Raw genomic sequence first — 112,723 nt, 5'->3', positions numbered from 1 at the left:
GCCCACCATCAGCCCCGCCACCACGGCAAAGCCAGCGCGCCGCCCCTCGGCGGCCGAGATCATCAGGACAAACAGGTTGTCGGGCCCCGGCGCGAGCGCCAGCACGATGGCAAGGGAAAAGAAGGCAAGCGCGGATTCGGGCGACAACATGGCGGTAGTTTCTGGCTGCGGGCGATGACGGCTGAGGGGGCGGCCCTTGTGTTGGGCGGTGCGTGGCCCCATTTTCACCGAGTGCCCGCCGAGCGCTGGGCCGCCGGCCGCCCTCTTTCGCGCAGGTGGCGCCTGGCGTGGCACCCTGTCGCGCGGCGGGCACCGCGCCCTGCCTTCACTTTGCCAATCCTATGAAATCCCTGGGTTACCGCGCCGAAGGCGCCCGCCTTGAACGCATGCACGCATCGCCCCGCTGGGCGGGTGAGGCTTTTCGCAACGTGCATCCCATTGCCGCAGGGCTGCGCGACAAGGATGCGGCCATGCCCTCCGTCGGCGCGCTGCTGCGCCCCGGGCCGCCGCGCGTGCCCGGCGCCACGCTGCCGCTGATCGACCCGCGCAGCGGCTGGCTGCTGCCGCCGCAAAGCGGCCTGCGCGCCACCTGGCTGGGCCATTCCACGGTGCTGCTCGAAATTGACGGCTGGCGCGTGCTGACCGACCCGGTCTGGGGGCCGCGCGCCTCACCTGTCAGCTTTTTCGGCCCCAAGCGCTTTCACCCCGCGCCGGTGGCGCTGAACGCGCTGCCGCCGGTGGATGTGGTGGTCATCTCGCACGACCATTACGACCACCTGGACTACCCCACCATCCGCGCGCTGGCCGCCACGCGCGTGCCCTTTGTCACGTCGCTGGGCGTGGGCGCGCACCTGCAGGGCTGGGGCATCGCGCCCGAGCGCATCACCGAGCTGGACTGGTGGGAAAGCCACACCGTGCCGGGTACGGGGCTGACCATCACCGCCGCGCCGTCGCAGCATTTCAGCGGCCGCACCTTCAAGACGCGCAACGCCACGCTGTGGTCGTCGCTGGTCATGCGCGGGCCGCGCCACGGTGTGTTTTTCAGCGGCGACACGGGCCTGAGCACCGAGTACCAAACCATTGCCCAGCGCCTGGGCCCGTTCGATCTGGCCCTGCTGGAAGTGGGCGCCTGGTACCCCGCCTGGGGCGACATGCACCTGGGCCCCGACAACGCGCTGCAGGCGCTGCGGCTGCTGGGCAACCCGCCGCTGCTGCCCGTGCACTGGTCCACCTTTGCGTTGGCGATGCACGACTGGGACCAGCCCGCCGAGCGCCTGCTGGAGCTGGCGCCCCGCCTGGGCGCGCGCCTGGTCATGCCGCGCCTGGGCGAGCCGGTGGAGCCGGCCTACGCGGAAGACGTGGCGCCCTGGTGGCGGGCCGTGCCGACGCCCGGCCATCACGCGCCCGCAACGCAAGCGACTGAACAGCCTGTGCCCGCTGCCAGCGCGCCAGCCGCGCGTGAGCTGGATTGGCCGCAGGACTGAAGGCTGGCGAGCACGGCCGGTCGGCAGTAGCGCCCTACAGCCCAGGCTTGCGGCGCCGCCTTCAGCGCCCCGAGCGGTACGGCTCGTCGTGCGCGACGAAGCTGCGCTCGGCCAGCGCGCCGTCGATCCAGGCCTTGACGCCCGGCAGCGCCGCCACGCGGGCCACGTAGTCCTGCACGACCTGCGAAACCGGCAGGTCGAACGTGCGCAGGCGCATGCACACGGGCGCGTAGTACGCGTCGGCGATGCTGAAGTCGCCAAACAGCATGGGGCCGCCGTGTTCGGCCAGCAGCTCGGTCCACATGGCGCTGATGCGCGCCACGTTGGCGCGCACGCCGGGGTTGTCGCGCCAGATGATGCGTCCCTGCTCGGGCAGGTGCGCCTCGATGTTCATGCCGCAGCGGCTGCGCAGCGCGGTAAAGCCGGCGTGCATCTCGGCCACCACGCTGCGGGCGCGGGCGCGGGCGGGTGCCTCACGCGGCCACAGGTGCAGCTCGGGGTATTGCTCGGCCAGGTATTCGGCGATGGCCAGCGTGTCCCACACCGCCAGGTCGCCGTCCACCAGCGCGGGCACGGTGCCGGCGGGGTTGACGGCGCGGATGGTGCGCTTGAACGCCTCGTCCACACCATCGACCTCGTTGCCGAAGGGCACCATCACTTCGTCGAAGGCGATGCCCTTTTGCGTCATCAGCACCCAGGGGCGCATGGACCACGACGAATAGTTCTTGTTGCCGATGTAGAGCTTGAGCATGGCGGTTCCTTCAACGAGTGTTTGATCCTAGCGGCGCGCACGGCGCCGATTCATGCGAATTGAGCCCGCCATTCATGCGGCCGGGGCAACACGGGTCCGCGGGCTGGCGTTGGCAGCGGCCACCGCTTCAGCCGCTGTCGGTGTCGCGCCATTCGGGCCGCGCGGCCTTGTCCTGCTCGCTGGCGGGGTTGAAGCGCGGCACCAGGGCGAAAACCACCATCGCCAGCGCCGTGGCGATCAGCGCGGTCACGCCCAGGCCCATGCCGCAGGCCATGCCGATGGCCGCCGTCAGCCACAGCCCGGCCGCCGTGGTCAGCCCATGCACCTGCTCGGCCCCGCTGGCGCCAGACTTGAGGATGGTGCCGGCGCACAGAAAACCCACGCCGGCCACCAGCCCCTGCACCACGCGGCTGAGGTCTGCCGCCGACACGCCCAGCTGTTCGGGCAGCAGCACGAACAGCGCCGATCCCATGGCCACCAGCATGTGGGTGCGCACGCCCGCCGCCTTGCCGTGGCTTTCACGCTCGTAGCCCAGCGCGCAGCCCAGGGCCAGCGCCAGCACCATGCGCAGCAGGATGCGCACCAGTTGCCCCAGGTCGTGCACGTCGGAAAACTCGGCGAGCAGCGCCTGCGAGACAGAAGAGGCTTCGTGGAGATTCATGCCAGCCGATTGTGAAGGGCCGCGCGCTTGGCCGCGCAGCGCGCAGCATGCCCCCGCCGCCGCCCGCCCGTCAACGCTGCCTTAGGCCAACTAACGCCGGGCGCGCTGGCGCAACTCGTCCAGCAGCACGGCGCGGCCCGCGGTGCCCAGGTACTCGGGCGCCAATGCGGCCAGCGGCGTGGCGGCGATGCCCAGCTCGGCCAGGCCGGGCAGTTGGCCGCTGGCGACGTTGTCGACCGCCAGCGAACGCAGGTTGTCGCGGCTCATCAGCGTGCGGCCGGGCAGCAGTTCCAGCGCCAGCGCCTGCAGGTAGCCCAGTGCGTAAGGCAAGCCGACGACGGGGCGGCCGCGCCCCTGGCGAATACCGGCGTACTGGCCCGACAGGCGCACCAGCTCGCGCAGGGTGTAGACCTGCGGGCCGCAGGCCTCGTAGATCTGGCCGGCCGTGGCGGGCGCGCGCAGGCAGCGGGCCAGGGCATCGGCCACGTCGCCCACGGCCACGGGCTGCAGGCGTGCGTTGGCGCCGGCCAAGGGCATCACGGGCAGCACGCGCTGCAGCCCGGCAAACAGATTCAGAAAATGGTCGCCGGGGCCGAAGATGACGCTGGGGCGCAGCAGCGTCAGCGCCAAGCCGTCGGCCTGCTGCAGCACGGCTTCGCCCGCGGCCTTGCTGCGCTGGTACAGCGACGGGCCCTGCGGCGAAGCGCCCAGCGCGCTGACGTGCACCACGCGGCGCACGCCGGTTTGCGCGCACGCTTGGGCCAGCTGGCGCGGCAGATCGACGTGCACCCGCGTGACCGCGCGTTCGCTGCCGTGCAGGACGGCCACCAGGTTGACCACCGCGTCGTGCCCCGGCAGCAAGCGCGCCAGCGTGCCGGGCGCGTGCACGTCGGCGGTGACCAGTTGCACGCGCGGCATGGGCCACAGCGTGCGGGCGCTGCCGGCCGTGTTGCGCGTGGGCACGGTGATCTGCGCGCCGGCGCGGTGCAGGCGCTCACACAGGGCCTGGCCGACAAAGCCGCTGCCGCCCAGCACCAGAATGCGCGCGTCGGTCAGGTTCACAGCATAAACTCCTAAATCCATAGCTGCCGGCGCTGGTGCAAACTGCGCTACAGGCCAATTTACTTCATAACTCCAACTTCTGGCCGATTCAGGGCAGATCGGCGCTGGGGTCTGTCTGCCCCACCGCCAGCGGCCCCACTTGCCCCAGCCGCGCCTTGAGCGACTGCGGCTTGCCGGTCAGCATCACCGCGTAGTCGGTGGTGTTGGACAGCACCTTCTTCACGTAGTCGCGCGTTTCGTTGAAAGGCACGTTTTCGGCCCAGATGGCGCCTTCCAGCACCGGCCCATTGCGCCAGTTGCGCGGGCGCCCCGGCCCGGCGTTGTAGCCGGCGGCGGCCAGCGGCATGGAGCCCTGGAAGTCGTCCAGCGCCAGCTTGAGGTAATTAGTGCCCAGCAGCAGGTTGGTCTGCTGTTCGTTGATCTGCTCGGGCCGGAAGCCCTGCAGGCCGATCTTGCGCGCCGTCCAGCGCGCGGTGGCGGGCATCACCTGCATCAGCCCCGAGGCGCCCACGCCCGATCGCGCGTCCATCACGAAGCGGCTTTCCTGGCGGATCAGGCCGTACACGTACGCCGGGTCCAGCCCGATGCTGCGCGACTGGCCCACCACGCCGTCGCGCAGCGGCATGGGAAAGCGCTGGCTGAAATCCATGAAGCCCTTGGTGCGTTCGCTGGCGTTGATGCAGCGGTCCCACACCTGGCGCTGGCAGGCGAAGTCGGCCGCGGCGTACAGCTCGCGGTCGTTCATGCCGCCGCTTTGGTGCAGGTTGGTCCAGTAGTTCCATTCGCGCGTGCCTTCGCTGCGCAAACCCAGCGCGATGGCCAGCAGCGCGCGGTTCAGGCCGATGTGGCGGCGCGCCCATTCCTTTTCTTGCGCCGACAGCGGCGCCGGCCCGGCGGGCGTGGTGCTCAGCTGGCCCAGCTCTTCACGCGCCAGCTTTTCGTAAAAGCCCAAGCGACCTGGGTTGGCGGCCAGCTTGTCGAAGCCCGCGCGCGCGGCGGCGCGGTCGGCGTCGCTGCGGGCCAGCGCGAGCTGGGCGCGCGCCTTCCAGTACACCCAGGCGCCTTCGTCGGCGGCGGGCTCGCTCATGGCGTCGACGCTGCGAAGCACGGTGCGCCAATCGCCCTGGCGCAGTGCGGCGCGCACCTTCCAGGCCAGCTGGTCGTCGGGCAAATCTGCATCGCGCGTGACCTTGGCGAAGTAGCTGGGCGCCAGGTCAGACAGGTTGAGCGCCGACCACTTGCCGATCACGCCCCACAGCCAGTTGCGCTCTTCGGCGGTGAGCTGCACGCTCCACTTGCTGTCCAGCTGCTGGGCGGCCATGTCGGGGTTTTGCGTGGCCAGCTTGATGAGGGCCAGCACGATCAGCTCTTGCCCCTTGCGCGTACCCACGGCGGCGCGGCTGGCCAGGTAGCGCGCCGGGTTTTGCTGCAGGCTGGCCACGTCGGCGGCGACGTCGGGCGCGTCCAGCGCGACGGCCGCGCGCGCCAGGCTGGGGCGGTTGGCTTCGGTGGCCAGGCGGGCGCGCATCCACAGGTCGGTGAAAGGCATGGCGCCGGCCTGGTGCAGCAGCCCGGCGGCCAGCAGGCAGCCGTCGTCCAGATCGCGCTGGCCGAACCAGTCGCGGCGCACCTGCTGCACGGCGTCGCGCGTGGGCGCCTTGCCGCTGGCCACGTCGGCCGCTACGGCGTAGCAGCGTACCTGCGGGTCATCGCCCATGCGAAAGCGCGGCAGCTCGGGCACGAAAGACGCCCAGTCGCGGCGCTTGCCGGTCAGCAGCAGCCAGTCGTTGCGCAGGCGGTCTTCCTGGTAGGTGCCGGGGTAGCGGGCGGTGAAGGCCTGCACGTCGGCCAGCGTGGCGTCTTCCAGCCGGGCCTTCAGCTCCCAGTAGGCGGCCCAAGGCTCCAGCGCGTGGCCCTGCGCCAGCGGCAGCAGCGCGGCCAGGCGGGCGCGGTCGTTGCGGCGGAAGGCCTCGCGCATGTCCAGAATCACGCTGTCAGGCACCGCCTGCGGCGCCACGCCCACCTGCGCCTGTGGGGTGGCGGGCATCGCCGGCTGCGCGTTGGCGGGTGCCGGCTGGGCCAGCACAGGCAGCGCCGGGGCCAATGCGCACAGCGCGCCCGCTGCAAGGGCGCGCAACGGTGTCAGAATCTTCAAAACTCGCATCGTCCCATTATGAATAAGTCGTTTGATAAGAAGGCCTTGCGCGAGCGTCTGCTGCAGGAGCGTTTGCACCTGGAAGACCGCCTCGCCCGCGCCGACGCGCTGCAGGACATCATGCGTATCTGGCTGGTTGGCCGCCCGGATACCGTGATCGGCGCGTATTGGCCGATCAAGGGCGAGTTCGACCCGCTGCCCGCCCTGCACCGCTGGAAGGAAGACGGCGAGCTGCTGGACGAGCCCCAGCGTCGCCGCATTGGACTGCCGGTGGTCAACAAGGTTCACAAGACGCTGACCTTTCACGCCTGGTACCCGGGCTGCCCGATGGAAGAAGACGCCTACGGCATTCCCAAGCCGAAGGACACCGAGATGCTGGTGCCCACCCTGCTGTTCGTGCCCTGCGTGGGCTACGGGCCGGGCGGCTACCGGCTGGGCTACGGTGGCGGTTTCTACGACCGCACGCTGGCTTCGCTACAGCCGCGCCCCTTCACCGTGGGCCTGGGTTTTACCAACGGCTTCATCGACGATTTCGAGCCGGAAGCGCACGACCTGCCGCTGGACGCCATCCTGAACGACAACGGCGTGGTCTGGCCGGTCGGGCGCGGCTGAGCCGCGCCGCGCCTGGCGGCGCCGCCCGCCGTGCCCCGGATGGCCCCCGTGGCTTGCCCGCCACGCGCGCCGGCGGCCCATGCCGCCCGGCTCGCTGGCACAACGGCACAACGGCACAACGGCACATGGTCGCCAACCTCGCCCACTTGACCCGCATCAAGCCCCACCCGCCGCAGCGGGTGCATATTCAGGCTTGAACACAAGCCAGCGCGGCAACGGTACTTGGCGCCGCGCATTTCCTCGGAGGATTCCCATGACACGCCCTGCCCGTACCCGCGCCGACGCTGCCCTCAATGGCGCCGCCAGCCGCAAGAAGGCCAACGCCCGCCCGGTTCAGGCCGGCGACATTTCGCCCTCACTGAAACCCGAAGCCCTGGCCGCCTACGTCGCCTCTGAGGCCACCGCCGCCGCGCGCGGCGCGCAGGTGGAAGCGGCCTTGCGCCTGACGCAAGACGAGACCGTGGGCACCGCCGAAGAGCGCGCACGCGGCCTGCTGGCCCTGCTGGAAGGCGCCGCCCCGGACGACCGCAAAGCCCTGCGCAAGGCGCTGCGCTCGGCCCGCCCCGCAGCCGATGAAGTCGACCCCGACGAAGCGCTGGCGCCCGACTGGCGCGACGGCGGCTACCCCTACAAGAACCTGCTGCGCCGCGCCACCTACGAGAAAGAGAAGTTCAAGCTGCAGGTGGAGCTGCTCAAGCTGCAGAACTGGGTCAAGGAGACCGGCGCGCGCGTGGTCATCATCTTTGAAGGCCGCGACGCGGCTGGCAAGGGCGGCACCATCAAGCGCTTCATGGAACACCTGAACCCCCGCGGCGCGCGCGTGGTTGCCCTGGAAAAGCCCACGCCCACCGAGCTGGGCCAGTGGTACTTCCAGCGCTACGTGCAGCACCTGCCCACGCGCGGCGAGATCGTGCTGTTCGACCGCAGCTGGTACAACCGCGCCGGCGTCGAGCGCGTCATGGGCTTTTGCACCGACAAGGAATACCAGGACTTCATGCGCCAGGCGCCCGAGTTTGAGCGCCACCTTGTCTCCAGCGGCGTGTACCTCATCAAGTTCTGGTTCAGCGTGAGCCAGGCCGAGCAGCGCCGCCGCTTCAAGGAACGCGAAGGCCACCCGCTCAAGCAGTGGAAGCTGAGCCCCGTCGACAAGGCCAGCCTGGACAAGTGGGACGACTACACCCGCGCCAAAGAGCAGATGTTCTTTGAAACCGACACCGCCGACAGCCCCTGGACGGTGATCAAGAGCGTGTGCAAAAAGCGCGCACGCCTGAACGCCATGCGCTACGTGCTGCACAAGCTGCCGTACGACAACAAAGACCTAGCGCAGATCGGCAAGCTGGACCCGCTGATCGTCGGCCGCGCCCACGTGGTGTACGAGCGTGGCGAGCGCCCGCAGGCGCTGATGTAATCTGGCCTTTTGCTAGCTTTAGAGTAGCGCGCAGCGCTGATGCAGCAAGCGCCGGGAGTCGATTGACTTAACCAAGCTGCCCGGGCGATGGTGAGCCCGGCGCTGGCACGCTGGCCGATGGCGACGGGCGCCAGCCAGCCATGCCCGCGCTGCGCGCGGCGCACTCGGCGTCCGCCGTCGAATGCCTGGCGCGAACCCGGCGCGCCCCCCTCAGACCAGCAGGCACAGTGCCCTGCAGCCCCGCGCGGCGATCGCGCAAAGAATAGATGCGTTATACGACTCCAGCGCAGGCTGGACGGGCGGTAGCAGCTCTCATTTCAATAGCATTCGACAGAACACCCACTGGCGCAGGCAGGCCGCTGCGATCGCGGCGGTGCGCTTAGGTGCCGGCCCCGCCCTGCACCGCGCCGCGATGCGGGCGCAGCTGGGCGACATGTGACCGGGTGTGACAGCACTGAGCACCGAATTTAGCGATTACTGGGCGCACCGCCATCCCACAAATGCGGTATGGCGTGGCGGGTGCCCCTCGGGTTACTTTTGGCCGCGGCAAGGGCGGCACGGGCGGCACGCGTGGCGCTGCCGCCTGTTTGCGCGGTGGTGGCGCTGCGCGGGCCCGCCAAACCCCGCCAGCCGGTCGTCGACGTGGGTGGGTTGCCAACTAAAGAGGGTCTTCAACATGAACAAGATGGTTTTGGCGGCGTCGCTGCTGCTGGCGATGGGCGGCGGCGCAAAGGCGCAGCAGACGGAGAGCTTTCCCGAGGGTGCCGAGCCCCTGACTGCCGAGGCGCTGCGCTCGGCATTGGCCGGCAAGACCTTCACCGTCCAGTCGGCCACGGGCTCGAGCTGGCTGTTGGACTACAGGGACAACGGCGACTTCTTCATCCACGCCGGGCGTTTCAACAACCACGGCACTTGGCGCACCGAGGAGAGCCGGTTGTGCCAAAACTCCATCAAGATCACGAATTGCAATGAAATGCGCTTGAAAGACGGCTTGCTTCATATGCTGCGCAGCAACGGCGAAGTGGTCGTGCTGAAGCCGCGCTGACTGGGCGGCGCCCGTCAGTGGCCCTGTCAGCCGCCGCTCAAGGATTGAAGCAGGGCGACCAGCTCCAGCTGGCGGTGGCAGCCGGTCTTGCGCATGACGTTCTTGAGGTGGGTGCGCGCCGTGTGCCAGCTGATGCCCTCGGCGGCGGCAAATTCCTTGATGGTTTTGCCGTCGGCCAGCAGCAGCGCCAGCCGAGTTTCGGTGGGCGACAGGCCGAGGATGTCGCCCGCCAGACGCGGGCTGAGGCTGGGGCCCGCGCCGCGTGAAGTCACCACGATCAGGGCCGCGGGTTGCTGCAAACCGCTGGCCCAGGCGTAGCTGAGGGGCATGGGCATGGGCAGCACGGTGACCACCAGGCGCCGGGGGCCTTCAGTCAGCGCCAGCACGCCGGCCGCAGGCAGGCTGGCGCAGGCGCCGCGCACCAGTTGCTGCAAGCGCTCCTGCGCGGGCGCGGGGCTGCATTGCAAGCGCCCGTGGCGCACGCTCAGAGCGCCAGCGGCCGCAGGCTGGGCGAACAGCCGCTCAGCCACGCCGTTGGCGTGCCGAACGCGACATTGCGCGTCCACCACCGCTATGCCGTGCGGCAGGCCCTCCAGCGCCGCCATGCCCAAAGCCGCGCTGCGCGCCAGGGTGAGCATGCGCGCGCGCAGCCTGGACGCGCGCGCGATGTCGGGCATCAGCACGTCGATGAAGCGCTTGTCGTCGTCTGAAAAAGGCTTGGCACCCTTCGGGCGCATGAAGCTGATGAAGTCGCGCGCGCTGCCTTCGTGGCGGACCACCATCCCCGCCGTGTGTTGGAGGCCCAGCCCAACCAGCCAGTCGGCGTACACCGGGTTGCGCTGCATCTCCCGCGGGCTGAAGTGCTCGTGGTCCAGCATGACCGTGCCGGGCGCCAGGCTCACCGTGGCCGACAGGCGCCGGTCGTGCGCGGCATAGTGGGTCTCGTAGTCGGCCATGTGCCGGGCTTCCAGCCCGAACTGCTCAGGGTTGCCCACGCTTGCGGGCACTTCGCCCCCACGCTCGTCCAGCGTGAACCCATGAAAAATGCCCGCCTGCAGGTGGGTGTTCATGGCGTCCAGGGCCGCGCACCACGCGTGGGGCTGCAGCACCCCGTCGTAAAACAACCCGGTGATGGATTGGGCGGTGTGGGCCGGCATGTTGGGCTAGCCTGCGCGCAGGGACTGAAGCAAGCCCACCAGCTCCAACTGGCGATGGCACGCGGTCTTGCGCATGGCGTTCTTCAGGTGGGTGCGGGCCGTGTGCCAGCTGACGCCCTCGGCAGCGGCGAATTCCTTGACCGTTTTGCCAGCCGCCAGCAACAGCGCCAGGCGCGCCTCGGCAGGTGATAGGCCCAGCATCTGCTCCACCGCGCGAGAGCTTAGCCCGCCTGGCGAAGCGGGGTCTGCCACCAAGACCAGCGCCGCTGGCGCTTGCCATGCAGCGGCCGCCGCGTGGCTGGCTTTGAGGGGCAACACCGTCAAGGTGAGCCGCCGGCGCTGCCCGGCGAGGGCTTGTACGCCAGCGCAGCCGGGGCCGTGCCAACCGCAGGCCTTCGCGACGTGAAGCTGCAGCTGGGCTTGCGCCGCACCATCCAGGCAACGCAAGCTGCCATGGCGCTGCGCCAGGGCCTCAGTGCCCGCCAGCAGGCGTTCGGCAGCCGGGTTGCAGTAGCCAATGCGCAGCTGGGCGTCTACCACCAGGACGCTCTGCGGCAGCGCGTCGAGTGCGGCCAAGCCCCATTGGGCTTGCTGCGCCAGCTCGCGCGCGGCCGTGCGCAAGCCGGTGGCACGCACCATGTCGGGCAAGAGCTGCAGCGCCAGTTGCCGATCATCCTCGGTGAAGTGGGCTTGATCCGCCTGCCGCATGAAGCCGACGTATTGCTGCACGCTGCCTTGCACGCGCACTTTCAAGCCCATGGTGTATTTCATGCCCTGTGGCGCAAGGCAATCCACGTACACCGCGCTGCGCGACATGTGACGTTCGCTGAAATGCTCGTGGTCCAGCATCACCTGGCCCTCGCCCAACCGCATGGCGACGGGAAAGCGCTCGTCGATCATGGCGAAGTGGTTTGCGTAGGTCTCAAGCGCCTTGGGATCGTTGAGGCTGGCAAGGCTTTCCGCAACCACCCCTTGCTGCACATCCACGGTGAGATGGTGGAAGTTGCCCGCACCCAGCGCTGATCCGCAAGCCGCCAGGCCGTCGTACCAGTCCTGCGGCGAAAGCACGCCGTCGTACAGCCGTCCTGCGATTCGCCTGACCTGGTCGTGCATGGTGGTGGGTGTCCTCGCCGGCCATTTTAGTAACCGATTGTTTAAAGCCATCGGGGCTTACCCGTAGGCCGCGGCCACCTCCGCCTCAAAGCAACGCGCCCAACAAAACGCGATGTACGCCGCCCGTGCTTGCAGCGCATGGGCCGGGGCAGCGCCCCTCAATCCAGGTCGTTCACCATGTCGGGGTCATCGCCCTCGCCCACGGTGTGGCGGGTGCTGACCGATTCGGCCATCAGCCAGTCGGCAAAAGCCAGCACTTCGGGACGGTGCGTGCTGCGCGGCGCCAGCACCAGCCAGTACGCCATGGGCGACACCAGCCGCGCCTGCGGGAATTCGGCGGCGGGAAACACCTCCACCAGCTCGCCGCGCGTCAGGCTTTCGGCGACCAACGGCGGGCGGGCCAGCACCACGCCCTGCCCGCTCAGCGCGGCCTGCACCATCTGGTAGGCGTAGTTGAAGCTGAGCCAGCGCTTGGGCTGGGCGCGCTCCATCCCGTTGGCGTCCAGCCAGCGGCGCCAGGTCAGCCAGGCCAGGTGCGGCGTGTAGGCGTCGCCCGCTTCGATCAGGGTGTGCTGCAGCAAATCTTCGGGCTTGCGCAGGGGCGGCCCGCTTTTGAGCAGCCACGGGCTGACCATGGGCGTGACGGATTCGCCAAACAGCCGCCGCGCGCCCGGCGCCATGCGCTCGGCCGGGGCGTAGCGCACGGCCACGTCCAGGTCGGCAACTTCCAGGTCAACCGCCGAATCCGAGGCCTCGATGCGGATGTCGATGTCGGGGTAGGCGCGCTGAAAGGCTTCCAGCTTCGGGATCAGCCACATGGAAGCAAAGGATGCGAACGTGGTGACCGACACGTGCTTGCGCCCCGAGCTTTGGCGGATGTGGCGCACGGCCGCGTCGATGCGGGGCAGCGCCTGGCCCACGGCCTGCAACAGTTGCATGCCGGCGGTGGTCAGCTCCACCGCGCGGGTGTGGCGCAGAAAAAGGGGCACGCCCACCTCGTCTTCCAGCGACTGGATCTGCCGGCTGACGGCCGACTGCGTCAGCGCCATTTCCTCGGCCGCCATGCGGAAATTGAGATGCCGGGCCACCGCCTCGAACGCGCGCAGGTAGCCTGCCTGCACGGGGCGGGAACGCAGATGGGTCTGTGAATGCAGCATGTCGATTGATGCGAAAACGGGATGAATAGCGTGGCCGGAATTCATTGGACTGTCAACGCACGCGGCGGCACCATCACCTTCCGATTGACGACCAACCTTGCTTGAGTGGGAGACTGCCATGCGCACCCAACCCGACGCCCTTTCCTCCCTGGCCCTGCGCGCCCCGGCGCCCGGCCTGCACGCCCTGGCTGCCGGCCAGGCCCGCCGCTGGTGCGCCAGCCACTCCGGCGAACTGCGCGTGGCGCGCGGCTCGCTCTGGATCACCTTCGACGGCCCGCAACCCGGCACCGAAGCCGGCCCGCAGGGCGACCTGTTCCTGCACGCCGGTGAACGCCTGACCATGCCCGCCGGCGCCAGCGTGGTGATCGAGCCGGCCAGCCGCTGCCCCAGCGCGAACGACGCCGCCTTCACCTGGCAGGCGCAGCGCCCGGTGGGCCTGGGCGAAGCGGTGCGCGGCCCCGCCAGCGACTTGTCGCACGCGCTGGGCGACGCCGCCCACGCGCTGTCGCGGCTGATGGCGGGCGTGTGGTCGGCCGGGCGCGGGCCCTGGCGCGCCTGAAGAGCACCGCCCAGCACGGGCATCGACGGGCATCGCCGTCGTCATGAATACTCTTTTTTTGATAGCTTCCAGCGCTCTACCGTCCTGCGTTAGAGGCACTTTTTATTCTTGAACCCTTCCTGCTGATGCCTCGGGTGGCGTACCGCGCCGCAGCGGGCACCACCATCTGCTCCGCCCGCTGAGTCGCTTCACCGAAGCGACCTGCGGAGCGCCCGAAAGCCCCCTGGATTTGGAGTAGGCTTGCGAGACGGTCTGCATGCTGCGCGCGCCCACGTCTGGGGGCTGCGCGCCACAACCGCCATCGAATCAGCCAGGAGACACCACGATGACCAAGCCCCTCTCGCCCGCTGAGAAGGCCCTGCGCGAAGCCGCGCTGGAATACCACCGCTCACCCACCCGCGGCAAGATCGCCGTCAACGCCACCAAGCCGCTGTCCAACCAGCTGGATCTGTCGCTGGCGTATTCGCCCGGCGTGGCCTACCCGTGCCTGGACATTCAGGCCGACCCGTCCAAGGCGGCCGAATACACCAGCCGCGGCAACCTGGTGGGCGTGGTGACCAACGGCACCGCCGTGCTGGGGCTGGGCGACATCGGCCCGCTGGCCGGCAAGCCGGTGATGGAGGGCAAGGGGTGCCTCTTCAAGAAGTTCGCCGGCATCGACGTGTTCGACATCGAGCTGGCCGAGCGCGACCCCGACAAGCTGGTGGACATCATCGCGGCGCTCGAGCCCACGCTCGGCGGCATCAACCTGGAAGACATCAAGGCGCCCGAGTGCTTCTATATCGAGAAGAAGCTGCGCGAGCGCATGAACATCCCCGTGTTTCACGACGACCAGCACGGCACGGCCATCATCTCCAGCGCCGCGCTGCTGAACGCGCTGGAGCTGGTGGGCAAGCAGATCGGCGCCGTGAAGGTGGCCGTCAGTGGCGCGGGCGCAGCCGCCATCGCCTGCCTGGACGTGATGGTGGCGCTGGGCGTCAAGCCCGCCAACGTGTTTGCCTGCGATTCCAAGGGCCTGATCTACAACGGCCGCGCAGGCGGCTTTGACGAGAGCAAGGCACGCTTTGCCCAGCCCGATACGGGCCTGCGCACGCTGGCCGACGTGGTCAAGGGCGCGGACGTGTTCCTGGGCTGCTCGGCCGCGGGCGTGCTGACGGGCGACATGGTCAAGACCATGGCCGACAAGCCCGTCATCCTGGCGCTGGCCAACCCCGAACCTGAGATCCGCCCCGAAGAAGCGCTGGCCGCGCGGCCCGACTGCATCATCGCCACGGGCCGCAGCGACTACCCTAACCAGGTCAACAACGTCCTGTGCTTCCCCTACATCTTCCGGGGCGCGCTGGACTGCGGCGCCACCAAGATCACCGAAGAGATGAAGCTGGCCTGCGTGCGCGAGATCGCCGCGCTGGCCAAGGCCGAAACCAGCGCCGAAGTGGCCGCCGCCTACGCCGGCAAAGACCTGCAGTTTGGCGCCGAATACATCATCCCCACGCCGTTCGACCCGCGCCTGATCATGCGCATTGCCCCCGCCGTGGCCAAGGCAGCGGCCGAATCGGGCGTGGCCACGCGCCCCATTGAGGACATGGACGCCTACCGCATCAGCCTGGAGCGGTTTGTCTACCAAACCGGCATGGTGATGCGCCCGGTGTACGCCAAGGCCCACTCCGTGGCGCCGCAGAACAAGCGCGTGGCCTACGCCGAGGGCGAGGACGAGCGCGTGCTGCGCGCCGCGCAGATCGCCATCGACGACCGCCTGGCCACGCCTATCCTGATCGGCCGGCCCGCCGTGATCGAAACGCGCATCGCCAAGGCCGGCCTGCGCATGCGCCTGGGCAAAGACGTGGAATGCGTGAACCCCGAGGACGACCCGCGCTTTCGCACCTATTGGGAGACCTACCACCGCCTGATGGCGCGCAACGGCGTGTCGGTGGAGGCGGCCAAGGCCACGGTGCGCCGCTCCAGCACCGTCATCGCGGCGCTGATGGTGCACCTGGGCGACGCCGAGGCCATGCTGTGCGGGTTGGTGGGCCGCTTCGACGCGCACCTGGACAACATCCGCGACATCATCGGCGTGGAACCCGGCGCGCCGGGCCTGGCCACGCTGAACGCGCTGATGCTGCCCGAACGCACCCTGTTCATCACCGACACCTACGTCAACGACGACCCGGACGCCGAGCTGCTGGCCGCCATCGCCCAGATGGCCGCCATCGAGGTGCGTAACTTTGGCATGCCGCCCAAGGTGGCCTTCGTGTCGCATTCCAACTTTGGCTCGTCCAAGCGCCCGGCGGCGCTGAAGATGCGGCGCGCGCGCGAGCTGTTCCGCGAGATGGCGCCCGACATCGAATCCGACGGCGAAATGCACGCCGACAACGCGCTGTCGGTGGCGCTGCGCAACCAAGCCGTATCAGACAGCACGCTCACCGGCGAGGCCAACCTGCTGGTCTGCCCCAATCTGGATTCGGCCAACATCCTGTTCAACGTGCTGAAAATCACCGTGGGCAACGGCGTGACCATCGGCCCCATGTTGCTAGGCACGGCCGCGCCCGCGCACGTGCTGACGCCTTCCGCCACCGTGCGCCGGCTGGTCAACATGACGGCGCTGGCGGTGGCCGAGGCTGCGGCGCGGCGCGACACCCGCGCCTGATACGAATCCGCCCTCAAAAATATAAGAACCGTTCTGGCTGAGCCTGGCCTGTCCTGAGCTTGCCGAAGGGTCGAAGCCCTGCGCGGTGCATGCACTTCGACAAGCTCAGTGCGAACGGTTTCTGACGGATTGAACGCAATTTGGTATGAAGCCCGCGCCAGGCTGGCATGAAAAAACCCCACGGGCTTGGCGCCCGTGGGGTTTTGCTTTGCGGGCCGTTCTGTCCAGGGGCCCGGCGCGCTTACTGCCGCACGGCCTCCACGGTGGCGATCAGCTTCACTTCCTTGCCAGCGACCATGCCCATGCCGTAGTCCAGGCCCCACTGCGTGCGATCGATGGTGGCGCTGAAATCGCCGCCGCACACTTCGCGCTTGAGCATCGGGCTTTGGTAGCAGGCGAACTGGCTGGCCTTGAGCGTCACCGGGTGCGTCTTGCCCTTGATGGTCAGCTGGCCGTCCACGGACGACACCTTATCGCCCTTGAAGTGGAACTTGGTGCTGACGAACTTGATGGTGGGGTGCCTCTCAACGTCGAAGATGTCGGCGCCCTTCAGGTGCGCGTCGAAAGGCGGCACGCCGCTGTTCAGCGAGCTGGCGTCGATGGTCAGCTCGACGTGGCCGGTCTTGGCCGCGGGGTCGAACTGGATCTTGCCCTCCTCCTTGTCGAAGCGCACGCGGTTCACGGCAGCGCCGAAGTGGCTGATCTCGAAGTACGCGTGGGTGTGCGTCGGCTCGGTCACGTAGTCGGCGGCCATGGCGGGTACGGCGACGGCGACGGCAGTCAGGCCCGCGGCGGCGATCAGGGTGTGGAGTCGCATGGGAAGAATTCCTTTCAGGGTTGGGTTGCTACTAAAACACTAGCTGCCAGCGCTGGTGGGTGCTGCGCTACACGGAGATTTGATACTTAACAAGTCCAGGCAGGCGCGCTTACAGCTTGCCCACGCCGGTCATCACCAGCTTGAACTTGACCTGCACGTCGTCGGCCACCATCGAGGTGTCGGCCCATTCGTTCTCACCGATCTTGTAGGCCAGGCGCTTCAGGCTGAACTGCCCGGCCGCCGTGGTCTTCGCGCCGCTTTGCGTCAGCTGCACCGGCACCACCACGTCGTGCGCGGCGCCCTTGATCGACAGCTGGCCGGCCACCTCGTACTTGCCGCCGCCCAGGCTTTTGACGGTTTTGGCGTCGAAGGTGGCCTGGGGAAACTTGGCCACGTTGAACCAGGTGGGCTTGGGCAGCTCGGCATCGGTTTCCTTCACGCCCAGCGTGGCGCTGCCGGTGTCGATGGCCAGGTGAATGCGCGCGGCCTCGGGCTTGGCCGGGTCAAAGGTGATCTGGCCGTCGAACTTGCGGAAATGCCCTTCCACGGGCACGGCCATCTGGCGGCTGACGAAGCCCACGCTGCTCTCGGCAGGCACCAGTTTTTGCTGCGCGAAAGCCGGCGCGGCGGCCAGCAAGGCCAGCGCGGTGACCGGCAGCAAGCGGGAAATGGATGAAGACGACATGCGATTCCTTTGCAACAAGAAAAACCAGATGGAGGCCGAGGGCGCCTTGGCTCAGGACGTGGGCGGGGCGCCAAGGCGCGGCCCCTGGTTCAGCCGCCAGGCCACATGCGCGACATCAAGCCGTCGCGGTCGATCCACTGGTGCTTGACCACCGCCGCCACGTGCACCACCACCAGCGCGGCCAACGTGAAAGCGGCCCAGCCGTGCCAGGGCTTGATGGTGTCGGCCAGGGCCTTGTCCACCGGCAACAGATCGGGCAGCGGCATCACGCCGAACCAGACGATGGGAAACCCCGCGGCCGAGCTGTAGGCCCAACCCAGCAGCGGCACCGCCAGGAACAGCACATACATCAAGGCCTGCACCGCGTGGTGCGCCCAGCGCTGCCAGCCCGGCATGGCGGCTTCGGCCCGGGGTGAAAGCGGGGGCGGCCGATGCGTCCAGCGCCACAGCAAGCGCAGCACCGAAAGCAGCAGGATGGTGATGCCGGCCCATTTGTGCCAGTTGATCAGCTTGAGCTTCTGCGGTGAAAACGGCAGGCCGTTCATGTACAGGCCCACGCCGAACACGGCGACCAGCGCCAGCGCCAGCAGCCAGTGCAATCCGATGGCGACCGAATTGAAACGGCCGTGCGGGGTTGGGGAACGGGTGACGGATGGTGTTGAACTCATTCTTGTATTTGCCCCCGACGGGGGAAGCTTCCAACCGCTGTCTAGGCTCGGCCCGGCGCAAAAAGTTCAATTCATTTGAAGATTCGGGCGCAACGCCGCGTCAACGAAGGGCCTTCGGGGCCAGCCCGCCCATCGACGCTGCGCGCCGTCTCCAGCGGCGCTACCTGGCCAGCCGCAAGGGTTCACGTTCCTGCGTTACCCTAGGCCAGACGTTGGGGGGACGGCGCCCTGCCGATCCGCTTTTTCGGCAGCACTGGGTTTTTCGACTGCAACCACAGACACGCACGCACATGAGCACTCGCCATCTTGATTCGCTGTTTCAGCCCAAGTCCGTCGCCGTGATCGGCGCGTCCGGCCGGGCCTACTCGGTCGGCGGCACGCTGTGGCGCAACGTGCGCAGCGGCGGCTTTGGCGGAGCGATCTACCCGGTGAACCCGAAGTACAAAGAGCTGGACGGCCGCCGCTGCTACGCCCGCGTGGACCAGCTGCCCGAAGCGCCCGAGCTGGCCGTGATCTGCACACCGCCGGCCACCGTGGTCGAGCTGATGCGCCAGCTGGCCCAGCGCGGCACCCAGGCGGTGGTGGTCATCACCGCGGGCCTGTCGGCCGAGCAAAAGCAGGCCATGCTGGACATCGCCCGCCCGCGCCTGATGCGCATCCTGGGCCCCAACTGCGTGGGCCTGCTGGCGCCGCACGCCGGGCTGAACGCAAGCTTTGCGCACATCCCGGCGCGGCCCGGGCAGTTGGCCTTCATCTCGCAATCGGGCGCGCTGGTCACCGCCATGCTGGACTGGGCCGAGGCGCGCGACATCGGTTTTTCGCACTTCGTTTCACTGGGTGAACACGCCGACGTGGACTTCGGCGACATGCTGGACTACCTGGCCAACGACCCGCAAACGCGCGCCATCCTGCTGTACATCGAATCGATCGACGACGCGCGCAAGTTCATGTCGGCCGCCCGCTCGGCCGCGCGCAACAAGCCGGTGATCGCCGTGAAGGCCGGGCGCAGCGAACAAGGCAGCCGCGCCGCGGCCTCGCACACGGGGGCACTGGCCGGCTCGGACGAGGTTTACGACGCCGCCATCGCCCGCGCGGGCATGCTGCGCGTGGACAGCCTGGAGCAGCTGTTCCTGGCGGCCGAGATCCTGACGCGCTTTCGCGCCCCCATCGGCGACCGCGTGACCATCCTGACCAATGGCGGCGGCGCCGGCGTGATGGCCGCCGACGCCTGCGCCGCCCAAGGCGTGCCGCTGGCCACGCTGGGCGAGCTGGTGGTGCGCGAGCTGGACACCGTGCTGCCCGCCAACTGGTCGCACGACAACCCGGTGGACATCATTGGCGACGCGCCCGCGCAGCGCTATGTGGATGCGCTGCAGGTGCTGGCGCGCCACCCGCAGCCCACGGGCACGCTGCTGTTCATTCAGGCGCCCACGGCGATCGTGCCATCGGCCGACATCGCCCGCGCGATGGTGCCTGTCGTGCTGCCGCCTGGGCGCCCGCCCCTGCCGCTGGTCGCCAGCTGGATTGGCGGGCCCGCCGTGGCCGAGGCGCGCCAGATCTTTGTGAACGCGGGCATCGCCTGCTACGACATGCCCGAACAGGCCGTCGCCGCCATCGGCATGCTGCAGCGCTACGCCCAGAACCAGGCGCAACTGACGCAAGCGCCGCCCGCCGGTGCGGGCACGGAGGCTGCCCCCGACGTAGCCCGCGTGCGCGCCATCGTCGAGCAAGTGCTGGCCAGCGGGCGCGACATGCTGACCGAGCCCGAGGCCAAGGCCGTGTGCGAGGCCTATCGCATCCCCGTGGTGGCCACCCGCACCGTGCCGGCCGACGCCGAAGCCGCCGCGCATGAGGCCGCGCGCATCGGCTTTCCGGTGGTGCTCAAGATCCTTTCGGAAGACATCAGCCACAAGTCCGACGTGGGGGGCGTGGCGCTCAACCTGCAAGACGCTGCCGATGTGCGGCACGCCGCCACCAGCATGCTCGACCGCGTGCGCAAGGTGCACCCCAAGGCGCGTCTGGAGGGCTTTACCGTGCAGCAGATGGTCAAGCTGGCCAAGGCGCAAGAGCTGATCATCGGCGCCAGCATCGACCGCGTTTTCGGCCCCATCATCCTGTTCGGCCAGGGCGGCGTGGCGGTCGAGGTGACGAAGGACAGCGCCACGGCGCTGCCGCCGCTGAACACCCCGCTGGCGCGCGCCCTGATCGGCCGCACGCGCGTGGCGCGCCTGCTCAAGGGCTACCGCGACGTGCCACCCGCCGACGAAGACGCGGTGGTGCGAACGCTGGAAGCTGTATCGCAACTGCTGGCGGACATTCCCGAGCTGGCCGAGCTGGACATCAACCCGCTGCTGGTCAACCACGAGGGCGCCATTGCGCTGGACGCGCGCGTGCGCGTCAGCGCCGCGTGCCCTGCGGGGGCGCGGCATTTCGCCATTCAGCCGTACCCGTCGGGCCTGAGCGAAACCCTGGAATGGGACGGCCGGCGCATCACCATCCGCCCGGTGCGCCCAGAAGACGAGCCCGCGCACCGCGCCTTTATCGACGCGCTGGCCCCCGACGACATGCGCATGCGCTTCTTCCACAGCCGCCCACGGCTGGAGCGCACCGAGCTGGCCCGCCTCGTGCAGATCGACTACACGCGCGAAATGGCCTTCATCGCCACCGCCGACGACGCCAGCGGCACCCCGCAAACCCTGGGCGTGGCGCGTGCCATTGCCGACCCGGACAATGTGCAGGCCGAGTTCGGCATCATCCTGCGCGCCGACCTGAAGGGCCGGGGCCTGGGGCGCTTGCTGCTGCAGCGGCTGATCACCTACCAGCGCGCTGCCGGCACGCAGCGCCTGGTCGCCACCATCCTGGCGGAAAACGAAGGCATGCGCGCGCTGGGCCGGCGCCTGGGCTTCACCGAACAACCCACCCCCGGCGACGCCTGCACGGTGCAGCTGAGCCTGGCGCTGCAAAGCGGCAACGCGGCCAGGGCCTGAGGCCGCCTGTTCGGCCATCCAACGGCGGCCCGCGCGAGCGTCTTGAACCTGCAGAGCTTGGCGGGCAGGCCAATCCGAGCGGGGCCGCGCGGCGCGCAAGAGGCGCGCCAGCGACCTTCGAAACCGCTTGCGCCTCCACCGAGGCCGCAGAGGCGGCTTCACGCCTTCCAACCGCCCTGATGCGATGCGCTGGCCTGCGCGATCAACGCGGGACCCAGGCAATCAATGGCGCGCGGCGAGGCGTCGAAGACGTCGCGGCAAGACAGCTCGGCATCGCGCTGATCCAGCCGCTCGCCGCGAAACACGCGCAGCCGCACCGCGTCGATGCCGTACACCACGCGGCCGATGTTCGACCAATAGATGGCGCCCGCGCACATCACGCAGGGTTCGCCAGACGAGTACAGCGTGGCGGTGGCCAGCGCGTCGCGGCTATGGCTCGGGCTGGCCATTCGGATGGCCGAGGTCTCGGCGTGCGCAGTGCAATCACCGGTTTCGGCCGTGGCGTTCCACGCTTGCGCCAACACCTGGCCGTCTGCGGCCACGATCACCGCACCGAACGGCCGGTTGCCACGCTCGCGGGCCTTGTCCGCCATGGCAATGGCATGAAGCAGGTACTGTCCATCGCGCTCACTCAGCGCGACTTCCTGCGGAAGGCCCATGGGGACTTCACCTTGGGCGCTCATGCGGCAGCCTTGCGGTCGGCGGCTGCGGGCAAGAACGCGGGGTTGAAGACGCGATCCGGCGTGGGCTTGCGCGCCAGGCCAAAGACGGTCGCCACTTCGTTGATCTGATTGGTCAGCACAGCCGGTTGCACGGCACCTAGACCGATGGCCTGAGTTTCTGCGGTCTGCAGATATTGGCGCGTGATCGCCCAGCGCTCTCGCTCGACATCGGTGTTCAGAATCGGCTCGCGCGCCTTCACGGCGGCCAGCGCGGCCTCGGGATTGGCCAGTGTCTCGCGCAGCGCCCGGTTGCTGGCACGCAGAAAGGCTTTGGCGACATCGGGCTTGTCCCGCAGCAGCTTGCCTGCAACGATGGCGTTGCCGTACAGGTTGAGGCCGGTCTTGGCATATTCGAGCACCGACAGATCCTTGGGCGGCATGCGCGCAAACAACGACACCGCCGAGTCGTGGAAGTAGGTGGCGGCATCCACGTCGCCGCGAACCATCACGTTATCGCGCGCACTGAAATCGGTGGTCACCCACTCGAACAGATCCGGCTGAATCTTGAGCGCCCTGGCGACCATGGGCCAACTGCGGCGCGTGGACTCCACGGCCGCCGCCGCCACCTTCTTGCCCTTGAGCGAACGGAAGTCGGTGGTAATGCCGCGATCCTTGCGCCCAATGATGACGAAGGGCGCGCGGTTGTAGTACTGGTAGATGGCCTGCACAGGCGTTTCAGGGTTCTGCGCGTGAAACTCCACCAGGGAACTGATGTCGCCCAGACCCAGGTCGTACACGCCGCTGGCCACGCGCATGATCGAAGCGACCGAGCCGGAGCCCACGTCGATATCGACCTGTAGCCCCTCATCTTTGTAGTAGCCCTTGGCCTGCGCGAGGAAAAAGGGCGAAGTCTGGCTGGTGATACGAAAGTCCAGGGTGAACTTCAGGGGTGTCAGGGGCTGGGCATGCACGGCGGGGGCCATGATGCTGGTGCCCATCAGCGTGGCGCAGGTGGAGGCAAGGGAGGTGCTGAGAAAGTGGCGTCGTTGCATGGCAAGGGCTCGGGTTCAGTCAACAGGCCCGACGCGCAGACGATGGCCGCCGGCGAATCGGTGCGAACTGAGCAATTTCCGGGCGCCTGCCACCGTCGGCCGCAGGCGCTGAACGCTTCTACTCAATACGCACGGTACGCAAGTCGCGTGCCGAAAGATCTGCACGCCCGCTCGGCGTTGCCATGCCCTGGCGGGCCCCTGAACTGACCTGGCATGCCGGTGCTACCGGCCTTGTTGTGGTGCAGCGCCCACCCACGTCGGTGCACCTGCGCCCTCGCTTGGGGCTACGGCCGTACGCAGGCCACGCGTCAAAGCGCCACATGCACGGCCAAGCCTGGTCTGCAAATTGCTTGAGACGAGAGCTGAGAGTAGAAGCGTTCAGCCCCAGCCAGGCGCCCAGCGTGCCCGGCTTGGCGGGTCATTGCTCTTGAAGTGGGCCGAAGTGCGTACCGCGACTTTCCGGAAGGAAAGCCGGCAGACCATCACTGCGGCCCTGGTTCCTTCAAGCGGCTCATGTCACGCGCGCCATCCGTCTGCCATGGGCCATGGTTCACCCGCACCACGTAAGGTCATCACCATGCCAAGCTCCTCACCCTCTGTTTACGAACCCTCCGCAGCCCCCGACGTTCTGGGTGAGCTGGAAAAAGAATCGCGCATGGGCGGCGCGATGGACGGCGAAACCTCCGCTCGCGAAGTGCGCCGCATCGACATTTCGGACTTCGCTCGCCGCAAGGAGGAAATCGCTGAGCAGCTCTGGAGCGCCTCGGTCGATATCGGCTTCTTTCAGGTGACGCACCACGGCATTCCCGTGGAGGACATCCGCGCCGCCTTTCAGCGTGCCGAGGCGTTCTTTGATCTACCCGCCGAAACCAAGGCCCAGTGGCCCCTGGCGCGCAACGCTGGGTGGGAACACAAGGCGCAGATCCGCCCATCTACCCGCACCCCCGACCAGAAAGAGTCTTATCAGATCACCCGCCCGCGCATGGCCGGACTGTGGCCCAGCGAGGCGGAACTGCCCGGCTTCCAGGCGGCCACGCTGGCGTTTGAGCGCCAGTGCTGGGAAGTGGGGATGCGCCTGCTCTCGTGCTTTGCTTTCAAGCTGGGCTTCGACCCCGAATTCTTCACCCGGGCCCACGACCCGCAGTTGCCCAGCTACCAGAGCACCTTGCGCATGCTGCACTACTTTGCCGTCGACCCTGCACTTAAGGACGAGCTGGGCTTATGGCGGGCAGGCGCGCACACCGACTTCGATTGCCTCACGCTGCTCTTCCAGCGCCCCGGCCAGGGTGGGCTGCAGGTGCTGCCGGGCAAGGAAGCTGAGGGCCGCCAATGGACCAGCGTGGAGCCGGCCGAAGGGGTGATCACCTGCAACATCGGCGACATGCTCACCCGCTGGAGCGACGACCAACTGCCCAGCAACTTCCATCGCGTGCGCAACCCGTTGCCGCATGAATACCAGGGCGCCCGCTACAGCCTGGCTTTCTTCTGCCAGGCCAATGAAGACGCTGTCATCGAAGGGCCCGGGAAGAAGTACCCACCGATCACCGGGGCAGAGTACCTGCGCCAGCGCATCAGCGCCAACTTCTCCAATCGCTATTGAAGAAAATGGGCTCCAGCGCAGGTGAGTGCAGCGCTAGCAGCTATATTTTGCATAGCGAATTGCTTCCGCTGCAGCCGTGCACTTCAGGGCGAAACGCGCGGCCCCGGCCCACAAGCCCGCGCCTGGCCCGCGCGGAAGCAGCTAGTCCAGCTCTGCACCGGCCCAATGTGACCCCGTTCGCGCAACGGCGCGACGAGCGAGCGCGGCAACCGCCTACACGCCAGCGCTCGCCACACCGCAAGAATGCAGCAATGCCCTAGAGCGCAAGTGGACTTCCTGCAAGGCAGGCGCCGCCGGCCAGACTGTTAAGTCTTTGATATTCAATGGTTTTCAGCCTGATTCTGCAAACCGACCGGCACAGCAGCTTTGTCAGCCAATACTCCCTCTGGGCACGGAACTTTCGCTTTGGCACTCAATCGAAGAGAGTGCTAAGATTACCTGAGCAATATGAAAGGACATTCCAAGATGACCCGTATGGATACCGCCTCCAGCTCTGGCGCTGTAGCGCTGGCCAATCCGTGGGCCGTCGTTCCGCCGCTGGGCAACCTGGATGCGTACATCACCGCCGTCAATCGGCTGCCCATGCTTACCCAAGAGGAAGAGCAGCGCTTTGCCCGCGAGCTGCGCGATGACGACAACCTGGAAGCCGCCGGCAAACTGGTGTTGTCGCACCTGCGCCTGGTGGTTTCCACCTCGCGCCAGTACCTGGGCTATGGCCTGCCGCACGCCGACCTGATTCAGGAAGGCAACGTCGGCCTGATGAAGGCCGTCAAGCGCTTCAACCCTGACCAAGGCGTGCGCCTGGTCAGCTACGCCCTGCACTGGATCAAGGCCGAGATTCACGAATACATCCTGAAGAACTGGCGCCTGGTGAAGGTGGCGACCACCAAGGCCCAGCGCAAGCTGTTCTTCAACCTGCGGTCCATGAAGCAAGGTTTCAAGGCCGAGGACGCCGAAGCCGACATCACCCACCGCGATGTGCTGACGGATGCGCAGATCGACGTGGTGGCGACGCAGTTGAACGTCAAGCCCGAGGAAGTGCGCGAGATGGAAACGCGCCTGTCTGGCGGCGACGTGCTGCTGGACCCGACGCCCGCAGACAGCGATGGCGAACAGGCTTTTGGCCCCATCGCTTACCTGTCGGACGCGCACCATGAGCCCACGGCGATGATCGAATCGGCCCAGCGCGACGCGCTGGCCACCGAAGGCATTGCCACGGCGCTGAAAAGCCTGGATGAGCGCAGCCGCCGCATCGTGACCGAGCGCTGGCTGAATGTGAACGACGACGGCTCGGGCGGCATGACGCTGCATGAACTGGCGGCCGAATACGGCGTGAGCGCCGAGCGCATCCGCCAGATCGAGGTGGCGGCCATGAAGAAGATGAAAGCTGCGCTGGCAGAGTACGCCTGAGCCAGCCCCGCGCCACCCCTCAAGAACCGCAGCTCAGGCTGCGGTTTTTTTTATGGCGGCAACGCGCTCAGCCCCGGCTTGCGGCGCGGTATTGCCCCGGCGTGACCCCGCGCGCGGCGCGAAAGCGGCGAACCAGGTGGCTGGCGCTGGCGTGTCCACTGGCCACCGCCACCGCCTCCAGCCCTGCTTGGTGATGGGGCCCGCGCAGCAGATCGGCCGCGCGTTCCAGGCGCTGCGCGGCCAGCCACGCATGCGGCGCGCAGCCGAACGAGATACGAAACGCGTGCGCGAAGTGGTGTTCTGACAGGGCGCAGAACGCCGCCATCTCGCCCACGGTGACCGGCTCGGCCAGTCGCGCCTGCAACCAGTCGGCCAACCGGCGGCGCAGCGACGGCGCCAGGCCGCCGCGCATCAGCACGCCCCGCACCCGCCGGCTGTGCGCCATCAGCAGCTGCGCCAACGCGGCGTGGCCGAACTCGTTGGCGCGCAGGCGCGAGGTGGGCGTCGCCCAGTCCAGCGCCGCCATGGCCGCCAGCAGGCGGGCCAGCGCCGGGTCATCGGCAAAGTTCAGCTCGGGCAGCGCCACCTCGCGCGGCTCACACTCCAGCAGGCGCAGCGCCAGCGGGCCCAGGCGCTCAGGGGCGAAGTACAGGTGCAGGAACTGTTGCTGCTCGCCCACCACCCAATCGACGACGTGGCCGGCGGGCATCAGGCACAGCTTGCCCGGCGCGCCGCGCTGCTGGGGCGCATCCTCCCGGAAAGTGCCCTGGCCGCCCTGCAGATAAAGCGACAGGGTGTGGTGCGTGGGCTGGTAGCGCATGGCGTCGCGCTGGTTGGACCACAGTGCTACCGACAGCCCGTCGCCCAGGGCCGCGCGGCGATGCAGGCGCGCGTTGGAGCGGGCCAGCACCTCGTCGATGCGGCACGCTGGGCTGGGCGCGTGCGCAGGTGTGGGCAGGTTCGACGGCGTGGAACTGGCGAATGTACCCCCGCACGCCGCCGCGCCGCCGGGGCAGCGCAACAAACCGCAGAAACGTGCAACTGGCCGCGCACCGGCGCGCCGACACTGCCGCACCATGACCGCTTTTCTCTACATCACCACGGTGCTCGTCTGGGGCAGCACCTGGATCGCGCTCAAGCTGCAGTTGGGCGCGGTGCCCATCGTCTGGTCGATCGTCTGGCGTTTTGCGCTGGCGGCGCTGGTGCTTTTCGCGTGGCTGATCGCCCGGCGCCAGTTGCGCGTGCCGGTGCGCGCCGCCTGGGCGCTGGTGGGCGCGCAGGGCATCTGCCTGTTCTGCGTGAACTTCATTTGCTTCATGAACGCCAGCCGCTACGTCCCCAGCGGGCTGGTGGCGGTGGTGTTTTCCACGTCCACGCTGTGGAACGCGCTGGGCGCGCGGCTGGTTTTCCGGCGCGCGCTGACGGCGCCGGTGTTGGGCGGCGGCGCCGTGGGGCTGCTGGGCCTGACGGCCATGTTCTGGCCGGAGATCGCCGGCCACGGCGCCAGCCCGCAGACGGCGGTGGGCCTGGCCTGGGCGCTGGGCGGCACGCTGTGCTTTTCGTGCGGCAACCTGCTGTCGGCCCGCCTGCAGTCGCTGGGCGAGAAGCCCGCGTTGACCAACGCCTGGGGCATGGCCTGGGGCGCGGTGGTGCTGGCCGTGGGCAGCCTGTTGGCCGGGGTTTCGCCGGCTTTCGATTTTTCACCCACCTACGTTGGGGCGTGGCTGTATCTGGCCACCGCGGGGTCGGTGGTGGGCTTCACCGCCTACCTCATGCTGGTGGGGCGCCTGGGGCCGGAGCGGGCGGCCTACTGCACGGTGCTGTTTCCGCTGGTGGCGCTGTCGATCTCTTCAGTGGTGGAGGGCTATCGCTTCACGCCGCCCGCGATCGCCGGCCTGCTGCTGGTGATGGCGGGCAATGTGCTGATCTTCCGCAAGCCACGGGTGCCCAGCGCGGCCGGGAACGGGGCACGCTGAGGGCGCGGGGGCGCGCTGAGGGCGCAGGGGCGCGCTGAGGGCGCAGGGCGTCAAGCGCGTCACAATCGCGGACGGCGCCGCTCCGGTCGGAACGGCTTGCCTCTTTTTGCAGCAACGCGCCCCGGCGCACCCGATTTCGCCATGCCCTGCTTCACCTCATCGCGCCGCCAGGCGCTGCTTTCCGCCTTGTCCGCCGGCCTGCTCGGCCTGGCTGCCGCGCCGCTGGCGCAGGCCGCCGACGCGTGGCCCAGCAAACCGCTGCGCATCGTGGTGGGCTTTCCGGCCGGGTCTTCGCCCGACCTGACGGCGCGCGCGCTGGCCGAGCCGCTGGAAAAAGCACTGGGCCAGCCCGTCATCGTCGACAACCGCGCCGGCGCGGGTGGCAACATCGGCGCCGACGCCGTGGCCAAGGCCACAGACGGCCACACCATCGGGTTGATGATCAACGGCAACCTGACCATCGCCAAGATGATCAACCCCGCCGTGCGCTACGACCCGCTGAAGGATTTCGCCCCCGTCAGCCTGGTCGGCGTGGCGCCGCTGGTGCTGGTGGCGCCGGCCGGCGCCGCGGGTGACGACGCCCCATCCTTCTTCAACGCCGCGCGCGCCGCCGGCAAGCGCTGGAGCTACGGCTCGCCCGGCGTCGGCACCGTGGGCCACATCGGCATGGAACTGCTCAAAAGCCGCTCCGGCATCGCGCCCGTGCACGTGCCCTACCCCGGCTACCCGCAGGTCTTCAACGCCATCGTGGCGGGCGACCTGCAGTTGTCGATGCTGCCGCCGGCGCTGGCCAACGCGCAAATCAAGGCCGGCAAGCTGCGCGGCATCGGCGTCACCTCCAGCGGCCGCAGCACGCTGGTGCCTGAACTGCCGAGCTTGGCCGACGCGGGCGTGAAGGGCTACAACCTCGAAATCTGGAACGCCGTCGCCGCGCCCGCCACCATGCCGAAAGCGCACGTCGAAAAGCTCGCCGCCGCCGTCAGCGCCATCGTGCGCACGCCGGAGATGCGCCAGCGGTTGTTCCAGCAGGGTTGGCAGCCCGTGGGCTCATCGCCCGAGGCGCTGGCGAATCGGATTCAGGGGGATGCGCAGGTGCTGGGCGGGATTATTCGGGCGCAGAGGATTTCGGCGGAGTGATGGGCGAGCGCGGGCAGCGCCCCACGATCCACTCTTGATTTGATAGCTGCTTGCGCTTGACTGGCAAGCGCGCGGGCCTTTTTCGCGCCTCGCTTCATCGTAAAAAGCGGCGCGCGTTGTGGGCGCCCCTTCTTGGAGTTTCATTGCCTAAAAAGCCAGAAGAAAATACTTGCTCAATAAAAAACTCAGGATCCGTAGGACTTCTTTATTCAGCACCTGAGCTAGACCGCATCTAAGTGTCTTTTGACTCTGCACGAAAGCCAAAGTATGTCAGAACCAAACCTAGAGCAATCAAAAATAGTTCAACATACAGAAAGATCGCTTGTGGAGCGGAGTTGAAGGCTTTGGAATAAGAAGTGGCTGTGAAGAGCCTCAGTACTCCCAAGAGCAACATGAACCAACCAACCAGCGTGTTCAAAGTGCGCCAGTCACGCGTCCAAATATTGTGAGAAAGAACAATTGCAAGACCACCTACAAACATCATCATTCCGGATACGTAAACGCCTGTGACGGTTTGACCTTCATAGAGTCCAGGTTGGATGAAAGGCAGTTCGGCTGCAACTATTACTGCAATGGATGGACCAAGCAATCGTGCAAGCTTTTTTGAGATATCCATGAGAATTGGTATCCGGTCTAAATTTAATTTATCCCTCATTTGTGGCGTTAATGGTTAACCCCACACGTTCGGACCACATGATCCCACAGCCTGCAAGTCGCCACTGACCTTAGCAACCCAATTTGAACTGGTTAAATAACCGTTCTAACCGAGTCATCAACCCGTTTTCAGCAGCAACCGAATATCCTCCGCCAGCGCCTCCGGCCCCATCCCATACCGCGCATACAACCGCAGCCGCCCCTGCGGGTCGTAGACGTAGCTGGCGGCGGTGTGGTCCATACTGTAGCTGGTGGGGGTTTTGCCGTCGACTTTCTTGTAGTAGATCTTGAAGTCTTTCGCCAGCGCGGCCAGGGCCTCGGGCGAGGCGGCGTACAGACCCAGAAAGCTGGGGTCGAAGTTCTGCATGTATTCCTTGAGCACGGCAGGGGTGTCGCGCTCAGGGTCGATGCTGACGAACAGGCCCTGCACCTTGTCGCCATCGGCGCCCAGCAGCTTCTTGACCTGCGCCAGCTCGGTCATGGTGGTGGGGCACACGTCGGGGCACTGGGTGAAGCCGAAGAACAGCACGACCGCCTTGCCCTTGAAGTCGGCCAGCGTGCGCGGCTTGCCGTCAAAGTCGGTCAGCTTGAAATCCTTGGCGTACTCGGCCCCTGTGATGTCCACGCTGTGAAACTGCGGCTTGCCGCGATCACACGCGGATAAAAAAACACCGCTGGCGCCCGCCAGTACAGCGCCGGCAGCTATTGATTTCAGAGCGTTTCTTCGTTGCATGGGCCAGGGCTTTTACAGCAGGTAATGGTCCACCAGCAGCGCGGCAAACAGCAGCGACAGGTGAATCAGGGAAAAACGGAAGGTCTTGCGCGCCAGCGCGTCGGAATAGTGGCGCCACAGCCGGAACGCGTGCCACATGAAGCCCGCGTTCAGCACCAGCGCGGCCGCCAGGTACACCCAGCCGCTCATGCGGTAGATGAAGGGCAGCAGGCACGCCGCCGTGAGGATGAAGGTGTACAGCAGCACCTGCAGGCGCGTGAATTCGTTGCCGTGGGTGACGGGCAGCATGGGCAGGCCGCTCTTGCGGTAGTCCTCTACGCGGTACAGCGCCAGCGCCCAGAAGTGCGGCGGCGTCCACAGGAAGATGATGAGGAACAGGATCAGCGCCTCAGGCCCCACGTAGCCGGTCATGGCCGCCCAGCCCAGCACGGGCGGCATGGCGCCCGAGGCACCGCCGATCACGATGTTCTGCGGCGTGAGCGGCTTGAGGATGACGGTGTAGATCACCGCGTAGCCCACGAAGGTGGCAAACGTCAGCCACATGGTCAGCGGGTTGATCCACACGTACAGGATGGCCGAGCCGGCCACGCACAGCGCGGCGGAAAAACCCAGCGCCTGCCGGTCAGACAGCTCGCCACGCGCGGTGGGACGCCAGGCGGTGCGCTTCATCTTGGCGTCGATGGATTTTTCGACCAGGCAGTTGAAGGCGGCGGCCGCGGCGGCCACCAGCCAAATGCCTGCACAGGCCACGGCCATGCGCAGCAGCGCCGCGCCGCTGGGCAGGCCAGGCACGGCCAGCACCATGCCGATCAGCGCGCAGAACACGATGAGCTGCACCACGCGCGGCTTGGTCAGCACGTAGTACTGCCTCCAGATGGGCATGCTGGGCAAGGCGGCGGCGGGTGCCGGGGCGGCGGAAGGTGGGGGTGCGGCGGTGTTCATGCGCGCAACTCCTGGCGGCGCGGGGCCGGTTGATGGGAGGGGGCCAACTGGCTTGGCGCTGCCCGGCGGCTGGCGCACAGCGCCCAGGCCAGCGCCGTCATCAGGGCGGCGGCGCCGCCGGTGTGCAGCACGGCGGCCACCAGCGGCCAGTCGAGCACCACGTTGGACAAGCCGGTGGCCAGTTGCATCAGCGCCAGCACGGCGATCCAGCGGCGCTGGCGCGCCAGCCGCCCCGCGCGGTGCAGGCGCCAGACCAGCACGCCCAGCAGCACGAACACCAAGTAGGCGAACAGCCGGTGGGTGTAGTGGATGGCCGTCAGCGCGTGAAAGTCCAAGGGCGAGCCGTCGGCCGACAGCCCGAGCGGACGCCAGAGTTCAAAGCCCTGGCTGAAGTCCATCGCCGGCCACCAGCTGCCCTGGCACATGGGGAAGGTGTTGCACACCAGCACGGCGTAATTGGTGCTGACCCAGCCGCCCAGCGCGATTTGCACCGCCACGGCCACGGCGGCCAGCCACAGCAGCGTGCGCAGGCCGGGGGCCAGCGGCTCGGGTGCAAAGCCAGCAGCCTGGCGGTAGCGCTCGGCCTGGGCCGCCAGCAGCACCAGCAGGCCCACGCCGCACACCAGGTGCAGCGTGACGATGGCGGGGAAGAGTTTCATGGTCACCGTCAGGGCGCCAAATGCGCCCTGCGCGCAGACCCATGCCAGCGTGAACAGCGGCCAGCCGGGGTGCAGCACGCGCGATCCGGTGGCCGACGCGCCGCCCTGCGGCGCCGTGCCTGATTGGGTGCCAGCCGCGCGCGCGCGCCGCCATTCGACCCAGGTGGCCACGGCCAGCGCGATGATCAACACGCCCACGGCGGTGGCCAGGTAGCGGTGGATCATCTCAACCCACGCCTTGCCGTGCGTGACGGGGCCGGTGGGCATGGCCTGCTGCGCGGCGGCGATGTGTTCGCGCGCGCCAACCGGGCTGCCCTTGCCGTAGCAGCCGGGCCAGTCGGGGCAGCCCAGCCCGGAATCGGTCAGACGCGTGAAGGCGCCAAACAGCACCAGATCGAACGTCAGAAACAGCGTGAGCACCGTCAGCGCCTGGAGGCGCCGCGCGGCGGGCGCGCCCTGGCTGCGCATGCGCACCCACAGCAGCGGCCCCACGGCCAGCAGCAGGCCCATGGCCATCACGCGCAGGGCCGGGCTCAGGTCGTACAGCGAGGTGGTGTCCATGGTGTGCAGGCGGTGCGTGCGCTCATTCGCGGCCGGGTTGATCCCATGACGCCGAAGCGCGCAGCAGGCGCGCCAGGTCGCGCTTGGCCTTGGAGGCGTTCTCTTTGGTCACCGTGGGAAAGCGCATCATCCAGTGGCCCATGGGGTCGACCACGTACAGCGCATCGGACAGCGGGTGCCCGGCCTCGGGCGTGAGCCACTGCGCCAATGCCTGCGCCGGCACACGCACCACGGTGGCTTGCCCCAGCGCGGGACGCAGGCGGTCGGGCACGCGCTCGTCGTCGGAAACCAGCCAGACCCAGTCGACGCGCTCTTTGTCTTTGCCCAGGCTTTCGCGCAGCTGGCGCTGAAGGTACAGGTTGCTTTCGCAACGGGCATCGCAGCGCGCGGCGCCGACGCTGACCAGCAGCCACTGGCCCTGCAGCTTGCGCAGATCGAAAGGCTGGCCGCTCAGGTCGGTGGCCGCCAGCGCGGGAATGGGGCGCTGCGGCTCGATCAGCACGCCCAGGCTGGTGCCGCCGCCGGGGCGCCACACGTAGTAGCTGAAGTACGAGGCCGCCACCGGCGCCGCGCACACCAGCGCCAGCAGGAGCATCTTCCAGCGGCCGGAGCGCGTGCGTTGCACGTCCTGCGCCAGCGCGTCGGAAGGCGCGGGCATGGGGTAGACCGTCAGGCCCAACGGTTCGTCCGCGGCGGCAAGGCGCTCAGGATCGGGAGGAACGGAGGAAAGGTCGGGCAACTTGGAACCAGATAAAAAGCAGGGCGATGAGCGCGCACAGCCCGAACCATTGGAAAGCGTAACCGTAGTGCTTGTCGACGCCGGTGGCCGGCGGCGGCCAGTCGCGCAGCAAGCCATCGGAGGCGGGGCCGGTCTGCTGCAGGACCACGTGGGCCAGCGGCAGGCCGGTTTCGGCGCTAAAGGCGTCCAGCGCCAGATTTTGCCGGATTCGCCCGGCCGCATCGCGCCCTAGGGAAAAGGCCGCCGGCACCCGGTCTGCCAGCCGGCCGGTGGCGCTGACCGGGCCTTGCGGCGTGGCGACGGGCGGCAGCGCATCGCGCTGCTGAAAGTTGCGCGGCGCCCAGCCGCGCAGCACCAGCACAACGGCAGAGCTGCCCGCCAGGCGCAGCGGCGTCAGCACGTAGAAACCTGCGCGACCGGCCATGGGCCGGTTGTCCAAGAACACGGTTTGCGCGGGCAGCCATTCGCCCGTCAGCGTGGCTTCGCGGTGTAGCAGCGGCGCCACCTGCTCCGGCGCGGTAGCGCCGGCCACCTGGGTGGCTGGGACGGGCGGCAGGTTTTCGCGCGCCTGCAGCGCGGCCTGCAAGGCGATCTTCTCGTCGGCGCGCGACAGCTGCCAGCGGCCCAGCGAAAACGTCAGCGCGATGCCCACGCCTGCGGCAAGGGCAATCAGCGCCCTGCGCCACCCATAGGTTGAGCTGGTCACGGGATAATGTGCTCCATGAAACAGGTACTGATCGGGGTCGCGTTCATCGGCATCATCGCCAGCCTGGCCTCGGCCCTGTTCTTCATGATGAAGGGCGGGCAGCCGGGCCAGCCGGACGACCCCAAGCGCGCGTCCAACATGGTGCGGGCGCTGGCCATGCGGGTGGGGCTGTCGGTGGTGCTGTTCATCTGCATTCTGGTGGCGTGGAAGTTGGGCTACATCCAACCTTCAGGCCTGCCTCAAAATTAATAGCAGCCAGCGCTGGTGGCACGGGCGCTGGCAAGCAAAAAGAGCGCCGTGTGGCGCTCTTTTTAAGTGTGCCACCGATGGGCCACCCAAGCCGCATCACATCCAGTACACCAGGATGTACAGGCCCAGCCACACCACGTCCACAAAGTGCCAGTACCAGGCGGCGCCTTCAAAGCCGAAATGCCGCTCGGGCGTGAAGTGGCCCTTCATCAGGCGCAGCGTGATGAACAGCAACATCAGCATGCCCACAAACACGTGCAGACCGTGAAAGCCCGTTAGCATGAAGAACGTGGAGCCGAACACGCCAGAGCTGAGCTTCAGGTTCAGCTCGGTGTAGGCGTGGTAATACTCGTAGCCCTGCACGAACAGGAAGGTGACGCCCAGCAGCACCGTGATCCACATGAAGGCGATGCAGCGCGCGCGGTGTGCCGCCTGCAGGGCGTGGTGCGCGATCGTCAGCGTCACGCCGGAAGTCAGCAGCAGCGCCGTGTTGATGGTGGGCAGCCAGAACGGGCCCATGGTCTGGAAGGGCTCGACGATGCCGCCGGGCGACGCGGTGGCGCCGGGCACCGAGCTGGGCCACACGGCCTTGAAGTCGGGCCACAGCAGCGCGTTGTCCAGGCTGCCCAGCGTGGGCACCGAGTGCGAGCGCGCCCACCACAGCGCGGTGAAGAACGCGCCGAAGAACATCACCTCGGAGAAGATGAACCAGCTCATGCTCCAGCGGTAGGACAGGTCGATCTTGCGACCGTACAGCCCGCTTTCGCTCTCGCGCACGGCGTCGCTGAACCACTGGTACAGCACCACCAGCCACCATGCCAGCCCGGCAAAGAACACGTAGGGCGCCCAGTGCGAGCCATTCACCCACTGCGACGCGCCCAGGATGACAAAGAACAGCCCGATGGACGCCATCACAGGGTGCCGGGATTCGCCCGGAACGAAGTAGTACGGCGCCTTGCCGTGGACGGTGCTCGACATGTTCACTTCACTCCTGTGCTCTCTAATTTATAGCTGCTTACGCTTGTGTGACGGGCGCCAGCAATCAATTTCACTTATAAAACCGTAATCAAAAACCCGTGGATCCGCTGGCCACAGCCCAGCGCACCACCAGCAACAGCACGCCGATGAACACCGCCAGCGCGATCAGCCCCGCGATCACGACGTGCAGGGGGCTGACCTGGGCCAGATCCTGCTGGTAGCCGCTGCGCTTGCGCACCCCCAGAAACCCCCAGGCGACCATGCGCATCGAGCGCCAGAACGAAGGCTTGGCGGCCACGGGCGCGGCGCCTTCGGCGTTGGTTTCGGGCGATGGCGCGCTCATGCGCCCGCTCCCGCAGTGGATGGCGCAGCGCGCGCCGCACTGGTGACCGGCGCGGCCGGCGTCTTGCCGCCCACCTCAAAGAAGGTGTAGGACAAGGTGATGGTGGTCACATCCTTGGGGATGCGCGGGTCGATGACGAAGGCCACCGGCCAGTCTTTCTTTTCGCCCGGCGCCAGCGTGTACTGGTTAAAGCAGAAACACTCCAGCTTATTGAAATGCGGCGCGGCCTGGCGCGGCGCATAGCTGGGAATGGCCTGGGCCGACATGGTGCGGCTTTGCACGTTCTGGAATTCGTACATCACGGTGGCCAGCTCGCCCGGGTGCACCTGGATGGAGCGCTGCGCGGGCGCAAAGCGCCAGGGGCCACGCGAGTTGGCGTCGAACTCCACCGTGATGGTGCGCGTCTTGTCGATCTGCGTGTTGGCACTGCGCGCCGCGGCGGCGCCCGTCAGGCCGTTCCCCGGCACCTGCTTTTCGGTGATCGACAGGATGTTGATGCCGGTGGCCTCACAAATGGCGCGGTACAAGGGAATCAACGCGTAGCCAAAGGCGAACATGCCGACCGTGATCACGGCCAGCTTGCCCACCATCTTCACGTTTTCGCTGCGAAGTGCCATGGCCAAGGCGCCCTTATCCGCCCAGAACAACCATGCGGACCATGAAGCCCACGAAAAACACCAGCGCGACGGTGGCCAGAATCAGGCCCAACCGCGTGTTGCGCTTCTTTTGTTCGGTCGTGATCATGCGTGGTTAACCCGAGGCAGGTGCAACATCCGATCAGCCAATCACGCGGGTGCCCGAGGCATCCAGCTTGGGCGGCGTTTCGAAGGTGTGGAAGGGCGCGGGCGACGGCACTTCCCATTCCAGGCCCTCGGCGCCTTCCCACGGTTTTTGCGGGGCTTTCTCGCCCTTGCCTCGCATGCAGGGCAGCACGACGAACAGGAAGAAATACACCTGCGCGAACCCGAAGAAGAAGGCCCCTACCGACGCGATCATGTTGAAGTCGGCGAACTGCATGGGGTAGTCGGCATAGCGACGCGGCATGCCAGCCAGCCCCAGGAAGTGCATCGGGAAGAAGGTGACGTTGAACGAGATGATCGACCACCAGAAGTGGATGCGGCCGCGCGTTTCGTTGTACATCACGCCGGTCCACTTGGGCACCCAGTAATAGAAGCCCGAGAACATCGCGAACAGCGAGCCAGCCACCAGCACGTAGTGGAAGTGGGCAACGATGTAGTACGTGTCTTGAATCTGCGTGTCGATCGGCGCAACGGCGGGAATCAGGCCCGTGAAACCGCCGATGGTGAACACGAAGATGAAGCCGACGGCGAACAGCATGGGCGTCTCGAAGGTCATCGAGCCGCGCCACATGGTGGCGATCCAGTTGAAGATCTTCACGGCCGTGGGCACGGCGATCAGCATGGTCGCGTACATGAAGAACAGCTGGCCCGTAACCGGCATGCCCGTGGTGAACATGTGGTGTGCCCACACGATGAACGACAGGATGGCGATGGCCGACGTGGCGTACACCATGGACGCGTAGCCAAACAGGCGCTTGCGCGCGAAAGCCGGAACCACCTGGCTGATGATGCCGAAGGCCGGCAAGATCATGATGTACACCTCGGGGTGACCGAAGAACCAGAAGATGTGCTGGTACATGACCGGGTCACCGCCGCCGGCGGGGTTGAAGAAGCTGGTGCCAAAGTGGCGATCGGTCAGCGTCATGGTGATGGCGCCCGCCAGCACCGGCATCACCGCGATCAGCAGGTAGGCGGTGATCAGCCAGGTCCAGCAGAACATCGACATCTTCATCAGCGTGAGCCCCGGGGCGCGCATGTTGAGGATGGTGACGATGATGTTGATCGCACCCATGATGGACGATGCGCCCATGATGTGCATGGCGAAGATGCCCGCATCCATCGACGGGCCCATCTGCAGCGTGAGCGGCGCATACAGCGTCCAGCCGGCCGCGGGTGCGCCGCCGGGCATGAAGAACGAACCCACCAGCATCAGGCCTGCCGGAATCAGCAGCCAGAAGCTGAAGTTGTTCATGCGCGCGAACGCCATGTCGGATGCGCCGATCTGCAGCGGAATCATCCAGTTCGCAAAGCCGACGAAGGCCGGCATGATGGCGCCGAACACCATGATCAGCCCGTGCATGGTGGTCAGCTGGTTGAACAGCTCCGGGTTGACCAGTTGCAGGCCCGGCTGGAACAGCTCGGCACGGATCATCAGCGCCAGCACCCCGCCCACCATCAGCATGGTGAACGAGAACAGCAGGTACAGCGTGCCGATGTCTTTGTGGTTGGTGGCGAACACCCAGCGGCGCCAACCGGTGGGCACGTGGTGCTCGTCGTGATGATCGTGCGCGTGGTCGTGATGACCTGCGGCGTGGGAAGGAGGGAGTACGGCGCTCATGGGGAATTCCAGGTCAATACTGTCAGGATGCTGCCACTGCTCATTGAGCGGCGACGATGTCCACGCGGCGACCTTCGCGATCGGCGCCCTGCGCGGCCGTGATGACTTCCGGCTTGCGCATGTCGATGCGGTTGCCCGCCACTCCACCCGCCTCCAGCGCGCCTCGCACGGCGGTGGCACGGTTCTTCGCCAACTCGCCGTTGGCATCTGCATTGCCCGTGGAATCCACAAAGCCAGACAGCGCGATCTTCACGTCAGGGTGTGCCTTGAGGTATTCGACGGCGGCCTTCAGCGTGGCCGTGGATTCCGCGTCCAATTCGCTCTTGCCCGTCGCGAAGAAAACCTGGTAAGGCATACCGGCCGCAGGCGCAGCTGCGGTGCTGGGCGCGGATGCGGCAGCCGCCGGTGCGGGCGCAGGCGTGGCACCAGGATTGGCCGCGGGAATGCCGCCAGCCGGAAACTCGCCGGCGCGCGCGGCCTTGAACTGCGCAGGCTGCACCAATTGGCCCGTGTGGTTGCCCCAATGGTTTTTGGTGAAGGTGACCACGGCGGCCAGCTCGGTGTCCGAAAGCTGCTTCCATGACGGCATGGCACCGTTGTTGCGGCCTTCCAGCACCACGTGCATTTGCTCGCCCAAGGGGCCTTGCACAATCGCGCTGCCGTCCAGGGGCTTGATCGGGCCGGCACCCTTGCCGGTGGGCAGGTGGCAGGCTGCGCAGTTCGCGGCATAGACCTTCTCACCGCGCGCCATCAGCTCGGGCATCGTCCAGACTTTGTTGGGGTCATCGGCCAGCGCGGCCAGGCGTTTCTTCTCGGCATCGACCCAGGCGGTGTAGTCGGCTTGCGAAAGCACCTTCACATGGATGGGCATGTAGGCGTGTTCTTTGCCGCACAGCTCGGCGCATTGGCCGTAGAAGTCGCCCACTTTCTCGGCGCGGAACCAGGTGTCGCGCACGAAGCCGGGGATCGCATCCTGCTTGACGCCAAAGTACGGCACCATCCAAGAGTGGATCACGTCGTTGGCGGTGGTGATGATGCGCACCTTCTTGTCGACGGGCACCACCAGCGGGTGGTCCACCCGCAGCAGGTAGTCGTTGCCTTCGGGCTTGCCGGCGTCGGACATGGCGCGCTGCGCCGGGTCCAGGGTGGACAGGAAGGCGATGCCTTCGCCTTCACCACTCAGGTAGTCGTAGCCCCACTTCCACTGGTAACCCGTGGCCTTGATGGTCAGGTCGGCGTTGGAGGTGTCTTTCTGCGCAACCACCACCTTGGTGGCGGGCAGCGCCATGCCTATCACAATCAGGAAGGGCACGATGGTCCACAGCACTTCGACCGTGACCGATTCATGGAAGGTGGCCGACTTGGCGCCCTGCGATTTGCGGTGCTTCCAGATCGAATAGAACATCACCCCGAACACCGAGACCAGAATGATCGAGCAGATGATCAGCATCATCCAGTGCAGATCGGCCTGGGCTGCGGCGATGCGCGTGGCCGGCGGTGGCAGGTTGAGCTGATGGACGGCCGGGCCGCCCGGCAGATCTTCCACGCGCGACGCGAAGGCGCCAGTGGCGGTCAAAGCCGCTGTCCAGATGGCCGCGTGGCGCGAAACGCCAGCCAGCCTTTTTGAAATGCTCTTCATCGTGCTCACGTTCCTCAGTGCCTCACTCAACCACTTCCCGGTCTGCACCGAGCCCCGCGCCACGTGTACGCAGTGCCCAGCGCATCTCTCCCGCCAGTGCTTTTCGCCATTCCGGGCGCACGTGGCGACCCACTTCAACCCTGCGGCCGTGCGCGCCGATATCGATCAGCGCGCTGCCTCCCATCCCTACACGAACCTGCACAAAAGCACTGGCAAATTCGATGCGTTCGCTGCGGCCTGCGCGGTCTTGCTCGACGATCAGCCGGCCATCCGTCAACCACACGGTTTCGCCGTCGGTGGCGTGCCTGGCATACGACAGGATGGCCGCGCCCAGCGCCAGCAATTCCAGCCCGGCAAACGCCATCACAAGGCGCGCGCCCATGAGCCAGAACACCAAGCCCACCACCGCCGACACCACGCACACCGATGCGTAGAAAGACCCCAGCTGCCCCGGTGTCACGCTGCAGTTGCGCCGCAGTCGCCACGCCAGCGCCTGACCGCTGACATGAGCGAACCGGAATGTCGACGAACCGTGCATGGCGACCTCCTGGGCCAACCGCTGCGTGAACCGCTTCACGCTCTTGCAAATGAGTTTAACCGACTCCCCTCAGGGGTTTGATAAATCTCAACTTCTGCGCGAATTTTGTTGTCGCGTGCGCAACGACGCCCGCATGTCGTCCAGGGCAATGTGGGTTTGGCCAGCCACCGCGTGGCGCGGCGCGGGCTTGAGCGCGTGGCCGTAAATCACCTCGAACGTGAGCGTCAGCGGCCCGCCGGGCGCGGGCTGGCGCAGCCCCTGGTCCAGCTCGGCCAGCAGGCGCGCGCGCCAGTCGCGCCCGCGCAATGCACCAAATCGGCCCACCGCCAGGTTGCGCCCCAGTTCGCGCAGCTCGGCCAGCAGGCGTTCGGGCGATTCAAACTGCAGCGTCAGCGTTTCCATGTCCATCACCGGCTCGGCAAAGCCCGCGGCGACGAGCTGGTCGCCCCAGTCGTGCATGTCGGTGAATTCGTGGGCAGGCGCGGGCCAACCCAAGCGGCCGTACAGCGCGCGCAATTGCTTGAGCGTGTCCGGCCCCAGGCAGGAGAACATGACGAAGCCGTCCACCGCCAGCGCGCGGTGCCACGCGGCCAGCAGCGCCTGGGGCGCGGCGACGTGGTGCGCCAACATGTTGCCCCAGACCAGCTGCACGCTGGCGTCGGGCGGTGCCAGCACGTGCTCGACACGCTCGCGCGGCGCGCCGCTGGCCAGGCGGCGCCACCAGGGTTTTGCTTCTTTCTTAGTAGCTGCCAGCGCTGATCCCGCCTGCGCCGAGACCCAAAAACACTTGGCATCCGGATAGCGCTTGGCCACCAGCGCATGGCCATCTAGGCCGCCGCGCACCGGCTCCCAGTCGGCCCACTGCTGCACCGGCAGGCGGATGACGTCCAGCCGCTCGCCCATGCGGCGGGCGACTTCCTCGTGCAACCAAGGTGAGGCGGTCAGCGCGCGCGCCGCCCAGCGTTCGGCGGCAACAGGATCCAGGGTGGGGGGCAGGTCGGCGGGCATGGCAAACAAGTCGCCCGCAGTATATTGAGGCGGCACTGCCCGCGCCGCCGTGGGGCTGCCCTGCCTGGCCCACGCCGCCCTGCCCCATGTTGTTGCGCCCCTTGCTCAGACTGATTCGCCCCGGCGGGCTGGCCGCGCTGCCCAGCCAGTGCCACATTTGCCACGCGTGGCCTGCGCAGCCGCTATGCGAACGCTGCGTGGCGCGGTTCGCGCAGCCGGTCGCGCGGTGCGAGCGCTGCGCGCTGCCGCTGACGGGCGACGCCCGCATTTGCGGGGCGTGCCTTAAAAACCCGCCACCGCTGGATCTTTGCCTGGCCGCCGTGCACTACGCCTGGCCGTGGGCAGACCGCATCACGCAGTTCAAGTTCAGCGCCGAACCCGGCCTGGCCACGCCGCTGGCCGCACTGCTGGGCGCAGCGCCGGGCGTGGCCAGCGCGCTGGGCGCCGCCGACCTGCTGATCCCGCTGCCGCTGTCGGACCGGCGCCTGGCCGAGCGCGGCTACAACCCCGCGCAGCTGCTGGCCGAGCGGATCGCCCCGGCGCGCCTGCCACCGCGCCTTGACCTGCTGCTGCGCACCCGCCACACCGCGCCGCAGCACGATTTGCCCCGCGCGCAGCGCCTGCGCAACGTGCGCGGCGCCTACGCCGTCGACCCCTTGCTGGCCACCCAGCTGGCGGGCCGGCGCGTGGTCCTGGTGGACGACGTGATGACCACCGGCGCCAGCCTGTTTGATGCGGCCCGCGCGGTGCGCGGCGCGGGCGCGGCGCACGTCACCGCCCTCGCCCTGGCGCGCACGCCGCCGCACTGACGCAGCTGGCCCGAAGTTGGCGGCGGCACAATCGCGCCCATGTTCCATATCGTTCTGGTCGAGCCCGAAATCCCGCCCAACACCGGCAACGTGATCCGCCTGTGCGCCAACACCGGGGGCGACTTGCATTTGATCGAGCCGCTGGGCTTTTCGATGGACGACAAGCACATGCGCCGCGCGGGGCTGGACTACCACGAGTACGCCGAAGTCCGCCGCCACGCCAGTTGGCAGGCGTTCATGGGTGCCTGCCAACCAGCGGCCGACCGCCTGTTCGCCTTGACCACGCGCGGCACCCGCACCGTGCACGACGTGGCGTTTCAACCCGGCGACTGGCTGGTTTTTGGCGCCGAAACGCGCGGCCTGCCGCCGCTGGTGCGCGACGCGATCGCACCTGCACAGCAGCTGCGCCTGCCCATGCGCGCCGGCCAACGCAGCCTGAACCTGTCGAACGCGGTGGCCGTCACCGCGTTCGAGGCCTGGCGCCAGAACGGCTTTGCCTGACTGCAGCCAAGGCTGCGGCACGGCGACCGTGCTTTTTCGACCGCTTCGTCGACTAAGTTCGGCCAAAACCGCGGCAAAAACGCTTCGTGCGCCCCTGCGGCGATAGACTGCCCTACGGATCAGAGGTGCCATCTCACATGACTGCGGCGCCCGCGTTTTCCTTGTTCCGTTCGCGAATTTCATGCCTCCAGCCCTCAAGCCGTTTGCCGTCGCCGTCCAGGCCATCAGCCGCCGACTGGTTGGCCAGCGCACGGCCAGCAAAGCCGACCTGACACGCATCCGCAGCGCCATGCTGGAGCGCGTGCTGGATTGCGAGCTGAAAACGGTGCGCCGCATCCGCGTGCAACTGGCGGGCGCCAGCTCGGCCGTGCAGCTGTGGCTGCTGCGCAGCGAGGTTTACCAGGCGGTGTCCGAGCAATTCGGCCAAGCCGAGGCGGCCGCGCGCATCGAATCGCTGCAGCCGCTGTTCGAAGGCTTTCTGCCCGCCAAGCAGCTGCGCGCGGCCTGAAAGCGCATCTGCCGGACGATCCGGCACCAGCCCATTCATCCAGCGCAAGCCCAATGCGCCCACGCGGCTGCATGGCGACAAGCGCTTTAAAAACTACTAATTTGATAGCTGCCAGCGCTGATGCACAGTGCGCTGGAGGCACTTCTGACCTTCAACGTCGCCACGTTGAATGCGGGCCGCGCTGGCCACAGGCGCAACCGGCATCGCGCCGGCGCGCCAGGAAAAAAAGTGTGAAGTCCGCCGATACGCCGGATTCTGTGCGTGCCCGGTTGCCCGTGCACGTGACCGCCATCAATCTGGGCCGGGGGTCGCCCACCCGGCTCGGTGCCACCTACCCGCACACTCGGCGGGCCGCCTCAACGTGTGCCTACTTGGTGTTGCTGCGCGCAGAGATTGCCCGTTTCACCCGAACTGAATCGGCTCGTCTCTGTTGCTCTGATCCTCACCTCACGGTGGAGAGCCGTTAGCTCCTGCGCTGCCCTGTGCAGTCCGGACGTTCCTCCAGTGCGCTCTTTCGAGACATGCACCAGCGGCGGTCTGGCGGGCTTCACGGGGCGGATTATCCCGCAACGGCTGCGCATGCCCGCGATCGCCCGGCGCAGCGCCGAATTCGATATGGAAAACCGTCATATCCATATCGCTTCACGTCGGAACAAGTGCGTAAGAATGCACCACTCACTCACCCTATTCGTGCGCACTTTGTTCGCACCCTTTCCAGGAGACGACATGCCATTCGCCAACGTCCTCGAAACCATCGGCAAGACGCCGGTGATCCGCATCAACCGCCTGTTCGGCCCTGACGCGCAGGTCTGGGTCAAGAGCGAGCGCACCAACCCCGGTGGCTCGATCAAGGACCGCATCGCGCTGGCCATGGTCGAAGACGCCGAGAAGTCGGGCAAGCTCAAGCCCGGCGGCACCATCATCGAGCCGACCAGCGGCAACACCGGCGTCGGCCTGGCCATGGTGGCGGCCGTCAAGGGCTACAAGCTGATCCTGGTCATGCCCGACAGCATGAGCGTGGAGCGCCGCCGGCTGATGCTGGCCTACGGCGCCACGTTTGACCTGACGCCCCGCGAAAAAGGCATGAAGGGCGCCATCGCCCGCGCCGAGGAACTGGCCGCGCAAACGCCCGGCGCGTGGATTCCGCAACAGTTTGACAACCCGGCCAACGTCGCGGTGCACGAAGCCACCACCGCGCAAGAAATCCTGGCCGACTTCCCGGGCGGGCTGGACGCGCTCATCACCGGCGTGGGCACGGGCGGGCACATCACCGGCGTCGCCAAGGTGCTGAAGGCCAAGTGGCCCAGCCTGAAGGTGTTCGCGGTAGAGCCCACCCAGTCGCCCGTGATCAGCGGCGGCCAGCCTGCGCCACACCCCATCCAGGGCATTGGCGCGGGCTTCATCCCGAAGAACCTCGACACCAGCCTGCTGGACGGCGTGATCCAGGTCGAAGCCGAGCCCGCACGCGAGTACGGGCGCCGCAGCGCGCGCGAGGAAGGCCTGCTGGTCGGCATCAGCAGCGGCGCCACCTTGGCCGCCATCGCGCAGAAACTGCCCGAGCTGCCCGCAGGCAGCCGCGTGCTGGGCTTCAACTACGACACGGGCGAGCGCTACCTGTCGGTTGAAGGCTTCTTGCCGACCTGAGCACGCGAAGCCGCCCCCGACTGCCAGAATTTGCAGGGCCGGGAAGCGACGGGCGATGGCAACCCCGATGTTGCACCCACGTAACAATACGTGAAATTTAATCCCTCGTTTAGGGGATAACCATAGGCCGGGGAGCCATGGAAAGGGTCGACACTGACCCTCGACCGTAAACTTTTGGCGTACCCCATGATCTACCAGAAAACCGCGCTCGGTCTTCAGGCGATGAAAGATCGAAGCGTGGCGGACATCACTCGCAACCAGCGCGCTGTGTTGATCTTGCTGGACGGTGTCCGCACCGCCTCTGCCGTACTCAGCGCCACTGGCACCTTGGGCGTTTCAAGCGCGGACATCGACGTGCTGGCTGAGCGTGGGCTGATCGCCGCCATTCAAACCGGCCGCCCCGCCGCCAACGAAGCGCCAGTGACCGACTTTGCGTCCAGCACGCTGGCGGCCAAGCAGGGGCCAATGGCCCTGCCGGTGGCGCCCAACAACGATCAAGAACGCATTCGCCGTTACCAAAAGGCTTACCCGTTGGCCACGCAGCTGACGGCCAAGCTCGGCCTGCGCGGCTTCCGCCTGAATCTGGCCGTGGAAGCCGCCGACGGGTTTGAAGGGCTGGTGGAATTGCTGCCCAAACTGCGCACCGCGGTGGGTGAGGAGCGCCTGGCCCCTTTGAAAGCAGCACTGGAAGGCAAATAGGCGCCGCAGCCAGCAGCGCCATTACCCAACGCCGTTACCCAGCGCCGCTACCGAAATCGCTCGGCCGCCTGCGCGATCACAGCCAGCTTGTCCTGCGCCAGATGGGTGCCGCAGATCGGGTTGTCGGCAAAGGTGGCAAAGCCGCAGTCGGGGTGCAGCAGCAGGCGGTCCTGGCCGAACAGGTCGATGGCGCGCTGGATGCGCTCTGCCACCTCGTTCACCGCTTCGGCGTGCTGCAGCTTCTGGTTGACCACGCCCACGCCGATGCGCGCGTCTTGCGGCAGGCGCTGCAGCACGGCCATGTCGCCCGCGCGCGGCGTGGCCATTTCCAGCAGGTAGGCGCCCACGCGCACCTGCCCCAGGGTGTCGACCAGCGGCTCGTAACTGCCAGACAGCGCCACGGCCTCGTCGGGCGTCCAGTTGCCGCGGCAGACATGCAGCGCCAGGCGCTCGCGCGGAAAGCCTTCCAGCACCGCATTCAGCAGATCGCGCGCAAACGCCAGCTCTTCAGCCGGCGGGCGCGATTCGGACAGCGCGCCGCACATGAACGACCGCTTGTTCTTGGCGCCCGAAAACACCACTTCCGACAGCACCGGCTCGTCAAACTGCACCAGCGCGGCGCCGGTCTGCATCAGCTCGGCCAGTTCTTCGCGCAGCACGCGCACGATGTCCTTGGCGATGTCTTCGCGGCTGGCGTAGGCCTGGTCCGAAATGCATTCCATCCACATGGTGCGCGTCAGCAGGTACGGCCCGGGCAGCGCCACCTTCACGGGCCGCTGCGTCACGCTGCGGGCAAAGTCCACTTCGTGCGCGACCAGCGGGCGCGATCGCGCCAGCGGGCCGAACACGGCGGGGTGGCGCACGTCGGCGGCGGGAATGTCCAGCGCGCGCAGCTCGGCCTCGAAATCTTCCGGGTGATCGACCAGCGGCAGCAGATCGGTCAGCGGGATCAGCTGGCAGTTGTCCAGACGGCTGGCAACAAAGCTGGCGTAGCTGTCGCGCCGCTGCTCGCCGTCGGTGACGATATCCACGCCCGCGCGTTCTTGCGCGGCGATGGCCAGGCGCACCGCGTCGTCGGCGGTCTGCTGGAATTCGCGCGTGGACAGGCGCCCCTCCACGTGCGCGTGCATCGCCTCGATCATCCAGCGCGGGCGCGGCCACGACCCCATGCTGGTCACCGCCAGCGGGGGCACGCGCGGCGCGGCCACCGGCTGGCGCGCGGCGCCCAGCAGCACCTCGGTCGGCCCCTCGTCCGCGCCTTTCGGCTGATCGGGCTGGGTGGCCGCGGCGGTGCGCTCAGCCAGCGCGCCCTTGCTGACCAGAAAGGCGCGCTGGCGACCCACCTTGGTCCACGACACCAGCTCGTTGCCCGTCAGGCGGCACCAGGCGGGCAGGTCTTCGTCCACCGAGATTTCGGTGGAGCGGATTTCCAGCAGCCCGCCGCGCGGCAGCGGGTCGATGTGCTTGCGGATCAGCAGCAGCAGGCCGTTGCCGCAGTCAAGGTCGCCGCCGTCGAAAGACACATCGGGCGGCAGGGGATGGGCGTCGATCGGTTCCATGCGGGTGGCGCCCGGCGGGGCGCTGAATCTTTAAGCCAAATCGGCCTCTGGCGCTGGTGCAACCTGCGCCAGCAGCTATTCAATCAATAGCAAATCGACGGAGCGCCTTCGCTCATGAATTCGACCAGCTTGGCCCCGCCCACCACCTTGGCGCCGGCGATCAGCTGGGTTTCGTCCAGCGCGCGCTTTTTGAAGCAGGGCGAACACACGTAGATGGTGCCGCCGGCTTCGGCGAACGAAGCCATCAAATCCTTCAGCGGCGCAAAGCCTTCCTCGTGGATGTCATCGGCATAGCCCTTTTGCGACAGGCGCGTGCCTTCGATGGACAGAAACACGACGGTTTCCTTGTCCGAAGCCACGGCCGCGTTGGCCACCACAAAACCGACGGTGGCCTTGTCGGTGTTGTCTTTACCGAAGCTGATGGAGACGACAAACTTGCCAGACATGTTGCATTCCTTCAAAGGGATAGATTCAGAAAGTGCGGCTCCAGCGCGCCTGAATGCTGCACAGTGCGCCACACAGAACGCACCATACCCCAAGCGCGCCTAAGCCCAATCGCTGCGCGAGCGAATCCAGTACGCGTGTTGCGCTGGGTCATGCGCCAGCAGCGCGTTGCGCGTCATGCGGCACCAGGCGGGAATGTCGTCCGGCGCGCCCTCGTCCAGTGCCGTCACCCGCAGCACCTGGCCCGGCATGCGCTTGAGGCGCGCGCGCAGCTCAATCACCAGCTCGCCGCAACCCAGCGGCCCGGCGTTCCATTCGGCGTCGTGGTGCATCAGCGTTTTGGGTGGGTGGGTTCAAGGTGATGGCCGGCTCTCGACAGGTGCGCATTGCCATGCCTGGTCAGCATAGCGCAGGCGTTTCACGGGCGGCGCGCCGTATCATCGCCGTGCTCCTTGCTTGATCACCACAAGCCCGACCACACCATGATCCGCATCGCCGAACTGCGCCTGCCCCTGTCGCAGGCTGAAGACCCCATTACCGCCCTGCGCGCCGCTGCGGCTGCGCGCCTGAAGCTTGCGCCCGAGGCCATCGCCGATCTGACGGTTTTCAAGCGCAGCTTTGATGCGCGCAAGGCCGATTTGCTGGCGGTGTACATCGTCGACGTCGCGCTGGCCGAGCCGGCACGCGAAGCCGCCGTGCTGGCCCCGCTGGCGGGCGACCCGCATGTGCGCCCCACGCCCGACATGGCCTGGCGCCCGCCCGTGGGCGCCGCGGCAGATTGGTCGGGCGAGCGCCCTGTAGTGATCGGATTTGGCCCGTGCGGCATCTTTGCCGCGCTGGCGCTGGCGCAGCTGGGCCTGAAGCCCATCGTGCTGGAACGCGGCAAACCGGTGCGCGAGCGCACGCAGGACACTTGGGGCCTGTGGCGGCGCAGCGAGCTGAACCCCGACAGCAACGTGCAGTTTGGCGAGGGCGGCGCAGGCCTGTTTTCTGACGGCAAGCTGTACAGCCAGATCCGCGATCCGCGCTTTCTGGGCCGCAAGGTGCTGCAGGAATTCGTGCAAGCAGGCGCGCCCGAAGACATCCTGTGGGAAGCGCACCCGCACCTGGGCACCTTCCGCATGGTGAAGGTGGTGGAAAGCCTGCGCGAACGCGTCCTGGCGCTGGGCGGCGAGATCCGCTTTCAGCAGCGCGTGGTCGATTTGCTATTGAATCAAGAGCTGCCAGCGCCCGCCCTGCAAGCGCTGGAGGTCGAAAACCTTCAAAACGGCGAGCGGTACGAGCTGCCCACACGCCACGCCATCCTGGCCGTGGGGCACAGCGCGCGCGACGTGTTCATGCAGCTGTACCGGCGCGGGGTGACGATGCGCGCCAAGCCGTTTTCGATCGGCGTGCGCATCGAGCATCCGCAGGGCGTGATCGACCGCGCGCGCTGGGGCACGCACGCGGGCCACCCGCTGTTGGGCGCGGCGGACTACAAGCTGGTGCAGCACATCGGCAGCGGGCCGGCGGCGGGCCGCACGGTGTACAGCTTCTGCATGTGCCCTGGCGGCACGGTGGTGGCCGCCACCAGCGAACCGGGCCGCGTGGTCACCAACGGCATGAGCCAGTATTCGCGCGCCGAGCGCAATGCCAACGCGGGCATGGTGGTGGGCATTGACCCACCCGACTTTCCGCGCGACCCAGCGCAGTTTGAGGCGCAACTGGGCGAGCATTTCGGGGCGGGGGACCCGGCCGCAGACGCCGCCCATCCGCTGGGTGGGCTGGTGCTGCAGCGCCAGCTGGAAGCGGGCGCTTTCACCCTGGGCGGCAGCAATTACCGCGCGCCGGCACAGCGCGTGGGCGACTTTCTGGCGCGGCGCACGTCCACCGGGCCGGGCGAGGTCGAGCCCTCTTACCGCCCCGGCGTGACCTGGACCGACCTGCACGCCGCCCTGCCCGCCTGGGTCACCAACGCACTGCACGCCGCGCTGCCCGCGTTTGGCCGCAAGATCAAAGGCTACGACATGGCCGACGCGGTGATGACGGGCGTGGAAACGCGCACGTCGGCCCCGGTCAACATCCAGCGCGGCGACGATTTTCAAAGCCTGAACGTGCGCGGCCTGTACCCGGCTGGCGAAGGGGCGGGCTACGCCGGCGGCATTTTGTCGGCGGGCGTGGACGGCCTGCGCACGGCCGAGGCGGTGGCAGTGCAGCTGCTGGGGGTGCCGGCGAATCCGCTTGGCTGATCGGCGCGCAACAGTTTCAGGCCGGCGCCGGCTTCAGTGCGCCGAGGGGAAGGCGCCTGGCAACCGGGCGCGAAAGACTGCGCGTGCGGGCCTCATCGGCCCGACCGCGATCAGCCCGTGACCCGCCGATGAATCACCCGATGAATTCCACCGGCAGCTTCTGCCGGGCATCGACCTTGAGCGAAAAGACGTCGGGCCGCGCGTAGTGCCCCACCACGTCGAAGTCGTACCGCGCGCGCACCAGTTCGTCCATGTCGACCTCGGCGGTGACCAGGCCTTCCTGCCCCACCAGCGGCCCGGCCAGCACGTCGCCGTACGGCCCGACGATCACGCTGCCGCCGCGAATCAGGGGGCGCGTGGGCTCCCAGTCGGGCACTTCCGTGCCCAGCTCGTTGGGCGAAGGCTGCACCTGGCAGGCGCTGACCACGAACATCCGCCCTTCATGAGCGATGTGCCGCATCGAGCTTTGCCACACGTCGCGTTCGTCCACCGTGGGGGCACACCACACCTGCACGCCCTTGGCGTACATCGCCGCACGCAGCAGCGGCATGTGGTTTTCCCAGCAGATGGCAGCGCCCAGGCGGCCCGCGGCGGACTCCACCACCGGCAGGGTCGAGCCATCGCCCTGCCCCCAGATCAAGCGCTCGGTGCCCGTTGGCATCAGCTTGCGGTGCTTGGCCACCAGCCCCTGCTCTGGGTCGAAGAACAGTGCCGTGCAGTACAGCGTGTTGCCGCCCCGTTCGATCACGCCGATCACCAGGCTGGCCTGGGTGCGGCGAGACAGGTCGGCCAGCGCGGCCGTCTCGGCGCCCGGCACGTCGATCGCGTTCGCGTAGTACGACGCATAGGTCTCGCGCCCTTGCGGCAGCCGATAGCCCAGCCGGGTGCCAAAGATCTCGCCTTTGGGGTAGCCACCCAGCAGCGCTTCGGGCATGACCACCAGGCGCGCCCCCGAGGCGATGATGCGATCTTCAAAGCTGAGAATCTTCTCCAGCGTGGCCTCTTTGCCTTGGGGGCTGGAGCCTATCTGGAGCGCGGCGATGGTGGACTTGGCCATGGTCGTTTCAACAGTAAGAGTGGGTTGGAGCGGCCAGTATTCGGCAGCGCTGAAAATCGAACAATCCCGAATCAGTGGTAATTGATATGAAGGCTGTCGATATCGAATCGTTCGATCTCAACCTGCTGCGCGTGTTTGAAGCGCTGTACCAGGAAGGCAGCGCCACCCGCGCGGCGGTGCGGCTGAACCTGGGCCAGTCGGCCGTCAGCGCGGCGCTGGGCCGCCTTCGCGCCATGTACGGCGACCCGCTTTTCACCCGCACGGGCCGCGGGCTGACGGCAACGCAGCGCGCGCATGAGCTCAGCCCGCTGGTGATCGACGCGCTGGACAAGTTCCGCCAGACCTGCCAGTTGAGCACCGACATCGGCGCCTCGTTCGAGGGGCGCGCCATCGCCCTGGGCATGTCGGACGACTTTGAAATTGCCTTTGGCCGGGCGATCATCCAGGCTACCCGGTTGGCGGCGCCGGGCCTGCGGCTGATCTTCAGGCAGACGTACAGTGCCGTGGTGGGCGACATGCTTCAGGGCCGCGCACTGGATCTGGCCCTGGTGTCGGGCGGCATTTCGTCGCGCACCTTCGGCCGCGAGACCGTGGCGCAGGGCCGCTACGCCTGCCTGGTCGATGCCCGCAGCGCGCCTTCACCCACGTGGCAGCTCTCGTTGGCCGAATTCATTGGGCGCGAGCATGTGCTGGTCTCGTCAGGCGGCCTGGTGGGGGTGGTGGATGAAGTGCTGGCCGGCGTCGGCCAAAAGCGCCGCGTGGTCGCCTCCACCACGCACTTCTCCGCCGTGCCCTACTTGCTGCAGGGGACTGACGCACTGGTCACGCTGCCCCGGCACGCGGCATTGGCCATCGCGGCGCAAACCGGCCTGCGCGTGGCCGATTGCCCCATTGAAATGCCCCGCTACGGCGTTGAGCTGGCCTGGCGCGTGGATGCCGTGCGAGACAGCGCGGTCGGCGCAGTGCGCGACACAGTGCTGCAGGTGCTGCGCGGGTACGACTGGACTTAGAACGCGCCCTCAACGCCAGCCGCAGCAATGCAGGCCCGGCGGGAGGGCGAAACTTGGAGCACCCTCACAGGCAAGGCGCGGTGAGCCGGGCGTCATCCTGCGCATCGAACCCACTCGGCTCAACCTGCACGGCGGCGAGCCGCCACACCGGCCAGCATGGCGCTCAGCAGCAACAGACCCCAGGTACCCACGGCGGGCACGGCAGGCACAGCCCCTACCGCGACGGCAAGTGTCGCGGTGTTGTTGGCCGTATTGATCTCCGCTGGCTGCGTGGTGACCACAGCTTGGATATTGCCGCCTGGGCTGCCGGCAGTTGCGACCGCTTGGAATGGGAAGGCGATGCTGCCCCCCGCCACGGGCGGCAAGGCGGTCGGATTCGCGGCAGCCAGCTGAGCCACGTTGCAGGTAAAGCTGGCGTTGCCCGCCGCCGGGGTGCAAGCGGCAGGAAGCGAACCTGGAACCACCGTCACGCCAGCCGGCATGGTCACGACGACGGTCGTGGCGACGCCAAGCCCAACGCCCTGGTTCGACACGGTCAAGTTGTAGCCATCGGGGGTGCCGGGCGTCAGTGTGGCGGGGCCGGTGATGTCGGCACGCCAATCCGGGGCGCCAGCCGCCGGCAATTTGCACGCGCCGTTGGGGTCTAACGCGGCGCTCACAAAGGCGCTGGCAAGTGCAGGCACCTGCGCCGGAAAGCCAAAAGGCGAAGCATCTGCCGTCAGAAACACGCAGGCACCAGCACCACCGTTGGACGCAGCTTGGGGCACGAACATGCCGTAGGCACCAGGCGGCGTGAGGCCAGCGTTCACCGGATCAAGGTATAGCGAATAGTCAACCGGTACGTTGGTCAACCCCTCGTACGCACCGCCTTGCATGTTGGGCAAGCCGACGAAAGTCTGGCGGTAGAGCGAACTTGCGCTGAGTGGAGCCGTGACGGGGTTGGTTCCCGCCGCCAAGCCTACGGTAGCCGGCCAGGGCTTGATTTGATTGATGATGTTGACAAACGGCGCCAAGTTGTTGGCTACCGAGCAGCATCCATCTACGAAGGCCAACACCACAAGCTTCGGGTTGGACAGGATAGCCGCCTCGACTTCTGCCATTCGATCAGCCGCCGCTGGGGCATAGACGGTTTCCAGCACGAGCAGATTGGCATCTGCGAGATCCGCTGCCACGGAGTTCTCCGCACCGGACTGAGAAAGTTTGTTCGTCCGATCCACCCAGATTGAGCCTGGTGGCACGGCCGCCTGGAATGCGCTTCTGGCCTCCTGCACCAACGTGTCCCCCGCGCCGCCAACGGGTGGACTGACGTCGTCGGCCGTGGACAGAAACACCACCTTGCTTTGGGCGTGCGCGGCAATGCTGAGCACGGCCGCAGCCCCGCAAAGCCCCAGCTTGGCGAGAAAACTTGTTTTCACGATTTGACCCTCCCTATGTGTTCAAGACTGAATGACGCTTGTTACGCTCGCCCTCGGTTGCGCCCGAAATCCGCTGCCTCGCGGCTGAGTTCGTGACGCGGCAGGGGTATCACTACCCAGCCGCCCAAAAGACTGGCAAGGGCAGGTAGCCACCGTTCAGCACAGGGCATTGCGAGCACGAAGCGCAGCGCGGCGACCACAGGCCCCGACCGTATTGCGGCGCCGTTGGCGATACCCGCTCAATTATCCTGGGTATCTTGTCGACGCACGGGCTGAAGAGTCGAAGCGGGAGCGTCTATGTCACAACCCTCCCAAAAAAAACCGCTGCAGGGCTCGCCCGGCAGCGGTTGGGGAGAGAGCGTGTAACGCGTCAGCCCTGGCGCGCCCGCAAGGCGGCGATGCGCTCTTCCATCGGCGGGTGGCTGGCGAACAGCTTACCGATGCTGCCCACGATGCCCATGACCTGCAGGTTCTGCGGCATCGGGCCCTGGCCGGCGTGCATGCCACCCAGGCGGGCCAGTGCGTTGATCATGGAATTGGGCTGGCCCATCAGTTGCGCGGCGCCTGCGTCGGCGCGGAATTCGCGCTGGCGCGAGAACCAGGCCACGACCATGCCCGCCAGGAAGCCGAACAGCACATCCAGCACCATGGTGGTCACGTAGTAACCGATGCCGGGGCCGCTGCTGCTGTTGTCGCCGCGGCGCAGCGCGCCATCCACGATGGAGCCGATGACCCGGCTGGCGAACACCACGAAGGTGTTCATTACGCCCTGGATCAGCGCCATGGTCACCATGTCGCCGTTGGCGACGTGGGAGATTTCATGGCCGATCACGGCCTCGACCTCTTCGCGGGTCATGCCGCGCAGCAAACCCGTAGACACAGCCACCAGGGCCGAATTCTTGAATGCGCCCGTGGCAAAGGCGTTGGGTTCGCCCTCGTAGATGCCCACCTCGGGCATGCCGATGCCCGCTTTGTCAGCGAATTTGCGCACGGTGTCGACGATCCAGGCCTCATCGGCGTTGGCGGGCTGGTCGATGATCTTGACGCCCATGGACATCTTGGCCATGGTCTTGCTCATCAGCAAAGAGATGATCGAGCCCGTGAAGCCCACCACCAGCGAGAAGATCATCAGCTGACCGGTGTTGGTGCCGGTGTAGCGTCCCAGGCCGAACAGGCTGGTGATGATGCCCACCACCACCATCACGGCAATGTTGGTAAGCACAAACAACAGGATGCGTTTCATCGTTTTCCTTCGAAGAGGGAGGGCCGTGCCTGCCCGGCACAGAATGTCAGCGCTGTCACATGCGGGCTGGCGCAGGCATCTTCAAGCCGCGCCGCGCCCTGTGTGAAGCGACAGGCTGGGGCGCGAGCCGCTTCGACCCGCGCCGGCTTGTCGGGTTCCCGCGCGCGGTGAAGTTATCACGGATGCGCCCGCTTCAGGGCACAAACATCCCCAGCACGGTGACGCCCATCAGCGCCGTGGCGGCCCAACCCAGCCAGCGCACGCGCCGCCCGATGACGTGCGGGCCCATCACCTTGGGGTTGGTCGCCATGCTCATCAGCACCGCCATGATCGGCACGGCCACCACGCCGTTGATGACGGCCGACCAGAACAGCTCTTTCACCGGGTCGGTCGGCGTAAAGCACAGCACCACGCCCACCACGGTGGCGGCGACGATCACGCCGTAAAAGCCCCGGCCTTCGCCGCGCCGCAGGTTCAGCCCCAGGCTGCCGTGCCAGCCGGCGGCGTCGGCGACCGCGTAGGCGGCCGATCCGGCCAGCACCGGCACCGCCAGCATGCCGGTGCCGATGATGCCCAAGCTGAACAGCAGGTAGGCAAAGTCGCCCGCCACCGGGCGCAGCGCCTCGGCGGCCTGAGCCGACGTCTGGATGTCGTGCACGCCCGCCGTGAAAAGCGTGACAGCCGTGCTCAGCATGATGCAGAACGCAATGCCGTTGGAAAACGCCATGCCGACCAGGGTGTCGTTGCGGATGCGGCGCAGCTCGCCCTGCACCTCGTCCGCCGTGTGGGGGCGAAAGCGCTTGTCCTCCACCTCTTGCGCGGCTTGCCAAAAGAACAGGTACGGGCTGATGGTGGTGCCCAGCACCGCCACCAAAGTGATGAACACCTCTTTGCCGCTGGGCAGCTTGGGCCACACCACCGCCTGCGCCACGGCCAGCCAGTCGATGCGCACCGACAGCACCACCGCCACGTACGCAAACAGCGTCAACGTGAGCCACTTGAGCCAGCGCACATAGCGCTCATACGGCAAGAACACCTGCAGCACCAGGCTGAGCAGCCCGAACGTCACGGCGTACACGTGCGCGCTGCCGCCCACCAGCAGGCGCAGCGCCTCGGCCATGGCGGCCAGGTCGGCGCCGATGTTCAGGATGTTGGCCCCCAGCAGCAGCGCCACGCACGCCCGCAACAGCCAGCGCGGGTAATGCTGGCGGATGTTGGCCGCCAGGCCCACGCCGGTCACGTAGCCAATGCGCGCCGACACCAGCTGAATAGCCGCCATCAGCGGCAGCGTGACGACCACCGTCCACAACATGCCCAGCCCGTACTGCGCGCCCGCCTGCGAATAGGTGGCGATGCCGCTGGGGTCGTCGTCCGCCGCACCGGTGATCAGCCCTGGGCCGAGCTGGCGCAGCGAAACCTTCAGGCGCTCTGGAACGAGTGGACGCGGAATAGTCATGACGGGATGGCGCTCAAGCGCACGCACGGGAAAAGAAGCACGGTGCCGTCCGGCGGCGCCCTATGATTGCCCACGCTGGCTTACCGTTTCCTTTAGCCTTCATTTGCCACAGGATTGCCCATGACCTCCCAAGACTGGCTTGCACGCCTTGCCGCCATCGACACCACCAGCCGCAACTCCAACCTGGGCCTGATTGAAACCGTGCGCGACGACCTGCGCGCGCGCGGGCTCGACCCCTGGCTGTCCAGCAACGCCGAGGGCACCAAGGCCAACCTGTTCTGCACCCTGCCCGCGCAAGATGGCGGCACGCAAGGCGGCATCGCCCTGTCGGGCCACACCGACACCGTGCCCGTGGACGGCCAGAACTGGACCAGCGACCCATTTGCGCTGACCGAGCGCGACGGCCGCCTGTACGCGCGCGGCAGCTGCGACATGAAGGGCTTCATCGCCTGCGCGGTGGCGCTGGTGCCCGAATTCCTGGCCACCCCGCGTGCCAAGCCGCTGCACCTGGCCCTGTCGTACGACGAAGAAATCGCCTGCATTGGCGCGCCCGTGATGCTGGCCGATCTGCAGCAGCGCGGCGTCAAGGTAGACGGCGCCATCGTGGGCGAACCCACCTCCATGCAACCGGTGGTGGCGCACAAGGGGCTGAACGCCTACCGCTGCCGCGTGCACGGCAAGGCGGCGCATTCGTCGCTCACGCCGCAGGGCTGCAACGCCATCGAGCACGCCGCGCAGCTGATCTGCGCCATCCGCGAGATGGCCGAGCAGTGGCGCGCCAACGGCCCATTCGACCAGTTCTACGACGTGCCCTACAGCACCATCACCACCAACCTGATCGGCGGCGGCATCGCCATGAACACCATCCCGCAGCTGTGCGAATTCACCTACGAATTCCGCAACCTGCCGATGCTGTCGCCCGCCGACATCCAGGGCCGCATCGACGCCTACATCCAGACCGAACTGCTGCCGCGCATGCAGCGCGAGTTTCCCGGCGCCGCCGTTGAAATCGAAAACCTGGCCGCCGCGCCCGGCCTGGACGCCAGCGAACAAGCCGCCATCACCCAGCTGGTGCGCGCACTGACCGCTGACAAATCGGTGCGCAAGGTGGCCTACGGCACCGAAGCCGGCCTGTTCCAGGGCGCGGGCATCCCCACCGTGGTGTGCGGGCCCGGCTCGATCGAGCAGGCGCACAAGGTGGATGAATTTGTGGCCATCGACCAGCTGGCGCAGTGCGAGAAGTTCTTGCGGCAGGTGGCGGCGTCGCTGTAACGCGCGGCGGGGGTCACCTGTCCGCGCACGGTGCCGCCTTGGGCACCCTCTTGCTTTGATTTTGATAGCTTCTGGCGCAGTCTGCACCAGCGCCAAAAGCCGATTTGCCTCTCAAAGCACGGGCGATGCGACGGTGCGCTGTGCGCGGCGCTGCACGGCCTGCGCTGTCGAAGAATTAAGGTTAGGGTGCCCGCGCCGCCGGCGCATCACTACCAAACCGATAGCTGCCGGCGCAGTCAGAGCGGGCGCCAGCGGGCGATTTCGTTCAGACAGTTCGCCGCAACGGCCTGAACACATCCGCGTCCGCATAGAACGCCACGTCCTCATTCGCAGACCACCAGTCCGGCACGCCGAGCACGGGCAGGGGCACGAAGGGTTTGGTGGCCAGCGTGTCGGCGTTCAGTTGCCCAGCCAGCGCCGCATCCAGCGCGCTCAGGTCGCCCAATGCATCGAACGGCTGGGCCACGCGCAGCACGTGCACGGTGATGGATTTGTAGGGCGTGAGCAGCTTTTCCAGCGCGGCGTGGCCAAAGAGCATGAACGACGCCTGCCGCCACAGCGGACGCAGGGGGCCGAACAGCTCGGCCCAGCGGCGCTGCGCCAGGGCTTGCCACAGCGCGTCGGGCGCGTGCAGCAGGGCGCCGTTCTCGTCGAACACGGTGATGGCGTCGCGCACCGGGCCGCGCCGGGCACCCACGCCGTCGCGGGCGATTTCGGCCGCCTGCAGCCGGTTCAGGTGGCGCTTGGTTTGCGGAAAACCCTGCCAGACCAGCGCGTTGAAGAAGTCGTGCCAACCGGCGCGCGTGGGCACGCAGGCGCTGTCGGCAATGAAGCGCTCGTACGCCACGCCGGGCCGTAGCGCATCGGGCGGCACGAAGCGCACGGGCGCGCGGCCGCTGGCGTTCAGCGCGGCGTGTACGTCACCGCTTGAGTGCCATGCCTGCCACGCGCCCTGGCCGTGACGCGCCCAGGGCGCGAACCAGGGCCGCGCCCAATCGGGCGGCGCGGCGGTAGGGTGGGTGGCGGCGTCGCTCAAGCCCGTGGCTGGCTGGCAACGAAGGCGGCGAAGTCGGCCAGGTAGGCGGCCAGCATCTGGCGCGTGGCGTCGTCCTTCAGCTGGCCTTCGGTGAACAGGTTTTGCGCGCGCGAGACCATGAGCGAGCGCCCGCTGAACACGCGCGTGCCCAGCAGCTTGAGCGTGGGCAGCCACGCGTGCTGCGACGAGACGGTGCCAAAGCCGCTCATCGACGCGCCCATCAGCCCCGTGGGCTTGCCGCCGAAGACGGACTTCATGTCGGCGCGCGACAGCCAGTCGATACCGTTCTTGAACACGCCGGGCACGCCGTTGTTGTATTCAGGCGTGACCAGCAGCAGGCCGTCGGCGGCGATGATCTGGCTTTTGAGCGCCTGCACGGCGGCGGGAATGCCACCCTGCTGCTCCACATCACCGTCGTACAGCGGCACGCCGTGCAGTGTGGCCACCTCGATCTGCACGCCTTCAGGGGCGACTTGCTGCGCGGTGCGCGCCAGGGCGGTGTTGAAGGAACCTGCGCGCAGGCTGCCAGACAGTGCAAGGATGCGGGTCATGCGGTGCGGAAGCGAAAAAAACGGGTGGGCGAACGGCCCAAGCGGGCATTTTAGAAGCGCGCCGCCAACGGACGTTTACTACTATAAACATAGCTGCCAGCGCTGGTGCAGCCTGCGCTGGCAGCCTTTTTCACGTTGAATTGAGCGCCAAGGGCACTGCGTCAACCCGGTGCCGACAGCCGCTGCGCGGCCTGCTCAGCCGAAGCGCCAGCGGCGCCGCACGTTCACGAAGGCCGCAGGTGCACACCGTCCAGGCTGGGCGGGGTCAGGCGGTGGGCGTTGCTGCCTTCGCGCACGGTGCCAAAGCGCTGGCCGGCGTTCCAGTCGTCGGCGGCCTGCTGGATCTCTTCATGCGTGCGTGCGACGAAGTTCCACCACACCATGATCGGCTCGCCAAACGGCCGGCCGCCCAGCAGCAGCACCTGGGCGGCGGCGCTGCAGCGCAGGCGCAGCTCGGTGCGCCCGGGCGGGAAGTACAGCAGCTCGCCCGTGGGCAGCGCTTCGCCGTCCAGCTCGGCCTGGCCGCGCAGCACCATGGCGCCGTATTCAAAATCGGCCTGCAGGGGCAGCACCGTGTCGGCCGCCGCCGCGGCGGTGAAGTCGATGCCGACCAGCGGGCTGTACACCTGCGTGGGCGCGGTCAGGCCCAGCGCGCTGCCGGCCAGCACCGTGGCGCGCCAGCCGCCGGCATCGGCGGTGGGCAGGTCGGCGTAGTTCTGGAAGGCCGGCTCGCGGTTCTTCTCGGCGTCGGGCAGGGCAATCCACAGCTGCGCGGCGTGCATGACGGCGCCGTCCTGCGCGCTGTCTTCGGTGTGGGCAATGCCGCGCCCGGCGGTCATCAGGTTGACCTGGCCGGGGCGGATGACCTGCTCATACCCCAGCGAATCGCGGTGCACCACTTCGCCCTCGATCATCCAGGTGAAGGTCTGCAAGCCGATGTGCGGGTGTGGCCCCACGTGCATGCCCTTGCCGGGCGCGAACTGCACCGGGCCCAGGTGGTCCAGAAAGCACCACGCGCCCACCATGCGGCGTTCGCGGTTGGGCAGCGCGCGGCGGATCTGCGTGTCTTCCCCCACGATGGACGTGCGCGAGGGGTAACGGATGGGTGCGGGCGCGCTCATGCGGCCCCCTGGGCGCCGTGCGCCAGTGAATTGGCCCGGTATTCAGGGTGCTTGTCGATGTAGGCCTTCACGAAAGGGCAATCGGGCCGCACCTTCAGCCCCTGAGCCGCCGCGTAGTCCAGGATGTGCTTGACCAGCGTACCGCCGATGCCGCGGCCAGCCAGTTCCTTGGGCACGATGGTGTGCAGGTACGCAATGCCGCCGGGAAAGCGCTCAAACACTTCGTAGGCGGTGTGGCCGTCCACCGTCCATTCAAAACGGCGGGTGGCTTCGTTCAGGACGATGTTCGGTGGCTCGGTGGTCATGGCGTATCTCCGATGTTGGATGGCGAGGGGCTGCCCGTGATGGGGTGATCAAGTGGCGATCAAGTCGCCGCGGCTTTGGCCTCGCCCGCGTGGGTGGCACGCGCTGAGGCTTCGGCCATGTTGTGCAAAACCAGGTCGCGCCCGGCGAACTGGCCACCGCTGACTTCCAGCGCGAAACGTTCGTTGTCGCGGCGGCGCAGTTCATCCATGTGCGCGTCGGCCTCTTCCCGCGTGGCGCCCAGCGCGCAGGCGGTGGCGCGGCCCATCACCAGGGCGGATTCAAAGGTCTCGCGCACCACCACGTCGGCGTCGGTCTTGACCAGGGCCAGCGCATGCCGGCGGTCATAGGCGCGCACGATCAGCTCGGCGTGCGGAAAGTGCTCTTTGGCGGTTTCGGCGATCAAGGTGGCGGCGTCCGGGTTGTCCACGCACACCACGATGGCGCGGGCGTGGTGCGCGCCGGCGGCGTGCAGCACGTCGATGCGCGCGCCGTCGCCGTAGTACACCTTGAAGCCGTAGCTGTTGGCGTCGCGGATGGTGGTGGTGTCGTTGTCGATGATGGTGATTTCGGCGCCGCGCAGCAGCGCGCTTTGCGTGACGATCTGCCCCACGCGGCCAAAGCCGACGATGATCACGCTGCCCTGGCCGTCGTGCACCGGCTCTACGCCTTCCATCGATTCGCCCTGCGGGTTGGCGCGCACCATGCGGCTGTGCACTACGACGACCAGCGGGGTGAACGCCATCGACAGCACCACGATGGCCGTCATGTTGGCGTTGATCTCCGGCGTGATCACGTGTTGCGCCAGCGCCTGCGCGAACAGCACGAAGGCGAATTCGCCGCCCTGGGCCATCAGCACGGCGCGGTCGATCGCCTCGGCGTGGCTGCTTTTGGCCAGGCGCGCCACGGCGTAGATGCACGCGGCCTTGGTCGCCATCAGCGCCAGCACGCCCGACAGCACCAGCGGCCAGTTGCGCATCACCACCGACAAGTCCAGCGACATGCCCACGGCCAGGAAGAACAGGCCCAGCAGCAGGCCGCGGAAAGGCTCGACATCGGCCTCCAGCTGGTGGCGGAAGGTGGATTCCGACAGCAGCACGCCCGCCAGAAAGGCGCCCATGGCCATCGACAGGCCGCCCAGCTCCATCAGCAGCGCAGCGCCCAGCACCACCAGCAGGGCGGCAGCAGTCATCACTTCGCGCGCCTTGGCCCGCGCCAACACACGAAACAGTGGGTTCAACAGCCAAACGCCTGCCGCCACCAGGGCGCCCAGCGCCAAGGCCGCCACGCCCAGGCGTTGCCACAGCGGCGTGGTGGTGACTGCGTGCGCAGCGTCTGGCGGCGCCATGAAGGCGACGATGGCCAGCAGGGGCACGATCAGCAGGTCTTCAAACAGCAGGATGGAGACGATGCGCTGCCCACGCGGCGCGGCGATGTCGCCCCGCTCGGCCAGCACCTGCATGACGATGGCGGTAGAGGTCAGCACGAAGCCCGCGCCCGACACGAAAGACACCTGCCAGCTGTAGCCAAACGCCATGCCCACCACCGTGAGCAGCGCCGCGCACACCACTACCTGCAGGCTGCCCAGCCCGAAGATCTGCCGCCGCAGGCTCCACAGGTGCGAGGGCTTCATCTCCAGGCCGATGATGAACAGGAACATCACCACGCCCAGCTCGGCCACGTGCAAGATCGTCTGCGGGTCGTTGACCAGCTTCAGCCCGAACGGGCCGATGGCAAGGCCCCCCGCCAAATAGCCCAGCACCGCCCCCAGCCCCAGCCGCTTGAACAAAGGCACGGCCACCACGGCCGCCCCCAGCAGGGTCACCACGCTGACCAGCTGGCCGGTCATTCCTCCTTCTACCGCCATAGTTCGTTCTCTTTTTGATGGATGTCAAACAGGGGCGCAACGATACACCGGCCCACCGCAGCACAACCGCAGCCACGGCCACAGCGAAGGGTTTGCAAAAAAAGCGCCGGGGGCCGGCGCACATGGGGCGCGCGGGGCACCTGCCGCCCCGCGCTGCCCTGCCCGGCTTCAGGCCACGCGGCCGAAGCGCCCGCTGTTGAAGTCGTTGATCGCAGCGCCGATCTCGGCCTGGCTGTTCATCACGAACGGGCCATAGCCAACCACCGGCTCGTCGATCGGCTCGCCGGCCAGCACCAGGAGCTTGGCGTCGCCGTTCGCCTCGATCGTCAGGCCGCTGCCTTCGGTGCTCAGCGTCGCCATTTCGGCGGCGCGCAGCACCTGGCCCCCGTTTTCGCTGCCGTTGATCTGCACCGTGCCGTCCAGCACCACCACCAGCGTGGTCCAGCCTTCGGGCTGGTCCAGCACGGCAGTCTGCCCGGCGCCCAGGCGCACGTCCAGCACGTGGATAGGCGTGTACGTTTCGGCCGGGCCGCGCACGTCGCCGTACTGGCCGGCGATCACGCGCACGGTGCCCGCGCCACCCGGCAGGGCCACGGCGGGAATCTGCCCGTCGGTGATGCCCTGGTAATGCGCCGGGGTCATCTTGTCCTTGGCGGGCAGGTTGACCCACAGCTGCACCATCTCGAACGGGCCGCCACTGCGGCTGTAGGCCTCGGAATGGAACTCCTCGTGCAGGATGCCGCCGCCGGCGGTCATCCACTGCACGTCGCCCTTGCCGATCACACCCCCGGCGCCGGTGGAATCGCGGTGCTCCACCTCGCCGTCGTACACGATGGTCACGGTTTCAAAGCCGCGGTGCGGGTGCTGGCCCACGCCGCGCCGGTGCCCGGTGTTGGGGCCGAACGTGGTGGGCGCCGCGTAGTCCAGCAGCAGGAAGGGGCTGCGCTCGGCCACGCCCGCGCCGTTGTAGCCGAACATGCCGTGCACCGGAAAACCGTCGCCCACCCAGTGGCGGCCAGGCGCGCTGGCCTGGGCCAGCACGCGCTTGGCGCTGGCGCCCACGGGGGTGGTGGCGGTGCGGGTGGGGGTGCTTGTGGTGGTCATCTGGTATCTCCTGGGATGCGGCGCCGGTCACTTGATGGGCGCCATGGGGTGATAGTAGGCGTCTCACTGGCGCTTTTAAATAGACAAAATGGCACCACATCGTTGCATTATCAGGACAATAGCCGTGTGCCGCTGACTTGGCTCCATGCGCCATCAGCCAATTGATTTCAGAACAAATCACCCTCCAGCGCCCACAGCACCAGCGCTGACAGCTACCCAATTCATAGCAAATGACGCCACTGACCGACCTGAACGACCTGGCCTACTTCGCCGCCGTGGCCGAGCACGGCGGCTTTGCCGCGGCCGAACGCGCCACCGACGTGCCCAAATCCAAGCTCAGCCGCCGCGTGGCGCAGCTTGAAGGCCGCCTGGGCACGCGGCTGATCCAGCGCACCACACGCCGATTTGCGCTGACCGACACCGGCCTGGCCGTGCTGGAGCACGCCCGCGCCATGCTGGCCGAAGCGCAGGCCGCCGAAGCCCTGGTCGCCGCCGACGCCGCCACCCCGCGCGGCACCGTGCGCCTGTCGTGCCCACCCGCGCTGCTGCAATCGGCCGTCGCACCCATGCTGGCGCGCTACCTCAACGCCTGGCCGCAGGTGCGCCTGCAAGTGCACGCCACCAACGCCAACGTCGACGTGTGGGAAGGCGGCGTGGATCTGGCCCTGCGCGTGCGCCCGCCCGGCGGCCCGCTGCCGCGCGAGGAAACCGTGCGCGCCCTCGCCCTCAGCCCGCACGTGCTGGTGGCATCGCCCCGCCTGCTGAGCACCGCCATGCCGCCCACTGAGCCCGAGCAACTGGCGCGCCTGCCCACGCTGGGCCTGGGCAATTCCGAAGAAGCGCAAACCTGGCACCTGAGCGGCCCCGGCGGCCAAACCGCCGTGGTGCCCCACACCCCGCGCCTGATCGCCGACGACATGGCCGCACTGCTGGACGCCGCCCTGGCCGGCGTCGGCTGCGCACCCCTGCCGCGCCTGCTGGCGCACGACGCGCTGCAGCGCGGCGACCTGCAAGAAACCCTGCCCGGCTGGGCCCCGCAACCCTGGCTGGTGCAAGTGGCCTTCGCCACCCGGCGCGGCATGCGCCCGGCCGTGCGCCAGTTGGTGGACGCGCTGGCGGCAGGCTTTGAAGGGCTGATTCGTGAGGGGCGGTGCTTGACGGTGCCAGGCGCGCCGGCCTGAGGCACCGGGTTTTTTCGCGCTTCGGTTCCAGGGCTGGCCGCAACGGACTGTGCCGGCGCGGAAGGCCCGTGAATCTGCGGTGCCGACGTCGTAGCCGCGTGACCTGCGGCGCTATGACTTCACCCGCGGGGCAATCCGCCTCACCCCGGCTCGCTATTCAAAAAATAGCTGCCAGCGCAAGCCCATCTTGCGCTGGCGTGCGAAAAGACCAAGAACCCGCACCGCCCGGCGCGGCCCCACCCGCGCACTATTCCGTGCCAATCAGCCGTGGCGTGGGCGGGCGCTTGCGCAGCCTTTCGCAGCGCCCCATGTGCTCGGCAAACATATCGGCCAGCGCAGGCGGCGGCGCTGTGCAAAGTTTGGAATCAGCCTCACGGATGACAGACTCACACATCCAGTTCGAAGCCGAGATCCACTTCCGAGGCAGGCTGGCCGCCTTGCAGCCCCCAATTGCTCAGCGGCGGCTCTTGCAGAACGATCAGGACATCCTGCGGATCGATGCCAAGCGCCTGAAATCGCGTCACGATCTCCTGGTACAGCTGACGCTTGGCAGCCAACGACCGGCCAGGAAACATGACGATCTCGACGTAGGTGTAGTTCTCGCTTTTGGTGGCCGGCACCGAAAAGTGCTCAGGCCGATGCTCCACGTAGCGGATCTGCCGGTCGTCCTGCGGCACCTTCAACGCCGTGCGCAGGGCCTGATAGACGGCTTCCATCAGCCCCTGCACTTCTTCAGGCGGACGAGACCTTCGCACTTCGATCTTGGCCAATGGCATGCCGGACTCCTTAGTTTTAATTGACGGTGTCTCTTCAGACAACGCGCCAAGCCAGCGCCTCCCCACCCCGCAATGGCTTAACCACCGTTTCCCCAAAAGCCACCTCGTTGGGCAGCTTCCACTCTTCTTTCCGTAGCGTAGTGCGCCCGCTGTTCCTGGGCAAGCCGTAGAAATCAGCCCCAAAGAAAGACGCAAAACCTTCCAATTTGTCGAGCGCGCCGGCTGCCTCAAAAGCCTCGGCGTACAGCTCCAGTGCGCTCAGGGCCGTGTAGCAACCGGCGCAGCCGCAGGCGTTTTCTTTGAGCTGGGCGGGGTGCGGGGCGCTGTCGGTGCCCAGGAAGAACTTGGGGCTGCCGCTGGTGGCGGCCTGCACCAAGGCCTGGCGGTGCGTTTCGCGCTTGAGCACGGGCAGGCAGTAATAGTGCGGGCGGATGCCGCCCTGAAACAGCGCGTTGCGGTTGTACAGCAGGTGGTGCGCGGTGATGGTGGCGGCGGTGTGTGGGCCTTCCGCGGCCACATACTGCGCGGCGTCTTTCGTGGTGATGTGCTCGAAGACGACTTTCAGCTCAGGCAAGTCTTTGCGCAGCGGGGCCATGACGCGGTCGATGAACACCGCCTCGCGGTCGAACAGGTCGATGTCGCTGTCGGTCACTTCGCCGTGCACCAGCAGCTTGAGGCCGTGGCGCTGCATGGCTTCGAGGGTCTTGTAGGTCTTGCGCACGTCGGTCACGCCCGCGTCGCTGTTGGTGGTGGCGCCGGCCGGGTACAGCTTGAGGGCGACCACGCCCGCATCGGCCGCGCGGGCGATTTCATCGGGCGGCGTGTTGTCGGTGAGGTACAGCGTCATGAGCGGCTCAAAGGCCACTGCCGCAGGCACCGCCTGCAGGATGCGCTCTTTATACGATAGCGCCTGCGCCGCCGTGGTGACGGGCGGCTTCAGGTTGGGCATGATGATCGCGCGGCCAAACTGGGCCGCCGTGTGCGGCACGACACTGGCCAGGGCGGCGCCGTCGCGCACATGCAAGTGCCAGTCGTCTGGCCGGGTGATGGTGAGGGTGGTGGGCATGGACTGCATTGTCCCATCGGGTCCCGGGGGCAGGCGCTGCTGCGCCAGAATGGGCGCCGCCACACCGTCCACCATGCCCAAGCCCACCCAACCCCCGTCTGTGACCGACAACGTCCCCCTGGCCGATGCGCCCGAAGCGCGCCCCGATCCGCTGTTCAACCTGTCCCTGGCCAAGGGCCTGGCCGTGCTGCGCAGCTTTGACGCCGGGCACCGCGCGATGACGCTGTCCGAAGTGGCCGCACGCAGCGACATGACCAAGGCGTCGGCCCAGCGCACGGTGCACACGCTAGAGGTGCTGGGCTACCTGGGGCGGCAGCCCCGCACCGGCCGCTTCTGCCTGCAGCCCAAGGCGCTGGAGATCGGCTACGGCTACGTGGCCAGCCACCCGCTGGCGCTGGCGGCCACGCCCTACCTGGCCCAGTTGTCCAATGAAAGCGGCGAGACGGCCAGCCTGACCGAACCGGTGGAGCTGGACATGGTCTACATCGCCCAGCGCATGACGACGCAGTTCATTCCCGTGCTGACGCCGGTGGGCATGCGCATACCCATGTACTGCACGAGCAGCGGCCGCGCGTGGCTGGCCGGGCAGTCTGATGCCCAAGTGGCCGCCGTGCTGGCCGCTTCGGCGCGCGAGCCGCGCACGCCCCACACGCTCACGGATGTGGCCGCCATCACCGAGCGTATCGATGAATGCCGGCGCGTGGGCTACGCCTGGAACGCTGAGGAGCTGTTCCTGGGCGACATGGGCATTGCCGCGCCCATCGTGGATCGAAGGGGCGTGACGCATGGCGCCGTGCACGTGTCGCCGCCCACCTGCCGCTGGACACCGGATGATGCGCGCCAGCGCCTGGCGCCCTTGGTGATTGAGTGCGCGCGTGCCATCGCCAGCGCACTGCCCGGCTGAGCCGCTGCGCGGCCGATCGACCGGCAGACCCGCGCCATCGTGCGACAGGCGGTCTTGCGGTAGATAGGCGCGGCAGCGTGCGTGCGCTGTGCGCACCGCATTCGGAACTCCGCGCCTGGCGCCCAAGAGCGCTGCACGCACCGCGTCGGTGAACGCGCGCACCAAAGCCGCCGCAGCAGCACCAATAACGCCAGAAGAATCGATTATCGATACATATATAGCTAATATCGAATCAATCAATTCAGGCACGGCGTGTGCTTATCCCTGGGGGCACATCAACCAAACCAGGAGCTTCATCCCATGCCCACGATTGCCCGGCCGACCTCCTCCCGCCGCATCCTGCGCGCCAGCGCCCTGACCGCCGCCCTGCTTGTGATCGGCATCGGCGCCGCCCATGCGCAAGGCAAAACCCTGCGCATCGCCATGACGGCCGCCGACATCCCGCGCACGCTGGGCCAGCCCGATCAGGGCTTTGAGGGCAACCGCTTCACCGGCATCCCAATCTACGACTCGCTCACGCAGTGGGATTTGTCGAAGGCCGACGCGCCCAGCGTGCTGATTCCCGGCCTGGCCACCAGCTGGGCGGTGGACGCCAAGGACAAGACCAAATGGGTGTTCAAGCTGCGCCCGGGGGTCACTTTCCACGATGGGTCGCCCTTCAACGCCGACGCGGTGGTGTGGAACGTGAACAAAGTGCTGGACAAGGAAGCGCCGCAGTTCGACGCCAGCCAGGTGGGCGTGACGGCATCGCGCATGCCCACGCTGCGCAGCGCCCGCAAGATCGACGACCTGACGGTGGAGCTGACCACCAGCGAACCCGATTCCTTTCTGCCCATCAACCTGACGAACCTCTTCATGGCGTCGCCAGCGGCGTGGAAAAAGGCGTTCGACGCCGCCAAGGGCGCCACACCCGCCGACAAGTCCAAGGCCGCATGGACGGCGTTCGCCGCGGCGCCCTCGGGCTCGGGCCCGTTCAAGGTCACGCGCTTCGCGGCGCGCGAGCGGCTGGAACTGGCCGCCAACAAGAGCTATTGGGACGCCAAGCGCGTGCCCAAGATCGACAAGGTGGTGCTGCTGCCCATGCCCGAAGCCAACGCCCGCACCGCCGCCTTGCTGGGCGGCCAGGTGGACTGGATCGAGGCGCCCGCGCCCGACGCGCTGGACCAGATCAAGCAGCGCGGCTTCAAGGTATACGCCAACGCACAGCCGCATGTGTGGCCGTGGCAGTTCTCCTTTGCGCCGGGATCGCCCTGGCTCGACAAGCGCGTGCGCCAGGCGGCCAACCTGTGCGTGGACCGCGGGGGCCTCAAGCAACTGCTGGGCGGCATGATGGCCGAGGCCAAGGGCGTGGTCGCCCCGGGCCACCCGTGGTGGGGCAACCCCAAGTTCGACATCAAGTACGACGTCAAGGGTGCGCAGGCGCTGATGCAGCAGGCCGGCTGGTCGGCCGCCAAGCCGCTGAAGGTGAAGGTGCAGATCTCGGCCTCGGGCTCTGGCCAGATGCAGCCGCTGCCGATGAACGAGTTCATCCAGCAGTCGCTGAAGGCCTGCTACATCGACGTTGACTTCGACGTGATCGAGTGGAACACGCTGTTCACCAACTGGCGCAAAGGTGCCAAGGATGCGACGGCCAACGGCGCGAACGCGGTCAACATCAGCTTCGCGGCGATGGATCCGTTCTTCGCGATGGTTCGCTTCGTGTCAAGCAAGGCCTTCCCGCCCGCGTCCAACAACTGGGGCTACTACGGCAACCCCGAGGTGGACAAGCTGGTGGCAGACGCGCGCACCTCGTTCGACGACAAGGCCCGTGATGCGGCGCTGGCCAAGCTGCACGCGCACATGGTGGAAGACCCGCCCTTCCTGTACGTGGCGCACGACGTGGGCCCCCGCGCCATGTCGCCCAAGGTCAAGCACGTGGTGCAGCCGCGCAGCTGGTTCATCGACCTGGCCACGATGACGATGGACTGAGCCTGCGCCAACGCAACGGAGCACTCGCGCTCATTGCTTCGTTTTTGATAGCTTCCGGCGCAAGCAGCACCTGCGCCAGAAGCTCATCAGGCTCATAACTATAGAAGTGCTGCCGGCGCGCCAGCGCAGCAGCGTCCCGCCACCCACTGCCCACGATCCGCATGCTTGCCTATCTGCTGCGCCGCATTCTCTACACCCTGCCCATCATGCTGGGTGTGGCACTGGTGTGCTTTGCCCTGGTGCATTTGTCGCCGGGTGACCCGCTGGTGTCCATCCTGCCACCCGACGCATCGGCCGAACTGCAGCAGCAGCTGCGCGACCTGTATGGCTTCAACCGCTCCTTGCCCGAGCAGTTTGGCCTGTGGTTGTGGCGTGCGCTGCACGGCGACCTGGGCACGTCCATCGCCACCAGCCGCCCCGTCGTCACGGAGGTCATGCACGCCGTGGTCAACACGCTGCGCCTGTCGGTGGTGGCGACGTTCATCGGCTTCGTGCTGGGCTGCGTGTTCGGCTTCGTGGCCGGTTACTTCCGCCATTCGGCGCTGGACCGCGCCGCGTCGATGCTATCGGTGCTGGGCGTGTCGGTGCCGCACTACTGGCTGGGCATGGTGATGGTGATCGTGTTCTCGTCGCTGCTGATGTGGCTGCCAGCCACGGGCGCGGGGCCCGGCGGCTCTGACCACTGGGCGTGGGATTGGGAGCACATCAAGTTCATGATCCTGCCCGCGTTGACCATGTCGGTGATTCCGATGGGGATCATCGCCCGCACCGTGCGCGCCCTGGTGTCTGAACTGCTGGATCAGGAATTCATCGTCGGCCTCAAGGCCAAGGGCCTGACCGGCTTTGGCATCTTCCGGCACGTGGTCAAGAACGCCGCGCCCACCGCGCTGGCGGTCATGGGCCTGCAGCTGGGTTACCTGCTGGGCGGCTCGATCCTGATCGAGACCGTGTTCTCGTGGCCGGGCACGGGCTTCCTGCTCAATTCCGCCATCTTCCAGCGCGATCTGCCCCTGCTGCAGGGCACGATCCTGGTGCTGGCGATGTTCTTCGTGCTGCTCAACCTGCTGGTTGATGTGCTGCAAACCCTGCTTGACCCACGGATCGCCCGCTGATGAACACCGCCACACTTACTCGCTCTGCCGCGGCACCGGTGGTGCCGCAGCGCTCGCCGGGCTACTGGCGCTCGGTCATCTCGCGCTTTGTGCGGGACCCGGTGGCCATGGCCGCGCTGGCCGTGGTGCTGGCGCTGGTGCTGCTGGCCGTGTTCGGCCCGTGGCTCACACCGGCCGACCCCTATCAGTCCGCGATGCTCAAGCGGCTCAAGCCCATCGGCACCCCGGGTTTCTTGCTGGGCACGGACGAACTCGGCCGCGACATGCTTTCTCGCCTGATCGTGGGGGCGCGGCTGTCGCTGTTCATGGGCATCACGCCGGTGTTGCTGGCCTTTGCCATCGGCGCGGCCATCGGCATCGTGGCCGGTTACGCGGGCGGGCTGACGAACACGCTGATCATGCGCACGATCGACGTGTTTTACGCGTTCCCCTCCGTGCTGCTGGCGATAGCGTTGTCGGGCACGCTGGGCGCGGGCATCGTCAATTCGCTGATCTCGCTGACCATCGTGTTCATCCCTCAGATCGCGCGGGTGGCCGAGAGCGTGACCACCCAGGTGCGCGGGCGCGACTACGTGGAGGCAGCGCGCGCCTCGGGCGCCGGGCCGTTCACCATCGTGCGCGTGCACGTGCTGGGCAACGTGCTGGGGCCCATCTTTGTGTATGCCACCAGCCTGGTGGCCGTCTCCATGATCCTGGCTTCCGGCCTGTCCTTCCTGGGTCTGGGGGTCAAGCCGCCAGAGCCCGAATGGGGCCTGATGCTCAACACCCTGCGCACGGCCATCTACACGCAGCCGCTGGTGGCGGCGTTGCCCGGGGTGATGATTTTTATCACCTCCATTTCCTTCAACCTGCTCTCCGATGGCCTGCGCTCGGCCATGGACAACAAGGGGTAACGCCATGCTGGACGCATTGAAGAACGACGTCGGTGGCCCGGCACAGCCGCTGCTGACCATTCGCGGGTTGCAAAAGCTGTTTCCGCTCAAGAAGGGCGTTCTGGGCCAAAGCGGCGGGGTGGTTCGCGCTGTCGACGGCGTGGACTTCGAAGTGATGAAGGGCGAGACGCTGGGCGTGGTGGGCGAATCGGGCTGCGGCAAGTCGACCACCGCGCGGCTGCTGATGCACCTGATCGAGCCCACCGCGGGCGAAGTGATCTTCGACGGCCGCGTCGTGGGTGGCCGGGGCTTGACGCTGAAGGAGTTTCGTCGCCAGGTGCAGATGGTGTTCCAAGACAGCTACGCGTCGCTCAACCCGCGCCTGACGATCGAAGATTCCATCGCTTTCGGCCCGGTAGTGCATGGCGTGCCCCGGCGCGAAGCCGTCGCCCGCGGCCGCGATCTGCTGGCACGCGTAGGGCTGGAGCCGGCGCGCTTTGCCGGCCGCTACCCGCACGAGCTGTCAGGCGGCCAGCGCCAGCGCGTGAACATCGCACGCGCCCTGGCCTTGCAGCCGCGCCTAATCATCCTGGACGAAGCGGTTTCGGCGCTGGACAAATCGGTGGAAGCTCAGGTCATCAACCTGCTGATGGACTTGAAGAAGGAGTTTTCACTTACCTACGTCTTCATCAGCCATGACCTGAACGTGGTGCGCTACATCAGCGACCGCGTGATGGTGATGTACCTCGGCCAGGTGGCCGAAATCGGCCCGGCTGATGCGCTGTATGAAGCCGCCGCCCACCCTTACACAGGCGCGCTGCTGTCATCCATGCCTTCGATGGACCCGGATCACCGCACCGAGCAGGTGCCACTCGCCGGCGATCCGCCCAACCCCATCAACCCACCGAGTGGCTGCCGATTCCATCCGCGCTGCCCCGTGGCAGCGCCTGTGTGCAGCCAGCGCGCCCCAGCGCTGGACGCCATCAGCGCGCAGCACCGCGTGCGCTGCCTGATGTACGAAGCCGGCAGCGGCCACCCGCGCGCCCCCGTCCTTGCTCAAGCTGCGTAAGCCATGAACGCCTCCACCCCCTCTTCCGACGAGCCCATGGTGCATCTGCGTGACCTGACGGTCACCTTCACGGGCGGGAGCAAGCCGGTTCGCGCCGTCAGCGGCGTGAGCCTGGACGTTCGGCGCGGCGAAACTGTCGCGCTGATCGGTGAATCAGGCTCTGGAAAAAGCGTGACGATGCGCACCTTGCTGCGCCTGCACCCCGAGCGGCGCACCCAAATGGGCGGCACCGCGCGCGTGGCCGGTCGCGACGTGTTGGCCCTTTCGGGCCGTGCGCTGGCCGACTACCGCGGCAAGGTGGCGTCCATGATTTTTCAAGAGCCGCTGCTGGCACTGGATCCGGTCTACACCGTGGGCGCGCAAATCGTCGAATCGCTGCGCCGGCACGAAGGACTTGATCGCGCCGCCGCCCACCAGCGCGCACTGGCGCTGTTCGAGCGCGTGCGCATTCCCAGCCCAGAGCGGCGGCTGGCCGCCTACCCGCACGAGATGTCGGGCGGTATGCGCCAACGCGCCATGATCGCGCTGGCGCTGGCCTGCAGCCCGCAGTTGCTGCTGGCCGACGAACCCACCACCGCGCTCGACGCCACCGTGCAAATCCAGATCCTGCTGCTGCTGCGCGAGCTGCAGCGCGACCTGGGCTTGGCGTGCATCTTCGTCACCCACGACATCGGGGCGGCAGTGGAAGTGGCCGACCGCATGGCGGTCATGTACGCCGGGCGCATCGTCGAGGAAGGCACCGTGCGCGAGCTGATTCACACGCCACGCCACCCCTACACCATTGCCCTGCTGCAAAGCCGGGCACACGGCGCCATGGCGCGCGGCACACCATTGCCCACCATCGCAGGATCGCCACCCGACCTGGCCGCGCTGCCGCCCGGCTGCGCCTTCGCCGCCCGTTGCGCCCTGGCCAGCGATGCGTGCCGCGCCGCCCAGCCGATGGCGGTCCAGTTTTCGCCCACCCACCAGGCGCGCTGCATCCACACCGAACAAGCAGCGGCCATGTTGGCCGTGCCCGCTTGATCTTTCGGCCCGCAATCCACCCTGCCAAGCCCTTGCCATGTCACCGTACGACCCCGCCCACGCCTTCGTTCCCTACCCGGAAGTGCCCGTCTCTGACGCTGGCACCGGCCCGCTGTCCGGGCTGTGCTTTGGCGTCAAGGATCTGTTCGACGTCGCCGGTTACCCCACCGGCGGTGGCAACCCGATCGTGCTAGCGCGCTCGGGCATCAAGTCACGCACAGCGCCCACCGTGCAGCGCCTGCTGGACGCCGGGGCGCGCTTCGTCGGCAAAACGGTGACCGACGAGCTGGCGTTTTCGATGACCGGCAATAACGTGCACTTCGGCGCGCCCCTCAACGGCGCCGCGCCCAGCCGCATTGCGGGCGGGTCGTCCTCCGGCTCGGCCTCGGCCGTTTCCCACCAACTGTGCGATTTCGCGTTGGGCACCGACACCGGCGGCTCAGTGCGCGCACCGGCCAACCATTGCGGGCTGTATGGCCTGCGGCCCACGCACGGGCGCATCAGCCTGGAAGGTGCACTGCATCTGGCCCCCAGCCTGGACACGTGCGGCTGGTTCGCGCGGGACGTGCAGACCTTCGCGCGCGTGGCCGACGTGCTGCTCGGCCCGGACTTCGCCCCTCTGCCGGATCAAGTGCGCTTGCTGCGGCCCACCGACGTATGGGCGCTCTCAGCGCCCGAGGCCGTGGCCGCGCTGGCGCCTGCACTGCAGGCAATCGAAGGTCTATTGGGTGACGCTATGCCCGTTGAGGCGCGGCTCGACAGCTTCGAGGCCATGTACTGGGCGTTTCGCTACGTTCAGGGCCGCGAGGCCTGGATGACGGACGGCCCCCTGCTGGAACGCTATGCGCCACCGCTGGGCGCCGCCGTGCAGCAGCGGCTGAACTGGTCGCGCACGGTGACCGACGAGCAGTTCGCCCACGCCACCGCCTTCCGCCTGCGCTTTCGCACCCATCTGGCCGCACTGCTGGGCCACAACGGCGTGATGGTGATCCCCACGATGCACGACATCGCCCCGCTGCGCACCGACACGGAAGAGGCGGTTGAGGACTACCGCAACCGCTCAACCGAATCGCTTTGCATGGCCGGCCTGTCGGGATTTCCGCAGCTGTCGATGCCATTGGCTAGCCGAGACGGCGCGCCGCTGGGCCTGTCGCTGCTGGGCCCCGCGGGCAGCGACCGCGGGCTGGTCGCGCTGGCAGAGCGCATCGCCGCCAGCTTATGAAAACCCATAAAAAGCACCGCTAGCGCCCTACACACCAGCGCTGGCAGCTATTACTTTCATAGTTATCACCTTGAAGCACCGACCATGAACACCGACACCCTTTCGCCCAGCCACCGCGCGCTTGCCATCAACAGCGAGCGGCTGTGGGATTCCCTCATGACGCTGGCCGAGATTGGCGCCACCGACAAGGGCGGCGTCTGTCGCCTGGCCTTGACCGACCTCGATCGCCAGGGGCGCGAGCTGTTCGTGCGCTGGACGCGCGACGCCGGCTGCAGCGTGCGCGTGGACGCCATCGGCAACATCTTCGCGCGCCGCGAGGGCAGCGACCCCAGCCGCCCGGCCGTGGCCACCGGCAGCCACATCGACACGCAGCCCACCGGCGGCAAGTTCGATGGCAACTATGGCGTGCTGGCCGGGCTGGAGGTGCTGCGCACGCTGAACGACGCGGGTGTGCGCACGGTCGCGCCGCTGGAAGTGTGCGTGTGGACGAACGAAGAGGGATCGCGCTTCGTGCCCGTCATGATGGGCTCAGGCGTGTACGCCGGTGATTTCACGCTGGAAACGGCGTTGGCCGCCGTCGACCGCGACGGCATCTCTGTGGGGCACGCGCTGCAGGCGATCGGGTTTGCCGGCAACGCCCCTGCTGCCGTGGCAGACGGTGCACCGCGCTTCGGCGCCTACTTTGAAGCCCATATCGAGCAAGGCCCGGTACTGGAAGACGCCGACATCCCCCTGGGCGTGGTCACCGGTGCGCTGGGGCAGCGCTGGTACGACGTGACCGTGACCGGCCAGGAAGCGCACGCCGGCCCCACCCCCATGCGCCTGCGCCGCGACGCCCTGCAGGCCGCCACCGCGCTGATGCAGGAAGTCGTCGCCACCGCCATGGACGAGCAGCCCGATGGACGCGGCACGGTAGGTTACGTACAGGTGTACCCCAACTCGCGCAACGTCATCCCAGGCAAGGTAGTTTTCACGGTGGATTTCCGCCACGCCAACGACGAAGGCCTGTCGCGCATGGACGCCCGGCTGCGCCAAGCGTGCGCCGCCGCGCAGGCGGTTGGCCGGGTGCAAGTGCAGGTCGAGCAGACGGTGTACTACCCGCCGGCACATTTCGCGCCAGAGTTGGTCGCGGCCGTGCGCCACGGCGCCGAACGCGCGGGCCTGCCGCACATGGACATCGTCAGCGGCGCGGGGCACGATGCCGTCTATGTGGCGCGCACAGCGCCTACGTCGATGATCTTCGTGCCCTGCAAAGACGGCATCTCGCACAACGAGATCGAAGACGCCCAGCCAGAGCACCTGGCCGCTGGCTGCAACGTGCTGCTGCATGCCATGCTGGAGCAGGCCGGCGTCGCTGCCACCTGAGAGGCAGCGAATACCTAGCTAGGCGCGAAGATACCGGCGCGCCGCGCGCTCAGCGCTGCCAGTGGCCGCGCTCCCATTGCCAGCCGCCGCCGTTCCAGCGCCACACCCAGTGGCCGGGCACCCACATGGCCTGCGGCGCGGGGGCGACGGGGATGGTTTCGACGATCACTTCGGGCATGGGCGGCACGGGCTGGCGCACCCAGTTGCCGTGGACCCACTGCCAATCGTTGCCAGCCCATTTCCAGTGGCCGGGCACCCAGTTGAAGTCAGGCGCAGGCGGGGCACCGCGGTCTTCGCGGATGGGCGCGGGCATGGGGCGCACTTGCTGCACCACAACGGGGCGCGGCGGCGCGGGGCGCTCCACCACGACGGGGCGCTGCTCGACGACGCGGGTGACGCAACCGGACAGTGCGCCGGCCAGGGCGCCGACGGCCAAGGTGCACAGCACGCCACGGTGCGCGCGAACGATGAAAGCACGGGACAGATTCATTCAAAGGCTCCTGCGGCCACACTGGCGTGGCCGCTGCCTATTCAACTGACGACCGGACGTTTGCGCTGACAGGCCGGCGCAGAAATCGCTGTCAGCCAAGGCGCCGTCGCGCCGTGGCGTGCGGCCTGGCTGCGGCGCTCGTCGGATCAGGCGGTGTAGTCGCCGCTGGCCTCGGGCTGAAACTCGATGGCGCGCACCTGCAGCTGGCCGGGCTTGCCGTCGGCGCCCAGCCAGCGTGCGGTATCACCCACGCTCAGGCCCAGCAGGGCGGTGCCTATGGGGGACAGCACGGAAATCATGCCCTGCGCGGCATCGGCGTCGGGCGGGTAGCACAGGGTCAGGCTGCGTTCGGCGCCGCTGGCATCGGCCACGCGCACCTTCGAATACATGGTGACGATGTGGGCAGCGATCTCCTGCGGGCGCACCTGGTCGGCCAGGTCGATCACTTCAGACAATTCCTCGGCGTGGTCGGTGGCGGCACCGGCGGCTGCCTGGCGGCGCAACAGGTTGTGGATGCGCACGTGGTCCAGATCGGTAATGGTGCGGTGCAGTTCGGCGGTGGACGACATGGCGGTCTCCTTGAGAGATTGAGATGGACGAAGAAGGCGCCGTGGTGCGCCTGAGTGCCCGAGAGCGGGCGAGCGACTGCGGGAGTCGAAAGCAGGTGGTGCCGCGCGGCGTGCTTGTGGCCCGACGATCCGGGTGGCGCGGTGCTCTGTAGGTAGAGCGGGTGCGGGGCTCGTCGGGCTTAGCGAAGTGCGGCGGCTAGGCGCGCATCCTGAGGCCGTACAAGGTACGCCTGAGCCAGACGCCAACGTGCGCGCGAGCTGGCACCGGCCAAGGTGGCCGGCGTTCCGCTGGCGCCAACGCGCAGGGACAGCTCGCTAAGGGTTTGCATGGGGTTGATGATACCGGTTTGGGGCCTGAAAGCCGTGTGAAGGGACTTAACATTGCCGCTGTCGCTGGCGCCTTGCCGGCAGGAAAAATCTTTCGGCGCCTGCGGGCGCCGGTTTGTTGCGCCATGTCCCTTTCCAACGAATCCGCGCCGCCCACGGCGCCGCGCCCAGCGCCCGTGCAGCCCGCAGCCACCCGCGTACCGCTGGCCATTGAAGACTGGGCGACGGTCATCATCATGGCGCTGCTGGCGCTGATCACCTTTGCCAACGTGCTGGTGCGCTACTTCACCAACGCATCGTTTGCGTGGACGGAAGAGGTGTCGGTTTTCCTGATGATCGTGCTGGCCATGGTGGCCGGCTCGGCCGCGGTGGCGCGCAACCGGCACATCCGCATCGAGTACTTCGCCGACGCCGGCCCCGAATCGCGCCAGCGCGCCCTGGCCCGTTTGGGCGCCGCGCTGGTAGCGGTGCTGTTCGGGCTGATGGCGGTGCTGTCGGCGCGCGTGCTGTGGGACGACGTGCAGTACGGCGAAACCTCGCCCGGCATCGGCGTGCCGCAGTGGTGGTATTCGATGTGGCTGCCCATCTTGAGCGTGGCGATCATGCTGCGCGCCGTGGGGCTGATGCTGCGCGGCGGCCAGCCTGCCGAAGACAGCGTGGCGCTGCCTACCTCGCCCGAAGTGCGTGCCGAGGAGCACGCACCATGATCGCCACCCTGCTCTTTGCCGTCTTCATCATCACGATGCTGTTGGGCGTGCCCATTGGCGCGTCGCTGGGCCTGGCCGGCGCGGCGGCCATTGCGCTGGCCAACCGCGACACGTCGTGGTTCGGGCTGCTGGCGGTGCCGCAGAACTTCTACGCCGGGCTGGGCAAGTACCCGCTGCTGGCCATCCCGATGTTCGTGCTGGTCGGCTCGATCTTTGATCGATCCGGCGTGGCGCAGCGGCTGGTCAACTTTGCCATTGCGCTGGTGGGGCGCGGGCCGGGCATGCTGCCGCTGGTGGCAATCTGCGTGGCGATGTTCCTGGGCGGCATCTCGGGCTCTGGCCCGGCCAACGCGGCCGCAGTGGGCGCCGTGATGATCGCGGCGATGAACCGCGCTGGCTACCCGGCCAGCTATTCGGCCAGCGTGGTGGGCGCAGCGGCAGCGACCGACATCCTGATTCCGCCCAGCGTGGCCTTCATCGTCTATTCGGTGCTGGTGCCTGGCGCGTCGGTGCCGGCGCTGTTTGCCGCCGGGATGATTCCGGGCGTGCTGGCCGGCATCGCGCTGATCGTTCCCGCCGTGTGGCTGGCGCGCAAGCACGGCATGGGCGCACTGGAAGCCTCGCTGCCGCGCCCGCCGCTGCTCAAAAGCTTTATCGAAGCGCTGTGGGGCCTGGCCGCGCCGGTGCTGATTCTGGGCGGCATGCGGATGGGCTGGTTCACCCCCACCGAGGCGGCGGTGGTGGCGGTGTTCTACGGCCTGTTCGTGGGCATGTTCGTCTACCTCACGATGACGGTGCGCGACCTGTTCCCCATCCTGAAAGAGTCGGGCGAGCTGTCGGCCGTGATCCTGCTCGTGGTGTCGCTGGCGGGCATCTTTGCGTTTTCGCTGTCCACCCTGGGCGTGATCGACCCGATCACCAACGCCATCGTCAACTCGGGCCTGGGCGAATACGGCGTGCTGGCGCTGCTGATCCTGATGCTGATCACCGTGGGCATGTTCCTGGACGGTGTGTCCATCTTCCTGATCTTCGTGCCGCTGCTCTGGCCCATCGTGCAGCACTACCACTGGGACCCGGTGTGGTTCGGCGTGCTGCTGACGCTGAAAGTGGCGCTGGGCCAGTTCACCCCGCCGCTGGCCGTCAACCTGATGGTGTCGTGCCGCATCGCCAACGTGCGCATGGAAGAAACCGTGCGCTGGGTGGGCCCCATGCTGCTGGCGATGGGCCTGGTGATGGTGGCCGTGATCATCTGGCCCGAACTGGCGCTGTGGCTGCCGCGCGTGCTGGGCTACTGATTTTCAGAAGCAAAAATGCCTCTAGCGCACGCTGCAACAGCGCTGGCAGCTACGTTTTTTATAGTTAACCTGAGGAGACAAAACCCATGAAACTTCGCCGCCACCTGCTCGCCTGGGCCAGCGCCGCCACCGCCGCATTGGCCCTGGGCACGGCCATGCCCGCTGCCGCGCAGAACTACAAGTCGGAATACCGCATGTCGCTGGTCGTCGGCACCGCCTTCCCCTGGGGCAAGGGCGGCGAGATCTGGGCGAACAAGGTGCGCGAGAAGACCAACGGGCGCATCAACATCAAGCTGTACCCCGGCGTGTCGCTGGTGCAGGGCGACCAGACGCGCGAATTCAGCGCGCTGCGCCAGGGCGTGATCGACATGGCGGTGGGCTCCACCATCAACTGGTCGCCGCAGGTGCGGCAGCTGAACCTGTTTTCGCTGCCCTTCCTCATGCCCGACTACGCCGCCATCGACGCGCTGACGCAGGGCGACGTGGGCAAGCAGATGTTCGGCATCCTGGAAAAAGCCGGTGTCGTGCCCCTGGCCTGGGGCCTGAACGGCTACCGCGAGCTGACGAACTCCAAGCACGCCGTGAAGACCCCGGCCGACCTGAAGGGCATGAAGATCCGCGTCGTCGGCTCGCCGCTGTTCCTCGAAACCTTCACCGCCCTGGGCGCCAACCCCACGCAAATGAGCTGGGCCGATGCGCAGCCGGCGCTGGCCAGCGGCGCGGTGGACGGGCAAGAAAACCCGATGAGCATCTTCACCGCTGCCAAGTTGCACACCGTGGGCCAGAAGTACCTGACGATGTGGGGCTACATCGCCGATCCGCTGGTGTTCGTCGTCAACAAAGACGTGTGGAATTCCTGGACACCCGCCGACCGCGAGCTGGTGCGCCAGGCGGCGGTGGAAGCGGGCGTCGAGCAGAACGTCATCGCCCGCAAAGGCCTGGTAGAGCCGGGCCAGCCGCTGCTGAAGGAGATCGAAGGCCTGGGCGTGCAAGTGACGCGCCTGACGCCCACCGAGCGCGAAGCCTTCGTCAAGGCCACGCGCCCCGTGTACGACAAGTGGAAGGCGCAGGTGGGCGCCGACCTGGTGACGGCCGCAGAGAAATCGATCGCTGCGCGCAAGAAGTGACTGGGTGCGGCGCCAGGGCCGCGATTTGCTTCGATAAAGATAGCTGCCAGCGCTTGCGCAGCCCGCGCTGGCAGCACTTTTGATTGAAAGCCATGCAACGCGCCTGGGGCGCATGCCCTGAGCCGCCCTCACGCTGGCGAGAGCAGCAGAACGAAAAAAAGCCCTCATCAAGAGGGCTTTTTGCTGGGCGCCAACCTTGGCGGCGCGCGCACCTCAGAACGCCGGGATGACAGCGCCCTTGTACTTGTCCAGAATGAACTTCTTGGTATCGGCTGAGCGCAGCGCTGCAACCAGCTTTTGCACCTCCGGCGCATTCACGCGCTCCTTGCGCACCGCGATGAAGTTGCCGTACGCCGAATTCACGCCCGACTCCAGCGCCAGCGCGTCCTTGCCCGGATTCAGCTTGGCTTCCAGCGCGTAGTTGGTGTTGATCAGGGCGATGTCCACGTCGGGCAGCGCGCGCGGCAGCTGCGCCGCCTCCAGCTCACGGAATCGCAGCTTGCGCGGGTTGTCCACCACGTCCAGCGCCGTGGCTTGAATGCTTTTCGGGTCCTTCAGCTTGATCAGACCTTGCTGGGCCAGCAACGCCAGCGCGCGGCCCGAGTTGGACGGGTCATTCGGAATGGCGACCAGCGCGCCGCTCTTGAGCTCTTTCAGCGACTTGATCTTGCTGGAATAGATGCCAAACGGCTCAATGTGAACCGCGCTGTTGGGCACCTCGACGACATCGGTCTTGCGATCCTTGTTGAACGCATCCAGGTAAGGGCGGTGCTGAAAGAAATTGGCGTCGAGCTCCTTGTCGTTCACGGCCAGGTTCGGCTGCACGTAGTCGTTGAAGACGCGGATGTCCAGGTCAATGCCTTGCGCTTTCAGCTTGGGTTTGACGAACTCCAGAATCTCGGCGTGTGGGACTGGCGAGGCCGCGATTGAAAGCCGGGTCTGGGCGTTGGCGCCCAAAGAGGCCAATCCCAAGGCCAGCGCGGCAGTGGTGGCGCGCAGCGCGTTTCGGCGATTCCATTGCATGTAGGTTCTTCCCTGTAGCGATTGAAAGCCGCGAGCTTATTCGCACCAAGTTCGTGCGCACAACGAATCGTTGCTCATATGGATATGCCGGGCATCCGCCAAGCTGGGACGGCGACGACGCCAGGCCTCCGAACGGGCCAAGCGGCCGTCCGCTGCTGGCTCGAATGGGGGCGCCGGAAACGCCGAAATCCTCCGGAGCATGCCGTCCATGCCGCGGATAGCACCGCGCCAACAACGCTCTGCATTGCCGTCTACAAAAGAAAAAAGCTGGTAGCGCCCGCTCATAGGGCGCTACCAGCTATCTTTTTAGGACTTCAGCTTGGCCGGAATCGGAACAAAACCGGCCCGCCGCGCCTCAGCGCGGCAAGGCTCAGTGCTGCAGGATCTTGCTCAGGAAATCCTTCGTGCGCGGCTGGCGCGCTTCAGGGTTGCCGAAGAACTCGTCCTTGGAGCAGTCTTCCAGGATGCGACCGCCCACGTCGATGAAGATCACGCGGTTGGCCACCTTGCGGGCAAAGCCCATTTCGTGGGTGACGACCATCATCGTCATGCCTTCCTTGGCCAGCGTGACCATGACGTCCAGCACTTCGCCGACCATTTCAGGGTCGAGCGCCGAAGTGGGTTCATCAAACAGCATGACCATCGGGTCCATGCTCAGCGCGCGGGCAATCGCCACGCGCTGCTGCTGGCCGCCCGACAACTGGCCTGGGAACTTGTCCTTGTGCGCCATCAGGCCCACGCGGTCGAGCATCTTCAGGCCGCGGGTCTTGGCTTCGTCGGGCTTGCGGCCCAGCACCTTGATCTGCGCGATGGTCAGGTTCTCGGTCACCGACAGGTGGGGAAACAGCTCGAAATGCTGGAACACCATGCCGACCTTGCTGCGCAGCTTGGGCAGATCGGTCTTGGGATCGGTCACCTTGATGCCGTTGACGATGATCTCGCCCTGCTGCACGGGTTCGAGCGCGTTGACGGTCTTGATCAGGGTGGATTTACCCGAGCCGGACGGCCCGCACACCACCACCACGTCGCCTTTGTTGACCTGGACCGAAGCGTTGTTCAGCACCTGCACGGGGCCGTACCACTTGGACACGTTGGTCATCTGGATCATGTTTTGTTCTGCCATAGTTTTCTCCAGGGGCTCAGCGAATGATTGCAATCTTCTTGTGCAGCCGTTTGACCAGCCACGACAGCGAATAACAGATGATGAAGTACAGCACGGCCGCAGCCAGGTACATCTCGATCGGGCGACCGAAGTTCTTGCCCGCGGTCTCAAAGCCTTTCAGCAGGTCGTAGGCGCCAATGGCGTACACCAGCGACGTATCCTGAAACAGGATGATGGTCTGCGTCAGCAGCACCGGCAGCATGTTGCGGAAGGCCTGCGGCAAGATCACCAGCTTCATGTTCTGGCTGTAGGTCATCCCCACTGCCTGCCCGGCGTAAACCTGTCCACGCGGGATCGACTGGATGCCCGCGCGCATGATTTCACTGAAATACGCCGCTTCAAAAGCGATGAAGGTGATGTACGCCGAATAGTCCGGGCCGATGGGGCGGCCGATGATGAACGGCACCAGCAGGAAGAACCACAGGATCACCATGACCAGCGGAATGCTGCGCATGCCGTTGACGTAGATGGCCGCGGGCACGTCCAGCCACTTCTTGCCAGAAAGCCGCATCAACGCCAGCAGCGTGCCGAAGAAGATGCCGCCAATGGTCGCGACCACGGTGAGCGTCAGGCTGAACCACAGACCCTTGAGGATGAAGTTCTGGATCAGCGACCAGTTGAAGAGGGAAAAGTCGAGATTCATGATCAGTGCCCCCCGCCTGTGCCGGAAGCCACGAAGCCCGGAACGCGAACGCGTTTTTCCACAAACGCCATGATGCGGTTGATGACAAGCGCCGAGATGACATACAGCACCGTCACGGCCAGATAGACCTCGATCGGGCGCGCGGTCTCTTCGCCGGCCTGCAGCGCGAACTGCGTCAATTCAGGAATCGACACCGCGAAAGCCACCGACGAGTTCTTGAAGATGTTCATCGACTCGCTGGTCAGCGGGGGAATGATGATCCGGTACGCCATGGGAAGAATCACATAGCGGTAGTACTGGAACGTGGTGAAACCCAGCGCCATGCCGGCGTAGCGCTGCCCCTTGGACAAGGCCTGTATACCTGCGCGCACCTGCTCGGCAATCCGCGCGGAAGTGAAAAATCCAAGCGCCAGCACCACCAGGAGGAATGGCGGCACGCTCTTCAATGCGGGAATCAACGCCGGCACGACGAAGTACCAGAGGAAGATCTGCACCAGCAGCGGGATATTGCGAAAAAGCTCAACCCACGCGTTGCCGAAACGCACCAGCCAGGGGCTGTTGGGCAATGTGCGAATCACCCCGATGAGCGAGCCGACCAGCAGCGCGATCACCAATGCCGTCAACGCGACGCTGACCGTCCAGCCCCAGGCGTTGAGAAGCCAGTTCACATACGTCGGATCCGTGCTGGTGCCGAAGCAGCCTTTGACCACCTCACCCGACAAGGTGTCCTTGCAAAGCACATCCCATTCCATCGCCATAGACTGATCCTCCTACATGGCTCTTATACGCCGGAACGCAGTGCGCCCACCCGCGATGAGGGTGGGCGCACAGGCGATCAGGACATCCAACAGCCAGATTACTTGGCGTAATCTTCCATCGGCTTGTTGTTCGGATGCGCCCAGGCGGCCTTGGTGCTTTCCGAAGCAGGCATGTTCAGGTTCACGTTGTTCGGCGGGATCGGCTGCATGAACCACTTGTCGTACAGCTTGGCCAGCGAACCATCCTTGACCTGGCGAGCGATGCTGTCGTTGACGGCCTTGAGCAGTTTGGTATCGCCCTTGGGCAGCATGCAGGCAATCGGCTCGACGGACAGCACTTCGCCCACGATTTTGTAGTCCTTGGCGTTCTTCGACTTGGCAGCGTTGGCGGCCAGGATGGAGCCGTCCATCACGAAGGCGTCGGCACGGCCGGATTCGAGCAGCAGGAAGCTGTCGGCATGGTCTTTGCCGTTGAGTTCCTTGAAGTCGATGCCTTCAGCGCGCTTGTTCTTGCGCAGCGTCTGCACCGAAGTGGTGCCGGTGGTGGTGGCTACGGTCTTGCCTTTCAGATCGGCAATGCCGTGGATGCCGGAGTTGGCCTTGGTCAGGATGCGCACTTCTTCCACGTAGGTGGTGTTGGCGAAATCCACATCTTTCTGGCGAGCCAGGTTGTTGGTGGTGGAGCCGCACTCGAAGTCAATGGTGCCGTTCTGCACCAGAGGCACGCGGTTTTGCGAGGTGATGACCTGGTAGTTGATCTTCGGCTTGATACCCAGTTGCTTGCCCAGGTCGTCGATGATCCGCTCGGCCATTTCGGTGTGGAAGCCAACGTACTTGCCACCGCCAATCGTGAAAGCCAGGCCCGACGAATCGCGAACGCCCAGGTTCACGGTGCCGCTGGACTTGATGCGCGCCAGCGTGTCGGGCGTTTGTGCGAATGCACCGCCTGCGACGACGGCCATCACCGAAAGAGCGATGAGTTGCTTCTTGAACATGCAGATACCTTTCAAAAGATTGCTCGCCCTCTGCGAGGTTGCGAGGCGAGACACTCACGAAACGCCATTCTACGAATCGTGAGCTACAGGTTAACCCTATCTCAGGACGAGCAAGTTGCATGCCATGAGACACAGTTGACGCGCAGCAGTTCAGTTCGATTTCATGGCTGCGCATCCTGGCGGTCGGCGTTTTGCTGCAAAGCCCACATCTGCGCGTAGCGGCCATGCGCAGCCAGCAGCGCCAGGTGCGTGCCACGCTCGACGATACGGCCCGCCTCCATCACCAGGATCTCGTGCGCATCCACCACCGTGGACAGCCGGTGCGCGATCACCAGCGTGGTCTTGCCGCGCGCGGCCAGGCGCAACTCGGCCTGAATGGCACGCTCGTTGGCCGAATCCAGCGCGCTGGTGGCTTCGTCGAAGATGAGCACGGGCGGGTCTTTGAGCAACGTACGCGCAATGGCAATGCGCTGCTTTTCGCCGCCCGACAGCTTCAACCCCCGCTCCCCCACCATGGTGGCGTAGCCGTTAGGCGTGCTCATGATGAAGTCGTGGATGTGCGCGGCGCGGGCAACCTGCTCCACCTCGGCGTCGCTGGCCTCGGGGCGCCCGTAGCGGATGTTGTAGGCCACCGTGTCGTTGAACAGCACCGTGTCCTGCGGCACGATGCCGATGGCGCGGCGCACGCTGGCCTGCGTCACGCTGCGAACGTCCTGCCCGGCGATCAAGATGCGGCCAGTGGGCACCTCGGGGTGGCCTGGCCATCCGACGTCATAAAAGCGGAACATCAGCCGCGCCAGGGTGGATTTGCCGGCGCCTGAGGGCCCCACCACCGCGACGGTCTTGCCCTCCGGAATGTCGAAGCTGAGGCCATGCAGAATGGGCCGCGCCGCGTCGTAGCCAAAATGCACGTCGTCGAAGCGCACATCCACCGGCCCGTTGGTGCGCAGAGGCTGCGCGTCGGGGGCGTCCTGCACTTCTTGCTGGCGGTCGATGAGCACGAACATCTTCTCGACGTCGGTCAGGTTCTGCTTGATTTCGCGGTAGATGAAGCCCAGGAAGTTCAGCGGCGCGTACAGCTGGATCATGAAGGCGTTGACCATCACCAGGTCGCCCAGCGTCAGCTGCCCCGCCACCACGCCCTGCGTGGCGCGCCACAGCATGCCCACCAGGCCCGCGGCAATGATCAGCTGCTGGCCGGTGTTCAAGAGCGACAGCGAGGTCTGCGCCTTCAGGCGCGCTTCGCGGTAGCGCTGCAGGCTTTCGTCGTAGCGGCGCGACTCGAATGCCTCGTTGCCGAAGTACTTGACGGTCTCGTAGTTCAGCAGCGAATCCACCGCCTTGGTGTGGGCGCTGGAATCGGCCTCGTTCGCGGCGCGGCGAAAGCGCGTGCGCCACTCGGTCACCACCACGGTGAAGGCGATGTACGCCACCAGCGCGCTGCCGGCGATCCAGGCAAAGCTGGCATCGAACTTCACCGCCAAAATGCCCAGCACCATCGCCACCTCGATCAGCGTGGGCACGATCGAATACAGCGAGAACGTCACCAGCGATTCGATGCCGCGCACACCCCGCTCAATGTCGCGCGTCATGCCACCGGTCTGGCGCTCCAGATGAAAGCGCAAGCTGAGCGCGTGCAGGTGCTCGAAAGTCTGCAGCGCGATCTGCCGCGACGCACCCTGCGTGGCCTTGGAAAACACCAGTTCGCGCAGCTCGGTGAACACCGTCGTCATCACCCGCAAGGCGCCGTACGCCACCAGCAGGCCCACGGGCACCACCAGCAGCGCGGCGGGGTCGCCGGGCTTGACCGTCATGGCGTCGACCAGATGCTTGAGCAGCACCGGCACCGCCACGTTGGCCATCTTGGCGCCGATGACGAACAGCAGCGCTGCGCCCACGCGCCAGCGGTACTGCCACAGATAGGGCAGCAGTCGCGCCAGCGTGCGCCAGTCGGTGGAGCGGCTGCCGTCAGCCGCAGAAGAAGGAGAGTACGAACGTTCGCCTGCGCCGCGCATGAGGGACAATTCCGATCACAGAAGCTGTCGATTGTGCCCATGTCCCATCTGTCCCGTGACGCATCCACCCTGCTCAGGCCGCCCAACACCGCGCCCGTGATCGCCCCGCCCGAAGAGTTGCCGGTTGACCACGTCCTGGTGCTCAAAGTCATCCCGCTGCCAGGCGATGCCAACGCCAATGGCGACATCTTCGGCGGCTGGGTGATGGCGCAGATGGATCTGGCCGGCTCGGTGCTGCCCGCGCGCTACGCGCAAGGCCGCATGGCCACCGTGGCGGTGAACGAATTCATCTTCAAGCAGCCAGTGCGCGTGGGCGACATCCTCTCGTTCTTCGCCAAGATGGAACGCATTGGCCGCACGTCGATGACGGTGAACGTGGGTGTCTACGCCGAGCGCTTTGCCAACCAGGGCACCTACATCAAAGTGACCGAGGCGCGCATGACCTACGTGGCCATCGACGACCACGGCCGCCCGCGCCCTGTTCCCAACACGCAGATCTGACCGGTGGCAGGCCCGTTCATGCAGCCGCTGGCCGCGCTGGCGCCCGGCGCGTGGCGCGATGTGGGCGGCGTGTTCACCGACATCGACGACACGCTGACCACCGAGGGCGCCATCACGCCCGACGCGCTGGCCGCCCTGCAGGCCCTGCGCGATGGCGGCGTGCGCGTGATCGCCGTCACCGGCCGCCCGGTGGGCTGGAGCGAGCCCTTCGCGCTCAGCTGGCCGATGGACGCCATCGTGGCAGAGAACGGCGCGGTGGCGCTCATCGGCCCGCACGGTCCGACCGGTGCAGCGGACGCAATCAATAGTCAAAACAGCCTCCAGCGCCCGCCCCACCAGCGCGAGCAGCTATCAAAACTGTATCAATACGACGCTGAGACCCGGCAGCGCCACTTCGCGCACCTAAAGCACGTGGCCGCCCGCATCCTGCGCGAAGTGCCGGGCGCGCAACTGGCGCAGGATTCGCCGGGGCGCGAGACCGACATCGCCATCGACCACAGCGAATTCACCCACCTGAGCGAGGCGCAAATCGCGCAAGTGGTGGCCCTGATGCGTGCCGAAGGCCTGCACGCCACCGTGAGCAGCATCCACATCAACGGCTGGCTGGGCGACCACAACAAGTGGCAAGGCGCGTGCTGGATCGCGCGCACCTTGTTGGGCGTGAACGACCTGCATGCGCAGCAACAGCGCTGGGTGTTCATTGGCGACTCGACCAACGACCAGACCATGTTCGAGCATTTCACGAACAGCGTGGGCGTGGCCAATATCGCGCGCTTCGCCGACCGCCTGCGCCACCTGCCGCACTACGTCACGCCCAGTGAGCGGGGCGCGGGTTTTGCCGAGATGGCGCGAGCGTTACTGGCGCAGCGGGCGGGCGCCTGAGCGCCACTGAGCGGTTCGCGTCGTCGGGGCGTCATGCCCAGGCAAGCCCGCTCACGAGTCAGGAAGCCGGTGACGGACTGGCGATGGGTTGAAGCGCAAACGGTCACAACGGCACCTGCGGCCGATCTCGCCATTTGGCCTGTGCCGCCAGGAAATCGCGAACCGGCCCAGCAAGAACTTCAGTCCCGAGCGGCCCGTGCTTTAGGCCCCTGTCACGAGCTTGATGCGTCGGACTTGCGGACCCCCGTTCACTGTCCCAGCCAGCGCCCCCGCAGACGCCATGATGGACGCGGCGGGCGAGTCGCCCTCGCCCGGCGCCACGCGGCGGGCGAGGCAGCGACACACGCTCAACGTGGGCGCGTCAGGCGCAAGCTGTTGAGGCCATCCGAAAGTGCGAACTCGTAAGCGCCGCCTGCGGGCAGCGTTCGCACGTCCATCTCGGTACCGCCGCCTTCGTGGTTGACAGCAAGGGTGGTGCGTTCGGTGCCCGACACGTGCGAGATGGTGAGGTACCGGTAACGCGCGGCGTTCCACGTGACGGCCAGTCTGCCCCCGCTTTCGCGCTCTTGCAGCTGTGGCGGCGCATCTTTGGCCTGCGCACTGCGCGTGCCGCTGGCGTCACCCAGCGTGGCGATCTGGCGGCCATTGGCTGAGAGGAGCTCAATTTGCGCTGCCCCCGCGCTGTAGGGCACCCCTTGCATGAAGACTTGGCCGCCCGAGCCATCGCTGTAACGCTCCAGCGCCACCGGGTAGCTGCGCACGCTGCCGTTCGCGTAGGTGACACGCAGGCTGTGGCTGGCAGTGCTGGGGGCGTTGTACGTGCCGAGGTATTGCCGTGCAGGACGCCAACGCACGGTGCCATTGGCCGCCAGCTCGCCAGACAACAGCAGCATCTCGGACGGCGCTGCACTGGTCTTGCTGGCCGGCGCCGATTTGAGGATGCTGGCGCGCAGCGCCTCGAACGCGAGCATGTAATTGTGGTCAGAGAACCGCCCATAGCTTGGGCCGCTGTAACTCATCACGTCGCGCGTTTGCAGCGGATCACGCAAGGTCTGCGCAGTGCCTTCGGACATGAGGTACGTCCAGATGGCGCGCGACGAATTGCCCATCAAGCCCCCGGCGTACGGGTACTCTGCGGAGGCAGGCTCAGACTCCGTGGGCGCATGGCCCAGGCCGAAGTTGTGCCCCGTTTCATGAATCCAGGTGTCGCGCACACCTTCGGCCAGAGCGGGGTCGCCATGGCGGTCCCACCCAGCAGCCATGCGACCGCCAAGGGTACCCACGCCCACGCCACCGTACGCCGCCCAGTAGACGAAGCCGTAGTAGAAGGTATCGGGTTGATCCTTGAGGTCTGTATTGCGGGCTTCGCCCACTGCATTCATCGCTTCTTTGAACACGTCCCGGTTGTCCGGGTTGTTGACTTCCGCGTTGGGTTTGCCCAAGTTGATGGGTGTCGAACGCACGGTGTACGTCACGCCACTGACGGGGTAGCGATCGAGCAGTTGCGAGGCCGCACTCACGGGCAATGGCGTCGCGTCGCCGCCATCGCTGTGCCGAACCGGTACGCCCACGATCTTGATGGCGGGTGCCAGCTGAACCACCGGTTTGACCACCGTGGCCGCCGCGCCACCAGAAATCGCCACCGACAGCGCCATGCCGGGCTTGACGAGGTTTGCAGGCACAAGAGCCGTGTACGCCAGCGCGAAGTCCGGGCGATTCGGCATGCTGGTCGGCAACGAAGCGGGCTTGGTGAGCGCCACGGTCAATTGCAAAGCGCCCTGGTCGTCCAGCACGTTCAGCGTGGCGTCCGGCACCGCCTGGCTCACCGCGTTGGTGACATTCACCTTCACCAGCAAGGCTTTGTTGGCCACCACCTTGAGCAGGGTGTCGGTGACCGGGAAGATGTGCGACTGCACCATGTCGATGGAACCCACCGTCGCGGAAGTGCTGGGCGCCGGTGCTGGTGCCGGTGACGGCGCAGGAGTCGGTGCGGGCGCAGGTGCCGGTGCCGGTGGGCGCGTCGGCCTGTATTCGGGCGAATTGGCTGGCGGTGACACAGGCGCCGAGGGAGACACGGGCGTTGGGGCCGGCGCGGGCGCCGGTGCGGGCGATGCGTCGCCGCCACCGCCTCCGCAAGCGGCCAGGGCCGCACCGCTTACCAACAGGACACTCAGGCGTTGCAGCCGCTCAATGGTTCTCTCTCTCACGCTCGACCTCGATTCCAATCAATCTCTCAGAATAGCGGTCGAGCATTGGGCACGTCCAGAGGCTCGAAAGCGCGGACGCCACGCTGTAAAGCTAAAGGGTTCGCCGCGCGTTGCGCGCAAGCATCAACGCCTTACCGCGCGGGCGTCGACTGAGGGCCAGGCCCAGCGACACCGTCCACGGTGCTGTCGTCTTCCTCGGCGGCGCCGGCTTCCGGCCCACCGCCGCCCATCAACAGCTGCGCCAGCGAAAACGGCTGGCCGTTGACCTGCAAAGCGCCCTGGGCGTATTCGGCGCTGCCGGTCCAGACCTCACCGTCTTGCTTCAACCAGCCGCGGCGCACAAATTCGTCGGCCATCTGGGTCAGCTCCGCCGCCGTGACGCCGGGTGAGTTCAGCATGCCGGCCACGGCGGGGCCAAAAGACTTGGGCAGGCGCAGATCGGCCTTCACCTGCAGGCGCTGCATCGCGCGAACCGCCCACGGGATATCCGGTGGCAGCGCCGCTGCCGTAGCCGGTAGGTCGCCCACCACCAGGCTGTAGCCAAACTCGCCCTTCTGCCCGTCGTTGGCGGTGGCGCTGTAGCGGTCGCTGTAAGTCGGCTTGGCGCTCAAGAAGCGCTCGATCATCGCCTGCATCTGCGCCTCGTTGTCGGGTGCGGGCTTGCCCGCATCCGCCTTCATGAAGGCCATCAGCATCCGCTGCGCGGTGGCCAACGCCTGCGCGTCGATGCGCGTAACCCGGCTTTCGTAGCGCAACTCCTTGAATTCGGCGCCGGCCAGACTGCCGGCGCCCGCGGCGCGAACCACCGTATCCAGCAGCCCGCCGTTGTCCACGGTTTCGGCGTCGAAGCGCAGGCCCTTCATCGCCAGGGCGGGTTGAAGCGCAGTTTGTGCTTCGCCGCGGTGCGCGAAGGTGAGCTCGTCGATCTGCCCGTCTGCCTTGCCGGGCGCCATCAGCCATTGGCCGGCCACCTCACGGTAGTCAAAGCGCATCGACAGGCCCTTGAGGGCGATCTCTACAGCTGTCGTGGGTTGGCCCGGTGCCGGGGCCTGGGTGGCTGGGGCAGCGGCGTCGGCGCTTTCCTCTTCAGCGGCGTCGGCGCTCTGATCGGCGGGCCCCTCGGCATGGAAGTCCAGTTGCGGCCAGCGCAGTGCGCCGCTGACGTGGGTGGCATCCGCGTTGACGCGGTAGTCGTATTCCGCCGCCTGCCACTGCGCCCGGCTGGCGGGGCGTTGCGGGTCCGCCATCTCGCCCGCGGGCAGGCTCATGCGGCCGTCGTACCCCCCGCCAAAACCGACGTAGGTGACGAACTCCGGCGCTCTGGCTTTAGCGAACAGCTTGCGCGTTTCATCGCCGATGCCTTCCACACTGACGACCTGCGTGCGAATGCGGGCGGCGCCGGGGCGCCAGCCGGCCAGCGGGCCATGGCGGATGTCGTCGCGCAGGGTAATGCGCACCGTGTTGCCAGCGTGGCCGCCGGTCTGCGCGAGCTTCTGCGCGGTCGCCGCGCCAACGGCCGCCGAGGCCGCATCGCCCGGGGCGGATGCTGCGGCTTCGGCGCCCGATGCGGCATCGGCGTGCGGCGCGGCGCCTGCGTCGGCGCCTTCCGATGGCGAAGGCGCCTCGCCCGGCTCAGGCACGCTGTCAGACACGCGAAACTGCAGCACCACCGTGCTGGTGGCGCCAAACACGCCTCTGTCATAGTGCCGTTCGGCCACCTTGTCGGCGCCCAGCTGGCTTTCCAGCCGATCCAGCAGCGTGGTGTAGCGCGCTTCCACACGTTTGCCCAGCCACATGCTGGTGCCCGCATACAGCACGCCCAGCGCAGCCACTACCGCCAACGCGCGGCCCAAATTCTTGTTCACAGGTGCTCCCTCAGTTCGGGCCGGCGCGAATGCTGCGCAGGCCAAAGGGCGCCACTGTACCGGGCTCTGCGTGCGGACTGCGTCGCAGGCGGCTCAAAGCGGCTGCGGCGGGTGTTGCGGCGCAGCCGGCGGCGCGCGGTCACCGCGCCGGGGTAGCCTTAGGCCCGCTCGCCCGTGTTGGCCTTGGCCCAGGCCACCAGCTACGCCCGCGCCTTGAAGGGCGGATGGGCGGACACCCGCACGCCGAACGCGCAGCTGGTGTTGTGCCTCACGCCGTGGATGTGCTTGACAGGCGGGGGACGCCAGGCGCGCGGCGCACGGCGCACGGCACGCGGAAGACGCCCGGCGCGACCGTCCGCCTGGTGTAGCCATCGTGCGCGGCGGTCTGCAAGGCTGGCGCGCGCGATAGGGCGCGCGTGCGCCGGGCTCGTTCTCGATGACGACGGGCGGGCCGAAAGCCTTGCAACCCCTTGGCCAGAGCGCCCACGCCACGCCGTCCGGAACCACGCCCGGGCGCCGCATCGCCCACGCCTGACTGCTTGATTGAAACGAGTCGGCTTGGCGGCCACCGTGACCAAGCGCTAGCTTGCCAAGCCTGATACGCCCGCCCCTGTGGGCGCAAGGCGCAGGGCGGGCTCCAAGGCGTTGCCCGCTCAGCCGCGCGCCAGCACCGGCGCCAGCGCCACGCCCGTGTGCGTGCCGGCGCGCACCACGTCTTCCGGCGTGCCTGCGGCCACCAGGCGGCCACCGCCTTCGCCGCCTTCGGGGCCCATGTCGATGATCCAGTCGGCCTCGGCGATCAGATCCAGGTCGTGTTCGATCACTACCACGCTGTGGCCGCCGTCCACCAGGCGGTGCAGCACGTGGATGAGTTTTTCCACGTCCTGCATGTGCAGGCCCACCGTGGGCTCGTCCAGCACGTACAGGGTGTGCGGTGCCTTCTGGCCACGGCGGGTGATGTCGTCGCGCACCTTGCTGAGTTCGGTCACCAGCTTGATGCGCTGCGCCTCGCCGCCAGAGAGCGTGGGGCTGGGCTGGCCCAGCGTCAGGTAGCCCAGGCCCACGTCTTTGAGCAGCTGCAGCGGATGGCTGATGGCGGGCATGCTGGCGAAGAAGTCCACCGCGTCGTCCACCTCCATCTGCAGCACGTCGCCCACGTTCTTGCCGCGCCAGGTAACGGCCAGCGTCTCGGGGTTGAAGCGCGCGCCGTGGCACACCTCGCACGGCACCTTCACGTCGGGCAGAAAGCTCATCTCGATCGTGCGCACGCCCTGCCCTTCGCACGATGGGCAACGGCCTTCGCCGGTGTTGAAACTGAAGCGACCCGGCCCGTAGCCGCGCGCCTTGGCTTCGAGCGTGTCGGCAAACAGCTTGCGCACCGTGTCCCAGAAACCGATGTAGGTGGCTGGGCAGCTGCGCGGCGTTTTGCCGATGGGCGTCTGGTCCACCTCCAGCACGCGGTCGATCTGGCCAAAGCCTTCCAGGCCGGTGCAGCCAATCAGGCCATGACTATTGATTTCATAGCTGCCGACGCTGGTTGCGCTTGCGCTGGCGGCCTTTTTTCCTTTCATTTCCTGCCGCACGAAGCGCTGCACGCTGGCCAGCAGCACGTCGCGCGCCAGGGTGGATTTGCCTGAGCCGGACACGCCCGTCACCGCCACCAGGCGCTTGAGCGGCACATCCACATCCACGTCCTTCAGGTTGTGCAGGTAGGCGCCGCGCAGCTTGAGCCACGGCCCGTCTGCTTCAACGGGTCTGCGTGCATGCATCGGGTGGCGCATGGCGTGGCGCAGGTAGCGGCCGGTGGCCGAGTCGGGCGCGGCCTCTACGTCGGCGACGGTGCCTTCGGCCACCAGATGGCCACCGCGCACGCCCGCGCCAGGGCCGATGTCGATCACGTGTTCTGCGCGGCGGATGGTGTCTTCGTCGTGCTCCACCACCACCAGCGTGTTGCCTTTGCTGGACAGCGTGTGCAGCGCGTCCAGCAGGATGCGGTTGTCGCGCGCGTGCAGGCCGATGGTCGGCTCGTCCAGCACGTAGCACACGCCCTGCAGGTTGCTGCCCAGCTGCGCCGCCAGGCGGATGCGCTGCGCCTCACCGCCACTGAGGGTGGGCGCGCCGCGGTCCAGCGTGAGGTAGCCCAGGCCCACCTGCTCGAGGAATTCCAGCCGGCTCTTGATCTCGGGCAGTAGGTCGCGCGCAATGTCAGCATCACGCCCCTGCAGCGCCAGGCCGTCAAACCAGGTGCGCAAGTCGTGCACCGACAGGCGCGCCAGGTCGGTGATGGCCACGCCATCGACGTGGCCCGGCTCCAGCCGCACGTGGCGCGCAATCGGGTTCAGGCGCGTGCCCTGGCAGGTGGGGCAGACGGCGTGGCCCACGTCCTCCACATCGGGTTCGGCGAAGGTCTGCTCGCGCCCTTTCTGGTCGGCCGCCAGCACCGAATCGTCCAGCGCCTTGCGCTGGTCACGGGTCAGCTTGACGCCCGTGCCCACGCAGTCGGGGCACCAGCCGTGCTTGCTGTTGTAGCTGAACAGGCGCGGGTCCAGCTCGGCATAGCTGGTGGCGCAGATCGGGCAGGCGCGCTTGGTGGAAAACACCTCCACCTTGCCAATCTGCGCGGTGGACGCGCCCGTGTCCATGGCGTGGCGCAGGCCGGTGATGTCGCTCAGCACGTGCACCACGCCTTTGCCGTGCTCCAGCGCGCGCGTCAGCGATTCGCGCAGCTGCGCCTCGTTGCCGGGCGACACCGTCAGGCTCATCACCGGCAGCTCGATCGTGTGCTCTTTGAAGCGGTCGATGCGCGGGAAGCCCGTGGTGGGCAGAAAGTCGCCATCCACCCGCAGGTGGGTAAAGCCGCGCGGGCGCGCCCAGTCGGCCAGCTCGGTATACACGCCCTTGCGCCCCACCACCAGCGGCGCCAGCAGCCCGATGACCTGGCCTTTGTAGCGCGACAGGATCTGCGCGGCAATGCGGTCGGGCGTTTGCGGCTGCACCGGCGCGTCGTCGTGCACGCAGTGCTGCACGCCCAGCTTGACGTACAGCAGGCGCAAGAAATGCCACACCTCGGTGGTGGTGCCCACCGTGCTCTTGCGGCCGCCGCGCGACAGGCGCTGCTCGATCGCCACCGTGGGTGGAATGCCGTACACCGCATCCACCTCGGGCCGCCCCGCCGGTTGCACGATGCTGCGCGCGTAGGCGTTCAGGCTTTCCAGGTAGCGGCGCTGCCCTTCGTTGAAGAGGATGTCGAACGCCAGCGTGGATTTGCCCGATCCGCTGACGCCGGTGATCACGTTGAACTTGCCGCGCGGAATGTCCACGCTGAGGTTCTTCAGGTTGTGCTCGCGCGCGTGGACGATCTCAATGGCATTTTTAGCCTCTGGCGCACGCCCCATCTGCGCCAGCAGCTCTGTTTTATATAGCACCTCGGGTTCGCGCAAGTCCAGCGCGCTGCCCTCGCCCAGCGCCTGGGCGTACGCGCGCAGGGCCGCGCCGGTGTGCGACGTGGGGTGCAGCGCCACCTCGGCGGGCGTGCCTTGGGCCACCACGGTGCCACCGCCCTCGCCGCCTTCGGGGCCCAGGTCGATCAGCCAGTCGCTGGCGCGCATCACGTCCAGGTTGTGCTCGATCACGATCAGCGAATGCCCCGCATCCAGCAGCTTGCGGAAGGCACGCATCAGCTTGGCGATGTCGTCAAAGTGCAGGCCGGTGGTGGGCTCGTCAAACAGGAACAGCGTGCCCTTGCGCGCAGCGGGCTGGCGGCTGGCGGTCTGCGACTTGGCTGCGTCGGCCAGGAAGCCCGCCAGCTTCAGCCGCTGCGCCTCGCCGCCACTCAGCGTGGGCACGGGCTGGCCCAGCTTCACGTAGTCCAGGCCGACATCGACGATGGGCTGCAGCGCGCGAATCACCTCGCGGTCGTGCGCGAACAGCTGCACGGCTTCGGCGACGGTGAGGTCCAGCACGTCGGCCACGTTCAGGTGGCGCGCGCGCTGGTATTCGGGCGCGCCCACGGCCTGGCGTTCGATGCGCACTTCCAGAATCTCGGGGCGGTAGCGCTTGCCGTCGCAGTCGGGGCAACGCAGGTACACGTCGCTGAGGAACTGCATCTCGACGTGCTCGAAGCCCGAGCCGCCGCAGGTGGGGCAGCGCCCGTCGCCGCTGTTGAAGCTGAACTTGGCCGAGGTGTAGCCGCGCTGGCGCGACAGCGGCGCGTTGGCGAACAGGCTGCGGATCGGGTCCCACGCGCCCACGTAGCTGACGGGGTTGGACCGTGCCGTCTTGCCGATGGGCGACTGGTCGACGAACACCACGTCACTCAAATAGTCGGTGCCCAGCAGCCGGTCGTGCGCGCCGGGTGTTTCGGTAGCGCGGCCAAAGTGGCGCAGCAGCGCGGGCGCCAGTACGTCCTGGATCAGCGAAGACTTGCCCGAGCCCGAAACGCCCGTCACCGTGACCAGGCGCTGCAGCGGAAAGGCCACGTCGACGTGGCGCAGGTTGTGTGCGCTGGCGCCTTCCAGGATCAGGCGCGGGGTGTTGTCGGCCACCGGGCGGGCGCTGCCGCTGCCGATGGTGCGACGCCCGCCCAGGTAGGCACCGGTCAGCGTGTCGGCGCGGCGCAGTTCGGCGGGCGTGCCGTCGAACACGATACGGCCGCCCGCAGCGCCAGGCCCCGGGCCGAAATCCAGCACGCGGTCGGCGGCCAGCATGACTGCCGGGTCGTGCTCGACCACCACCAGCGTGTTGCCCGCCCGTTTCAGGCGCTGCATGGCTTCGGTGATGCGGTCCATGTCGCGCGGGTGCAGGCCGATGCTGGGCTCGTCCAGTACGAACAGCGTATTGACCAGGCTGGTGCCGAGTGCGGTGGTGAGGTTGATGCGCTGGACCTCGCCGCCGCTCAGCGTGCGGCTTTGCCGGTCGAGCGTGAGGTAGCCAATGCCCACGTCGCACAGGTAGCGGATGCGGGTGGTGATTTCTTCCAGGATCAGCTTGAGCGCCTTGGCGTCGGCAGAATCTGAATCCAATCGGCCTTCAGCGCCCGCACCATCAGCGCCGGCAGCTATGTTTTCTGAAGCAGACAGGCGATCGAAGAACTGCCGTAGGCGGTCGATGGGCAGCAGCATCAGGTCGTGCAGGCACAGGCCAGGCAGCGCGTCGAGCTGCTCGCGCGTCCAGGCTACGCCCTGGGGCATGAACCGGGTGGTGGCGCCTGCCAACACCGCATCCGCATCGGCGCGGCTGCCCACGCGCCACAGCAGCGATTCGGTTTTCAGCCGCGCGCCTGCGCACACCGGACACGGGGTGTAGCTGCGGTACTTGGACAGCAGCACCCGGATGTGCATCTTGTAGGCCTTGCTTTCCAGGTACTGGAAGAAGCGGCGGATGCCGTACCACTGCTTGTTCCAGTTGCCTTCTTTGTAGTTGGGCGTGCCTTCGATCACCCAGGCCTTTTGCTCGGCAGTGAGCTTGTTCCAGGGCGTATCGCGCGGGATGCCGGCGCTTTCGGCGTGGCGCATCAAGTCGTCCTGGCATTCCTTCCAGGCGGGTGTCTGGATGGGCTTGATGGCGCCCGCGCGCAAGGTCAGGCGCTCATCCGGAATCACCAGGCCCCAGTCCACGCCGATGACGCGGCCAAAGCCCCGGCAGGTTTCGCACGCGCCCACGGGCGAGTTGAACGAGAACATCGACGGGATCGGCTCGTGGTAGCGCAGATCGCTTTCGGGGCAGTGCAGGCCTGTAGAGAACCTCCAAATGAATGGAGCCCCCACGCTCCCGGCTGCGCCTGGTTCGCTGCCCCCCGAGGGGGCTGCCCCACCTTGGGACGGCCCGGCGGCGGGGCGTGGCGCCCCCACGCTCCCGGCTGCGCCTGGTTCGCTGCCCCCCGAGGGGGCTGCCCCACCTTGGGACGGCCCGGCGGCGGGGCGCTGTCCAGCCTCGTCCGGCAGCACATAGGCCGTCAGGCGCCCGCTGCCGCGTTTGAGGGCCACCTCGATCGCCTCAACCACGCGCGCGCGCTCGGCGCTGCCCAGGCGGAAGCGGTCGGCCACCACGTCCAGCACTTTCTTGTCACCCTCGGTCCGCTCGGCCTGCACGCGCGTGAAGCCCGCGGCCGACAGCCACTGCGCCACGTCGTCGGCGCTGGCGGTGGCGGGCAACTCCACCGCAAAGGTCAGCACCACGCGCGGATCACTGGCCGCCGCACCGGCCACGGGGGCCAGGCTGGCCACGCGCTGCCTCAACTCGGCGTAGATGCTGTCGGGCGAGTCGTGCCGCACGGGCAGCGCGGTCTGGCTGTCGAACAGCTGGCCGGCGCGGGCGAACAGCAGCTTGAGGTGGTCGTTCAGCTCGGTCATCGTGCCGACGGTGGAGCGCGAGCTGCGCACCGGATTGGTCTGGTCGATGGCGATGGCGGGCGGCACGCCTTCGACCTTGTCCACCGCGGGCTTGTCCATGCGGTCCAGAAACTGGCGCGCGTAGGCGCTGAAGGTCTCGACATAGCGGCGCTGGCCTTCGGCGTACAGCGTGTCGAACACCAGGCTGGACTTGCCCGAGCCGCTGGGGCCGGTGACCACCGTCATCTCGCCCGTGCGGAAGTCGATGTCGAGGTTCTTGAGGTTGTGCTGGCGGGCGCCGCGAATGCGGATGGAGCCGGTGGTCATACGTGGTGTCTCTGGTGCGGGTGCGAACGCAGCGGGGGCAAACATTCTGCCCGCTGGGCGCCCGGCCGACAGGCCAGGAGGGTATTACCCGAGCGAAGGGGCGCTGACATTCCATTACATCCGCACCGGCGCCGCTTCCGGCCCGTCGCAGGCACCTTATCCGGGCCAAGAAAGCCCGGCAGTTTGGCCGTTTGCACCCAACAAAAAACCGCCAGCGCGATGCACTGGCGGCTTGTAGGGCTGCGGCAGAGGCGCTGCCGGGGCTTACGGGCGGTGCGCCCTGCCCGGCTAGCGCGGCCGGATCACTCCGCGTAGATGTCCACGTCCTTCGTTTCGCGCACGAACAGCACGCCGATGACAAAGGTGACTGCGGCAATCACGATGGGGTACCAGAGCCCGTAGTACATGTTGCCGTTGGACGCCACCATCGCGAACGAAATGGTGGGCAGCATGCCGCCGAACCAGCCGTTGCCGATGTGGTACGGCAGGCTCATCGAGGTGTAGCGGATGCGGGTGGGGAACATCTCCACCAGCGCAGCGGCGATCGGGCCGTACACCATGGTCACGTAGATCACCAGCACCGTCAGGATGGCGATGGTGATCGGCCAGTTGACCTTGGCGGGGTCGGCCTTGGCCGGGTAGCCGTCGGCCTTCAGCGTGGCGCTGACCTCCTTCTTGAACGCGGCGATGGCGGCCGCGCTGGTGGCGTCGAACTTGCCGCCTTCCACATTGCCGGTCGGCGCGGCGATGACTTTCTCGCCAATCTTCACCGTTGCGGGGCCGGTGCCTGCGGCGTTCTCATAGCTCACCGACTGCTGCGCGAGGTAGCGCTTGGCGATGTCGCAAGAGGTGCGGAAGTCGATGTCGCGCGCCACCGGGTTGCCGCCGAACGAACATTCCGCCGGGTTGGCCGTCACCGTGACCGAGTTGGCCGCTTGCGCCGCTGCCAGATCGGGGTTGGCCGCGTTGGTCAGCGCCTTGAACAGCGGGAAGTACGTCAGCATCGCCAGCAGCAGGCCCAGCATGATGATGGGCTTGCGGCCGATCTTGTCAGACAGCGAACCGAAGATGACAAAGAACGGCGTGGCGATCAGCAGCGCGATGGCGATCATGATGTTGGCAGCGGACGCATCGACCTTCAGCACGCTGGTCAGGAAGAACAGCGCATAGAACTGGCCCGTGTACCAGACCACAGCCTGCCCAGCCACCAGGCCGAAGAGCGCCAGCAGCACGATCTTCAGGTTTTTCCATTGGCCGAACGATTCGGTCAGCGGCGCCTTGGACGTCTTGCCCTCTGCCTTCATCTTCTGGAAGGCCGGTGATTCGTTCATCGACAGCCGGATCCACACCGAGACGCCCAGCAGCAGGATGGACACCAAGAACGGAATCCGCCAGCCCCACGAAGCGAACTCTTCCTCGCCCAGCGCATTGCGCACCAGCAGAATCACGATCAACGACAGGAAAAGCCCAAGCGTCGCCGTGGTCTGGATCCACGAGGTGTAGGCGCCGCGCTTGCCATGTGGCGCGTGCTCGGCCACATACGTCGCCGCGCCACCGTATTCACCGCCCAGCGCCAGGCCCTGCAGCATGCGCAGCACGATCAGGATGATGGGGGCCAGCACGCCGATGGATGCATAGGTGGGCAGCACGCCCACGATGAAGGTGGACAGGCCCATGATGAGGATGGTCACCAGGAACGTGTACTTGCGCCCGATCATGTCGCCCAGCCGCCCGAACACGAGCGCGCCAAACGGCCGCACGATGAAGCCCGCAGCGAACGCCAACAAGGCAAAGATGAAGGCGGATGTCGGGTCCAGCCCGGCGAAGAACTGCTTGGCGATGATCGCCGCCAGCGAACCGTACAGGTAAAAGTCGTACCACTCGAAAACCGTGCCGAGGGACGAAGCGAAGATGACTTTCTTCTCCTCGCCCGTCATCGGCCTTGGGGCCTGTGAACTTGCCATGCGCTGTCTCCTGTTGTTGTCAATGCACTGTGTGCCGGGCACGTAACTTCCTGTGTCCCGCGCTGCACTGTCAAAGCGCTTCCTGACCGTTTTCTGACAGCCCTTTCAGCGACATGTGACGACAACTTTCTGAAAGCTGACAACCTCCGTAGCAACCCTGATGCGCGTTTTTTCGATGTGGAATTTGGGGCGCTTTGGGCGGCCAGAACGGCCACGGCTGACCACGTGCCTGCTCGAAAACCCTGAGGAAAAAGTTAACAGTCTGGGCACGCCGCGCCGGCCCAACAACACCTAGGCGATGGCGTCGCGCCAGCGTAAGCGATTGGTCAGTGCCCGTTCACAGAATGTGGCCGTTCCGAAGCGGTGGCGTGCCAACGCCACCAGTTAAATCCATAGAGGAGACAAGACATGAGCGACCCCGTGGTCGAGAGGATCCAGCGCGATCCCAAATACCAGCAGCTGACGCGCACACGCAACCGGTTTGGCTGGACGCTGACGATCCTGATGCTGATCGTCTATTACGGCTACATCGGCCTAATCGCGTTCGACAAGGAATTGCTGGCCAAGCCCCTGGGCGCCGGCGTAACGACGCTGGGTATTCCCATTGGGCTGGGCGTGATCGTGTTCACCGTGCTCATCACCGGGCTTTACGTGCGCCGCGCGAACACCGAGTTCGACGCGATGACGCGCGAAATCCTGAAGGACGCCACGAAATGAGCGCCCGTTTCACCTCCAAAAACCTGATCGGCCTGGGCTTGGCGCTGGGCGCGGCAGGCATCGCGCACGCTGCGGGCGGCGACGTTGGCGAGGCTGCCAAGCAGCCGACCAACTGGACGGCCATCATCATGTTCACGGTCTTCGTGCTGGCCACCTTGTGGATCACCAAGTGGGCCGCAGGGCGCACCAAGTCGGCGGCCGACTTCTACACCGCGGGCGGCGGCATCACCGGCTTTCAGAACGGCCTGGCGATCGCGGGCGACTACATGTCGGCGGCGTCGTTCCTGGGTATTTCTGCCGCCGTCATGGCGACAGGCTACGACGGGCTGATCTACTCCATCGGCTTCCTGGTGGGCTGGCCGATCCTGACCTTCCTGCTGGCCGAACGCCTGCGCAACCTGGGTAAATTCACGTTTGCCGACGTGGCCGGCTACCGCTTTCAGCAGGCGCCGATCCGCGCGTTCGCGGCCAGCGGCACGCTGGTGGTGGTGGCCTTCTACCTGATCGCGCAGATGGTCGGCGCGGGCCAGTTGATCAAGCTGCTGTTCGGGCTGGACTACTGGATCGCCGTGGTGCTGGTGGGTGCGCTGATGATGGTGTACGTGCTGTTTGGCGGCATGACCGCCACCACCTGGGTGCAGATCATCAAGGCGGTGCTGCTGCTGTCGGGCGTCACGTTCATGGGCTTCATGGTGATGTCGCGCTATGGCTTCTCGCCCGAAGCGCTGTTTGCCGAAGGCGTGAAGGTGCGCACGCAGATCGCTGCCAACGGCGGCGCCGATGCCGACACCGCCGCCAAGATGGGCCTGGCCATCATGGGCCCAGGTGGCTTTATCAAGGACCCGATCTCCGCCATCAGCTTCGGCATGGCGCTGATGTTCGGCACGCTGGGCCTGCCCCACATCCTGATGCGCTTCTTCACCGTGCCCGACGCCAAGGAAGCGCGCAAGAGCGTGTTCTGGGCGACCACCTGGATCGGCTACTTCTACGTGGTGATCTTCATCATCGGCTTTGGCGCGATTACCCTGGTGCTCACCAACCCCGAATTCGCCGACACCACCAAGGGCATCATCCACGGTGGCGCGGGCACGGCCAACATGGCCGCGGTGCTGGTGGCCAAGTCGGTGGGCGGCAACGTGTTCTACGGCTTCATCTCGGCCGTGGCCTTCGCGACCATCCTGGCCGTGGTGGCCGGGCTGACGCTGTCGGGCGCTTCGGCCGTGTCCCACGACCTGTACGCCACCGTGTTCAAACACGGCAAGGCCGACAGCGCGAAAGAGCTGAAAGTCTCGCGCATCACCACGCTGGCGCTGGGCGTGGTGGCCGTGGCGCTGGGCATTCTGTTCGAGAAGCAGAACATCGCCTTCATGGTGTCGCTGGCGTTCGCCATCGCGGCGTCGGCCAACTTCCCGGTGCTCCTGCTGTCGGTGCTGTGGAAAGACTGCACCACGCGCGGCGCGGTGATCGGCGGCTTCCTGGGGTTGATCTCATCCGTGGCGCTGACCATCGTGTCGCCCTCGGTGTGGGAAGCCACGTTGGGCCACCCGAAGGGCTCGGCGCTGTTCCCGTACACGTCGCCGGCGCTGTTCTCGATGGCCATCGGCTTCCTGGGCATCTGGTTCTTCTCGATCACCGACAAGAGCCGCAACGCCGCCGCCGAACGCGCCGCCTACCCGGCGCAGAAGGTGCGGTCGGAAACGGGCCTGGGCGCGTCCAAGGCGTCTTCGCACTGAGCGCACACGCGCATGAAGAAGCCGGGCCTTGGCCCGGCTTCTTTTATGAAGCATCACCTTCCAGCGCTTGTGGCGTGGGCGCCAGAGGCAGATTTCTTTTAGGTCACCCTGCCCGCAGGCGCTGCAGCTTGATGAAGGCCAGGGCCGCCATCACCGCGTCGTTCAGCGCGTCATGCGCTTCGCGCGTGGGCAAGGCCAGGTCGGCCATCAGCGTGGCAAAGCGCAGGTCAATGTCCACATTGCCCTGCTGGTGCGAGGGCGGCAGCTGGCGGAACTTGTGGTCGTGGTACATCGCCGACACCTCGATGCAGGGCTGCGGCAAGCCCACCCCCAGCAGCGGCCGCACCACCCGGTTGAGCATGGCCACGTCGAATTCCAGGTAGTAGCCCACCAGCGGCCGGCTACCGATGAAGTGCATCAGCCGCTTGACCGCATCTTGCACGGGCAGGCCGTCGGCCACGTCGCGGGCGCGCAGCCGGTGCACGCGCACGCTGTCGGGCGACACGCCGCCGCGGGGGCGCACCAGCAGCTCCAGCCGCTCACTGGTCATCACGCGCTGGCCTGCGATGCGCACCGCGCCGATGGCGATGATCTCGTCGCTGCGCACGTTCAGGCCGGTGGTCTCGCAGTCCAGCGCCACCCATTCGTTGGGCGGCGGCGGGGCGAACATGAAGGCGAATTCGGGCGCGCGCAGCCGCGCCAGCTGCCAGCGCCGGCGCCAGCCCTGCCAGCGATCGTGCAGGCCGTGCATCACAGGGTGTCCAGCCGAAAGCGCTGGCGCAGCACCGCCTTGAAGCGCTTGACGGCGGCCAGCGCGTCCTTGAGCAGGTCGCGCTCCAGCGTGGTCAGGCGCGCCATGTCTACCGCGCCGCTGACGGGCTTGCCCGCGTCCAGCTCGGTCAGGCCGGCCTTCAGCTTCAGCCCCATCAACAGGTGCAGGCTTTGCACCAGCTCGTCGCCCGCCGTGGCGTCCAGCACGCCTTGCTGCACCAGTGCGGCAACGCGGTCGGCGGTGCTGGTGGCGGCCACGCCTTGCGCAAAGGCCAGGCTGCGCGCGCCGTGCACGATGGGGAAGATGCCTTCCTTTTTCAGATCCAGCAGGCGCTCGGCGTCGCCGCGGCCCAGCAGGCGGCCCCACCAGCTGCTGCCGTGGCCAAACGCATCGACGGCGGCGGCAAAGCGGGCCAGCAGCGCGTCGTTGTCGTGGGCCACCTGGGCCACGCTGGCGCGCACCTGGTCCAGCAAGGCGGCGTCGCCGGCCACTGTGTGCGCGTCCATGAAGATGGCCAGGCGCATCAGGTGCTCGTCGCTGGGCTCCAGCAGCCATTCGCGCGCGCGGCGGCTGAATTCGCTGACGCTGCCGCGCCAAGCGGGGTTGCTCAGCATGATCTGCCCCGGGCACGGCGGGTAGCCAAAGCTGGCCAGCGCGTCGGAAAAGCGGTCGCACAGCGCGCCCAGGTCGGCCGGCGGCGCGTAGCCGTCGCGCAGGATCAGCGCGTTGTCCTGGTCGGTCTTGAGCAGCTGTTCGCCCCGCCCCTCGCTGCCCATCACCACCAGGCAGCTGGCGGCCTGCAGGGCGGGCGGGGCGATCATCTGCCACGCCCGCTCGAACAGGCGGGCGTTGAGCTGCTGGACCAGCTGCGCGATCAGCGCCACGCGCGTGCCGCCGCGGTGCAGCAGCCCGATCAGCCGAGTGATCTGCGCGGCCGCTTCTGCCAGGCCAGGCAGGTCGCTGGCCTGTTCGATGCGCACGGTGATCATGTGCGAGTGGTTCGACAGAAAGCTGAACAGGTCCAGCGCTTCCAGCACACCGACGATGCGCGTGCCCTCCAGCACCACCACGCGGTGGATGCGCTTTTTCAGCATCAACGCCATGGCGTCGCCCAGCTGGTCGCCCGCCTGCATGGTGACCAGCGCGAAGTTGCTCATCTCGCCCACGGGCAGGCTGTGCAGCGGGCGCCCGTCCAGCACGGCGCGCTGCAGCGCGTTGGTGGTGAAGATGCCGGTGCGCGCGGGCTGGCTGTGCGTGTCGCGCACCAGCACCGAGGTGGCGCGCTCGGACTGGAACAAGCGCACCACCTCCAGAACGGACGTGCTGGCGTTCACGATCAGCGGCGGGCGCAGGAAAGCCTCGTCCACGCGCGACAGGGTCAGCGAATGCAGCTGATGCTGGCTGTGCCGCTCGGCCAGCGCGCTGAGCTTGGCGCCGATGTCGGCGAACAGCAGGGCGCCAAACGTGGCGTTGGCGGCGATCAGCGCCATCACCGCCTCGCGCTGCAACTCATAGGCGACGACCTCTTCCAGCGCCACGAAGCGGTGACTGGCGCGCCCGGCCACCAGGGCGCGGCCGTCAAAGCATTCGTCCGGCCCGTAGGTGGCCACCGTCTGCCCGTCGTCGAGCTGGGCCACCACGCCCTTGATGAGCACGAACAGGTGGCTGGGCGCGTCGCCGGGCTCCAGCAGCGTGGCGCCTTCGGCAAAGTAGGCGACGTCGACGGCGTCGCGCACCGTGCGCTGCTCGTCCTGCGTCAGGCAGTCGAAGGGCGAAGCCGTGAAGTTGAAGGCATTGGGCATGGCGGGCAATGGATTCTTGGCATCCAAACCGCCTCCAGCGCTGGTGCAGCCTGCGCAAGCAGCTACAACTTAAATAGCAAATCAGCCCACTGGGCCGGAGGCATCTGACGCAGCCTGTATTGGGCGGTGCACGCCTTGCGCCACGCTTGCGGCGCGTTGCCAAACCGCATCGACGCGCGCGTCGCCCTCCAGGTGGGCGCGCAGCATGGGCAGCGCGTCCAGCCCCCAGAACAGGCGCCCGTCCACGGCGAAGGTCGGCACGCCAAACACGCCGGCGGCCTGCGCCGCATCGGTGGCTTGCTTCAGGGCCAGCTTGACTTCGGCGCTGGCCGGATCGCGCGCGGGGGCCAGTTGCGCGGTGAGTTGCGCCAGGCGGTCGGCGTCGTCGGCCGCCGCGCCTTCGGCGCGCCAGACGTGGCGGAACACGGTTTCGCAGACATAGCGGTTGGGGCTGCCCTGGCGCGCGCACGCCCACGCCAGCCGCAGCAGCGCCAGCGGGTTGAACGGGTGCGCGGCGGGCATCTGCATGGGAATACCCAGCACCTCGGCCTGCCACAGCGCGTGGCGATAAATCCAGTCGCGCTTGGGCGCGATTTCGGCCGGGCCACGCTGGCCGTGCGCGTTCAGCAGCGCGGCGAACAGGACGGGCTGGTAGCGCACCTCATAGCTCAGCCCCTGCAGCGCGCGGGGCAGCTCTTCAAACGCCAGGTAGGCGTAGGGCGAAACGAAGTCGATGGTGCAGTCAATGCGTTTCATGGGCGTTCTTCCTGGGGCGTGGCTTGCTTTCGCCGCACCAAAACCTGGCGCCAGATGGCGCGCTTGTCGTCGTCGCTCATCGCGCGCCAGCCGGAGATTTCGCCCAGCAGGCGAAAGCAGCCGATGCAGCCCTGGCGCGCCGCGTCCAGCTCGCACACGTTCACGCAGGGCGAAGGCACCGGGCCGGCGTCGCGGTCGGGGTCAAACGCCACTTGGGTGACGGCGGGGCGCTCGGGCCGCACGGCATCGTCTGCGCTGGCCATGGCGTCAGGCCTGCACGGGCGCCTGCACGACGTCGGCCACGGGCGCGCCGCCCGTCAGCGCGGGCAAGTCGCGCGGGTGCAGCTTGAACACCGCGTGCGGGTGGCCCGCAGCGGCCCAGATTTCTTCGAAGCGAAACAGGTCTTGGTCGATCAGCACCACCGGCGCCTGCACGTGCGCCAGCGGCGACACGCCCCCAATAGAAAAACCGGTGCGCGCCTTGACGAATTCGGCATCGGCCCGGCCGATCTTTCCGACCAGCGCGGCCACGCGCTTTTCGTCCACCCGGCGGTCGCCGCTGGTGACAACGAGCACCGCCACGTCGTCCTCTTTGCGGCGAAAGATGATGCTCTTGGCGATCTGCCCCACGCAGATGCCCAGCGCGTCGGCCGCCTGCTGCGCGGTGCGCGCGGCGTCGTCCAGCATCACGGGCGCGTGGGGGTGGCCGGCGGCGATCAGGGCGGCGCGCACGCGCTTGACGCCCTCTGGCAAAGTGGAATCGGTCACATCAGACATGGCAAGTCACCGTAAGGCATCAAGTGCTGCGCGCCACGCGATCGACCATCAACAGGCTGGCGCCCATGGCCATCAGCACGCCGCCGAACACGCGGTTCTGCGTGCGCCGCGCCCTGGCCGATTTCAGCCAGCCGCGCAGGCGCGAGGCCAGCGCCGCGTAGCCGTGCATCACCACGAAATCCACCGCCAGCGTGGTGACCAGCAGGATGGCCAGCTGCGGCACCAGCGGCTGGCGCGGGTGGATGAACTGCGGCAGCACCGCCACCATGAAGACGATGCCCTTCGGGTTGGTGGCGTTGGTGAACAAGCCCAGCGCCACGCGGCGCCGCACGCTGAGCGGCGCCGCCGCAGGCATGCCGCCATCGTCACCGGGCAGACCCAGCGGTGTGCGCCACTGCCGCCAACCCAGCCACAGAAGGTAGGCGGCGCCCAGCACCTTGACCACGGTGAACGCGGTGGCCGATGTGACCAGCAGCGCGCCCACCCCGGCGCCCGCCACGACCAGGATGAAAGCCAGGCCCAGTTGCAGACCCACGATGGTGGCCGTGGTCTGGCGCACGCCATAGCTCAGCCCGTGGCTCATCGACAGCACGGCGCCCGAGCCGGGCGACAGCGCAATCAGCCAAGCCGCGGCGAAATACGCCAGCCAGACATGCCAACTCATCGCGCTACCCGCCTCAGCCCGCGCACTTGGCCAGCAGGGCCGTGGCCACGCGTGAGCCGCTCTTTCGACCCAGTTGGGCGCTGATGTAGGCCCCGGCATCCACCAGCTTGTTCAGGTCGATGCCGGTATCGATGCCCATGCCCTGCAGCATGTAGACCACGTCTTCGGTGGCGACGTTGCCCGTGGCGCCCTTGGCGTAGGGACAGCCGCCCAGGCCCGCCACGGACGTGTCGTACTGCCACACGCCCAGCTCCAGCGCGGCCAGCGTGTTGGCCAGCGCCTGCCCATAGGTGTCGTGGAAGTGGCCGGACACGTCGTTCAATTCGTAGTGCTGCAAAGCGGCCTCGATGGCGGCCTGCACCTTGCGCGGCGTGCCCACGCCAATCGTGTCGGCCACGCCCACGTGCTGCACGCCAATGCCTTTCATCAGGCCGGCCAAGTAGGCCACGCGCTCGGGCGCGATCTCGCCTTCGTAGGGACAGCCCACGGCACAGCTCATCGCGCCGCGCACGTAGATGCCCTTGGCGCGGGCAGCCTCGACCACGGGGGCGAAACGCTCAATGCTTTCGGCGATAGAGCAGTTGATGTTCTTCTGGCTGAACGCCTCGCTGGCCGCGCCGAACACCACGATCTCGTCCGGCCGGTCGGCCAGCGCCGCCTCGAAGCCCTTCATGTTCGGCGTGAGCACGCTGTAGCGCACGCCCGGCTGGCGTTGGATGCCGCTCATCACCTCGTGGTTGTCGGCCATCTGCGGCACCCATTTAGGGCTGACGTAGCTGGTGACCTCGATCTCGGTCAGCCCTGCCGATTGCAGGCGCTGCACCAGCTCGATCTTGACGGCGGCGGGCACGGGTTGCTTCTCATTTTGCAAGCCGTCGCGCGGGCCGACATCGACAATCTTGACTCGGGTGGGCAGGGTCATGGCGGTGTGGGAATAGTGGGCCTTCTGGGGCAACGAGGCAGTGTAGCGTTGGCGGGCGGGGCGCGCCGTCGCCCGGGCGGCATGGCCGCACGCTTAAGATGCCCAAGCGCTCCAGCCCGACGCCCGCGCGCCCCTGAATGAAGCTAGCCCTGCTGTCCGACATCCACGCCAACCTGCACGCCTTCGAGGCTTGCCTGGCGCACGCCGAGGCGGCCGGCGCCCAGGGCTACGCCCTGCTGGGCGACCTGGTGGGCTACGGCGCCTTTCCGGCGCAGGTGGCGCAGCGCGCGATGCGCCTGGCCGAGGCGGGCGCGCTGATGGTCAAGGGCAACCACGACCACTATGCCAACGTCGCCATCGCCGATGCCACGAAGATGGCCCACACCGGCGTGGCGTGGACGCAAGAGCAGCTGAGTGCCGAAGAGCGCGCCTTTCTGGCCGCCCTGCCGCTGACCGCCCGCACCGGCCGCACGCTGCTGGTGCACGCCAGCGCCGACGCCCCATCCCATTGGCACTACGTCACCACGCCGCAGACCGCCGCGCTCAGCCTGGAAGGCGCGGCCACGCCGCCCATCGGCAGCGAGGACGTGCGCTACGTTTTTGGCGGCCACGTGCACCGGCAGACCCTGTACTTTCGCGGCGGCGCGGGCAGGCTGATGCCGTTCGAGCCCACGCCCGGCGTGGCGATACCCGTACCGCGCCATCGCCACTGGCTGGCCACCGTGGGCGCCGTGGGGCAGCCGCGCGATGGCCGTACCGACGCCATGTACGCGCTGTTTGACGAAGCCGCCCAGCAGCTCACCTTTCACCGCGTGCCCTACGACGTGCAGGCCGCCGCCGACGCCATCCGCGCCACGCCACTGCCGGTCTTCTTTGCCGACCGGCTTGAGGTGGGCCGATGAGCCCGCAACCGCCCCAGGCAACCCCCGGCATGGTGCTGGACGAATTCCAGCTGGGCCAGCGCCTGCACCGCGGCGGCATGGCCGACATCTACGAAGTGACCTACGCCGACGGCCGCGCCGCGCCTTTCCCGATGGTGATGAAGGTGCCGCGCATGGCGGCAGGCGATGGCGCCGAGACCATCGTCGGCTTCGAGGTGGAGCACCAGATATTGCAAGCGCTCAGCGGCCCCCACGTGCCGCGCCTGGTCGCCGTGGGTGATCTGGCCACCACGCCCTATGTGGTGATGGAGCACGTGCCCGGCCCCACGCTGGACCACTGGCTGAACCGCGTCACCCAGCAGCGCCAGAAGCTGCCCGTTGAGACGCTGGCCGCCCTGGGCGCCGCCGTCGCCACCGCCGCGCACGCCTTGCACCAGCAGAACGCCGTGCACCTGGATCTGAAGCCCGCCAACGTGGTCGTGCGTGGCCCGTCGGACGACGCGGCCATCACCGCCGCTGCGCGCGACCCCTCGGCCGCCCTGCACGCCGTGCTGCTGGACTTCGGCCTGTCCTGGCACGCCCAGTTGCCGGATCTGCTGGCCGAAGAGCTGCGCCCGGCCATCGGTTCGCCCGCGTACATGTCGCCCGAGCAGGTGGTGGGCGTGCGGGGCGACCCGCGCAGCGACGTCTTCGCCATCGGCGTGCTGCTGTACGAACTGGCCACCGGCGAACTGCCCTTTGGCGCGCCCACGACGGCCGGCGGTCTGCGCCAGCGCCTGTGGATGGAGCCCGTGCCGCCGCGCCGGCGCCGCCCCGACTTGCCGCCGTGGCTGCAGGATGTGGTGCTGCGCTGCCTGGCGCCGCGGGCGGCCGACCGCTACCCCTCCGCCGCGCACCTGGCCTTCGATCTGGCGCACCCCGAGCAGGTGCAAGTGACCGAGCGCGGCGAGCGCCTGCGCGGCTCGGGCATGGTCGCCCAGCTCCAGCGCTGGCTGCGCGCCGCGGGCGAGCAATACCACCCCAGCCCCCTGCCCGCCCGCGTGGTGGCCGAAGTGCCCATCGTCATGGTGGCCGTGCCGCACCACGACGTGACCGACGCCACGCTGCAGTCGCTGCGCGAGGCGGTGGCGCGGTCGATGGGCATCCGCCCCGGCGCACGGCTGGCGGTGGCCACCGTGGTGTCGCCCATGGCGGCCAGCACCACCGAGGCCCCCCGCAGCGAAACCGCACTGCAGCGCCAAATGCTGGCCATGCTCAAGCGCTGGGCGAAGCCGCTGCCGCTGGAAGGGCACCAAGTGTCGTACCACGCCCTGGAAGACAGCGACCCCGCCGCCGCCATCGTGCGTTACGCCAGCACGAACAACGTCAGCATGATCGTCATGGGCGCGGCCACGCATGGCCTGCAGTTGCAGCGCTTCATCGCCACCGTTCCGATGAAGGTGGCGATGCACGCGCCTTGCACGGTGATCCTGGTCAAGCAAACGCCGCTGGGCGGTGGGCCAAGCGCCTCGGCGGGCTGATTCATTCGTCGCGATTCAACGCCTTTTAGGCCTCTGGCGCTCTACCCACCAGCGCTGGCAGCTATGTTTTTTGAAGCAATTGCTCAGTAGCCGAGATCGCGCTGCACCTGTCCGCTGGGCACCTCGCCGCGCTGCAGCGCCTGCAGCGAACGCACCACCTGCACCACCGCTTCTGAACGCACGGTCTGGGCGCTGATGTGCGGCGTGACGGTGACGTGCGGGTGCGTCCAGAGCCAGTGGCCGGGCGGCAGGGGCTCTTCCTGCATCACGTCCAGCGTGGCGCCCGCCAGGTGGCCCTCGTCCAGCAGCTGCTGCAGATCGTCCTCCACCAGCAGGCCGCCGCGCGCCACGTTGATGACGTAGCTGGCCAGCTGCAGCTGCTCCAGCGTCTGGCGGTTCAGGATGCCGCGCGTGACCGGCGTGAGCGGCAGCAAGCAGACCAGCACGCGCGTGCCTTTCAGGAAGTCCGCCAGACCCGCGTCGCCATGAAAGCACTGCACGCCGGGCAGGTCGCGCGGCGTGCGGCGTGCGGCTCCAGCCCAGCACAGGGAAGTCGAACTGCTGCACCGCCTGCGCCACGCGCTGGCCCAGCGCGCCCAGGCCCATCACGCCCACCGGGAATTCGCTGCGCACGTGCGGGCGGTGCGGTTGCCAGCGCTGCTCGTGCTGCTGGCGGTCGTATGCGGCGAATTCGCGAAAGAAGCGGATCAGCGCATGGCACACGTACTCGGCCATCTGCACGGCCATGCCCGCGTCTTCCAACCGCACCACCGCCATCGTGGGCGGCAGGCGCAGCGCCAGCAGCTTGTCGACCCCCGCGCCCAGGTTCAGCAGCGCCTTGAGCTGCGGCTGGTCGTCCACCAGCTGTTGCGAGGGGGCCCAGACGATGGCCGCGTCATAGTCGGGCGGCAGGCCGGGGCGCCATTCGTCCAGTTGAACCCCGGGCATCGCCGCCGCCAGCGCCGCGCGCAGATCGGCCAGCCATGCATCGTTGCCGTGGGCGGCAGGCTGGGAAAACAGCAGCTTCATGGTGCGACGCGCCCTTCCTTTCCTTGTTTCCTTGTTACGCCGCCGGGTTGGCCAGGCGCAGCAGTTCGTCGCCGTCCATCACCTGGTCGCCGGGGGCGTACAGCAGCTCTTGCACCACGCCATCGGCGGGCGCGGCGATGGTGTGCTCCATCTTCATGGCCTCCATCACCGCCAGCGGCTGGCCTTTGCTGACCTTGTCGCCCGCCTTCACCGCAAAGCTGACCACCTTGCCGGGCATCGGGGCCGTCAGGCGGCCGCCCTCGGCGCCCGTTTCTCCGGCGTGCTGCAGCACGTCCACCGCGGTGATGGGCGCCGCGCCGCGCGTGCCGAACACGTGCGCCACTTCGCCCAGCGGGTACACCTGCACCACCTGGCGGTCGCCGCCAAAGCGCACGTCGATGGCGCCGTTGGCCAACGCGGTCAAGCCCAGCGGTGCCGCGTCGTGCTCGCCCACTTGCAGCTGCAGGCCATCATCCAGGTAGCGCAGCTTGGCCACCACGGGCTGGCCCATGTAGTCGAAATCCATGCGGCGCGTGGCCACGCCGTGCGAGCGGAAACCGTCGCGGCGGCTGAACGGGTCGTGCGTTTCGGCGGCGCGCTCGGCCAGCAC

At 67.3% G+C, this 112,723-nt stretch carries 101 protein-coding genes, 1 other RNA gene and 1 pseudogene (2 of these 103 only partly in view); 38 read left to right on the top strand and 65 right to left on the bottom strand.

The genetic code is table 11. The features are described from left to right. Positions 1–150, bottom strand: partial view of a LysE family translocator gene (locus C6570_RS06605; RefSeq protein ID WP_106702512.1) — the 5' portion only. 483 nt of this gene lie to the left of the window's left edge; the window shows 150 of its 633 coding nt (coding positions 1–150); the start codon lies at positions 148–150; the stop codon falls past the left edge of the window. 191 nt (positions 151–341) lie between these two features. On the opposite strand from C6570_RS06605, the gene C6570_RS06600 reads away from it, so the two are divergent. Further along, a complete protein-coding gene (locus C6570_RS06600; protein WP_106702511.1) occupies positions 342–1,484 on the top strand; it encodes an MBL fold metallo-hydrolase in 1,143 nt (380 codons plus the stop codon). 61 nt (positions 1,485–1,545) lie between these two features. On the opposite strand, the gene C6570_RS06595 is transcribed toward C6570_RS06600, so the two are convergent. The 4 genes from C6570_RS06595 to C6570_RS06580 form a co-directional block, all read right to left on the bottom strand. Beyond that, entirely contained in the window at positions 1,546–2,235 is a 690-nt protein-coding gene (locus tag C6570_RS06595; protein WP_106702510.1) for a glutathione S-transferase family protein, read from the bottom strand. 127 nt (positions 2,236–2,362) lie between these two features. Next, entirely contained in the window at positions 2,363–2,896 is a 534-nt protein-coding gene (locus C6570_RS06590) for an MgtC/SapB family protein (RefSeq protein WP_106702509.1), read from the bottom strand. A gap of 90 nt (positions 2,897–2,986) precedes the next feature. After that, positions 2,987–3,958 carry a complex I NDUFA9 subunit family protein gene (locus tag C6570_RS06585; RefSeq protein WP_342747947.1) on the bottom strand — a complete coding sequence of 324 codons (972 nt, stop codon included), beginning with the start codon at positions 3,956–3,958 and terminating at the stop codon, positions 2,987–2,989. Positions 3,959–4,046: 88 nt separating this feature from the next. Then, positions 4,047–6,122: a lytic transglycosylase domain-containing protein gene (locus C6570_RS06580; RefSeq protein WP_106702507.1), complete on the bottom strand. Its 2,076-nt coding sequence runs from the start codon at positions 6,120–6,122 to the stop codon at positions 4,047–4,049. A gap of 9 nt (positions 6,123–6,131) precedes the next feature. Between C6570_RS06580 and C6570_RS06575 the strand changes: the two genes are divergently transcribed. From C6570_RS06575 to C6570_RS06565, 3 genes are all read left to right on the top strand, one after another. Next, positions 6,132–6,725, top strand: coding sequence for a 5-formyltetrahydrofolate cyclo-ligase (locus tag C6570_RS06575; RefSeq protein ID WP_106702506.1), 594 nt, complete (start codon positions 6,132–6,134; stop codon positions 6,723–6,725). Positions 6,726–6,978: 253 nt separating this feature from the next. Further along, positions 6,979–8,133: a polyphosphate kinase 2 gene (gene ppk2 / locus C6570_RS06570; RefSeq protein WP_106702505.1), complete on the top strand. Its 1,155-nt coding sequence runs from the start codon at positions 6,979–6,981 to the stop codon at positions 8,131–8,133. Between the two features lie 676 nt (positions 8,134–8,809). Further along, positions 8,810–9,178, top strand: coding sequence for a hypothetical protein (locus C6570_RS06565; protein ID WP_106702504.1), 369 nt, complete (start codon positions 8,810–8,812; stop codon positions 9,176–9,178). 26 nt (positions 9,179–9,204) lie between these two features. On the opposite strand, the gene C6570_RS06560 is transcribed toward C6570_RS06565, so the two are convergent. The 3 genes from C6570_RS06560 to C6570_RS06550 form a co-directional block, all read right to left on the bottom strand. Continuing rightward, positions 9,205–10,335 carry a helix-turn-helix transcriptional regulator gene (locus C6570_RS06560; RefSeq protein WP_211297655.1) on the bottom strand — a complete coding sequence of 377 codons (1,131 nt, stop codon included), beginning with the start codon at positions 10,333–10,335 and terminating at the stop codon, positions 9,205–9,207. Between the two features lie 6 nt (positions 10,336–10,341). Then, complete coding sequence (locus tag C6570_RS06555) at positions 10,342–11,499, bottom strand: helix-turn-helix transcriptional regulator (RefSeq protein ID WP_245896320.1); 1,158 nt, start codon at positions 11,497–11,499, stop codon at positions 10,342–10,344. A gap of 107 nt (positions 11,500–11,606) precedes the next feature. Further along, positions 11,607–12,605, bottom strand: a complete 999-nt coding sequence (locus C6570_RS06550) for a LysR substrate-binding domain-containing protein (protein WP_106702502.1) — start codon at positions 12,603–12,605, stop codon at positions 11,607–11,609. A 118-nt stretch (positions 12,606–12,723) separates the two neighbouring features. Here C6570_RS06550 and C6570_RS06545 point away from each other — a divergent pair, with 118 nt between their 5' ends. Continuing rightward, positions 12,724–13,164, top strand: a complete 441-nt coding sequence (locus C6570_RS06545) for a DUF2917 domain-containing protein (RefSeq protein ID WP_106702501.1) — start codon at positions 12,724–12,726, stop codon at positions 13,162–13,164. Positions 13,165–13,489: 325 nt separating this feature from the next. Next, positions 13,490–15,808: an NADP-dependent malic enzyme gene (locus tag C6570_RS06540; RefSeq protein ID WP_106702500.1), complete on the top strand. Its 2,319-nt coding sequence runs from the start codon at positions 13,490–13,492 to the stop codon at positions 15,806–15,808. A gap of 241 nt (positions 15,809–16,049) precedes the next feature. On the opposite strand, the gene C6570_RS06535 is transcribed toward C6570_RS06540, so the two are convergent. The 3 genes from C6570_RS06535 to C6570_RS06525 all read right to left on the bottom strand — a co-directional run bounded on the left by C6570_RS06535 (position 16,050) and on the right by C6570_RS06525 (position 17,978). Then, on the bottom strand, positions 16,050–16,625 hold the full coding sequence (locus C6570_RS06535) for a YceI family protein (protein WP_106702499.1): 576 nt from the start codon (positions 16,623–16,625) through the stop codon (positions 16,050–16,052). Between the two features lie 109 nt (positions 16,626–16,734). After that, positions 16,735–17,310 carry a YceI family protein gene (locus tag C6570_RS06530; protein ID WP_106702498.1) on the bottom strand — a complete coding sequence of 192 codons (576 nt, stop codon included), beginning with the start codon at positions 17,308–17,310 and terminating at the stop codon, positions 16,735–16,737. Between the two features lie 89 nt (positions 17,311–17,399). Further along, positions 17,400–17,978, bottom strand: a complete 579-nt coding sequence (locus C6570_RS06525) for a cytochrome b (RefSeq protein WP_106702497.1) — start codon at positions 17,976–17,978, stop codon at positions 17,400–17,402. A gap of 290 nt (positions 17,979–18,268) precedes the next feature. Here C6570_RS06525 and C6570_RS06520 point away from each other — a divergent pair, with 290 nt between their 5' ends. Next, a complete protein-coding gene (locus C6570_RS06520) occupies positions 18,269–20,965 on the top strand; it encodes a bifunctional acetate--CoA ligase family protein/GNAT family N-acetyltransferase (RefSeq protein ID WP_106702496.1) in 2,697 nt (898 codons plus the stop codon). A gap of 158 nt (positions 20,966–21,123) precedes the next feature. On the opposite strand, the gene C6570_RS06515 is transcribed toward C6570_RS06520, so the two are convergent. Together C6570_RS06515 and C6570_RS06510 are read right to left on the bottom strand one after the other, a co-directional pair. Then, entirely contained in the window at positions 21,124–21,624 is a 501-nt protein-coding gene (locus tag C6570_RS06515) for a nucleoside deaminase (RefSeq protein ID WP_211297686.1), read from the bottom strand. A 20-nt stretch (positions 21,625–21,644) separates the two neighbouring features. After that, positions 21,645–22,679 carry an ABC transporter substrate-binding protein gene (locus tag C6570_RS06510; RefSeq protein ID WP_106702494.1) on the bottom strand — a complete coding sequence of 345 codons (1,035 nt, stop codon included), beginning with the start codon at positions 22,677–22,679 and terminating at the stop codon, positions 21,645–21,647. A gap of 577 nt (positions 22,680–23,256) precedes the next feature. Here C6570_RS06510 and C6570_RS06505 point away from each other — a divergent pair. Both C6570_RS06505 and rpoH read left to right on the top strand, forming a co-directional pair. Continuing rightward, positions 23,257–24,279 (top strand): isopenicillin N synthase family dioxygenase, encoded by a 1,023-nt coding sequence (locus tag C6570_RS06505; RefSeq protein WP_106702493.1) that lies wholly within the window; start codon positions 23,257–23,259, stop codon positions 24,277–24,279. A 474-nt stretch (positions 24,280–24,753) separates the two neighbouring features. Continuing rightward, on the top strand, positions 24,754–25,689 hold the full coding sequence (gene rpoH, locus C6570_RS06500) for an RNA polymerase sigma factor RpoH (protein WP_106702492.1): 936 nt from the start codon (positions 24,754–24,756) through the stop codon (positions 25,687–25,689). Positions 25,690–25,756: 67 nt separating this feature from the next. Here the strand turns inward: rpoH and C6570_RS06495 are convergent, their stop codons facing one another. Further along, complete coding sequence (locus C6570_RS06495) at positions 25,757–26,713, bottom strand: AraC family transcriptional regulator (protein ID WP_245896318.1); 957 nt, start codon at positions 26,711–26,713, stop codon at positions 25,757–25,759. A gap of 52 nt (positions 26,714–26,765) precedes the next feature. Here C6570_RS06495 and C6570_RS06490 point away from each other — a divergent pair, with 52 nt between their 5' ends. Next, entirely contained in the window at positions 26,766–27,665 is a 900-nt protein-coding gene (locus C6570_RS06490) for a DMT family transporter (RefSeq protein ID WP_106702490.1), read from the top strand. A 141-nt stretch (positions 27,666–27,806) separates the two neighbouring features. After that, positions 27,807–28,802 (top strand): Bug family tripartite tricarboxylate transporter substrate binding protein, encoded by a 996-nt coding sequence (locus C6570_RS06485; RefSeq protein ID WP_106702489.1) that lies wholly within the window; start codon positions 27,807–27,809, stop codon positions 28,800–28,802. Positions 28,803–29,034: 232 nt separating this feature from the next. Here the strand turns inward: C6570_RS06485 and C6570_RS17980 are convergent, their stop codons facing one another. The 6 genes from C6570_RS17980 to C6570_RS06460 all read right to left on the bottom strand — a co-directional run bounded on the left by C6570_RS17980 (position 29,035) and on the right by C6570_RS06460 (position 33,796). Then, positions 29,035–29,418, bottom strand: coding sequence for a hypothetical protein (locus tag C6570_RS17980; RefSeq protein WP_123812231.1), 384 nt, complete (start codon positions 29,416–29,418; stop codon positions 29,035–29,037). A gap of 156 nt (positions 29,419–29,574) precedes the next feature. Continuing rightward, positions 29,575–30,189 carry an SCO family protein gene (locus C6570_RS06480; RefSeq protein ID WP_106702488.1) on the bottom strand — a complete coding sequence of 205 codons (615 nt, stop codon included), beginning with the start codon at positions 30,187–30,189 and terminating at the stop codon, positions 29,575–29,577. A gap of 12 nt (positions 30,190–30,201) precedes the next feature. Then, entirely contained in the window at positions 30,202–31,131 is a 930-nt protein-coding gene (gene cyoE / locus C6570_RS06475; protein WP_106702487.1) for a heme o synthase, read from the bottom strand. Next, positions 31,128–32,351 carry a COX15/CtaA family protein gene (locus tag C6570_RS06470; RefSeq protein WP_106702486.1) on the bottom strand — a complete coding sequence of 408 codons (1,224 nt, stop codon included), beginning with the start codon at positions 32,349–32,351 and terminating at the stop codon, positions 31,128–31,130. The genes cyoE and C6570_RS06470 overlap by 4 nt, the downstream gene beginning before the upstream one ends. Before the next feature lie 22 nt (positions 32,352–32,373). Next, positions 32,374–33,009, bottom strand: coding sequence for an SCO family protein (locus tag C6570_RS06465; RefSeq protein ID WP_106704551.1), 636 nt, complete (start codon positions 33,007–33,009; stop codon positions 32,374–32,376). 46 nt (positions 33,010–33,055) lie between these two features. Further along, positions 33,056–33,796 (bottom strand): SURF1 family protein, encoded by a 741-nt coding sequence (locus C6570_RS06460; protein WP_106702485.1) that lies wholly within the window; start codon positions 33,794–33,796, stop codon positions 33,056–33,058. A gap of 6 nt (positions 33,797–33,802) precedes the next feature. Here C6570_RS06460 and C6570_RS06455 point away from each other — a divergent pair, with 6 nt between their 5' ends. After that, a complete protein-coding gene (locus tag C6570_RS06455) occupies positions 33,803–34,045 on the top strand; it encodes a twin transmembrane helix small protein (protein ID WP_106702484.1) in 243 nt (80 codons plus the stop codon). 96 nt (positions 34,046–34,141) lie between these two features. Here C6570_RS06455 and C6570_RS06450 read toward each other — a convergent pair whose 3' ends face one another. From C6570_RS06450 to C6570_RS06420, 8 genes are all read right to left on the bottom strand, one after another. Further along, entirely contained in the window at positions 34,142–35,023 is an 882-nt protein-coding gene (locus tag C6570_RS06450; protein WP_106702483.1) for a cytochrome c oxidase subunit 3, read from the bottom strand. Between the two features lie 88 nt (positions 35,024–35,111). After that, the gene (locus tag C6570_RS06445; RefSeq protein WP_106702482.1) at positions 35,112–35,366 is read right to left on the bottom strand and encodes a DUF2970 domain-containing protein; all 255 of its coding nucleotides are present in this window, start codon (positions 35,364–35,366) and stop codon (positions 35,112–35,114) included. Next, positions 35,363–35,983, bottom strand: coding sequence for a cytochrome c oxidase assembly protein (locus C6570_RS06440; protein ID WP_106702481.1), 621 nt, complete (start codon positions 35,981–35,983; stop codon positions 35,363–35,365). The genes C6570_RS06445 and C6570_RS06440 overlap by 4 nt, the downstream gene beginning before the upstream one ends. Positions 35,984–35,996: 13 nt before the next feature. Beyond that, positions 35,997–36,107: a cytochrome oxidase small assembly protein gene (locus tag C6570_RS18250; RefSeq protein ID WP_425437921.1), complete on the bottom strand. Its 111-nt coding sequence runs from the start codon at positions 36,105–36,107 to the stop codon at positions 35,997–35,999. A gap of 36 nt (positions 36,108–36,143) precedes the next feature. Next, positions 36,144–37,784, bottom strand: a complete 1,641-nt coding sequence (gene ctaD / locus C6570_RS06435) for a cytochrome c oxidase subunit I (protein WP_106702480.1) — start codon at positions 37,782–37,784, stop codon at positions 36,144–36,146. A 40-nt stretch (positions 37,785–37,824) separates the two neighbouring features. Continuing rightward, complete coding sequence (gene coxB, locus C6570_RS06430) at positions 37,825–39,423, bottom strand: cytochrome c oxidase subunit II (protein ID WP_106702479.1); 1,599 nt, start codon at positions 39,421–39,423, stop codon at positions 37,825–37,827. A gap of 22 nt (positions 39,424–39,445) precedes the next feature. Beyond that, positions 39,446–39,961, bottom strand: coding sequence for a DUF2244 domain-containing protein (locus tag C6570_RS06425; RefSeq protein ID WP_106704550.1), 516 nt, complete (start codon positions 39,959–39,961; stop codon positions 39,446–39,448). Between the two features lie 87 nt (positions 39,962–40,048). Beyond that, positions 40,049–40,969: a class I SAM-dependent methyltransferase gene (locus C6570_RS06420; RefSeq protein WP_106702478.1), complete on the bottom strand. Its 921-nt coding sequence runs from the start codon at positions 40,967–40,969 to the stop codon at positions 40,049–40,051. Positions 40,970–41,055: 86 nt separating this feature from the next. On the opposite strand from C6570_RS06420, the gene C6570_RS06415 reads away from it, so the two are divergent. The 3 genes from C6570_RS06415 (at position 41,056) to C6570_RS06405 (ending at position 42,787) form a co-directional block, all read left to right on the top strand. Next, positions 41,056–41,778: a ComF family protein gene (locus C6570_RS06415; RefSeq protein ID WP_106702477.1), complete on the top strand. Its 723-nt coding sequence runs from the start codon at positions 41,056–41,058 to the stop codon at positions 41,776–41,778. A gap of 39 nt (positions 41,779–41,817) precedes the next feature. Further along, the gene (gene trmL, locus C6570_RS06410; RefSeq protein ID WP_106702476.1) at positions 41,818–42,279 is read left to right on the top strand and encodes a tRNA (uridine(34)/cytosine(34)/5-carboxymethylaminomethyluridine(34)-2'-O)-methyltransferase TrmL; all 462 of its coding nucleotides are present in this window, start codon (positions 41,818–41,820) and stop codon (positions 42,277–42,279) included. A gap of 181 nt (positions 42,280–42,460) precedes the next feature. Then, positions 42,461–42,787 carry a hypothetical protein gene (locus C6570_RS06405; protein WP_106702475.1) on the top strand — a complete coding sequence of 109 codons (327 nt, stop codon included), beginning with the start codon at positions 42,461–42,463 and terminating at the stop codon, positions 42,785–42,787. Between the two features lie 228 nt (positions 42,788–43,015). Here the strand turns inward: C6570_RS06405 and rnpB are convergent. Beyond that, positions 43,016–43,336: RNase P RNA component class A (gene rnpB, locus C6570_RS06400), an RNA gene on the bottom strand. Positions 43,337–43,513: 177 nt separating this feature from the next. On the opposite strand from rnpB, the gene cysK reads away from it, so the two are divergent. Both cysK and C6570_RS06390 read left to right on the top strand, forming a co-directional pair. Next, positions 43,514–44,431, top strand: coding sequence for a cysteine synthase A (gene cysK, locus C6570_RS06395; protein WP_106702474.1), 918 nt, complete (start codon positions 43,514–43,516; stop codon positions 44,429–44,431). 186 nt (positions 44,432–44,617) lie between these two features. Beyond that, positions 44,618–45,130: a hypothetical protein gene (locus tag C6570_RS06390; RefSeq protein WP_106702473.1), complete on the top strand. Its 513-nt coding sequence runs from the start codon at positions 44,618–44,620 to the stop codon at positions 45,128–45,130. A gap of 47 nt (positions 45,131–45,177) precedes the next feature. On the opposite strand, the gene C6570_RS06385 is transcribed toward C6570_RS06390, so the two are convergent. The 3 genes from C6570_RS06385 to C6570_RS06375 all read right to left on the bottom strand — a co-directional run bounded on the left by C6570_RS06385 (position 45,178) and on the right by C6570_RS06375 (position 47,465). After that, the gene (locus C6570_RS06385) at positions 45,178–46,689 is read right to left on the bottom strand and encodes a 5-methyltetrahydropteroyltriglutamate--homocysteine methyltransferase (protein ID WP_106702472.1); all 1,512 of its coding nucleotides are present in this window, start codon (positions 46,687–46,689) and stop codon (positions 45,178–45,180) included. 83 nt (positions 46,690–46,772) lie between these two features. Then, the gene (locus tag C6570_RS06380) at positions 46,773–47,135 is read right to left on the bottom strand and encodes a DsrE family protein (RefSeq protein ID WP_106704549.1); all 363 of its coding nucleotides are present in this window, start codon (positions 47,133–47,135) and stop codon (positions 46,773–46,775) included. Between the two features lie 99 nt (positions 47,136–47,234). After that, the gene (locus C6570_RS06375; protein ID WP_106702471.1) at positions 47,235–47,465 is read right to left on the bottom strand and encodes a sulfurtransferase TusA family protein; all 231 of its coding nucleotides are present in this window, start codon (positions 47,463–47,465) and stop codon (positions 47,235–47,237) included. A gap of 150 nt (positions 47,466–47,615) precedes the next feature. Here C6570_RS06375 and C6570_RS06370 point away from each other — a divergent pair, with 150 nt between their 5' ends. Next, positions 47,616–49,361: an NAD(P)/FAD-dependent oxidoreductase gene (locus tag C6570_RS06370; RefSeq protein WP_106704548.1), complete on the top strand. Its 1,746-nt coding sequence runs from the start codon at positions 47,616–47,618 to the stop codon at positions 49,359–49,361. Between the two features lie 133 nt (positions 49,362–49,494). Here C6570_RS06370 and C6570_RS06365 read toward each other — a convergent pair whose 3' ends face one another. Next, positions 49,495–50,418: a carbon-nitrogen hydrolase family protein gene (locus C6570_RS06365; RefSeq protein ID WP_106702470.1), complete on the bottom strand. Its 924-nt coding sequence runs from the start codon at positions 50,416–50,418 to the stop codon at positions 49,495–49,497. Positions 50,419–50,504: 86 nt separating this feature from the next. Here C6570_RS06365 and C6570_RS06360 point away from each other — a divergent pair, with 86 nt between their 5' ends. Beyond that, complete coding sequence (locus tag C6570_RS06360; protein WP_106702469.1) at positions 50,505–51,428, top strand: LysR family transcriptional regulator; 924 nt, start codon at positions 50,505–50,507, stop codon at positions 51,426–51,428. Positions 51,429–51,547: 119 nt separating this feature from the next. Here C6570_RS06360 and C6570_RS06355 read toward each other — a convergent pair whose 3' ends face one another. The 3 genes from C6570_RS06355 to C6570_RS06345 all read right to left on the bottom strand — a co-directional run bounded on the left by C6570_RS06355 (position 51,548) and on the right by C6570_RS06345 (position 55,542). After that, positions 51,548–52,843, bottom strand: a complete 1,296-nt coding sequence (locus tag C6570_RS06355) for an IPTL-CTERM sorting domain-containing protein (protein WP_123812230.1) — start codon at positions 52,841–52,843, stop codon at positions 51,548–51,550. 370 nt (positions 52,844–53,213) lie between these two features. Next, positions 53,214–54,086, bottom strand: coding sequence for a protease HtpX (htpX, locus tag C6570_RS06350; protein ID WP_106702467.1), 873 nt, complete (start codon positions 54,084–54,086; stop codon positions 53,214–53,216). A gap of 193 nt (positions 54,087–54,279) precedes the next feature. Continuing rightward, complete coding sequence (locus C6570_RS06345) at positions 54,280–55,542, bottom strand: Nramp family divalent metal transporter (RefSeq protein ID WP_106702466.1); 1,263 nt, start codon at positions 55,540–55,542, stop codon at positions 54,280–54,282. Between the two features lie 120 nt (positions 55,543–55,662). On the opposite strand from C6570_RS06345, the gene argE reads away from it, so the two are divergent. Then, entirely contained in the window at positions 55,663–56,814 is a 1,152-nt protein-coding gene (gene argE / locus C6570_RS06340) for an acetylornithine deacetylase (protein ID WP_106702465.1), read from the top strand. A gap of 265 nt (positions 56,815–57,079) precedes the next feature. Here argE and C6570_RS06335 read toward each other — a convergent pair whose 3' ends face one another. The 6 genes from C6570_RS06335 to C6570_RS06310 all read right to left on the bottom strand — a co-directional run bounded on the left by C6570_RS06335 (position 57,080) and on the right by C6570_RS06310 (position 62,796). Continuing rightward, complete coding sequence (locus tag C6570_RS06335; protein ID WP_106702464.1) at positions 57,080–57,850, bottom strand: DUF3025 domain-containing protein; 771 nt, start codon at positions 57,848–57,850, stop codon at positions 57,080–57,082. Then, positions 57,847–58,401 carry an NADPH-dependent FMN reductase gene (locus C6570_RS06330; RefSeq protein WP_106702463.1) on the bottom strand — a complete coding sequence of 185 codons (555 nt, stop codon included), beginning with the start codon at positions 58,399–58,401 and terminating at the stop codon, positions 57,847–57,849. The genes C6570_RS06335 and C6570_RS06330 overlap by 4 nt, the downstream gene beginning before the upstream one ends. A gap of 224 nt (positions 58,402–58,625) precedes the next feature. Continuing rightward, entirely contained in the window at positions 58,626–59,522 is an 897-nt protein-coding gene (locus C6570_RS06325) for a pirin family protein (RefSeq protein WP_106702462.1), read from the bottom strand. After that, positions 59,519–59,827 carry a GNAT family N-acetyltransferase gene (locus tag C6570_RS06320; protein WP_106702461.1) on the bottom strand — a complete coding sequence of 103 codons (309 nt, stop codon included), beginning with the start codon at positions 59,825–59,827 and terminating at the stop codon, positions 59,519–59,521. The genes C6570_RS06325 and C6570_RS06320 overlap by 4 nt, the downstream gene beginning before the upstream one ends. A gap of 59 nt (positions 59,828–59,886) precedes the next feature. Continuing rightward, positions 59,887–61,692, bottom strand: a complete 1,806-nt coding sequence (locus C6570_RS06315; protein ID WP_106702460.1) for a monovalent cation:proton antiporter-2 (CPA2) family protein — start codon at positions 61,690–61,692, stop codon at positions 59,887–59,889. 168 nt (positions 61,693–61,860) lie between these two features. Next, positions 61,861–62,796 (bottom strand): pirin family protein, encoded by a 936-nt coding sequence (locus C6570_RS06310; protein WP_106702459.1) that lies wholly within the window; start codon positions 62,794–62,796, stop codon positions 61,861–61,863. 239 nt (positions 62,797–63,035) lie between these two features. On the opposite strand from C6570_RS06310, the gene C6570_RS06305 reads away from it, so the two are divergent. Further along, the gene (locus C6570_RS06305; RefSeq protein ID WP_106704547.1) at positions 63,036–63,977 is read left to right on the top strand and encodes a LysR substrate-binding domain-containing protein; all 942 of its coding nucleotides are present in this window, start codon (positions 63,036–63,038) and stop codon (positions 63,975–63,977) included. A 386-nt stretch (positions 63,978–64,363) separates the two neighbouring features. Here the strand turns inward: C6570_RS06305 and C6570_RS06300 are convergent, their stop codons facing one another. After that, positions 64,364–64,753 (bottom strand): tautomerase family protein, encoded by a 390-nt coding sequence (locus C6570_RS06300; RefSeq protein ID WP_106702458.1) that lies wholly within the window; start codon positions 64,751–64,753, stop codon positions 64,364–64,366. 34 nt (positions 64,754–64,787) lie between these two features. Next, the gene (gene pyrC / locus C6570_RS06295) at positions 64,788–65,828 is read right to left on the bottom strand and encodes a dihydroorotase (protein ID WP_106704546.1); all 1,041 of its coding nucleotides are present in this window, start codon (positions 65,826–65,828) and stop codon (positions 64,788–64,790) included. A gap of 64 nt (positions 65,829–65,892) precedes the next feature. Between pyrC and C6570_RS06290 the strand changes: the two genes are divergently transcribed. The 8 genes from C6570_RS06290 to C6570_RS06255 all read left to right on the top strand — a co-directional run bounded on the left by C6570_RS06290 (position 65,893) and on the right by C6570_RS06255 (position 75,354). After that, the gene (locus tag C6570_RS06290; protein ID WP_106702457.1) at positions 65,893–66,723 is read left to right on the top strand and encodes an IclR family transcriptional regulator; all 831 of its coding nucleotides are present in this window, start codon (positions 65,893–65,895) and stop codon (positions 66,721–66,723) included. A gap of 423 nt (positions 66,724–67,146) precedes the next feature. Then, positions 67,147–68,691, top strand: a complete 1,545-nt coding sequence (locus C6570_RS06285; protein WP_245896425.1) for an ABC transporter substrate-binding protein — start codon at positions 67,147–67,149, stop codon at positions 68,689–68,691. A 161-nt stretch (positions 68,692–68,852) separates the two neighbouring features. Next, positions 68,853–69,803 (top strand): ABC transporter permease, encoded by a 951-nt coding sequence (locus tag C6570_RS06280; protein ID WP_106702455.1) that lies wholly within the window; start codon positions 68,853–68,855, stop codon positions 69,801–69,803. Continuing rightward, positions 69,803–70,696: an ABC transporter permease gene (locus tag C6570_RS06275; RefSeq protein WP_106702454.1), complete on the top strand. Its 894-nt coding sequence runs from the start codon at positions 69,803–69,805 to the stop codon at positions 70,694–70,696. The genes C6570_RS06280 and C6570_RS06275 overlap by 1 nt, the downstream gene beginning before the upstream one ends. Before the next feature lie 4 nt (positions 70,697–70,700). Continuing rightward, positions 70,701–71,744, top strand: a complete 1,044-nt coding sequence (locus C6570_RS06270) for an ABC transporter ATP-binding protein (RefSeq protein WP_211297653.1) — start codon at positions 70,701–70,703, stop codon at positions 71,742–71,744. Between the two features lie 36 nt (positions 71,745–71,780). Continuing rightward, positions 71,781–72,767 (top strand): ABC transporter ATP-binding protein, encoded by a 987-nt coding sequence (locus C6570_RS06265; protein ID WP_106704544.1) that lies wholly within the window; start codon positions 71,781–71,783, stop codon positions 72,765–72,767. Positions 72,768–72,804: 37 nt separating this feature from the next. After that, positions 72,805–73,989: an amidase gene (locus C6570_RS06260; protein WP_106702453.1), complete on the top strand. Its 1,185-nt coding sequence runs from the start codon at positions 72,805–72,807 to the stop codon at positions 73,987–73,989. 84 nt (positions 73,990–74,073) lie between these two features. Further along, complete coding sequence (locus C6570_RS06255) at positions 74,074–75,354, top strand: Zn-dependent hydrolase (protein WP_106702452.1); 1,281 nt, start codon at positions 74,074–74,076, stop codon at positions 75,352–75,354. Positions 75,355–75,403: 49 nt separating this feature from the next. On the opposite strand, the gene C6570_RS06250 is transcribed toward C6570_RS06255, so the two are convergent. Continuing rightward, positions 75,404–75,844: a YXWGXW repeat-containing protein gene (locus tag C6570_RS06250; RefSeq protein WP_106702451.1), complete on the bottom strand. Its 441-nt coding sequence runs from the start codon at positions 75,842–75,844 to the stop codon at positions 75,404–75,406. Between the two features lie 146 nt (positions 75,845–75,990). Then, positions 75,991–76,413 (bottom strand): nucleoside diphosphate kinase regulator, encoded by a 423-nt coding sequence (gene rnk, locus C6570_RS06245; RefSeq protein ID WP_106702450.1) that lies wholly within the window; start codon positions 76,411–76,413, stop codon positions 75,991–75,993. Positions 76,414–76,865: 452 nt separating this feature from the next. Between rnk and C6570_RS06240 the strand changes: the two genes are divergently transcribed. The 3 genes from C6570_RS06240 to C6570_RS06230 all read left to right on the top strand — a co-directional run bounded on the left by C6570_RS06240 (position 76,866) and on the right by C6570_RS06230 (position 79,869). Then, complete coding sequence (locus C6570_RS06240; RefSeq protein WP_106702449.1) at positions 76,866–77,447, top strand: TRAP transporter small permease; 582 nt, start codon at positions 76,866–76,868, stop codon at positions 77,445–77,447. Then, entirely contained in the window at positions 77,444–78,742 is a 1,299-nt protein-coding gene (locus C6570_RS06235; protein ID WP_106702448.1) for a TRAP transporter large permease, read from the top strand. The genes C6570_RS06240 and C6570_RS06235 overlap by 4 nt, the downstream gene beginning before the upstream one ends. An 86-nt stretch (positions 78,743–78,828) precedes the next feature. Continuing rightward, positions 78,829–79,869 (top strand): DctP family TRAP transporter solute-binding subunit, encoded by a 1,041-nt coding sequence (locus C6570_RS06230; protein WP_106702447.1) that lies wholly within the window; start codon positions 78,829–78,831, stop codon positions 79,867–79,869. Between the two features lie 213 nt (positions 79,870–80,082). Here C6570_RS06230 and C6570_RS06225 read toward each other — a convergent pair whose 3' ends face one another. The 6 genes from C6570_RS06225 to C6570_RS06200 form a co-directional block, all read right to left on the bottom strand. After that, entirely contained in the window at positions 80,083–80,892 is an 810-nt protein-coding gene (locus tag C6570_RS06225) for a MetQ/NlpA family ABC transporter substrate-binding protein (protein WP_106702446.1), read from the bottom strand. A gap of 370 nt (positions 80,893–81,262) precedes the next feature. Then, positions 81,263–82,000 (bottom strand): amino acid ABC transporter ATP-binding protein, encoded by a 738-nt coding sequence (locus tag C6570_RS06220; RefSeq protein WP_106704543.1) that lies wholly within the window; start codon positions 81,998–82,000, stop codon positions 81,263–81,265. A gap of 31 nt (positions 82,001–82,031) precedes the next feature. Continuing rightward, positions 82,032–82,697, bottom strand: coding sequence for an amino acid ABC transporter permease (locus tag C6570_RS06215; protein ID WP_106702445.1), 666 nt, complete (start codon positions 82,695–82,697; stop codon positions 82,032–82,034). Positions 82,698–82,699: 2 nt separating this feature from the next. Continuing rightward, on the bottom strand, positions 82,700–83,455 hold the full coding sequence (locus C6570_RS06210; RefSeq protein ID WP_106702444.1) for an amino acid ABC transporter permease: 756 nt from the start codon (positions 83,453–83,455) through the stop codon (positions 82,700–82,702). Between the two features lie 98 nt (positions 83,456–83,553). Then, the gene (locus C6570_RS06205; protein WP_106702443.1) at positions 83,554–84,450 is read right to left on the bottom strand and encodes a transporter substrate-binding domain-containing protein; all 897 of its coding nucleotides are present in this window, start codon (positions 84,448–84,450) and stop codon (positions 83,554–83,556) included. 161 nt (positions 84,451–84,611) lie between these two features. Beyond that, on the bottom strand, positions 84,612–86,465 hold the full coding sequence (locus C6570_RS06200; RefSeq protein ID WP_106702442.1) for an ABCB family ABC transporter ATP-binding protein/permease: 1,854 nt from the start codon (positions 86,463–86,465) through the stop codon (positions 84,612–84,614). Positions 86,466–86,504: 39 nt separating this feature from the next. On the opposite strand from C6570_RS06200, the gene C6570_RS06195 reads away from it, so the two are divergent. Both C6570_RS06195 and C6570_RS06190 read left to right on the top strand, forming a co-directional pair. Then, on the top strand, positions 86,505–86,966 hold the full coding sequence (locus tag C6570_RS06195) for an acyl-CoA thioesterase (RefSeq protein ID WP_106702441.1): 462 nt from the start codon (positions 86,505–86,507) through the stop codon (positions 86,964–86,966). An 18-nt stretch (positions 86,967–86,984) separates the two neighbouring features. Continuing rightward, on the top strand, positions 86,985–87,848 hold the full coding sequence (locus tag C6570_RS06190) for an HAD family hydrolase (RefSeq protein ID WP_106702440.1): 864 nt from the start codon (positions 86,985–86,987) through the stop codon (positions 87,846–87,848). Between the two features lie 347 nt (positions 87,849–88,195). Here the strand turns inward: C6570_RS06190 and C6570_RS06185 are convergent, their stop codons facing one another. The 4 genes from C6570_RS06185 to C6570_RS06165 form a co-directional block, all read right to left on the bottom strand. Further along, positions 88,196–89,782, bottom strand: a complete 1,587-nt coding sequence (locus C6570_RS06185; RefSeq protein ID WP_123812229.1) for a M66 family metalloprotease — start codon at positions 89,780–89,782, stop codon at positions 88,196–88,198. Positions 89,783–90,186: 404 nt separating this feature from the next. Continuing rightward, entirely contained in the window at positions 90,187–91,920 is a 1,734-nt protein-coding gene (locus C6570_RS06175) for a YdgA family protein (RefSeq protein ID WP_164675498.1), read from the bottom strand. 653 nt (positions 91,921–92,573) lie between these two features. Continuing rightward, positions 92,574–98,621, bottom strand: coding sequence for an excinuclease ABC subunit UvrA (gene uvrA, locus C6570_RS06170; RefSeq protein ID WP_425437909.1), 6,048 nt, complete (start codon positions 98,619–98,621; stop codon positions 92,574–92,576). Positions 98,622–98,878: 257 nt separating this feature from the next. Further along, a complete protein-coding gene (locus C6570_RS06165) occupies positions 98,879–100,540 on the bottom strand; it encodes an MFS transporter (protein WP_211297652.1) in 1,662 nt (553 codons plus the stop codon). Positions 100,541–100,948: 408 nt separating this feature from the next. On the opposite strand from C6570_RS06165, the gene C6570_RS06160 reads away from it, so the two are divergent. Both C6570_RS06160 and C6570_RS06155 read left to right on the top strand, forming a co-directional pair. After that, positions 100,949–101,257, top strand: a complete 309-nt coding sequence (locus C6570_RS06160) for a DUF485 domain-containing protein (protein WP_106702435.1) — start codon at positions 100,949–100,951, stop codon at positions 101,255–101,257. Continuing rightward, on the top strand, positions 101,254–102,990 hold the full coding sequence (locus C6570_RS06155; protein ID WP_106702434.1) for a cation acetate symporter: 1,737 nt from the start codon (positions 101,254–101,256) through the stop codon (positions 102,988–102,990). Before C6570_RS06160 ends, C6570_RS06155 begins: the two co-directional genes overlap by 4 nt. A 103-nt stretch (positions 102,991–103,093) precedes the next feature. Here C6570_RS06155 and C6570_RS06150 read toward each other — a convergent pair whose 3' ends face one another. From C6570_RS06150 to C6570_RS06120, 7 genes are all read right to left on the bottom strand, one after another. Next, positions 103,094–103,741: a 3'-5' exonuclease gene (locus C6570_RS06150; protein WP_106702433.1), complete on the bottom strand. Its 648-nt coding sequence runs from the start codon at positions 103,739–103,741 to the stop codon at positions 103,094–103,096. After that, entirely contained in the window at positions 103,741–105,564 is a 1,824-nt protein-coding gene (locus C6570_RS06145) for a DUF294 nucleotidyltransferase-like domain-containing protein (RefSeq protein WP_106702432.1), read from the bottom strand. Before C6570_RS06145 ends, C6570_RS06150 begins: the two co-directional genes overlap by 1 nt. Positions 105,565–105,645: 81 nt before the next feature. Next, positions 105,646–106,320, bottom strand: a complete 675-nt coding sequence (locus C6570_RS06140; protein WP_106702431.1) for a 2-hydroxychromene-2-carboxylate isomerase — start codon at positions 106,318–106,320, stop codon at positions 105,646–105,648. Further along, a complete protein-coding gene (locus tag C6570_RS06135) occupies positions 106,317–106,583 on the bottom strand; it encodes a DUF1289 domain-containing protein (protein ID WP_106702430.1) in 267 nt (88 codons plus the stop codon). The genes C6570_RS06140 and C6570_RS06135 overlap by 4 nt, the downstream gene beginning before the upstream one ends. Positions 106,584–106,587: 4 nt before the next feature. Beyond that, on the bottom strand, positions 106,588–107,097 hold the full coding sequence (locus C6570_RS06130; protein ID WP_106702429.1) for a YbaK/EbsC family protein: 510 nt from the start codon (positions 107,095–107,097) through the stop codon (positions 106,588–106,590). A gap of 19 nt (positions 107,098–107,116) precedes the next feature. Then, positions 107,117–107,761: a homoserine/homoserine lactone efflux protein gene (gene rhtB, locus C6570_RS06125; RefSeq protein WP_106702428.1), complete on the bottom strand. Its 645-nt coding sequence runs from the start codon at positions 107,759–107,761 to the stop codon at positions 107,117–107,119. A 13-nt stretch (positions 107,762–107,774) separates the two neighbouring features. Beyond that, positions 107,775–108,683 (bottom strand): hydroxymethylglutaryl-CoA lyase, encoded by a 909-nt coding sequence (locus C6570_RS06120; protein ID WP_106702427.1) that lies wholly within the window; start codon positions 108,681–108,683, stop codon positions 107,775–107,777. Between the two features lie 137 nt (positions 108,684–108,820). Here C6570_RS06120 and C6570_RS06115 point away from each other — a divergent pair, with 137 nt between their 5' ends. Together C6570_RS06115 and C6570_RS06110 are read left to right on the top strand one after the other, a co-directional pair. Beyond that, positions 108,821–109,585, top strand: coding sequence for a metallophosphoesterase family protein (locus C6570_RS06115; protein ID WP_106702426.1), 765 nt, complete (start codon positions 108,821–108,823; stop codon positions 109,583–109,585). Continuing rightward, positions 109,582–111,084, top strand: coding sequence for a bifunctional serine/threonine-protein kinase/universal stress protein (locus tag C6570_RS06110; protein ID WP_106702425.1), 1,503 nt, complete (start codon positions 109,582–109,584; stop codon positions 111,082–111,084). Before C6570_RS06115 ends, C6570_RS06110 begins: the two co-directional genes overlap by 4 nt. 83 nt (positions 111,085–111,167) lie before the next feature. Here the strand turns inward: C6570_RS06110 and C6570_RS18570 are convergent. Beyond that, a pseudogene (locus C6570_RS18570) lies at positions 111,168–112,113 on the bottom strand (2-hydroxyacid dehydrogenase). A gap of 34 nt (positions 112,114–112,147) precedes the next feature. Further along, on the bottom strand, positions 112,148–112,723 hold the final stretch of the coding sequence (locus C6570_RS06100) for an acetyl/propionyl/methylcrotonyl-CoA carboxylase subunit alpha (protein WP_106702424.1). 1,440 nt of this gene lie beyond the right edge of the window; the window shows 576 of its 2,016 coding nt (coding positions 1,441–2,016); its start codon lies beyond the right edge, outside the window; the stop codon is at positions 112,148–112,150.

The sequence above is a fragment of the Ottowia oryzae genome, assembly GCF_003008535.1.
In the GTDB taxonomy this organism is placed as follows: Bacteria; Pseudomonadota; Gammaproteobacteria; order Burkholderiales; family Burkholderiaceae_C; genus Ottowia; species Ottowia oryzae.
Note: the sequence above shows the minus strand (reverse complement) of the source record. Positions and strands in the feature narration are given on the sequence as shown.

Coding starts and splice junctions, on each gene's coding strand:
- C6570_RS06315 (WP_106702460.1), bottom strand. CDS start 61,692: ATGGCGGTAGAAGGAGGAATGACCGGCCAGCTGGTCAGCGTGGTGACC.
- C6570_RS06205 (WP_106702443.1), bottom strand. CDS start 84,450: ATGTTCAAGAAGCAACTCATCGCTCTTTCGGTGATGGCCGTCGTCGCA.
- C6570_RS06510 (WP_106702494.1), bottom strand. CDS start 22,679: ATGCAACGACGCCACTTTCTCAGCACCTCCCTTGCCTCCACCTGCGCC.
- argE (WP_106702465.1), top strand. CDS start 55,663: ATGACCTCCCAAGACTGGCTTGCACGCCTTGCCGCCATCGACACCACC.
- C6570_RS06155 (WP_106702434.1), top strand. CDS start 101,254: ATGAGCGCCCGTTTCACCTCCAAAAACCTGATCGGCCTGGGCTTGGCG.
- C6570_RS06480 (WP_106702488.1), bottom strand. CDS start 30,189: ATGCAACGAAGAAACGCTCTGAAATCAATAGCTGCCGGCGCTGTACTG.
- C6570_RS06425 (WP_106704550.1), bottom strand. CDS start 39,961: ATGCACGGTTCGTCGACATTCCGGTTCGCTCATGTCAGCGGTCAGGCG.
- C6570_RS17980 (WP_123812231.1), bottom strand. CDS start 29,418: ATGGATATCTCAAAAAAGCTTGCACGATTGCTTGGTCCATCCATTGCA.
- uvrA (WP_425437909.1), bottom strand. CDS start 98,621: ATGTTTGCCCCCGCTGCGTTCGCACCCGCACCAGAGACACCACGTATG.
- C6570_RS06485 (WP_106702489.1), top strand. CDS start 27,807: ATGCCCTGCTTCACCTCATCGCGCCGCCAGGCGCTGCTTTCCGCCTTG.
- C6570_RS06595 (WP_106702510.1), bottom strand. CDS start 2,235: ATGCTCAAGCTCTACATCGGCAACAAGAACTATTCGTCGTGGTCCATG.
- C6570_RS06330 (WP_106702463.1), bottom strand. CDS start 58,401: ATGACCCGCATCCTTGCACTGTCTGGCAGCCTGCGCGCAGGTTCCTTC.
- C6570_RS06250 (WP_106702451.1), bottom strand. CDS start 75,844: ATGAATCTGTCCCGTGCTTTCATCGTTCGCGCGCACCGTGGCGTGCTG.
- rnk (WP_106702450.1), bottom strand. CDS start 76,413: ATGTCGTCCACCGCCGAACTGCACCGCACCATTACCGATCTGGACCAC.
- C6570_RS06320 (WP_106702461.1), bottom strand. CDS start 59,827: ATGACCACCGAGCCACCGAACATCGTCCTGAACGAAGCCACCCGCCGT.
- C6570_RS06310 (WP_106702459.1), bottom strand. CDS start 62,796: ATGACCACCACAAGCACCCCCACCCGCACCGCCACCACCCCCGTGGGC.
- htpX (WP_106702467.1), bottom strand. CDS start 54,086: ATGAAACGCATCCTGTTGTTTGTGCTTACCAACATTGCCGTGATGGTG.
- coxB (WP_106702479.1), bottom strand. CDS start 39,423: ATGAAGAGCATTTCAAAAAGGCTGGCTGGCGTTTCGCGCCACGCGGCC.
- C6570_RS06280 (WP_106702455.1), top strand. CDS start 68,853: ATGCTTGCCTATCTGCTGCGCCGCATTCTCTACACCCTGCCCATCATG.
- pyrC (WP_106704546.1), bottom strand. CDS start 65,828: ATGCAGTCCATGCCCACCACCCTCACCATCACCCGGCCAGACGACTGG.
- C6570_RS06110 (WP_106702425.1), top strand. CDS start 109,582: ATGAGCCCGCAACCGCCCCAGGCAACCCCCGGCATGGTGCTGGACGAA.
- C6570_RS06530 (WP_106702498.1), bottom strand. CDS start 17,310: ATGTCGTCTTCATCCATTTCCCGCTTGCTGCCGGTCACCGCGCTGGCC.
- C6570_RS06440 (WP_106702481.1), bottom strand. CDS start 35,983: ATGGCACTTCGCAGCGAAAACGTGAAGATGGTGGGCAAGCTGGCCGTG.
- C6570_RS06230 (WP_106702447.1), top strand. CDS start 78,829: ATGAAACTTCGCCGCCACCTGCTCGCCTGGGCCAGCGCCGCCACCGCC.
- C6570_RS06450 (WP_106702483.1), bottom strand. CDS start 35,023: ATGTCGAGCACCGTCCACGGCAAGGCGCCGTACTACTTCGTTCCGGGC.
- C6570_RS06545 (WP_106702501.1), top strand. CDS start 12,724: ATGCGCACCCAACCCGACGCCCTTTCCTCCCTGGCCCTGCGCGCCCCG.
- C6570_RS06565 (WP_106702504.1), top strand. CDS start 8,810: ATGAACAAGATGGTTTTGGCGGCGTCGCTGCTGCTGGCGATGGGCGGC.
- C6570_RS06520 (WP_106702496.1), top strand. CDS start 18,269: ATGAGCACTCGCCATCTTGATTCGCTGTTTCAGCCCAAGTCCGTCGCC.
- C6570_RS06150 (WP_106702433.1), bottom strand. CDS start 103,741: ATGCACGGCCTGCACGATCGCTGGCAGGGCTGGCGCCGGCGCTGGCAG.
- C6570_RS06535 (WP_106702499.1), bottom strand. CDS start 16,625: ATGCGACTCCACACCCTGATCGCCGCCGCGGGCCTGACTGCCGTCGCC.
- rhtB (WP_106702428.1), bottom strand. CDS start 107,761: ATGAGTTGGCATGTCTGGCTGGCGTATTTCGCCGCGGCTTGGCTGATT.
- rpoH (WP_106702492.1), top strand. CDS start 24,754: ATGGATACCGCCTCCAGCTCTGGCGCTGTAGCGCTGGCCAATCCGTGG.
- C6570_RS06465 (WP_106704551.1), bottom strand. CDS start 33,009: ATGCCCGCGCCTTCCGACGCGCTGGCGCAGGACGTGCAACGCACGCGC.
- C6570_RS06240 (WP_106702449.1), top strand. CDS start 76,866: ATGTCCCTTTCCAACGAATCCGCGCCGCCCACGGCGCCGCGCCCAGCG.
- C6570_RS06225 (WP_106702446.1), bottom strand. CDS start 80,892: ATGCAATGGAATCGCCGAAACGCGCTGCGCGCCACCACTGCCGCGCTG.
- C6570_RS06300 (WP_106702458.1), bottom strand. CDS start 64,753: ATGCCATTGGCCAAGATCGAAGTGCGAAGGTCTCGTCCGCCTGAAGAA.
- C6570_RS06540 (WP_106702500.1), top strand. CDS start 13,490: ATGACCAAGCCCCTCTCGCCCGCTGAGAAGGCCCTGCGCGAAGCCGCG.
- ctaD (WP_106702480.1), bottom strand. CDS start 37,784: ATGAGCGCCGTACTCCCTCCTTCCCACGCCGCAGGTCATCACGACCAC.
- C6570_RS06370 (WP_106704548.1), top strand. CDS start 47,616: ATGATCCGCATCGCCGAACTGCGCCTGCCCCTGTCGCAGGCTGAAGAC.
- C6570_RS06515 (WP_211297686.1), bottom strand. CDS start 21,624: ATGGGCCTTCCGCAGGAAGTCGCGCTGAGTGAGCGCGATGGACAGTAC.
- C6570_RS06275 (WP_106702454.1), top strand. CDS start 69,803: ATGAACACCGCCACACTTACTCGCTCTGCCGCGGCACCGGTGGTGCCG.
- C6570_RS06220 (WP_106704543.1), bottom strand. CDS start 82,000: ATGATCCAGATGACCAACGTGTCCAAGTGGTACGGCCCCGTGCAGGTG.
- C6570_RS06420 (WP_106702478.1), bottom strand. CDS start 40,969: ATGCCCGCCGACCTGCCCCCCACCCTGGATCCTGTTGCCGCCGAACGC.
- C6570_RS06210 (WP_106702444.1), bottom strand. CDS start 83,455: ATGGCGATGGAATGGGATGTGCTTTGCAAGGACACCTTGTCGGGTGAG.
- C6570_RS06190 (WP_106702440.1), top strand. CDS start 86,985: ATGCAGCCGCTGGCCGCGCTGGCGCCCGGCGCGTGGCGCGATGTGGGC.
- C6570_RS06235 (WP_106702448.1), top strand. CDS start 77,444: ATGATCGCCACCCTGCTCTTTGCCGTCTTCATCATCACGATGCTGTTG.
- C6570_RS06380 (WP_106704549.1), bottom strand. CDS start 47,135: ATGTCTGGCAAGTTTGTCGTCTCCATCAGCTTCGGTAAAGACAACACC.
- C6570_RS06360 (WP_106702469.1), top strand. CDS start 50,505: ATGAAGGCTGTCGATATCGAATCGTTCGATCTCAACCTGCTGCGCGTG.
- C6570_RS06525 (WP_106702497.1), bottom strand. CDS start 17,978: ATGAGTTCAACACCATCCGTCACCCGTTCCCCAACCCCGCACGGCCGT.
- C6570_RS06195 (WP_106702441.1), top strand. CDS start 86,505: ATGTCCCATCTGTCCCGTGACGCATCCACCCTGCTCAGGCCGCCCAAC.
- C6570_RS06390 (WP_106702473.1), top strand. CDS start 44,618: ATGATCTACCAGAAAACCGCGCTCGGTCTTCAGGCGATGAAAGATCGA.
- C6570_RS06490 (WP_106702490.1), top strand. CDS start 26,766: ATGACCGCTTTTCTCTACATCACCACGGTGCTCGTCTGGGGCAGCACC.
- C6570_RS06385 (WP_106702472.1), bottom strand. CDS start 46,689: ATGGAACCGATCGACGCCCATCCCCTGCCGCCCGATGTGTCTTTCGAC.
- C6570_RS06265 (WP_106704544.1), top strand. CDS start 71,781: ATGGTGCATCTGCGTGACCTGACGGTCACCTTCACGGGCGGGAGCAAG.
- C6570_RS06345 (WP_106702466.1), bottom strand. CDS start 55,542: ATGACTATTCCGCGTCCACTCGTTCCAGAGCGCCTGAAGGTTTCGCTG.
- C6570_RS06160 (WP_106702435.1), top strand. CDS start 100,949: ATGAGCGACCCCGTGGTCGAGAGGATCCAGCGCGATCCCAAATACCAG.
- C6570_RS06555 (WP_245896320.1), bottom strand. CDS start 11,499: ATGGCTTTAAACAATCGGTTACTAAAATGGCCGGCGAGGACACCCACC.
- C6570_RS06560 (WP_211297655.1), bottom strand. CDS start 10,335: ATGCCGGCCCACACCGCCCAATCCATCACCGGGTTGTTTTACGACGGG.
- cyoE (WP_106702487.1), bottom strand. CDS start 31,131: ATGAACACCGCCGCACCCCCACCTTCCGCCGCCCCGGCACCCGCCGCC.
- C6570_RS06285 (WP_245896425.1), top strand. CDS start 67,147: ATGACGGCCGCCGACATCCCGCGCACGCTGGGCCAGCCCGATCAGGGC.
- C6570_RS06415 (WP_106702477.1), top strand. CDS start 41,056: ATGTTGTTGCGCCCCTTGCTCAGACTGATTCGCCCCGGCGGGCTGGCC.
- C6570_RS06470 (WP_106702486.1), bottom strand. CDS start 32,351: ATGGACACCACCTCGCTGTACGACCTGAGCCCGGCCCTGCGCGTGATG.
- C6570_RS06550 (WP_106702502.1), bottom strand. CDS start 12,605: ATGCTGCATTCACAGACCCATCTGCGTTCCCGCCCCGTGCAGGCAGGC.
- C6570_RS06135 (WP_106702430.1), bottom strand. CDS start 106,583: ATGGCCAGCGCAGACGATGCCGTGCGGCCCGAGCGCCCCGCCGTCACC.
- C6570_RS06260 (WP_106702453.1), top strand. CDS start 72,805: ATGTCACCGTACGACCCCGCCCACGCCTTCGTTCCCTACCCGGAAGTG.
- C6570_RS06255 (WP_106702452.1), top strand. CDS start 74,074: ATGAACACCGACACCCTTTCGCCCAGCCACCGCGCGCTTGCCATCAAC.
- C6570_RS06575 (WP_106702506.1), top strand. CDS start 6,132: ATGAATAAGTCGTTTGATAAGAAGGCCTTGCGCGAGCGTCTGCTGCAG.
- C6570_RS06290 (WP_106702457.1), top strand. CDS start 65,893: ATGCCCAAGCCCACCCAACCCCCGTCTGTGACCGACAACGTCCCCCTG.
- C6570_RS06365 (WP_106702470.1), bottom strand. CDS start 50,418: ATGGCCAAGTCCACCATCGCCGCGCTCCAGATAGGCTCCAGCCCCCAA.
- C6570_RS06140 (WP_106702431.1), bottom strand. CDS start 106,320: ATGAAACGCATTGACTGCACCATCGACTTCGTTTCGCCCTACGCCTAC.
- C6570_RS06145 (WP_106702432.1), bottom strand. CDS start 105,564: ATGCCCAATGCCTTCAACTTCACGGCTTCGCCCTTCGACTGCCTGACG.
- C6570_RS06455 (WP_106702484.1), top strand. CDS start 33,803: ATGTGCTCCATGAAACAGGTACTGATCGGGGTCGCGTTCATCGGCATC.
- C6570_RS06130 (WP_106702429.1), bottom strand. CDS start 107,097: ATGTCTGATGTGACCGATTCCACTTTGCCAGAGGGCGTCAAGCGCGTG.
- ppk2 (WP_106702505.1), top strand. CDS start 6,979: ATGACACGCCCTGCCCGTACCCGCGCCGACGCTGCCCTCAATGGCGCC.
- C6570_RS06375 (WP_106702471.1), bottom strand. CDS start 47,465: ATGCACCACGACGCCGAATGGAACGCCGGGCCGCTGGGTTGCGGCGAG.
- C6570_RS06120 (WP_106702427.1), bottom strand. CDS start 108,683: ATGACCCTGCCCACCCGAGTCAAGATTGTCGATGTCGGCCCGCGCGAC.
- C6570_RS06165 (WP_211297652.1), bottom strand. CDS start 100,540: ATGGCAAGTTCACAGGCCCCAAGGCCGATGACGGGCGAGGAGAAGAAA.
- C6570_RS06270 (WP_211297653.1), top strand. CDS start 70,701: ATGCTGGACGCATTGAAGAACGACGTCGGTGGCCCGGCACAGCCGCTG.
- cysK (WP_106702474.1), top strand. CDS start 43,514: ATGCCATTCGCCAACGTCCTCGAAACCATCGGCAAGACGCCGGTGATC.
- C6570_RS06200 (WP_106702442.1), bottom strand. CDS start 86,465: ATGCGCGGCGCAGGCGAACGTTCGTACTCTCCTTCTTCTGCGGCTGAC.
- C6570_RS06590 (WP_106702509.1), bottom strand. CDS start 2,896: ATGAATCTCCACGAAGCCTCTTCTGTCTCGCAGGCGCTGCTCGCCGAG.
- C6570_RS06505 (WP_106702493.1), top strand. CDS start 23,257: ATGCCAAGCTCCTCACCCTCTGTTTACGAACCCTCCGCAGCCCCCGAC.
- trmL (WP_106702476.1), top strand. CDS start 41,818: ATGTTCCATATCGTTCTGGTCGAGCCCGAAATCCCGCCCAACACCGGC.
- C6570_RS06445 (WP_106702482.1), bottom strand. CDS start 35,366: ATGAGCGCGCCATCGCCCGAAACCAACGCCGAAGGCGCCGCGCCCGTG.
- C6570_RS06600 (WP_106702511.1), top strand. CDS start 342: ATGAAATCCCTGGGTTACCGCGCCGAAGGCGCCCGCCTTGAACGCATG.
- C6570_RS06405 (WP_106702475.1), top strand. CDS start 42,461: ATGCCTCCAGCCCTCAAGCCGTTTGCCGTCGCCGTCCAGGCCATCAGC.
- C6570_RS06580 (WP_106702507.1), bottom strand. CDS start 6,122: ATGCGAGTTTTGAAGATTCTGACACCGTTGCGCGCCCTTGCAGCGGGC.
- C6570_RS06115 (WP_106702426.1), top strand. CDS start 108,821: ATGAAGCTAGCCCTGCTGTCCGACATCCACGCCAACCTGCACGCCTTC.
- C6570_RS06325 (WP_106702462.1), bottom strand. CDS start 59,522: ATGAGCGCGCCCGCACCCATCCGTTACCCCTCGCGCACGTCCATCGTG.
- C6570_RS06215 (WP_106702445.1), bottom strand. CDS start 82,697: ATGAATCTCGACTTTTCCCTCTTCAACTGGTCGCTGATCCAGAACTTC.